This is a genomic window from Wenyingzhuangia gracilariae, assembly GCF_056387575.1.
Genome location: NZ_CM150748.1, coordinates 115,344 through 230,686 on the forward strand (window position 1 = coordinate 115,344; position 115,343 = coordinate 230,686).

At 31.5% G+C, this 115,343-nt stretch carries 79 protein-coding genes and 1 other RNA gene (2 of these 80 cut by a window edge); 64 read left to right on the forward strand and 16 right to left on the reverse strand.

Translation table 11 applies throughout. The features are described from left to right. Positions 1-255, reverse strand: the start of a protein-coding gene (locus ACY2IJ_RS00450) for a M23 family metallopeptidase (RefSeq protein WP_476725191.1). Its footprint begins 1,434 nt before the window's first position; the window shows 255 of its 1,689 coding nt (coding positions 1-255); its start codon is at positions 253-255; its stop codon lies off the left edge, out of view. 163 nt (positions 256-418) lie between these two features. On the opposite strand from ACY2IJ_RS00450, the gene ACY2IJ_RS00455 reads away from it, so the two are divergent. The 6 genes from ACY2IJ_RS00455 to ACY2IJ_RS00480 all read left to right on the forward strand — a co-directional run bounded on the left by ACY2IJ_RS00455 (position 419) and on the right by ACY2IJ_RS00480 (position 4,772). After that, positions 419-709 carry a hypothetical protein gene (locus ACY2IJ_RS00455; protein WP_476725192.1) on the forward strand — a complete coding sequence of 97 codons (291 nt, stop codon included), beginning with the start codon at positions 419-421 and terminating at the stop codon, positions 707-709. A gap of 13 nt (positions 710-722) precedes the next feature. Next, complete coding sequence (locus ACY2IJ_RS00460; protein WP_476725193.1) at positions 723-1,019, forward strand: cell division protein ZapA; 297 nt, start codon at positions 723-725, stop codon at positions 1,017-1,019. Between the two features lie 52 nt (positions 1,020-1,071). Beyond that, positions 1,072-1,179, forward strand: a non-coding RNA gene (ssrS, locus tag ACY2IJ_RS00465) — 6S RNA. Between the two features lie 51 nt (positions 1,180-1,230). Then, positions 1,231-2,793, forward strand: coding sequence for a ribonuclease Y (gene rny / locus ACY2IJ_RS00470; RefSeq protein WP_476725194.1), 1,563 nt, complete (start codon positions 1,231-1,233; stop codon positions 2,791-2,793). Between the two features lie 94 nt (positions 2,794-2,887). Continuing rightward, positions 2,888-3,772: a LysR substrate-binding domain-containing protein gene (locus tag ACY2IJ_RS00475; RefSeq protein WP_476725195.1), complete on the forward strand. Its 885-nt coding sequence runs from the start codon at positions 2,888-2,890 to the stop codon at positions 3,770-3,772. Between the two features lie 76 nt (positions 3,773-3,848). Then, complete coding sequence (locus ACY2IJ_RS00480) at positions 3,849-4,772, forward strand: YeiH family protein (protein ID WP_476725196.1); 924 nt, start codon at positions 3,849-3,851, stop codon at positions 4,770-4,772. A 2-nt stretch (positions 4,773-4,774) separates the two neighbouring features. On the opposite strand, the gene xerD is transcribed toward ACY2IJ_RS00480, so the two are convergent. Together xerD and ACY2IJ_RS00490 are read right to left on the reverse strand one after the other, a co-directional pair. Further along, positions 4,775-5,671 (reverse strand): site-specific tyrosine recombinase XerD, encoded by an 897-nt coding sequence (xerD, locus tag ACY2IJ_RS00485; protein ID WP_476725197.1) that lies wholly within the window; start codon positions 5,669-5,671, stop codon positions 4,775-4,777. Between the two features lie 560 nt (positions 5,672-6,231). Then, positions 6,232-6,609 carry an HU family DNA-binding protein gene (locus ACY2IJ_RS00490; protein ID WP_476725198.1) on the reverse strand — a complete coding sequence of 126 codons (378 nt, stop codon included), beginning with the start codon at positions 6,607-6,609 and terminating at the stop codon, positions 6,232-6,234. Positions 6,610-7,170: 561 nt separating this feature from the next. On the opposite strand from ACY2IJ_RS00490, the gene aroQ reads away from it, so the two are divergent. The 27 genes from aroQ to ACY2IJ_RS00625 all read left to right on the forward strand — a co-directional run bounded on the left by aroQ (position 7,171) and on the right by ACY2IJ_RS00625 (position 35,376). Then, on the forward strand, positions 7,171-7,587 hold the full coding sequence (aroQ, locus tag ACY2IJ_RS00495) for a type II 3-dehydroquinate dehydratase (RefSeq protein ID WP_476725199.1): 417 nt from the start codon (positions 7,171-7,173) through the stop codon (positions 7,585-7,587). 3 nt (positions 7,588-7,590) lie between these two features. Then, positions 7,591-8,442 (forward strand): ABC transporter permease, encoded by an 852-nt coding sequence (locus ACY2IJ_RS00500; RefSeq protein ID WP_476725200.1) that lies wholly within the window; start codon positions 7,591-7,593, stop codon positions 8,440-8,442. A gap of 48 nt (positions 8,443-8,490) precedes the next feature. Then, a complete protein-coding gene (locus tag ACY2IJ_RS00505) occupies positions 8,491-8,853 on the forward strand; it encodes a four helix bundle protein (protein ID WP_476725201.1) in 363 nt (120 codons plus the stop codon). 79 nt (positions 8,854-8,932) lie between these two features. Continuing rightward, on the forward strand, positions 8,933-10,210 hold the full coding sequence (locus tag ACY2IJ_RS00510; RefSeq protein WP_476726526.1) for an ABC transporter ATP-binding protein: 1,278 nt from the start codon (positions 8,933-8,935) through the stop codon (positions 10,208-10,210). After that, positions 10,203-11,111 carry a hypothetical protein gene (locus ACY2IJ_RS00515; RefSeq protein ID WP_476725202.1) on the forward strand — a complete coding sequence of 303 codons (909 nt, stop codon included), beginning with the start codon at positions 10,203-10,205 and terminating at the stop codon, positions 11,109-11,111. The genes ACY2IJ_RS00510 and ACY2IJ_RS00515 overlap by 8 nt, the downstream gene beginning before the upstream one ends. Further along, a complete protein-coding gene (locus tag ACY2IJ_RS00520; protein WP_476725203.1) occupies positions 11,105-11,977 on the forward strand; it encodes a glycosyltransferase family 2 protein in 873 nt (290 codons plus the stop codon). Before ACY2IJ_RS00515 ends, ACY2IJ_RS00520 begins: the two co-directional genes overlap by 7 nt. Continuing rightward, on the forward strand, positions 11,965-12,882 hold the full coding sequence (locus ACY2IJ_RS00525; RefSeq protein ID WP_476725204.1) for a glycosyltransferase family 2 protein: 918 nt from the start codon (positions 11,965-11,967) through the stop codon (positions 12,880-12,882). Before ACY2IJ_RS00520 ends, ACY2IJ_RS00525 begins: the two co-directional genes overlap by 13 nt. Continuing rightward, the gene (locus tag ACY2IJ_RS00530; protein ID WP_476725205.1) at positions 12,872-14,122 is read left to right on the forward strand and encodes a UDP-glycosyltransferase; all 1,251 of its coding nucleotides are present in this window, start codon (positions 12,872-12,874) and stop codon (positions 14,120-14,122) included. Before ACY2IJ_RS00525 ends, ACY2IJ_RS00530 begins: the two co-directional genes overlap by 11 nt. A 12-nt stretch (positions 14,123-14,134) precedes the next feature. Continuing rightward, the gene (locus ACY2IJ_RS00535) at positions 14,135-14,956 is read left to right on the forward strand and encodes a polysaccharide pyruvyl transferase family protein (RefSeq protein WP_476725206.1); all 822 of its coding nucleotides are present in this window, start codon (positions 14,135-14,137) and stop codon (positions 14,954-14,956) included. Between the two features lie 6 nt (positions 14,957-14,962). Next, complete coding sequence (locus ACY2IJ_RS00540) at positions 14,963-16,075, forward strand: glycosyltransferase family 2 protein (protein WP_476725207.1); 1,113 nt, start codon at positions 14,963-14,965, stop codon at positions 16,073-16,075. Next, positions 16,063-17,061: an N-acetylneuraminate synthase family protein gene (locus tag ACY2IJ_RS00545; RefSeq protein WP_476725208.1), complete on the forward strand. Its 999-nt coding sequence runs from the start codon at positions 16,063-16,065 to the stop codon at positions 17,059-17,061. Before ACY2IJ_RS00540 ends, ACY2IJ_RS00545 begins: the two co-directional genes overlap by 13 nt. Position 17,062: 1 nt before the next feature. Then, the gene (gene neuC / locus ACY2IJ_RS00550) at positions 17,063-18,223 is read left to right on the forward strand and encodes a UDP-N-acetylglucosamine 2-epimerase (protein WP_476725209.1); all 1,161 of its coding nucleotides are present in this window, start codon (positions 17,063-17,065) and stop codon (positions 18,221-18,223) included. Further along, positions 18,223-18,921, forward strand: coding sequence for an acylneuraminate cytidylyltransferase family protein (locus tag ACY2IJ_RS00555; RefSeq protein WP_476725210.1), 699 nt, complete (start codon positions 18,223-18,225; stop codon positions 18,919-18,921). The genes neuC and ACY2IJ_RS00555 overlap by 1 nt, the downstream gene beginning before the upstream one ends. Positions 18,922-18,924: 3 nt before the next feature. Next, positions 18,925-20,628, forward strand: a complete 1,704-nt coding sequence (gene asnB / locus ACY2IJ_RS00560; protein ID WP_476725211.1) for an asparagine synthase (glutamine-hydrolyzing) — start codon at positions 18,925-18,927, stop codon at positions 20,626-20,628. 6 nt (positions 20,629-20,634) lie between these two features. Next, positions 20,635-21,228: an acyltransferase gene (locus tag ACY2IJ_RS00565; protein WP_476725212.1), complete on the forward strand. Its 594-nt coding sequence runs from the start codon at positions 20,635-20,637 to the stop codon at positions 21,226-21,228. Between the two features lie 2 nt (positions 21,229-21,230). Next, entirely contained in the window at positions 21,231-22,352 is a 1,122-nt protein-coding gene (gene wecB, locus ACY2IJ_RS00570) for a non-hydrolyzing UDP-N-acetylglucosamine 2-epimerase (RefSeq protein ID WP_476725213.1), read from the forward strand. 17 nt (positions 22,353-22,369) lie between these two features. Next, complete coding sequence (locus ACY2IJ_RS00575; RefSeq protein WP_476725214.1) at positions 22,370-23,752, forward strand: glycosyltransferase family protein; 1,383 nt, start codon at positions 22,370-22,372, stop codon at positions 23,750-23,752. Then, positions 23,752-24,885, forward strand: coding sequence for a glycosyltransferase family 4 protein (locus ACY2IJ_RS00580; RefSeq protein ID WP_476725215.1), 1,134 nt, complete (start codon positions 23,752-23,754; stop codon positions 24,883-24,885). Before ACY2IJ_RS00575 ends, ACY2IJ_RS00580 begins: the two co-directional genes overlap by 1 nt. Next, positions 24,885-26,438: a glycosyltransferase family 2 protein gene (locus ACY2IJ_RS00585; RefSeq protein WP_476725216.1), complete on the forward strand. Its 1,554-nt coding sequence runs from the start codon at positions 24,885-24,887 to the stop codon at positions 26,436-26,438. The genes ACY2IJ_RS00580 and ACY2IJ_RS00585 overlap by 1 nt, the downstream gene beginning before the upstream one ends. Continuing rightward, positions 26,428-27,417 (forward strand): glycosyltransferase family 2 protein, encoded by a 990-nt coding sequence (locus ACY2IJ_RS00590; RefSeq protein ID WP_476725218.1) that lies wholly within the window; start codon positions 26,428-26,430, stop codon positions 27,415-27,417. Before ACY2IJ_RS00585 ends, ACY2IJ_RS00590 begins: the two co-directional genes overlap by 11 nt. Then, a complete protein-coding gene (locus ACY2IJ_RS00595) occupies positions 27,417-28,535 on the forward strand; it encodes a glycosyltransferase (protein ID WP_476725219.1) in 1,119 nt (372 codons plus the stop codon). Before ACY2IJ_RS00590 ends, ACY2IJ_RS00595 begins: the two co-directional genes overlap by 1 nt. After that, a complete protein-coding gene (locus ACY2IJ_RS00600; protein ID WP_476725220.1) occupies positions 28,528-29,604 on the forward strand; it encodes a glycosyltransferase in 1,077 nt (358 codons plus the stop codon). Before ACY2IJ_RS00595 ends, ACY2IJ_RS00600 begins: the two co-directional genes overlap by 8 nt. Next, on the forward strand, positions 29,598-30,926 hold the full coding sequence (locus tag ACY2IJ_RS00605) for an O-antigen ligase family protein (protein WP_476725221.1): 1,329 nt from the start codon (positions 29,598-29,600) through the stop codon (positions 30,924-30,926). The genes ACY2IJ_RS00600 and ACY2IJ_RS00605 overlap by 7 nt, the downstream gene beginning before the upstream one ends. Beyond that, positions 30,923-31,933 carry a glycosyltransferase family 4 protein gene (locus ACY2IJ_RS00610; RefSeq protein WP_476725223.1) on the forward strand — a complete coding sequence of 337 codons (1,011 nt, stop codon included), beginning with the start codon at positions 30,923-30,925 and terminating at the stop codon, positions 31,931-31,933. The genes ACY2IJ_RS00605 and ACY2IJ_RS00610 overlap by 4 nt, the downstream gene beginning before the upstream one ends. Beyond that, positions 31,934-33,223: a phenylacetate--CoA ligase family protein gene (locus ACY2IJ_RS00615; protein ID WP_476725224.1), complete on the forward strand. Its 1,290-nt coding sequence runs from the start codon at positions 31,934-31,936 to the stop codon at positions 33,221-33,223. Then, on the forward strand, positions 33,224-33,970 hold the full coding sequence (locus ACY2IJ_RS00620) for a glycosyltransferase family 2 protein (RefSeq protein WP_476725225.1): 747 nt from the start codon (positions 33,224-33,226) through the stop codon (positions 33,968-33,970). A 20-nt stretch (positions 33,971-33,990) separates the two neighbouring features. Continuing rightward, a complete protein-coding gene (locus ACY2IJ_RS00625; protein WP_476725226.1) occupies positions 33,991-35,376 on the forward strand; it encodes an exopolysaccharide biosynthesis polyprenyl glycosylphosphotransferase in 1,386 nt (461 codons plus the stop codon). On the opposite strand, the gene ACY2IJ_RS00630 is transcribed toward ACY2IJ_RS00625, so the two are convergent. Both ACY2IJ_RS00630 and ACY2IJ_RS00635 read right to left on the reverse strand, forming a co-directional pair. Beyond that, on the reverse strand, positions 35,363-36,508 hold the full coding sequence (locus ACY2IJ_RS00630; RefSeq protein WP_476725227.1) for a lipoprotein N-acyltransferase Lnb domain-containing protein: 1,146 nt from the start codon (positions 36,506-36,508) through the stop codon (positions 35,363-35,365). The two genes, ACY2IJ_RS00625 and ACY2IJ_RS00630, sit on opposite strands and share 14 nt — an antisense overlap. After that, positions 36,508-37,593 carry a putative type IX sorting system protein PorV2 gene (locus tag ACY2IJ_RS00635; protein WP_476725228.1) on the reverse strand — a complete coding sequence of 362 codons (1,086 nt, stop codon included), beginning with the start codon at positions 37,591-37,593 and terminating at the stop codon, positions 36,508-36,510. The genes ACY2IJ_RS00630 and ACY2IJ_RS00635 overlap by 1 nt, the downstream gene beginning before the upstream one ends. A gap of 146 nt (positions 37,594-37,739) precedes the next feature. Here ACY2IJ_RS00635 and ACY2IJ_RS00640 point away from each other — a divergent pair, with 146 nt between their 5' ends. Beyond that, positions 37,740-38,471, forward strand: coding sequence for a CDP-alcohol phosphatidyltransferase family protein (locus tag ACY2IJ_RS00640; protein ID WP_476725229.1), 732 nt, complete (start codon positions 37,740-37,742; stop codon positions 38,469-38,471). Positions 38,472-38,474: 3 nt separating this feature from the next. On the opposite strand, the gene lptB is transcribed toward ACY2IJ_RS00640, so the two are convergent. Genes lptB through ACY2IJ_RS00655 form a run of 3 tightly spaced genes read right to left on the reverse strand, consistent with a single transcriptional unit; the run spans position 38,475 to position 40,994 of the window. After that, positions 38,475-39,218: an LPS export ABC transporter ATP-binding protein gene (gene lptB / locus ACY2IJ_RS00645; RefSeq protein ID WP_476725230.1), complete on the reverse strand. Its 744-nt coding sequence runs from the start codon at positions 39,216-39,218 to the stop codon at positions 38,475-38,477. A gap of 3 nt (positions 39,219-39,221) precedes the next feature. Then, complete coding sequence (gene tatC / locus ACY2IJ_RS00650) at positions 39,222-40,025, reverse strand: twin-arginine translocase subunit TatC (protein WP_476725231.1); 804 nt, start codon at positions 40,023-40,025, stop codon at positions 39,222-39,224. A gap of 6 nt (positions 40,026-40,031) precedes the next feature. Further along, positions 40,032-40,994: a KpsF/GutQ family sugar-phosphate isomerase gene (locus ACY2IJ_RS00655; RefSeq protein WP_476725232.1), complete on the reverse strand. Its 963-nt coding sequence runs from the start codon at positions 40,992-40,994 to the stop codon at positions 40,032-40,034. 73 nt (positions 40,995-41,067) lie between these two features. Between ACY2IJ_RS00655 and ACY2IJ_RS00660 the strand changes: the two genes are divergently transcribed. Continuing rightward, complete coding sequence (locus ACY2IJ_RS00660) at positions 41,068-43,272, forward strand: RecQ family ATP-dependent DNA helicase (protein WP_476725233.1); 2,205 nt, start codon at positions 41,068-41,070, stop codon at positions 43,270-43,272. Between the two features lie 62 nt (positions 43,273-43,334). On the opposite strand, the gene ACY2IJ_RS00665 is transcribed toward ACY2IJ_RS00660, so the two are convergent. The 3 genes from ACY2IJ_RS00665 to ACY2IJ_RS00675 form a co-directional block, all read right to left on the reverse strand. Beyond that, on the reverse strand, positions 43,335-47,009 hold the full coding sequence (locus ACY2IJ_RS00665; RefSeq protein ID WP_476725234.1) for a PAS domain S-box protein: 3,675 nt from the start codon (positions 47,007-47,009) through the stop codon (positions 43,335-43,337). A 157-nt stretch (positions 47,010-47,166) separates the two neighbouring features. Beyond that, on the reverse strand, positions 47,167-48,033 hold the full coding sequence (locus ACY2IJ_RS00670; protein ID WP_476725235.1) for a nuclear transport factor 2 family protein: 867 nt from the start codon (positions 48,031-48,033) through the stop codon (positions 47,167-47,169). Positions 48,034-48,120: 87 nt separating this feature from the next. Continuing rightward, entirely contained in the window at positions 48,121-48,993 is an 873-nt protein-coding gene (locus ACY2IJ_RS00675; protein ID WP_476725236.1) for a helix-turn-helix domain-containing protein, read from the reverse strand. A gap of 240 nt (positions 48,994-49,233) precedes the next feature. Here ACY2IJ_RS00675 and ACY2IJ_RS00680 point away from each other — a divergent pair, with 240 nt between their 5' ends. Beyond that, positions 49,234-49,608: a response regulator gene (locus ACY2IJ_RS00680; RefSeq protein WP_476725237.1), complete on the forward strand. Its 375-nt coding sequence runs from the start codon at positions 49,234-49,236 to the stop codon at positions 49,606-49,608. A 105-nt stretch (positions 49,609-49,713) separates the two neighbouring features. Here the strand turns inward: ACY2IJ_RS00680 and ACY2IJ_RS00685 are convergent, their stop codons facing one another. The 4 genes from ACY2IJ_RS00685 to ACY2IJ_RS00700 all read right to left on the reverse strand — a co-directional run bounded on the left by ACY2IJ_RS00685 (position 49,714) and on the right by ACY2IJ_RS00700 (position 57,566). After that, positions 49,714-50,220 carry a DUF3124 domain-containing protein gene (locus ACY2IJ_RS00685; protein ID WP_476725238.1) on the reverse strand — a complete coding sequence of 169 codons (507 nt, stop codon included), beginning with the start codon at positions 50,218-50,220 and terminating at the stop codon, positions 49,714-49,716. Positions 50,221-50,429: 209 nt separating this feature from the next. Further along, positions 50,430-52,172 carry a hypothetical protein gene (locus ACY2IJ_RS00690; protein WP_476725239.1) on the reverse strand — a complete coding sequence of 581 codons (1,743 nt, stop codon included), beginning with the start codon at positions 52,170-52,172 and terminating at the stop codon, positions 50,430-50,432. Between the two features lie 17 nt (positions 52,173-52,189). Then, positions 52,190-54,367, reverse strand: a complete 2,178-nt coding sequence (locus ACY2IJ_RS00695) for a RagB/SusD family nutrient uptake outer membrane protein (RefSeq protein WP_476725240.1) — start codon at positions 54,365-54,367, stop codon at positions 52,190-52,192. Between the two features lie 19 nt (positions 54,368-54,386). Then, the gene (locus ACY2IJ_RS00700; protein WP_476725241.1) at positions 54,387-57,566 is read right to left on the reverse strand and encodes a SusC/RagA family TonB-linked outer membrane protein; all 3,180 of its coding nucleotides are present in this window, start codon (positions 57,564-57,566) and stop codon (positions 54,387-54,389) included. Between the two features lie 1,044 nt (positions 57,567-58,610). On the opposite strand from ACY2IJ_RS00700, the gene ACY2IJ_RS00705 reads away from it, so the two are divergent. From ACY2IJ_RS00705 to ACY2IJ_RS00840, 28 genes are all read left to right on the forward strand, one after another. After that, a complete protein-coding gene (locus tag ACY2IJ_RS00705; RefSeq protein ID WP_476725242.1) occupies positions 58,611-59,480 on the forward strand; it encodes a family 16 glycosylhydrolase in 870 nt (289 codons plus the stop codon). An 18-nt stretch (positions 59,481-59,498) separates the two neighbouring features. Continuing rightward, complete coding sequence (locus tag ACY2IJ_RS00710; RefSeq protein WP_476725243.1) at positions 59,499-62,105, forward strand: WD40/YVTN/BNR-like repeat-containing protein; 2,607 nt, start codon at positions 59,499-59,501, stop codon at positions 62,103-62,105. Positions 62,106-62,116: 11 nt separating this feature from the next. Then, entirely contained in the window at positions 62,117-63,955 is a 1,839-nt protein-coding gene (locus ACY2IJ_RS00715) for a sulfatase-like hydrolase/transferase (RefSeq protein WP_476725244.1), read from the forward strand. A 208-nt stretch (positions 63,956-64,163) separates the two neighbouring features. Next, entirely contained in the window at positions 64,164-67,871 is a 3,708-nt protein-coding gene (locus ACY2IJ_RS00720; RefSeq protein WP_476725245.1) for a VPS10 domain-containing protein, read from the forward strand. A 40-nt stretch (positions 67,872-67,911) separates the two neighbouring features. Next, the gene (locus ACY2IJ_RS00725; protein WP_476725246.1) at positions 67,912-69,534 is read left to right on the forward strand and encodes a sulfatase-like hydrolase/transferase; all 1,623 of its coding nucleotides are present in this window, start codon (positions 67,912-67,914) and stop codon (positions 69,532-69,534) included. 6 nt (positions 69,535-69,540) lie between these two features. Further along, positions 69,541-72,105 (forward strand): VPS10 domain-containing protein, encoded by a 2,565-nt coding sequence (locus tag ACY2IJ_RS00730; RefSeq protein WP_476725247.1) that lies wholly within the window; start codon positions 69,541-69,543, stop codon positions 72,103-72,105. Between the two features lie 4 nt (positions 72,106-72,109). Continuing rightward, entirely contained in the window at positions 72,110-72,916 is an 807-nt protein-coding gene (locus ACY2IJ_RS00735; protein WP_476725248.1) for a polysaccharide deacetylase family protein, read from the forward strand. Further along, positions 72,917-74,326 carry a sialate O-acetylesterase gene (locus tag ACY2IJ_RS00740; RefSeq protein WP_476725249.1) on the forward strand — a complete coding sequence of 470 codons (1,410 nt, stop codon included), beginning with the start codon at positions 72,917-72,919 and terminating at the stop codon, positions 74,324-74,326. Positions 74,327-74,344: 18 nt separating this feature from the next. Further along, positions 74,345-76,597: a family 43 glycosylhydrolase gene (locus tag ACY2IJ_RS00745; protein WP_476725250.1), complete on the forward strand. Its 2,253-nt coding sequence runs from the start codon at positions 74,345-74,347 to the stop codon at positions 76,595-76,597. A 401-nt stretch (positions 76,598-76,998) separates the two neighbouring features. Then, positions 76,999-78,261 (forward strand): glycoside hydrolase family 117 protein, encoded by a 1,263-nt coding sequence (locus tag ACY2IJ_RS00750; protein ID WP_476725251.1) that lies wholly within the window; start codon positions 76,999-77,001, stop codon positions 78,259-78,261. 87 nt (positions 78,262-78,348) lie between these two features. After that, positions 78,349-80,178 (forward strand): sulfatase-like hydrolase/transferase, encoded by a 1,830-nt coding sequence (locus ACY2IJ_RS00755; protein WP_476725252.1) that lies wholly within the window; start codon positions 78,349-78,351, stop codon positions 80,176-80,178. A gap of 304 nt (positions 80,179-80,482) precedes the next feature. Further along, a complete protein-coding gene (locus tag ACY2IJ_RS00760) occupies positions 80,483-82,870 on the forward strand; it encodes an RICIN domain-containing protein (protein ID WP_476725253.1) in 2,388 nt (795 codons plus the stop codon). A 28-nt stretch (positions 82,871-82,898) separates the two neighbouring features. Then, the gene (locus ACY2IJ_RS00765; protein WP_476725254.1) at positions 82,899-84,698 is read left to right on the forward strand and encodes a metallophosphoesterase family protein; all 1,800 of its coding nucleotides are present in this window, start codon (positions 82,899-82,901) and stop codon (positions 84,696-84,698) included. Between the two features lie 12 nt (positions 84,699-84,710). Next, positions 84,711-85,991, forward strand: coding sequence for a family 16 glycosylhydrolase (locus ACY2IJ_RS00770; protein WP_476725255.1), 1,281 nt, complete (start codon positions 84,711-84,713; stop codon positions 85,989-85,991). A 104-nt stretch (positions 85,992-86,095) separates the two neighbouring features. Further along, on the forward strand, positions 86,096-87,580 hold the full coding sequence (locus tag ACY2IJ_RS00775; RefSeq protein ID WP_476725256.1) for a sulfatase-like hydrolase/transferase: 1,485 nt from the start codon (positions 86,096-86,098) through the stop codon (positions 87,578-87,580). Between the two features lie 322 nt (positions 87,581-87,902). After that, positions 87,903-90,431, forward strand: coding sequence for a glycoside hydrolase family 2 TIM barrel-domain containing protein (locus ACY2IJ_RS00780; protein ID WP_476725257.1), 2,529 nt, complete (start codon positions 87,903-87,905; stop codon positions 90,429-90,431). A gap of 92 nt (positions 90,432-90,523) precedes the next feature. Then, positions 90,524-92,290 carry an arylsulfatase gene (locus ACY2IJ_RS00785; protein WP_476725258.1) on the forward strand — a complete coding sequence of 589 codons (1,767 nt, stop codon included), beginning with the start codon at positions 90,524-90,526 and terminating at the stop codon, positions 92,288-92,290. A 16-nt stretch (positions 92,291-92,306) separates the two neighbouring features. After that, the gene (locus tag ACY2IJ_RS00790) at positions 92,307-94,508 is read left to right on the forward strand and encodes a glycoside hydrolase family 3 C-terminal domain-containing protein (protein ID WP_476725259.1); all 2,202 of its coding nucleotides are present in this window, start codon (positions 92,307-92,309) and stop codon (positions 94,506-94,508) included. A 6-nt stretch (positions 94,509-94,514) separates the two neighbouring features. Beyond that, a complete protein-coding gene (locus ACY2IJ_RS00795; RefSeq protein ID WP_476725260.1) occupies positions 94,515-96,299 on the forward strand; it encodes an arylsulfatase in 1,785 nt (594 codons plus the stop codon). Between the two features lie 47 nt (positions 96,300-96,346). Further along, positions 96,347-97,753, forward strand: a complete 1,407-nt coding sequence (locus ACY2IJ_RS00800; protein ID WP_476725261.1) for a sulfatase — start codon at positions 96,347-96,349, stop codon at positions 97,751-97,753. Between the two features lie 191 nt (positions 97,754-97,944). Further along, a complete protein-coding gene (locus tag ACY2IJ_RS00805; RefSeq protein WP_476725262.1) occupies positions 97,945-99,471 on the forward strand; it encodes a sulfatase family protein in 1,527 nt (508 codons plus the stop codon). 193 nt (positions 99,472-99,664) lie between these two features. Continuing rightward, entirely contained in the window at positions 99,665-101,101 is a 1,437-nt protein-coding gene (locus ACY2IJ_RS00810; protein ID WP_476725263.1) for a sulfatase-like hydrolase/transferase, read from the forward strand. Between the two features lie 209 nt (positions 101,102-101,310). Next, positions 101,311-105,168: a hybrid sensor histidine kinase/response regulator transcription factor gene (locus ACY2IJ_RS00815; RefSeq protein ID WP_476725264.1), complete on the forward strand. Its 3,858-nt coding sequence runs from the start codon at positions 101,311-101,313 to the stop codon at positions 105,166-105,168. Between the two features lie 144 nt (positions 105,169-105,312). Further along, positions 105,313-109,254, forward strand: a complete 3,942-nt coding sequence (locus tag ACY2IJ_RS00820) for a DUF1588 domain-containing protein (RefSeq protein WP_476725265.1) — start codon at positions 105,313-105,315, stop codon at positions 109,252-109,254. 18 nt (positions 109,255-109,272) lie between these two features. Then, positions 109,273-110,625 (forward strand): DUF1552 domain-containing protein, encoded by a 1,353-nt coding sequence (locus tag ACY2IJ_RS00825; protein ID WP_476725266.1) that lies wholly within the window; start codon positions 109,273-109,275, stop codon positions 110,623-110,625. An 86-nt stretch (positions 110,626-110,711) separates the two neighbouring features. Further along, on the forward strand, positions 110,712-112,031 hold the full coding sequence (gene fucP / locus ACY2IJ_RS00830) for an L-fucose:H+ symporter permease (protein ID WP_476725267.1): 1,320 nt from the start codon (positions 110,712-110,714) through the stop codon (positions 112,029-112,031). A gap of 75 nt (positions 112,032-112,106) precedes the next feature. Next, the gene (locus ACY2IJ_RS00835) at positions 112,107-113,039 is read left to right on the forward strand and encodes a cytochrome-c peroxidase (RefSeq protein ID WP_476725268.1); all 933 of its coding nucleotides are present in this window, start codon (positions 112,107-112,109) and stop codon (positions 113,037-113,039) included. Next, positions 113,040-114,947 carry an outer membrane protein assembly factor BamB family protein gene (locus tag ACY2IJ_RS00840; protein WP_476725269.1) on the forward strand — a complete coding sequence of 636 codons (1,908 nt, stop codon included), beginning with the start codon at positions 113,040-113,042 and terminating at the stop codon, positions 114,945-114,947. Between the two features lie 42 nt (positions 114,948-114,989). Here ACY2IJ_RS00840 and ACY2IJ_RS00845 read toward each other — a convergent pair whose 3' ends face one another. Then, a protein-coding gene (locus ACY2IJ_RS00845; RefSeq protein WP_476725270.1) for an MCP four helix bundle domain-containing protein crosses the window boundary here: on the reverse strand, positions 114,990-115,343 show its 3' portion. It continues 243 nt past the right edge of the window; the window shows 354 of its 597 coding nt (coding positions 244-597); its start codon lies off the right edge, out of view; its stop codon occupies positions 114,990-114,992.

Genomic DNA, 115,343 nt, shown 5'->3' on the forward strand with positions numbered 1-115,343 from the left:
CTTTCCGTATCCCCACAACGAAACTTTAATTCTAGAAACATATCCTTCTTTTGCGGTGTATATTTTTTTACCTTCTACGGCTTGAGTTTTAATATCAATTCCTGAATGGAAATGATTGGTTCTTAATTCTCCAAAAGTACCTGCCAAAATAATAGGGAAATCTACAGGATTTCTAAATTCGTTTTGTGGGTATTTTTGTTGTCCAAATGATAAAATAGTTCCTAATAAGAGGAATATGTAGCTTGTTTTTTTCAAAAAATAAGGTTTTATGAACAAACAAAAATAAGGAATATCTTAAAAAGGACACATAAAAGTCTGAGAAACAAAACAAATCGTAAAAAATAGAATTAACGCATCAAAAAGTTGGAATTCACAATAACAATGCTATTTTTGTAAGTATTGTTTTAGCGATGATAATATGGGAAGTCAACAAGAAATTATAGTCAAATTAGAGGCTAATATTGAACAACTTCTAGAACGCTATGAGTTTTTGAAAAAAGAAAATGAAATTTTGTCAAACAGCAATTTTCAATTACAGCAAAGAGAAATAAGTTTGCAAGATGAAATTACATTTTACAAAGAAGAGCTTCAACTATTAAAAGTAGCTAAAACATTAGAAGGCAGTGAAGGATATAAGAGAGATACGAAAGCTAAAATTGATTTTTTAGTAGCTGAAATAGATAAATGTATTCAAGAATTAAATACATAAAGTTCTTTTTGAAATGGCCGATAGTTATAAAATTAATGTTGTGATAGGTGGTAGGAATTATCCTATTTCGGTTTCTTCTACATCAGAAGAACAAGGGGTAAGAGCGGCTGCAAGCAAGATTAATAAGTTGATATCTGATTACGAGAGTAATTATGCTGTTAACGATAAACAAGACGTTTTGGCTATGTGTGCGTTACAATTTGCTTCGTTAATAGAAGTAAATAAAGTAATAAAAGAAGAAGAAAATGAAGCAACGATGGCTAAAATTTCAAAAATAAATAGTAAATTAGAATCGTATTTACAATCATAAAGTTCATTACATAGAAATAAAAACACTGCCTACTTTGGTTTTCGTTTGATAAACTCAACACTATATCTTTAAAAAGGATGAGTCTAATATGTTAAAGCGCGCTGTCTTAGAACAGATTCTTGATCATGTTGTTAGTCCTAAAAAATGTTTTAAGGAGTTTATAAAACTAACCTCAGTAGGTTTTTTTATATATCAAATTTTACTAAAACAAATGAATAGTACAGCTATAATATTAATTGCCATAGGAACCTTTTTATTAGGTTTTATAGTAGCAAAAATGTTAGAGAAGTTTAAAGCTTCTCAGATTATTAAAAATGCAGAAAAGGAAGTAATCTCTATTCTTAAAGAGGCAAAACTAACTGCAGAAACTCTTAAGAAAGATAAAATACTACAAGCAAAAGAAAAGTTTATAGAGCTTAAAGCTGAGCACGAAAAAGTGATTTTGGCTAGAGACAAAAAAATATCGGATGCCGAAAAACGTGTAAAAGACAAAGAAACTTCTTTAAACAAAGAGATAGAAAAGAACAAAAGGTTAAACAAAACTATTGAAGAAAAAGAAGCGGATTATAATTATAGACTTGAGATTCTTGATAAAAAACAAATAGAAGTAGATAAGTTACACAAAAAACAAGTTGAAATTTTAGAATCCGTATCTGGTTTGTCTGCAGAAGATGCTAAAATTCAATTGGTAGATTCTTTAAAAGCTGAAGCAAAAACAGATGCTATGGCTTACATACGAGATACGATTGAAGAAGCTAAATTAACGGCAGAACAAGATGCTCGTAAAGTAATCTTAAACACCATTCAAAGAGTAGGGGTTGAGCAGTCTATAGAGAACTGTGTGTCTGTGTTTAATATAGAATCCGACGATGTTAAAGGACGTATTATAGGTCGTGAAGGAAGAAATATTAGAGCTATTGAAGCTGCTACTGGTGTAGAAATTATTGTAGATGATACTCCAGAAGCAATTATTCTATCTTGCTTTGATCCTGTTCGTAGAGAAATTGCTCGTTTGTCATTACATAAATTGGTAACAGATGGTCGTATACACCCAGCAAGAATTGAAGAGGTGGTTGAAAAGACGGAAAAACAAATCAATCAAGAAATTATTGAAGTTGGTAAACGTACTGTTATTGACTTAGGAATACATGGATTACACCCTGAGTTGGTTAAAACAGTAGGACGTATGAAATTCCGTTCTTCTTACGGACAAAATTTATTACAGCACTCTAGAGAAGTGGCTAACTTATGTGGATTAATGGCTGCAGAGTTAGGACTGAATGTAAAAGCAGCTAAAAGAGCTGGATTGTTGCATGATATAGGTAAAGTGCCTGATACAGAAAGTGAATTGCCACACGCAATTTTAGGAATGCAGTGGGCAGAGAAATATGGTGAAAAACCAGATGTGTGTAATGCTATTGGAGCTCACCACGACGAAATTGAAATGAAAACCATGATTGCCCCTATTGTTCAGGTGTGTGATGCTATTTCAGGAGCAAGACCAGGAGCAAGAAGACAAGTTTTAGATTCGTACATTCAGAGATTAAAAGATTTAGAAGATTTGGCATTTGGATTTAAAGGTGTTCAAAAAGCATATGCAATTCAAGCTGGACGTGAATTGCGAGTGTTGGTAGAAAGTGAAAAAGTTACAGATGAACAAGCTTCAGATTTATCTTTTAATATTTCTCAAAAAATACAAACAGAAATGACCTATCCAGGTCAGGTTAAAATAACTGTAATTAGAGAAACTAGAGCTGTAAACGTAGCTAAGTAAACTTATTAACAATTATAAGATTGTTCATAACTAAATAAAAAACCGTTCTAGTTTTCTAGAACGGTTTTTTGTTTGTATCTAAAAATGAAGGATAATGAAAATAAAATTTCAAGTTTTTAAAACAGTAGCCCATTATTTAAGCTTTACCAAAGCATCAGAAGAACTTTGTATGTCTCAGCCAGCAGTATCAAAAGCTATTAGGAGTTTAGAAAACACTTACAAAGCTACTTTTTTTGTTAGAAAGCGTAATTCTATAGAGCTAACCCCTAAAGGATTGGTGTTTTTAAGTTATGTAGATAGAGTATTGAGTGTTTATGCTGAAATAGATCAGGAGTTTGTCAATTTACAAGATTGTTTCCCTAAAGATATTAGTTTTGGGGTAAGTACAACATTAGTTAATAATATTATGCCTAGGATTATTGTTCGTTTTAGAAAACAATATCCTGATATAAAGTTTAATATTAAAAGCGGAAATTCGGATGAGATAGAAAATCTTATTTTAAATCAGCAATTAAATTATGGAATAACAGAAGGAAGGAATACCAATAAAAAATTAAAATTCAAGAAATTTATCAAAGATGAAATTGTGTTAGTGACCAATGCAAAAAATACTTTTTTAAAAGAAGATGTTGTAGATAAAAAACAGCTACAACACATTCCTGTTATAGAAAGAGAATTGGGTTCTGGAACTAGAAAAATTATCGATAGTTCTTTGAGTACTTTTGGGATAGAAAAACTAAATACGGTAGTAACCCTAAATAGTGTAGAAGCCATAAAGAATTACTTATACTATTCCAATGATTTTGCTTTTTTATCTATTCATGCTGTTAGTGACGACTTACTGAATCATAGATTAAAGATAGTTGAGATTGAAGGATTGACGATTGAGCGTTGGTTTTACTTTGTGTCTAGAACAGGTTATTATTCTAAGGTGATGGAATATTTTGAAAAATTTTCTCAAAACAACTATAACTTTTAGTTATTGAGGATGTGTTTTTAGATTGCAGTACTATTTAGTTTTAGGTGTAGTTTTATGACTGTAAAATTGATACAGCATGAAAAATAAAAGCATCAAAATTCTATATTTAATTTTTATAGTTACAGCTCTCTCAGGAGTTTTAACTAGTCCCGTTGCCTTGGTACTAGGTTTTTTGTTTTCGTTATTTTTTCACAATCCATTCCAAAAACAAAGTTATTATTTTATTCATTTTTTATTAAAAGTAGCTGTTGTAGGATTAGGATTTGGAATGAGTATGAAAGAAGTTGTTGAAGCTAGTAAGCAAGGGATTGGTTTGACTTTTTTGTCTATCTTTTTTACTGTTTTTTTAGGTTTGTTAGTTATTAAAACGCTAAAAATAAATAAAGAAGTGGGCTATTTAATTACCTCTGGAACTGCTATTTGTGGAGGAAGTGCAATTGCTGCTATTTCTTCTGTTGTAAAAGCAACATCAAAACATATAAGTGTTGCTTTAGGGGTTGTCTTTTTATTGAATTCTTTGGCTTTGTTTGTTTTTCCAGCTATAGGGAGTTTTTTAAAACTTACACAGCATCAATTTGGTTTGTGGTGTGCTGTTGCTATACACGATACAAGTTCTGTAGTAGGGGCTACTTTAAGTTATGGAAATGAGTCTTTAAAAATAGCAACTATTGTAAAACTATCTAGAACTTTATGGATTGTTCCGTTGTCTGTACTTTCTATGTTTTTGTTTAAAACACAAAACAGAAAAATTCAAATTCCCTATTTTATTTTGTTGTTTGTAGTAGTTATTTTTATCAATAGCCTAGGATTTATTCCTGTAAATATTGGAGGAATAATAGTATCTATAGCTAAAAGAATAATGGTGGTGACTTTGTTTATTGTAGGGTCTACTATATTAACTAAAGATTTAAAATTGATAGGAATAAAACCTGTTGTGTTGGCGATTTTTTTGTGGGTATTTATCTCTGTTTTTTCTTTAATTTATATCCTTTATTTATAAAATTAGTTTTGAGCTCTAGGGTGGTATTTGTTTACAACTTCGGTGAGTTTGGTTTTGTCTATGTGTAAATAAACTTCTGTAGTCGTAATGCTTTCGTGTCCTAGCAAAGCTTGAATTACTGTTAAATCGGCACCACCATTTAATAAATGTGTGGCAAAAGAATGCCTAAACGTATGTGGACTAATTTTCTTTTTTAAACTTGTTTTTTCTGCCAATTGTTTTATAATGGTAAAAATCATTACTCTAGTTAGTTGGTTTCCTCTTCTGTTTAGGAATAAAATATCTTCAGAACCTTTTTTAGGGGGCGTTAAGTTTCTTTGGGTATTAATGTAATTATTGATTATATTTTCTGTGTATAGATTTATAGGGATAAGTCTTTGTTTGTTTCCTTTTCCTGTAACTTTAATAAAACCTTCGTTAAAATATAAATCAGAGATTTTTAAGTTAATGAGTTCGCTTACACGCAATCCACAACCATAAAGTGTTTCAAGGATTGCTCTATTTCTTTCTCCCTGAGGGTGCGATAAATCAATAGCATCAATAAGGTTGTTGATTTCTTCTTCGGCTAATGTGTCGGGTAGTTTTAAGCCTATTTTTGGAGCTTCTATCAGGTTCATAGGGTTGTCATCACGGTATTGTTCCATCATTAAATATTCAAAAAAAGAAGAAAGTCCAGAAATTAATCTTGCTTGAGACCTAGCTTTGTGAGTTTTTGAATAGTTATACACAAAACTTTGTATGTCTGCAGACAAAATATTTATTGGAGTTAGCGAGGTTTCTTTAAAAAACGAGGCTAGTTTTTCGCAATCTTTTTGATAATTGACAATAGTGTTTTTAGCTAACCCTTTCTCTATGAGTAAGTATTGAGTAAAATCTTTAATGTAGTGGTTCCAGTTCATAGGTAGGTAAAAATAAGAAATATAAGGTCAGATGACAGTGGCTTAACAGTAAATGTTGCCAAGTTCATATATGTTGGGAGTAGTGGAGTATAAGTTGTATTTGTTTTATGAGACATGTTTTTATGCAAATAGCTATAAATTCAATCAAAGAACCCTAAATAAAATTGCACAAATTATATTTATAGTTTAATTTTAGGGTAGATTCGCTGTAACGAATCGAGGTTTTTTAGTAGCTAAAAAGTCTAAACTCAATAGAAAAAGGGTGCTAGTCCAGCTTTTATTGAGTTTTTTTAGGTCTATAAACAAGGTGATTTCTTTTTTTAGATCGTTTTTACAATTGGAATGCTGAATTTATTTTTTGTAACGTTGCTTTTATGAAAGAATAAAGGTGTGGTTTACGTTTTTGAACGTTAGAGTTGTTTAAAAGTAACGTTTCTTTTGCTTGTTAAAGCGGTGGATTTTGATGTGGTTAAGGGTAAAAAAAATCCCCGACTGCTGTAACAATCGAGGTTTTTTAGTACTATAAAGCTAAAACGCTATATAGAAAAAGGGTGCTAGTCCTATTTTAAGGTAAAATTTACATTTTTTAACATGTTGCGAAGTTTTACATCGGGTCTAAAATTTAAATGAGCTGATTTCACGGTACTTGCTGTCACTTCCTTTTCCGTTTCAGATGGAAAGGAACGTACACCTACTTGAAAGGAGCCTAGCTTGTTTAGTTTTACAATTTTTCCTTGTTCTAATTCGTCCACAATGTTGTGAACCAAAGAAAGTATTACAGCATAACAGTCGGCTTCTCTAACTGTACTTTGGTTAGAGACTAAATAAGCCAATCGTTCTAAGTCAGTAGTACCTGTTGCTACTGCTTGTGCATAAAATTTTTTTTCCGCGGTCAGATCTTGCGGGTTGGTCTTTTGTAAGGGTTTAATTCTTACCATATTACATAAAGTTTATAAATTTCACTCTTTTGAGTGGTCGCCACAATAGGTGTTGACATTTATAAAGTTAAAAAAGATGTTTTTTAAAATAAAAAATCTATGCAAAAGTTATTGACAATCATTTTTTGTTATAGTTCTAGAAAATGAAGTTAGTATATATATGAGCTCTATGCTTATTCTAGGCCTTTGTTTTATTGATGTTTGTTATTTCTGATAACATAAGTCATTTGTGTGTTGTGTATGCACATATAAAAAAGTTATCAACAAGTGTACATATTAAAAAATTAATTTTTTAGACATAGAAAAGGAAATTAAAGAAAAAAAACAATTGCTTGTTGTTGATTTTTAACGACTTATAGCTTCTTTGTGAAAATATTAAAACAGGTTTTTGTTGTCTTGATTAGGAATCTTTATAAAAACTAAGATTCTAGGTTTTTAAAAATAGGAGTGATTCAGTGAATTGCCATAAAAAATATCAATTTATTTACATGGATATTATGGGATGTTTGATAGAATGCCCCTGTTTTTTCTTATTTTTGGCATTATCCATATGCTATTCTAATGAAACTATTAATTTTAAACGGACCTAACTTAAACTTGTTAGGAAAAAGAGAGCCTGAAATATACGGAACTCAAACTTTTGAGCAATATTTTGAACAATTAAAAGCCAAGTATTCAAATGTAGAGTTGACCTATTTTCAGTCGAATAGTGAGGGGGCTATGGTAGATAAAATTCACGAAGTCGGTTTTTCTTACGATGGGATAGTGATGAATGCAGGTGCCTATACCCATACTTCTGTAGCTATTGCCGATGCGGTTAGTGGTGTGACGACTCCAGTGGTAGAAGTTCATATTTCTAACACACACAAAAGAGAAGCATTTAGACACAAATCTTTCTTATCTCCCGTTTGCAAAGGAGTTATTTTAGGTTTTGGATTAAAAAGTTATGATTTAGGAATTGAGAGTTTTATTGAATAAACGATGAGCAAAAATGAAGATTGGTTATACGAAATAACCCCCAAGAACAATCTTTTTGATTTAAACTTAAAAGAAGTTTGGAGGTACAGAGATTTGTTGTTTCTTTTTGTGAAAAGAGACGTTGTTACGGTATATAAACAAACTATTTTAGGGCCTTTGTGGTATTTAATTCAGCCTTTGTTTACTTCGGTAATTTTTACGTTAATATTTAATACCATAGCCAAAATAGATACGGGTGGAATTCCCCCATTCTTATTCAATTTAGCAGGAGTAACTAGCTGGAATTATTTTAGAGAATGTTTAACAGCTACAGCCGATACCTTTAAAAAGAATCAAGCCATTTTTGGAAAAGTTTATTTCCCTAGAGTTATTATGCCGATGTCTGTTGTTTTATCTAATCTAATGAAATTTGGAATTCAGATAGGAATTTTAATTGCATTTTACATTTATTATGTTGCTAGTGGTAGCCTAATAAGACCTACTATTTACATACTAACCTTTCCTTTGGTAATTTTATGTATGGCTATGTTGGGGCTAGGCTTAGGTATGATCATATCCTCGATGGTGACAAAATATAGAGACTTAACATTTTTGGTTTCTTTTGGTGTACAGTTGTTAATGTATGTGTCCTTGGTAAATTTACCTTATAAAGAATTTAAAGAAAGAGGCTATGAATGGGCGGTAGACTACAATCCTATGGCACATATTATAGAGTTTAGTAGATATATTTTATTGGGAGAGGGAACAGTTTCTTTATTTGGAATACTGTATACTGTTGCAACTAGTCTTATTGTCTTCTTATTAGGAATTGTGATATTTAATAGAACTGAAAAAACGTTTATAGATACGATATAATCAGTTATCGGTTTTAGGTTAACCGTTTTGTGTTTAAAATTAATTACAATGAAGAGTTATAAAGATTTAGAAGTTTATAATATTGCTTTTGAGTTGGCTATAAAAGTTCATAACATAACTTTAGAGCTACCCAAATATGAGGTATATGAGCAAGGAAGTCAGGTTAGACGATCTTCTAAAAGTATTAAAGATAATATTGCAGAAGGATATGGAAGAAGAAAATACAAAGCTGATTTTATAAAGTTTTTAATTTATGGACATGCATCTTTATTAGAATGTAAATCTCAATTAGAAATGATTCAGGAATTGTATGATATAAAAGAGATTAGTGTTTTGATTAAAGAATATGACGTACTTGGGGCAAAATTATATACGTTTATAAGCTATGTTGAAAATAACTGGAAAAGCTAAAGTAATGGAAAAAAACATAGGAAACCAACAACCGATAACGGAGAACAGTCAACAGATAACCGATAACGGAGAACAGACAATAGACATCATTCTAAAAGTAGAAAACATATCTAAACAATATAGGTTAGGTACTTTGGGTACAGGAACCATTAGTCACGATTTAAACAGATGGTGGCATCAAATTAGAGGGAAAGAAGATCCATATTTAAAAATTGGTGAAACCAATGATCGATCTACCAAAGGAGAATCGGAATACGTATGGGCCTTAAAAGATATTTCTTTTGAGGTAAAAAGAGGTGAGGTTTTAGGGATTATTGGAAAAAATGGAGCAGGAAAATCTACTTTGTTAAAAATTTTATCAAAAGTAACAGGGCCTACTACGGGGAGTATAAAAACCAAAGGTAGAATAGCCTCGTTATTAGAGGTAGGAACTGGATTTCATCCAGAAATGACAGGACGTGAAAATGTGTATTTAAATGGTGCTATTTTAGGAATGACCAAAAAAGAAATCAATGCTAAAATTGATGAAATTATTGCCTTTTCGGGATGTGAACGCTATATAGATACCCCAACTAAACGTTATTCAAGTGGTATGACGGTTCGTTTGGCTTTTGCTGTAGCAGCCTTTTTAGAACCAGATATTTTAATTGTAGATGAAGTATTAGCAGTAGGAGATGCTGAGTTCCAAAAGAAAGCCATTGGTAAAATGCAAGACATTTCTGATAGTGAGGGAAGAACTGTATTGTTTGTGAGTCATAATATGGCTGCTGTTAAGAGTTTGTGTACAAAGAGTGTCGTATTAAACAATGGAGAGGTAGTTTTTAATGGAGATGTACATGAAGGTGTGAGTTTTTATTCCGATTTGTTTTCAAAAGAACTACAAGAAGGAGCTAAAATAAAATCCTTTTCAGATAAAATATCAGTTGAGAAAATAATAATAAATAAAGGAGATAAACAACTAACAACTGGATGTTCTTTATTTATTGGAGATAAAATTACATTTAAATTTACTTTGTTAATAAATACTGTAATTGAAGGGCTTTGTGTCTCTTTGGATATAATTAACAAAAATGAAGAATTTATAGCTCATATATCACATGAAGATGGTGAGATAGTTTTTGAACCAATATATAATAATGGGAAAATTGAAGTGGAGTTTACAACCGATAAAATATTTTTTATTCCTGGGGTTTATAGTTTTAATTTATGGGTTGGACAATTTCAAATAACTACGTTATACACTATGCATAATGTTTTTTCATTTACTTTAGAAGAAGGAGAATTAGTAAAAAGAAAAAAAGAGTTACCAAAACATTCAAAGTTTTTCTTAAATACAAAATGGAAGATATATGATTAAAGTAGGTTTTTTGATTTCATATGATTATGAAATGTTGTTTAAATCTTTACCATATGTATATAAAAATTCCGATAAAATTTATTTAGCAATTGATGTTAACTTAAAAACATGGTCTGGTAATTATTTTAATATTTCAGATGATTTTTATGAAAGAATATTAGAACTAGATGTAGATAATAAAATACATTTTTACAAAGATTCTTTTTACCAAAGGAATTTATCAGCAATGGAAAATGAAGTTAGAGAAAGAAATATGCTGTTAAAATATATGGGAAAAGGATGGTTAATTCAATTAGATGTAGATGAATATATTTTAAATTTTAAGATTCTAGCAAAGTATTTAAACTCTCATAATTATTTAGTAATGTTTAATTGGTTTTTTCCTGTAACGATATCTGGTAAATGGGTTACTTTATTTAAAGAGAGTGAAGGAAGTTTTTTTTATATGCCAGATTTAGAATCTTTTAGTTTTATAACAAATATTCAGAGATATACAGGTGCGAGAAAAAACAGTAGGATATGCAATATTCAGTCAAATGTTATAACGCTACATCAATCATGGGCAAGATCATCAGAGGAAATATATTTAAAATTAAAGAATTGGGGGCATAAAGATGATTTCGATACAGAGGATTATTTTAAATTTTGGAAAAGAGTAAGTTTTGATAATTATAAAGAAATTAAAGATTTTCATCCTTTAGAACCCAAACAATGGGAATCTTTAAGTTTTTCTACGGTAGAAAATTTAGAAAATAAATATTTGAATTATAGTTTAAATTTAGAATTAGTTAACGGTTTTAATATAATTAAATCTAATTTTAAAGTTAAAATGGATAAGAATAAAAATTTAATAAAAAGATTCTTTAGAAGAGTTTTATTTAGACTAAAAAAAATATGGTAGATGTATCTATTTTAATTATTAATTTTAATACTGATGAGTTAACACTACAAGCTGTTAATTCTGTAATAAATTTCACAAAAGATTTATCTTATGAAATTATTGTGGTTGATAATAATAGTTCTATAAAAACTAATCTTTCTAGCTTATTGAAAGAAAAGACAAATACTTATTTTTATCAGCTAGATGAAAATAAAGGTTTTAGTAAAGCTAATAATTTTGCTTATGCAAAATCAAAAGGAGAGTATGTTTTTCTTTTAAATTCAGATGCTTATTTGCTAGATAACTCAATACTAAAAATAGTAAATAGTTATAAAAATGAGTTTAGGTATAAAAAAATAGGATGTTTAGGTGTTAATCTAATTAATAGAAAAGGGGATCAAAATATATCTTATGGTGATTTTTATTCTGTAAAAAAAATAAAGGAAGATTTTGGTTTATCTAAAGATAAAAAGGTTTTGTTTTCTAAAAAAGTAGATTTTTCAGGAATTAAAGAAGTTGATTATGTTTCTGGAGCTGCAATGTTAGTTAAATCGGATTTGGTCAAAGAATTAGGGTTGTTTAATCCTCAGTTTTTTATGTACTTTGAAGACATGGATTTATGTTATAGGCTTTTAAAAAAAGGATATAAAACAATGTTAGATTCAACAATTAGTATTGTTCATATTGGAGGTCAGTCAGGCATAGTTAGTCAAACATCTAGTTACAAAAGAGATAAAGGTGTTCTTTATAGTAAGTATCTGTTTTCAAAAAACTTTTTACCAGTATTGATAGCAGAACTAGTTTATTTAGGATATTATTTTAAATGTAGTTTCCATCATTTAAAAAATAGTCTTTATCAATTAAAAATAAAAGTATGTGTGAAATAAAAAAAAAAATATTAATATTTTCCTCAGTAAGAAAAAATTATGAAATAGTAGAATTGGCACTTAACTCATGGTTAGCCTTAGAGGTGTCCAATTTTGAAATAGATTTTTTATTTTATGATGATAATGACGATTATAAATCAACTAAATATCTTAAAAAATTAGAGGAAGATAATCTTAATGTTAAATTAGCTGACTTTAGGATTGATATAGCTGATAATTTTAAAGGAGATCATATTTGGAATAAAAAACAAATTAATAAAATTACGCTAATTAAAAATCAAGCTATAGAATATTCTTTAGAAAAAAAATATGATTTTTTGTTTTTAATTGATGCAGATTTAGTTTTAAATAAAAAAACATTAGCACATTTAGTCTCTTTAGAAAAAGATTTTGTTTTTGAAGTCTTTTGGACTTTATTTTATGGAGAAGCGTATTATAAACCAAATGCTTGGGATTTTCATTCATGGGCTTATTATAATGAATCTACAATTTTGAATCTTTCTAGACCAGGTGTTTATGAAGTTGGAGGAGGAGGTGCATGTACCTTGTTATCAAATACTATTTTAAAAAAAGGTTTAGATTTTACTAGATTAAAAAGTTTATATTATCAAGGAGAGGATAGACATTTTTGCACAAGAGCTCAAGCTTTAGGGTATGGGGTTTATGTAGATACAAAATATCCAGTCTATCATATTTTTGATAATAAACAGATTAGAGAAGCAGAAGAATGGTATAGAAAAGGGGCAAATCCTTCTTTTTTTAAAAAATGGTTGAATGAAGATTGGGAAAAAAAAGTAGTGAATTCTTTTAAAATAGAAGAGAATTTAATGAAAAGGATAAAATTATTTATGTATTCCATTAAACGTTCATTTTATAAAATTTTTATAGGAGGTAATGATAAATAGTATACTGATTATATCAGAATCCATAGATATAGAAGACAGTAGTGGTTCTAAAGTAAATGTAGCTTTGATTCAAAATTTAAAAAAGATAGGCTATAAAGTAAAAGTATTACACTATACTAGAAAAGAGATTCAACTAGAAGATGGAATTGAATGTATTTCTATACCTGAAATAAAATTTTCTTTGAATTATATTTTAAGTAGATCACAGCGTGTTTTTCAAAGGGTTACAAAAAAAAACATTTCTAAATTTATAGAAAATATATTTGGACATTCTTTTACCTTTTTCAACGATTCTAAAAGTATTTCAAAAGGAGTTGCTAAGTATTATAACAATGAAGAATTAATCATAACTTTAAGTAAAGGAGCTAGTTTTAGACCGCATCATGCGATGTTAAGAGTCCCTAGTTTACATACTAAATGGTTAGCTTACATACATGATCCCTATCCTTTCCATTTTTATCCAAGACCCTATAATTGGGTGGAGTCGGGCTATCAATTTAAAGAATCTTTTTTTAGAAAAGTTTCTGAAAAAGCAAAGTATAGTGCTTTCCCGAGTTTGTTATTGCAAGAATGGATGGGGGGATATTTTCCTAATTTTTTAAACTCAGGAATTATTATACCCCATCAAAGTTTAGAGATGGCAAACACAGAAGAAATTGATTTTCCTAACTATTTAGATATCACAAAGTTTAATATTTTACACGCTGGGTATTTAATGAAGCAACGTTCTCCATTAGGTTTAATTAAAGGATATCGTCAGTTTTTAGAAAAGAATAAAGAAGCGGTAAAAAACACAAAATTAATATTATTAGGGAATGCAGAATATTATAGCAATGAATTAATAAGGGAAATAGATGAAAATGTTTTTTGGAATAAAGGTAACGCTCCTTTTAAGGAAGTAGATTTTGTTCAAAAAAATGTGTCGGTAAATATTATTTTAGAATCTAAATCTGAAATTAGTCCTTTTTTACCGGGTAAATTTACACATTGTGTAAAAGCAAATAAACCTATTTTGCTATTGGGGCCTTATTATAGTGAAAGCAAACGTTTATTAGGAGATAATTATAAGTATAAGACTGAAGTGGACGATATTAAAAAAATTTCAGAATTAATAGAGGAGCTTTATAAAAATTGGAAAAAGAAAAATAATCAATCTTTAGAAAGAGATGATTTACAAGAATACATAAGTTTAGAATATTTAAAAAAACAATTTATACATATTCAAAGTTTATCAATCTAATTAAGAATAGTAATGGCTAAAAAAGAAAGACTTTTCTGGTGGAATGAAAAATACTTCCACAATCATGAATATGAAAATTACGGAGATGTTTTAGGAAAATATCTGTTTGAAAAAGTTTCAAAGAAAGAGGTCGTTTTTTCACTGCCAAAAAAATGGTCTTATAGAGACTTATTTAAAGATCCTATTTATTTTACAATCGGTAGTATTTTGGCTAATGTAGATAAGAAATGTGTTGTTTGGGGAAGTGGTATTATTAGTGAAGATATTCATGTGGAAAATGCAAAATACCTAGCTGTTCGTGGGCCTAGAACTAGACAGTTTTTATTAAATAAAGGATATAGTGTGCCTGATGTATATGGAGATCCTGCATTATTATTACCTAGGTATTATAACCCCAAAGTAGTGAAAAAATATAAACTTGGAATTATACCTCATAATTATGATTATGAGAATACGTTAAAAAAATATAATCATTTAGAAAATGTAAAAGTAATTTCACTTAAAACGAACGATATAGAGTTTACAACAAATGAGATTTTAGAATGTGAAAGAGTTGTTTCATCATCTTTACACGGAATTATTGTTTCTCATGCCTATCAAATTCCAGCTATATGGGTTGAGTTTTCAGATAAATTATTTGGTGATGGTATAAAATTTATAGATTATTTTGAATCAGTAAAACTAACCCCATATAATATAAAATTATCTCAGATAGATTTAACAAATGAAATTATCGTAGATCAATTTTTCAAGAATTATCCTTCATTGCCTTTAGAAAAAACAATAAAGATAATTAATAACAATTTGTTAGAGGTTTGTCCATTTAAATCATAATGATCTATGGAAAATAAAATCACTTTTATATATACTTTTCGAAATAGAGATTTATATAGAATTCGTAAAAGTTTAGAATCTTTAAAACATCAAACTCTTCAAAATTTTGAAGTAATTTTTGTAGATTATGGTAGTGAAATGACTTCTGCTAAAAAAAACAAAGAATTAGTTGAATCTTTTGAGTTTTCTAAATATATATATTCATATACTAATAATCAGCCCTGGAACAAATCTAGAGCAATTAATATTGCTCTAAAACAAATACACACTCCCTATATATTTATAGCAGATGTAGATGTATTTTATAAAAAAAGTTTTACAACTATTTTAAATAAATATTTAGATAATAATGAGGTTGTTTATTTTAAAGCAGGTTATTTAGATGAGGGAGAATCTGAAAAAGAAGTTGATTTTGAGGATTACACTGTGTTAAAATATAGTAATCATGAAGCAACAGGATGGACATTATTCCCAACGGAACATATTAGAGAAAGTGGTGGTTTTGATGAATATTTTCATTTTTGGGGAAGCGAAGATACTGATGCACATGTAAGAATGGTGAACAAAGGATTAAAACTTGTTTATTATGAAGAAGAAATACTATTGTTACATATATATCATACTTCTTTTCATAAGGCTTTAAAAGAACATCCTAGAGAACAATTTATAGTACCCAATAATATTGTTAAATTAAATAATCAGCACTGTGAATTCCATAAAGACTCAAAAATTATAAATGTTAATTTAAATAGAAGAGTTGGAGAAGTAATGAGTAAGGAAGATTTTATGGAATTACAAAAGAATATAACACATGTTTATTATATCAATAATTCAATTAGTCAAGTAGAGTATTATATATATAATATTTTGAATTCAACAGAAACAGGTATCTTTCATTTTCAATTCTCAGAGCAAAATAATAATAGAAATATTAAAAGTTTACTAAAAAAAATATTAGGTATTAAACAAGAACGTTATTTTACCTTAGAACAGATAAACTCTTTGCTTATAAAAGAACTCATATTTAAGTATAGAGATTACAAGTACTTGTATACAATCAACAGTTCATTGGATGAATTGAATCTGATTATAAAAAGAGATAAATTATGTTTATTATAGCAGAAATAGCGCAAGCACACGATGGAAGTTTAGGAATGGCACATGCTTATATAGATGCGGTTGCTAAAACAGGCTGTGATGCCATCAAATTTCAAACTCATATTGCTGAAGCAGAAAGTAGTATTCATGAACCTTTTAGAGTCAAGTTTTCTAAGCAGGACGTTAGCAGAATGGACTATTGGAAACGTATGGAGTTTACTTTGGAGCAATGGAAAGAAATCAAACAACATTGTGACGAAGTAGGCTTAGAGTTTATGAGTTCTCCTTTTAGCAATGCAGCTGTAGATTTGTTAGAAGAGGTTGGTGTGAAACAATACAAAGTTGGATCTGGAGAGGTAAACAATTTTGTGTTGTTAGAAAAAATAGCACAAACAGGAAAACCTGTTATCATATCCTCAGGAATGAGCTCTTTTGAGGAATTGGATAAAACCGTAACATTTTTAAAATCTAGGAGAGTAGCTTATTCAATTTTACAATGCACGACAGCATATCCTACACAACCTGCTCAATTTGGTCTGAATGTTATTCAAGAACTGAAGGATCGATATAAAGTTTCTGTAGGTTTTTCAGATCATTCCTCTTCAACAGAAGCCTGTATTGCGGCAAGAGCATTAGGTGCAGAAATTTTAGAGTTTCATGTGGTTTTTGACAAAGAAATGTTTGGTCCCGATGCCAAAGCATCGTTAACCATAGATGAAACAACTCAATTGGTCAAAGCTGTAAACAATATTACGGTAGCCTTGCAAAACCCTGTGAGTAAATCAGATAATTCGGAATTTCATAATTTAAAATCCATTTTTGAAAAATCATTAGCAGTTAATAAGAATTTAAAAGCAGGAGATACCCTTAGTTTTTCGGACTTAGAGACTAAAAAACCTAAAGGATTTGGTATCTTGGCTAGTGAATACGAAAAAGTAATTGGTAAAAAATTAAAAAGAGACTTGTCTCAATGGGATTTTTTAAATGATGAAGATTTAATAGCATAATATGTCTGTAAAAAAAATATGTGTTGTCGTTACAGCACGTCCCTCTTATAGTAGAATAAAAACAGCTTTAGCAGCCATTAAAAATCATCCTAAATTAGAGTTGCAATTGGTGATTGCAGGATCTGCATTGTTAGGACGTTATGGAAATGCGGTAGAGTTTATAGAAAAAGATGGTTTTACCATAGAAGAGAAAGTTTTTATGGTTTTAGAAGGAGAAAATCCTACTTCTATGGCCAAAACTACAGGTTTAGGAGTTATGGAATTGGCCAATGTTTTTTATCGTTTACAACCAGATGCTGTGGTAACTATTGCAGATAGGTTTGAAACAATTGCAACAAGTATTGCTGCAGCTTATCAAAACATACCCTTAATTCACATTCAAGGAGGAGAAGTAACAGGAAATATTGATGAAAAGGTCCGTCATGCCAATACCAAATTAGCAGATGTACATTTGGTAGCCTCAGAAGATGCGAAACAAAGAGTCTTAAAAATGGGAGAAAATCCAGAGATGGTGTTTAATACAGGTTGTCCCTCTATAGATTTAGCTAATGAAATAAAAAACAATCCAACTTTAGATTTTGATCCTATTCAAAAATATGGAGGAGTGGGGGAAAACGTAAATTGGAAAGAAGAGGGATATATAGTAGTTATGCAACATCCGGTAACTACAGAATATGCATCCGCTAGAAAAGATGTGGAAGAAACCTTAAAAGCAGTTTATGAACTAAACATGCCAACTTTTTGGTTTTGGCCCAATGTAGATGCAGGGTCTGATGGGACTTCAGGAGGGATACGATCTTTTAGAGAAAATTATCAGCCTAAGAATATTCATTTCTTTAAAAATATGGAGCCGAATGATTTTTTAAAATTATTGGTAAATAGCAAGTGTTTAGTAGGGAATTCTAGTGTAGGAATTCGTGAATGTTCTTATTTAGCAGTACCTGTTGTAAATATAGGAACTCGTCAAAACAAAAGAGAAAGAGCGAGTAATGTCTTAGATACTATTTATGATAAAAATGAAATTATAAAGAGTATAAAAAATAGAATTACTGCTACTAATATTGTATCAGAAAATATTTATGGAGATGGAGCATCGGGGCAAAGAATAGCCAATATTCTTGCAGAAACAAAGTTAACATTTCATAAAACCATTGTATACTAATGAAAATTTTAGGTGTTATACCCGCCAGAGGTGGTTCTAAGGGAGTTCCTAGAAAGAATATAAAATTATTAGGAAAAAAACCTTTGATTCAATATACATCTGAGGTTGCCTTAGCTAGTAAATTAATTGATACAGTAGTTTTAAGTAGTGATGATGATGAAATTATAACAGTAGCAAAAAAAATAGGTATTCAAGTTCCTTTTAAAAGACCTTTAAATTTAGCAATAGATATAGCTCCTACCTTACCTGTTATTCAACATGCTTTAATCTATTACAAAGCTATAGGTATTGAGTTTGATGCTGTTTGTTTATTGCAAGTAACAAGCCCTTTTAGAACGGTTGAGTTTTTAAACAAAGCGATTGAAAAATTTATAAAGGCCAATACAGATAGTTTGGTTTCTGTTCAAGAAGTTCCACATGAGTACAACCCTCATTGGGTTTTTAAACAAGATGATTTAGGGAGTTTAAAAATTGCTACAGGAGATGAACAAATTATTTCTAGAAGACAAGACTTGCCTAAAGCTTATCATAGAGATGGAAGTATTTATTTAACAAAAACTTCCGTTATTTTAGAACAAAATTCTTTATATGGAACTAGTATTTCTTGTATAGAGTCTCCTAAAGAATGGTATGTAAATATAGATACGTTAGAAGACTGGGAAAAAGCTCAAAAATTATTAAGCCAATTAAACAGGTAACCTATGTGCGGTATTGCAGGAATTTTAGGGGTAGATATAGATAAAAAAACTACTTTATCTAAAATGTTGTTGACACAACAACATAGAGGACCAGATGATACAAGTGTTTGGAATGATGAACTTGTTGCTTTAGGGCATAATAGGTTAGCCATTTTAGATTTAAATAAAGAAAGTAATCAACCTTTTAAGAGTAATTGTGGTAATTACATTTTAATCTTTAATGGAGAGGTTTATAATTATTTAGAACTTAAAGAAGAGTTAAAAGTAGCGTATAGTTTCAAAACAGCATCGGACACCGAAGTTCTTTTGGCTGCATATATAAAATGGGGAAAAGAATGTTTATCAAAATTAAATGGAATGTTTTCTTTTGCCATTTGGGATGTAAAAAAACAAGAATTGTTTGCGGCTAGAGATCGTTTTGGAGTAAAACCATTTTATTATGCTCAAAAGAAAAATGTGTTTTATTTTGCTTCAGAAATAAAAACATTGCACGCTGCTGGAGTAAGAAAAGAATACAATGAGTCCGTTTGGGCAGGTTATTTAGCGTATGGAAGTTATGGAATGCCTAACGAAACTTTTTGGAAAGATATTGAACAATTACCAGGAGGACATTTTTTAGAAATTAAAAAAAATCAGTGTGAAATTTCTAAATGGTATTTCTTTGAAGAAGAAATAAAAAAACATAAAAAAGAAACTTCTTTTACACAAGTAAAAGAAACTTATAAAAAAATATTAGAAGACAGTATAAAACTTAGATTTAGGGCCGATGTAGCAGTTGGTTTTAATATTAGTGGTGGTTTAGATAGTTCTACACTTTTAGCATTTGTAAATAGAATAGAAGGAAAAGAACGTATAAATGCATATACCTTTTACACCAATAATGAACGTTATGATGAATTACCTTGGGTAGAGGAGATGATTGCTTTAACCAAAAATCCATTGCAGAAGGTATTATTAAAAGCAGACAAAGAATTAATTCATAAGTTGACATATATTGCTCAAATACAAGATGAACCCTTTGGTGGAATTCCAACAGTAGCTTACAGTCAAATTTTTAATCAAGCTAGAAAAGATACTAATTTAGTATTGTTAGATGGACAAGGAATGGACGAGCAATGGGCGGGTTATGATTATTATACCCAAAACAATAGCCACACAATTCAAGGAGTTTCTAAATCGCCTTTTAGACCCAAAGTTTTAAATGAAGATTTTATAAAGAAAGCAAAGAAAATAACCTATCCACAACCATTTGATTGTGAGGTGTTAAATAAGCAGTATAGAGATTTATTTTACACCAAAATACCTAGAGCTTTAAGGTTTAATGATCGAGTTTCTATGGCATATAGTACAGAGCTAAGAGAACCTTTTTTAGATTATAGGTTGGTAGAATATGCTTTTGCACAACCTTTAGAATATAAAATAAAAAATGGGGTTCAAAAATATTTATTAAGAGAGTTAGTTGCTGAGTTTTTAAGCGATTCTATAACATATGCTCCTAAAAGGCCATTACAGACACCTCAAAGAGAATGGTTGGGAGATGAAATTTTTAATGAAGTAGAAAGTTCCGTAAATAAATTAAGAAAGAGTAGTATTGCTAATTGGTTCAATTTTTCAGAATTAGAAAAGGAATTAAAATTATATAAAGACGGAGATAGAGACTCTAGTTTTCATATATGGCAGTGGTTTAACACTAGTGTTTTAAATTAAATGATAATGAATCGAATATTGTTTTTTTTTATAAAAAGGCTTCCTTTAAATTTTCTCAGAGTATTTGTTTACAAGTATTTCTTTAATTACAAAATAGGTAAAAATGTCTACATAGGTAAAAGTATAATTAAAGCTAATAAAGTTAATATAGGTGATAATGTGTCTATTAAAAATGATAATCATATAGTTTGTAATACTTTAAGTATAGGGAATGGAGTTCATATACATAGTGGTAATTATATTGGTGGTGGGGCAAATTTTAGTATAGGTAGTTATAGTAGAATAATAAACAATCACCATATAGATTTATGGAATAATGTAATGATAGGTAAGAATTCGTGGCTTGCAGGAAAGAATAGTCAGATTTGGACACATGGTTCTGTAAATACTAAAATAGGAAAAAGCTTAAATGTAGAAATAGGAGATAATGTATATATAGGTTCAAATACAAATATTGCTCCTGGAGTTAAAATTTCTAATTGTAATTTAGTAGGTTTAGGAAGTGTTGTCGCTAGCAGTTTTATAGACTCTAATACAATTATATTAGGAAATCCAGCTATTGTTGTTAAAACAAATATTGATTGGAGGAAAAATTGGTAAATATGAAAAAAATATTAATAGTTTTTGGAACTAGACCTGAAGCCATAAAAATGGCTCCTTTGGTCAAAGAATTATATCAGCAGACTAATTTTGATACGAAGGTTTGTGTAACAGCGCAACATAGAGAAATGTTAGATCAGGTTTTGGAATTTTTTAAGATTATACCAGCATATGATTTAGACTTGATGAAAGCCAATCAAAGTTTAAACCAATTAAGTGCAAGAATATTAACAGCTATAGATACTGTTTTAATAGATTTTAATCCAGATTTGGTGCTAGTGCATGGTGATACTTCTACAAGTAGTATGGTGGCTTTAGCAGCTTTTCATAGGGGTGTTCAAATAGGACATGTAGAAGCAGGCTTAAGAACCTATAACAAACTGGCTCCTTTTCCAGAAGAAATCAATAGACAAATGACAGGGAGATTGGCAGATCTTCATTTTGCTCCTACACAACAATCGGCTCAAAACTTGCTAAATGAAGGAGTACATCCAAATTCAATTCACGTTACAGGAAACACTGTGATTGATGCCTTGTTATGGGGGATTCAGCATGTGAATGAGGAAAGAAAAGATATTCAAGCAATTAAAGAATTTATTATAACAGATAAAAAGTTAATTGTTGTAACGGGACATAGACGGGAAAATTTTGGAGAGAAGTTTTATGAGTTTTGTGCTGCTTTAAAAGAATTAGCGACTCGAGACGATGTACAAATCATATATCCAGTACATTTAAATCCAAATGTCCAAAAAGTAGTCTATGACACCTTAGGAAATCTTAACAACATATTATTAATTGCTCCTTTGGACTATGAAGCTTTTATATGGTTGTTAAACCAATCTTATTTAATTATTACGGATAGTGGTGGGGTACAAGAAGAAGCTCCTTCTTTAAAAAAGCCGGTATTGGTAACAAGGGAAGTAACCGAAAGGCAAGAAGCTGTAGAAGAAGGAACTGTAAAATTGGTAGGAACAAATAAAGAGGAAATATTAAAACAAGCTTTTTTGTTGTTAGAGAACCATCAAGTATATCAAGATATGGTAGGAACTAAAAATCCTTATGGAGATGGAACTGCATCACAAAAAATACTAAATATTTTAGAGAATAGTTTTAGTTTTAAATAGTAGTAAGAATGAGTAAAATGAAGAAAGTATTTGTTTTTTTACCTGATGGAATTGGTCTTCGGAACTTTGCTTATACTAATTTTGACAAACTAGGTCTTAAGTATAATTTAGAGACAGTTTATTGGAATAATACAAATTTTGATTTGTCTACAATAGGCTTAAAACAAATTAAAATAAGTAACAGTAAGAGTACTGTTTTAACTGATTTGTATAAAAGAGCAAAAGTTATAATAGAACTTAAACAAAATTATAAAAAGACTAAAAATAGAGTTTTTCTTTCATACATTTTTCCACAATCTTATAAAGGATTTAAAAACTGTATAAAATCATTAGTTGTAGATTGTTTTGTATTCTTGTTTAATTCAAAGAAGGGTTTAGAATTTATAAAAAACAGAATGTTTGCTTTAGAGCGTACAACTACGTATTATAAAAAATCTAAAGAAACTCTTATTAAAGAAAAACCCAATCTTGTTTTTTTAACCAACCAAAGACCTTTATCTGCAGTGGCAGCTTTGTTGGCAGCTCAAGATTTAAAGATACCTACAGTTACTTTTATATATTCTTGGGACAACTTACCTAAAGGAATGATGGTTGTGAAATCTGATTATTATTTTGTGTGGAGTGATCACATGAAACAAGAATTAATGTTTTATTATCCAGAGGTGTCAGCAAATAGAATTCATGTAGTGGGAACACCTCAATTTGAAATACATTATCAACCAGAATTAATAATTCCTAAAGAAGAATTTTATAAAAAATATAATTTAGATTTTGATAGAAAATACATCTGTTTTTCTGGAGATGATATTACAACCTCCCCTAATGATGAATTTTATTTAGAAGATGTGGCTAATGCAGTGGAAAATTTAAATAAACAAGGAAAAAATATAGGAATTATCTATAGAAAATGTCCAGTAGATTTTACGAATAGACATCAAAAAATATATGAAAAATATAAAAGTGTAATTACTCTTATAGATCCTCTTTGGGAAAATTTAGGAAGTAGTTGGAATAGGGTGATGCCTACAAAAGAGGATATGAATTTATTAGCGAGTACTGTTTGTTATACAGAGTTGGTGATAAATGTAGGCTCTTCTATGGTGTTTGATTATGCTGCTCAAAACAAACCATGTGCTTATTTAAATTACAATACCGAAAAAAAGAAGAACACGAAATGGAGTATCCAAAAGATATACAAGTTTATACATTTTAAATCGATGCCTAGTCAGAAAGCTGTTTTATGGATCAACTCTAAAGATGAAATTTCAGATATAATAATAAAGGGATTAGAAGGAAAAAAAATGGTAGATACTTTAGATTGGTATATTAAGATTTGTGGAAACCATCCTGAAAATTCATCAAACTATATTTGGAGTATGATTAAAAAAATAATTGAATAATGCATATTGCTTTCTTAACACCAGAATATCCATGTCCCAATTTTAAAGGGAGTATTGGTGGCATAGGAACCTTTACCAAAAATTTGGCAGAAAGTTTATTAAAGAATAAGGTAAAAGTAACGGTGTTTATTCACAGTCAAAGTACAGAAGTTACTTTTGATGTAAATGGAGTAGAGGTTCATTCCGTAAAAAAGAAAGCTGTTAAAGGAATTACTTGGTATACAAACAGACGATATTTTAATAAGTATGTCAATCAAGTTATAAAGAGGAATAAAATAGATGTAATTGAAGCCCCTGAATGGACAGGTTTTACTGCGTTTATGAAGTTTCAATGTCCGCTTGTAATTAGATTGCATGGTTCTGATACTTATTTTTGTGATTTAGAACATAGAAAAGTAAAAGCTAAGAATCATTTTTTTGAGAAAAGAGCATTGCTGGGAGCAGATAAGATTGTTGGAGTTAGTAACTTTGTGTCTTTAAAAACAAAAGAGTTGTTTGGTTTAACAACTGAAATTAAAACAATTTACAATACAATTGATATTGAATTGTTTAAGCCCAATCCTAAATTGATAAAACCAAAATCCTTATTCTATTTTGGAACTCTTGTTCGTAAAAAAGGAGTCTTAGAAATCGCAAAAATGTTTACTAAGTTGGTAGAAGAAGATGATGAAATTACGTTAGTTTTGTTGGGGAAAGACAATAAAGATGTGTTTACAGGGACTTCTACTTTACAGATGATCAATGAAATCCTATCAGAAAAAGCTCAAAAAAAGTTAAGTTACATAAAAGCTGTTCCTTACAATCAAGTTTTAAATTACATACAACAAGCAGAAGTGGTGTTGTTGCCTAGTTTTGCCGAAGCTTTTCCTATGACCTGGTTAGAAGCCATGGCCTTAGAAAAAAAACTAGTGACCTCTAATATAGGTTGGGCCAAGGAATTAATGATTGATAGGGTTACAGGATTTATGATTGACCCTACAAATACAGATGATTTTAAAAGAAAGACTTTAACTTTGTTGAATGATAGCAAGGAAGCTAATAAAATGGCTGTAAATGCTAGACAAAGAATTGTAACTAATTTTGATAGCAATTATTCAATACAAGAGAATATCAATTTCTATAAGAACTTATAATGATTATTTTATATCACGACGAAATTTCTGCAATAGAGTATGAAAATACTCAGGAGAATACACTTATAAGATGTTCTGAGAAAAGCATTCAAAAATGCTTGTATTCTTTGTCTATTGAGTTTAAAAACACCTTGCTGATTTGGTGTCATTATCGTTTAAAAGATGTTATCAATAGAGCAGCATTGCCTCAAATTTTTCATCATCAATTAATTTTGGCAAGTTACAATCTCAGTGAAAACTACGTGATTCCAAAAGAAATAGGCTTTGTAGATCAACACTGTTTTATCAATGTAAAAAAAGAACTTACGTATCCTACTTGGTTAATGTCTTCAAACATTGGAGGTGTAAACGCTAATGTTTTACTAAAATGTCAAGAATTAGTCAATGTTAGACAATCATTTGATGAATTTTTGTGTAGCCTGGCAAAATTAAATATGCCCAAAGGTTTACTGTGTTATTCTGAACCTAATTTATTGGGTTATGTACCTAAAGAACTGTCGTTTGATATAAAAAGTGAGAAATCTGTCCTGTTTAAATTTGTAAAAAAACATTATAAATTACAGTGGGTTTTTATTTTGCTGTTTAATTATGTATTATATAACAAGCAGTTTCCTTTTATCGCTTTTATCAAAAGTTTATGGAGTAAAAAGAATAAAATATCTTCTATTGATTTCTCTGACTTACAAGTAAAATCTATAAAAAAAAGTATTGCTAAAGATTCTTTCAAAGTAGATGTGTTAATTCCAACTTTAGGACGTAAAGAACATTTATATAATGTACTAGTAGATTTATCTAAACAAACTATAATTCCTAAAAAAGTAATTATAGTAGAACAAAATGGACTAGAGGGATCTGCATCAGAATTAGATTATTTAGTTAATGACTGGCCTTTTATTATAGATCATACGTTTACGCATCAATTGGGAGCTTGTAATGCTAGAAATATCGCCTTGTCTAAAGTGACTTCTGACTGGGTGTTTTTTGCAGATGATGATGTTAGATTTGATATAAATTTATTAGAAAGAACTTTTAATGAAATAAACAAATATGGGACAGATTCTATTGTGATGGGATGTTTACAAAAAGGTGAGTTAAACAAGAGTAACACAATTAAACAAAGTGAACATTTTGGATCTGGAACAAGTATTGTGAAAGCTCGTTTTTTGAAACATATTAAATTTAAAAAAGAACATGAGTTTGGTTATGGTGAGGATAATGATTTTGGAATGCAGCTTAGAAATTGTGGAGTAGAAATTTTAAGTATTCCTACTATAAGTATGTTACATTTAAAAGCACCTGTAGGTGGTTTTAGACAGAAAATCAAACATGAGTGGAGTACTAGTCAAATTCAGCCTAAACCTTCACCAACAGTAATGGCTTATAACTTAAAACATTTAACACCAGAGCAATTAAGAGGATACAAAACCTTACTTTTTATAAAGTTTTATAAGAAACAGTCTATTAAAAATCCATTAGCTTATTTAAGAAGTTTTCATAAACGATGGGATGTTAGTGTAAAATGGGCTAAAAAAATGATGGAAGATGAAGTTTAGCTTAATTATATGTACCTACATGCGACCTCAAGCTTTGTTAAAGCTATTAAAATCTGTAGCGGTTCAATCTTTGTATCCCGATGAGATTCTAATTATTGATGGATCTACGAATGATGATACAAAAAGGACTCTTGAAGAAAATTCATTCGATAATTTAAAGTACTATAAAGTTTCTGATGAGGAAAGAGGTTTAACCAAACAACGAAATTATGGGGTTAAAAAGGTTGGAGATTCCATAGAAGTAATAGCTTTTTTAGATGATGATACTATTTTGGAAAAGGATTATTTTTATCATTTACTAAATACATATCATTTGTATCCAGATGCATTAGCTGTTGGTGGTTATATTGTTAACGAGATTGAATGGAAACAAAAACAAAAAACAAGTTCTAAGGAGTTCTTTTACGATGGTTGGGTAAGAAAAGAAGGTGCTAGATTCAAACTAAGAAAAAAATTAGGTTTGTTAGATACTACTCCACCAGGTTGGATGCCTAAATTCTCTAATGGTCGTTCTGTTGGTTTTTTACCTCCAAGTAATAAAGTGTATCCAGTAGAGCAATTAATGGGAGGAGTTGCCTCCTACAGAAGAGAAGTTTTTAAAGAACTTTCTTTCTCAAAATATTTTGAAGGTTATGGGCTGTATGAAGATGCGGATTTTTCTTTACGATTGGCAAAAAAAGGAAAACTATACGTTAATACAGCTGCTAAACTAGAACACCATCATGATGCTTCAGGAAGACCTAATCAATTTAAATATGGGAAAATGGTGACTCGTAATGGTTGGTATGTTTGGAGAGTTAAATATAATAAACCAAGTTTAAAAGCACGTATACAATGGAATAGCATTGCTGTAGTACTAATTGTACTAAGATTTGCAAATGTTTTTACAACAAATAACAGAAAAGAAGCTTTTACAGAAGTATTAGGAAGATGTGTAGGATTGTTTTCTTTGATTTTTAATAAACCAAAAATAAAATAATGATTTTTGGAATTATAACACATGCAGTTCACAAGATTAAAGACGGACAGGTTTATGCTTATGAACCTTATGTTCGAGAAATGAATTTATGGGCAAAATATGTCGATGAAATCATTATTCTAGCTCCTGTTTCTAAAGATCCAATTAGTAGTATTGAAGCCCCTTATCAACATGAAACTATTAGAATTGTAGAAATTCCAAACTTTGACATTACTTCTTTTAAAAACATAGTAAAATCCATAGTAGTCATTCCTCAGATTTGTAGATTGATTTATAAAGTAATGAAACAAGCTCAACACATTCATTTGCGTTGTCCTGGAAATGTAGGTTTGTTGGGATGTTTGGTTCAGATTTTATTTCCCTCAAAGCCCAAAACGGCTAAATATGCCGGAAATTGGGATCCTAATAGTAAACAACCCATTACATATGGATTTCAAAAATGGTTGTTATCAAATACTTTTTTAACAAAAAACATGAAGGTATTGGTGTATGGACAATGGCCGAATCAGACTAAAAATATTTTGTCTTTTTTTACAGCGAGTTATCATCAAAATGAAATTGTTGAAATTCAGACTAAAAATATAAATCAGCAAATAAAATTACTTTTTGTAGGAGGGTTAACGGTAGGGAAACAACCTTTAATTAGTGTAAAATCAACACATCAACTATTACAAAAAGGATATGATGTTGTATTACATATTTATGGTGATGGAGTTAAAAAACCAGAAATAGAAACTTATATAAAAGAACATCAATTAAAAGATAGAGTAGTGCTACATGGAAATGTAGAGAAAGATGTGGTTAAAAAAGCATTTCAAGAATCACATTTTCTTATTTTTATATCTAAATCCGAAGGTTGGCCTAAAGTAGTTGCCGAAGCTATGTTTTGGGAATGCTTGCCAATAACTTCAAAAGTGTCTTGTGTGCCCTATATACTTGGGAATAATACCAGAGGAAAGGTCGTAAATTCTAATATTGATGAGGTTGTCATGGCTATTGAAAATTACATTAATAATAAAGATATATATGTAGATCATGCTCAAAATGCAAAACAGTGGTCTAGACAATTTACACTAGAAAAATTTGAACAAGAAATTAAAAAAATATTAAATGTCTAAAGAACTAAATGTTTTACAAGTTATTGATTCTTTAGCGGTTGGAGGAGCAGAAGTAATGGCTGTAAATATAGCTAATGGGCTTGCTGATAGAAATGTAAATTCTCATATCTGTGTGACTAGAAAGGAGGGCTTGTTAAAAGAAAAGATAAACACATTTGTAGGATATCTGTTTTTAAATAAAAAAGGAACTATAGATTTTAAAGCTATTTTAAAATTAAAAAAATATATAAAAAAGCATAGAATAAAAATTATTCACGCACACTCATCTTCTTTCTTTATAGCTATTTTAGTAAAATTGTTAATTCCATCAGTACAAGTTGTTTGGCATGATCATTATGGAAAATCAGATGAAATAGATGAAAGGAAAGCAACTGTTCTTCAATTAAGTTCTTTTTTCTTCTCTTCAGTGATTGTTGTAAACCAGGTCTTATATCAATGGGTAGAAAAAAAAATAAAAACTAAAAACATCCATTACTTGGCTAATTTTTCAGTACTTAATAAATCAGAACCTATTACAAAATTAAAAGGGATAGAAGGAAAGAGAATTGTTTGTTTGGCAGCATTTAGACCTCAAAAAGATCATTTAAATCTATTAAAAGCTTTTAAAAATATTCAACAAAAATATTCAGATTGGACCTTGCATTTAGTAGGAGATCATCAAAAAGATGATTATTTTCATAAAGTTTTTGATTTTATGAAAAAAAATAATTTAAATACTACTGTATATGTTTACAATGCTTGCTTAGATGTTCTTAATGTGTTAAAACAAGCGACGATTGGTATATTGTCATCAAACTCAGAAGGCTTGCCTTTGGCCTTGTTAGAATATGGGTTGACTGGTTTACCTGTTGTTGTAACAAACGTAGGTGAATGTAAAAATGTAGTGAATAATTATGGACTAGTTGTTCCAAAAGAAAATACACTAGAGTTGGCTGCAGCTATTGTAAAATATATTGAGAATGAAGATTTAAGAGCATGGCATAGAAAACAATTTCAAGAACATATTATTGAATTTTACTCCAAAGATACTTATTTCGTTAAATTAATAAACACCTATAAAACATGTTAAAAAATAGAACCATCCTTGTTGGTGTTCACTTGATAGCTGGTTTTTTTTTAACTATATCAATAATTCCTAAATTGGTTGCTTTGGGGGTTTTGTTATATGCTCTTTTTGATATTTATGCAAGTAAGAATAATAACAATCAATCTTTTTTATGGGCAGCCTACTTTGTAAGTGCCGAAGTTTTAATGAGAATGACTGGGGGAGCAATTTTTTGGGAAATGGGAAAATACGTCACGATGTTCTTACTTTTTTTAGGTTTGTTAATAGAGGAGAAGTCTAAAGGAGTACCTGTTATATTTTTAATGTATATTTTTTTACTATTAATTGGTGTTGCTTTTTCAAGAATACCGGCAGGAGATTCTATTAGAAAAGCAATTATTTTTAATCTAAGTGGTCCTATAACTTTAGGAGTAGCAGCCATGTATTTTTATCAAAGAGATGTGGATTATAGAAGGTTTAAAGAGGTGATGTTTTTTTCCTTATTACCAGTGTTATCAATGTTGGTTTTATTATATTTTAGAACACCAAGCCTAAAAGAAATTACTTTTGGGTCTTCTGCAAATTTTGAAACTTCAGGTGGGTTTGGACCCAACCAAGTAGCTACAGCTTTGGGATATGGGATTTTTTTAATGGCTACATTATTACTATTAAAAGAAAAAATATCGGGGTATTTAGCTGTTGATGTTTTTTTACTTTTTTATTTAATATATAGGGGATTATTGACTTTTTCACGTGGAGGAATCTTAACAGGTTTTATTGCTTTTCTATTACTTTCTTTATTTTATTTAACTTCTAGAGCTAAGGTAACTTCCATTTTAAAATATGTAGGAATGATGCTGTTTTTTGTATTGTCTGTATGGATTTATAGTACAAACATAACAGGAGGAATGTTAGAAAATAGATATTTAGGAAAAAATACAAAAGGAGTCCAAAAAGAAGATATCTCATCTGGAAGGGTTGATATTTTTGAAAATCAGCTAGAAACATTTATGAAGAATCCAATTTTTGGAATAGGGGTTGGCTCGGGTAAATATATGAGGTTAGAAGAAGAAGATAGCCATATAACAGCAGCTTCTCATAACGAAATGAGTAGATTGTTAGAAGAACATGGAATGATAGGATTGTTAGCTTTGTTGTTGCTTATTTTTGCATCAACAATCAACTTTTTTCAGCAACCTATGTATTTTAAAGGTTTTGTTGTGGCTTTTGCAGTCATATGGTTTTTAACCATTAATCATTCAGCTATGCGAGTTGCTTTCCCAGGTTTTATTTATGGGCTAAGTTTGATTAATGTTACTAATAGAAAAAAAATGCCTGTTACATGAACATTTTATACTTAGGAAATGATTTGGCTGAAGCTTCTAAATATCACAGTGCATACCAAACATTAAAAGAAAATTTACTTAAAGAAGGATATACATTATACACAGCATCTAAACAAAAAAAACAGTTTTTTAGAATGTTAGATATGGTGTATCATGTTCTAAAATATAGAAATAAAGTGGATTATGTGTTGATAGATACTTTTAGTACCAAAGCTTTTTATTTTGCATTTATTTGCTCTCAATTGGCAAGAGTGTTTAAGCTAAAATACATTCCCATTTTACATGGAGGAAATTTACCACACAGATTAGATACATCGGTTTATTATAGTCAACAAATTTTTAATCATTCGGTATACAATGTTTCACCCTCTCATTATTTAAAGCATGAATTTCAAAAAAGAGGTTATAAAGTCAAGTTAATTCCTAATACAATAAATATTCAAGAATATTTATTTAAAGAAAGGAAACACATCACACCTAAAATATTATATGTTAGGGCATTTGCAACTTTGTATAACCCATTGATGGCAATAAGTGTTTTTCAAAAAATTTTAAAAATAGATCCAAAAGCAGAACTATGTATGGTTGGGCCAGATAGGGATGGGACGTTAAAAATATTTCAAGAAAAAGTAAAAGAATTAAAGCTTGAAAAAGCTATAAAAATTACTGGGGTAATGTCAAAAAAAGAATGGCATACATTGTCTCAAGATTATTGTATTTTTATTAATACAACCAATGTAGATAATACTCCTGTTAGTTTGATAGAAACCATGGCTCTAGGACTACCTATTGTGTCTACAAACGTTGGTGGAATTCCTTATCTAGTTTCAGACACTATAGATGGTGTATTGGTAGAAAAAAACAATGCAGACCAAATGTTTCAACAAATTATAAATTTGTTAGAAAAACCAGAGTTTGTAAATCAATTGTCTATAAACGGTAGGAAAAAAGCAGAGCAATTAGATTGGAACGTTGTTAAACATAAATGGGCTAATATTTTAAGATAAATGTTGCATAAAATTATATATAAAATAGGGGTTAAATCTAGAAATCCATCTTTACAAAAATGGATTTCTTTTTTAGAAAAATCTGAAAAATGGTCTATTCAAGAACTTGAAGCTTATCAATTAAAAAAGTTAAAAGAGTTACTGTCTTTTGCATATGAATATTCGCCTTTTTATAAAGAATATTTTAACAAGCATAAGGTTGATTTGAATGAGATTAAAGAGTTGAATGATCTTGTAAAAATTCCTGTGTTAGAAAAACAAACATTGTTAGAAAACATACAAGGCATTCATACAAACTATACGTTTAAAAAAACGTTAAAAGCCATCACATCAGGTACCACAGGAAAATCGTTAAGTTTCTTAAGAGATGAAAGTGCAGATTCCTTTAACAGAGCTGCATTTTTTAGAGGTTATTCTTGGTATGGAGTAAATCCTTGGGATAGAAATGCGTATTTTTGGGGATTTAATTTTTCTTTTAAAGATAAGTTAAAAACTAGGTTTTTAGATTTTTTACAAAATAGATTTAGAGTCTTTAGTTATAATAAAAAATCTTTTTATCCTTTTGCAAAGAGGTTAAAAAAGGTAACGTATATTCACGGATATTCATCGATGTTATACCAAACAGCAAAATTAATTAATGATTTAAAACTAGAAAAACCTAAGAATTTAAAGATGATTAAGGGGACTAGTGAAAAAATATTTGAAGTATATCAAGAAGAGGTACAAAAAGCTTTTGGTTTAAAAATTATTAGTGAGTACGGTGCCACAGAATCTGGAATTATTGCTTTTGAGTGCCCAGAGGGACATATGCATTTAAACATGGAAGGATGTTTGGTTGAAGAAATTGAAGGTCAAATTGTAATTACCAATTTACAAATGAAATCTTTTCCTATTATAAGATATAAATTAGGAGATTATATAGAACTGGCAGCTAAAAGCGAAATCTGTAGGTGCGGAAAGGAACATAGAGTTTTAAAAGATGTAACAGGTAGAGTGGGAGAGAATGTATATGGTCATTCAGAAATATACCCTAATCTTTATTTTTATTATATATTTAAAAACATTCTCAAACATTACGATATAAAGTTAAGTTATCAAGTAATTCAAGAAAAAAAAGGTTTTTTAGACTTTAAAATAGAACAAAAACTACAGCCTAAAGAATTGGAAATTGTAAGCAATGAGATTAAAAAATATTTTTCTGACGATATAAATGTACAAATACAAGACCATGTAGCGTTTACAAACTCAAAAGGAAAACACAAAAGTTTTATTTCTAAAATTAAACCTTAAATGACACAAAATTTAGTCTCTATAATCACTCCATGTTACAATTCTGAACAGTATATTAAAGAAACCATTAATAGTGTATTGAATCAAACACATAAAAACTGGGAACTTTTAATTACAGATGATGGATCTACAGACGAGTCATTAACCATCATCAAAGAGTTTGCAGAAAACGATGCTAGAATTCAGGTGTTTACAATTAACAATTCAGGCCCTGCTGCAGCAAGAAACAAATCCATAGAGCAAGCAAAAGGAAAATATATGGCTTTTTTAGACAGCGATGATATTTGGTTTCCTAACTTTCTTGAACAATCTATTAAAAAATGTATTGATAGTGAGGGGTTTGTATGTGCTTCTTATGAAATGAGAAATGATGATATGGAAGAGGTATATCCAACATTGGTGGTGCCCAGTAAAGTGAATTATATAGACATTTTAAAAACAAACACCATTAGTTGCTTAACAGCATTTATAGATATAGATAAATTAGGAAAAGAATTTATGCCTAATGTTAGGTATAGACAAGACATGGGGCTTTGGCTTATTTATTTAAAAAAAGTAACTTTTTGTAGTGGTATTAAAGAGCCTTTAGCAATATATAGAATAAGAAAAAAATCACATTCTAGAAATAAATTTAATTTATTAATTCCACAATATAAATTTTACAGAAATATCAGTAAATTATCGGTAATTAGCTCTTGTTATTATTTGCTAGTTTGGTCTTACTATGGATTAAAAAAATACAGGTAAAAACTATTTAGAATTAAAACATGCCCATAAAAACAAAATTATATTTATCGGAAAGAATTACCTTGCTAAGGTTTATAGATGTGTTATTTATAGGCTTAGGTTTAACGCTTTCTAATCTATTTTTTAATTTTAAATATTTAGATGTATTACACAAGCCTATATCTACAAACACAGTAGTCTTAGTAGTTTATTATTTGGTTTGGGCACAAGTTTTTCAAATGTTTAATTTAAGAGACTCTGCTAGTAGGTTTCAAACAGTAAGAAACTTATTTATTACAAGTTGTATATGTGTGTTACAGTATTTATATACTCCTATTTTAACACCTGTACTGCCTTCAAATAGAATAGATATTTTAATCTTTTATGCAACTATTTTTATATCTGTTTTTTTATGGAGAAACATTTACATTTTTACCATTTCTAAAAGACAATTTTACAAGCATGTTCTTTTTGTGGGGGGGAATCAAGAGGTAGTGTTAGACATGTATCATCATGCAGATATCTATGCTAGAGATAATGCGATTATAGGCTATGTTTCAGAACAACCATGGCAAAATGATTATCGTTTTTTAGATGTTATTACAACCGATTTTAATAAAGTTATAGAGCAAAAAGATGTGAAAGAAATTATAGTTTCATTAACAGGTTTTTCTAAACAAAATATTGAGGTTTTAAATCAAAAATTGGTACGTGTTTTTGAACAGGGAATTAATATTGTGAACTATGAAGATTATATAGAAAAAATAACACAATGTGTGCCTGAAAATAATTTAACCCAAGATTTTTACAAATACTTTAACTTTAGTGAAAACCATGAAAACAGATTGTATTTAGCTATTTTTAGGTTGATAGATATTATTACAGGTTTAATAGGTTTGAGTTCTTTATTAGTTTTTTTGCCTTTAATCTTACTAGGGAATTTAGTAGGGAATAGAGGGCCTTTGTTTTATAAACAAGAAAGAGTAGGACGTAAAGGAAAGATTTTTAACATTATTAAGTTAAGAAGTATGGTTACAACAGCAGAAAAAAATGGAGCACAGTGGGCTGTAAAAAACGATAGCAGAATAACTAAGTTTGGAAAGTTTTTAAGAAAAACAAGATTGGATGAAATTCCTCAATTTTGGAACATTTTAAAAGGAGAAATGAGTTTGATTGGTCCAAGACCAGAAAGACCTGAGTTTGTTAAAGAATTAGAAAAAGAAATACCGCTATATGGTATTAGAAACGTAATTAAACCAGGATTAACAGGTTGGGCACAAGTAATGTATCCGTATGCTGCAACCATAGAAGAACAACAAAAAAAATTGCGTTATGATTTGTATTACATTAAAACCAGAAGTTTGTATTTAGATTTTAAAATTGTAATTAAAACCATTAATACGGTTTTATACTTTAAAGGTCAGTAGTAGTTTTATTGTGGTTACTTTTTATTTGGGAACCATATAAACAAAGCATTGCAAATGCTAAAACATAAATAGTCTTGTTAAATTCCTGAAAACCAACAATGCTTATTATTAAAAAGCAAATTAGTTGAGCAATTCCTAAATAATTTAAATAGAATTTTAGGTTTTGTTTTACAAACGGATACAATAAAAGTAAAGGACTAGCCCATAAAATATTCATATTCATTTTAGTAGTACTATGTTCTGTTAAAAACCACAAACAGAAAATAATCAATCCTAAAATTCCGTAAAGTATGTATATAAAATTTACTCCAGTACGTATAGGTTTAAATATGCTAATTAAGCAGAAAAATAATATCAATAAAGAAATAGATAAAGGACTAAGTAAAAAAGGTGTTTTTTTTGCTTTTAAATGGTAATCAGGTAACAAAAATCCTTCTTTAGCAATTAGTCTAGAACTGTTTATATGGCTGTTTTTAAATCCGCTGTACACGTAATCCGGTAAAAACATATATTGCTTTAAACTTGCTTTTTTGTCTATAACTGCACCTAAAGCCAAATCAATACCAAATTTAGCCCAAGAGTTTGGTACCAAGTAGTTGTGAATAAGTTCTCTATGGGTTAAATCTTTTGGAAAGTTCGTGTAATCAAAATCAATAGCTCCAACACTTTTTTCTATTACCTCATGCATTTTGGTGGCACAGTTGTCATAAAAAAAATCGTAATGATAGTCTTTGTTTTCAGGCAAAGCATTCCATTCTAAGTAATTAAAAACTTTTTGGTTTTGTTCTTTATTAAAATTTAATATTTGAGCTTTTACCCACCTGTTTTCTTTGTAATAAGTATAAGGAAAGTATTTAAAATTATAACTACTTAGTTGATATAAGAGTTTCCCTTGGCAAAATTTTAAGTAAAAATTAGGAGTGTTAAAATCAAAAGTTCCGTAGTTGTATACTCTATCTAAATTATTCAAGTCATCTTTTACTCTAATAGCACTATGCCCAAAGGCTGAGTACAACTCGTTTTGACCAGGAGCACAAGTTAAAATGCTAATTTCTGCTTTAGAAGATAGTTGAATGTTTTTTTGAGCCGATAAAGAAAGTGTAAAAAATAATAGGATGTATAATGATTTCATTATCTCATTTCGTTAAGTTCTATTTTTATGGAAAAAATATTTGAGTAATTAATACCAGAGCTAGCTCCAACATTGGTTAAAGCATAGTCTAAATGAATTTTTTTGAAAATTATTCCCATTCCTAAACTTGGTTCTAGTGTAACGGATTCAGAACCATCAAAGTCAATTTCGTTTTGAAAATTTCCAACTCCAACTCTAAAATAGGTTTTGTTTTTATAGCCTAATTCCAGTCCAAGGTTTGGAGAAAAACTTACATATTCAGAAGAAACAATATCGTTTGTTTCTATAAATCTACCAATCAAATCAATAGAAGTTAATAACGAATATTTTTGATTTAATTGTTTAAAATAAGAAGCTCCTATCTGAAATTTAGGTAAGGTTAATTCGTAGCTATTTGGTTTTTCTTGATTTTGGCCTTCTTCTATTGTTTGAGAATTTGCGATTCTATCAAAAATAAAATCATCTACTTTCCATGCCGTAAATGTGGTTGTAACATCTCTAATAACAGCACCAAGTTTAATTCCGTTCCATTCGTATTGAGCTCCAATATCAAAACCAAAACCATTGGCATTGGCAAAATCTCCAATATTTCTTCTAATTATTTTTCCGTTAACCCCTACGTTTAAGTGTAGCTTAGGAAAAGCTTTGGCCAAACTAAAAATAGCAGCAACATCGGAACTAGAAAAAGAGGATACATTGTTGTAGTTTATGTTTCCGTTGCTGTCTATTAAATTGGTGGTGTTTAAAATATTATCAACCCCTAGTCGTATTACAGATATACTCATAGCCACATCATCTCTTTCTATGGGCAATGCTGCACCAAAATAATCGTAACTACCAATTCCGTTAAAAAGAGAATTGTGCATGGCTGCAAATTCAAAATCTTGTACAGTAATTACCCCTGCAGGATTCCAGTAACCAGCCTCTACCCCCGAGGTAAAAGACGATACAGATTTGCTCATTGCCATTGCTCTAGCACCAATACCAATATTTAAATATTCATTAGAGTAACTACGAACTAGCTGAGCTTGTGCGGTTAGGGCAGTAAACAGAAATAAAATAGATAGATGATAGAATTTCTTCAAAAGTAATGTAGTTTCAATGATAGTCTAAAAGTATACAAATATATTGTTTCAATTTTAAGAAAAGAGGACAAATTTAAATTAACTTATTTTATTTACTTACACAAAAGTATGTTTAGCTTTGTAGTGCTAATAAACACATTGCAATTATGAAAATTTTAAAGTTTATTCCAAATCTGTTAACCTTGTTAAATTTATTATCAGGATGTTTGGCAGTAGTGTATGCAGTTAACAATCAAATTCAGTTTGCTGTTTTGTTTGTAATGCTAGGTATCTTTTTTGATTTTTTTGATGGATTTGCAGCACGTTTGTTACATGTACAAAGTGAGTTGGGAAAACAATTAGATTCTTTGGCAGATATGGTTACTAGTGGTGTAGTTCCAGGTATTGTAATGGTACAAATGCTATTAAAATCTGGAAATAGCGAACCGTTGACTTATATAGATGGTTTTGAAAACTTTCCGTTTGTAGCAATGTTAGGTTTTTCTATAACACTAGCATCTTGTTACCGATTGGCCAATTTTAATATTGATGAAAACCAAACGGAGAATTTTGTAGGCTTGCCAACACCTGCTAATACTTTGTTTATTCTTTCTTTGCCTTTAATGCATGTGTATTCAGAATATCAATACATTAGTTATATTGTAGATAATCAGTATGTATTGTTATTGATAACGGTATTGAGTTGTTATATGCTAAACGCAAATATAGAATTGTTTGCTTTAAAGTTTAAAACTTTTGCTTTTGCAGAAAATAAGCTAAAGTATATATTCTTACTATTATCTGTAGTTTTGATAGTTGTAATTAAGTTAGCTGCAATTCCTGCAATTATTTTAATGTACTTGTTACTATCAACTCTAAATAATAATAAGAAGAAGTAAAAATTACTTCTTCTTAAATCTATTTTCTTTTAAAACAAAACTTTCTCCTAAGTAAACTCTACGAACCATTTCGTCATCGGCTAGTTCTTGCGGAGTTCCACTTTTTAGAATGCTTCCTTGGTACATTAAGTAGGTTTTGTCTGTAATGGCTAAAGTAGCCTGTACATCATGATCGGTAATTAAAATACCAATGTTTTTGTCTTTTAAAGTAGCTACAATAGATTGAATATCTTCTACCGCAATAGGATCTACCCCAGCAAAAGGTTCATCTAACAAAATAAATTTAGGATCCGATGCTAAACACCTAGCAATTTCGGTTCTACGTCTTTCACCACCAGACAATAAATCTCCTCGGTTGGTTCTTACATGCCCTAAACTAAACTCTTCTATTAATTCTTCTAATTTTTGTTTTTGCTCTGCTTTGGTTCTGTCTGTAAATTGCAGTACAGAAAGAATGTTTTCTTCTACTGTTAATTTTCTAAATACAGATGCTTCTTGAGCTAAATATCCAATACCATGTTGTGCACGTTTGTACATGGCATAATCTGTAATTTCTTGATTGTCTAAATAAATATGACCTTCGTTAGGTTTTACCATTCCAACAATCATGTAAAAGGAAGTTGTTTTTCCGGCACCATTAGGACCCAATAATCCTATAATTTCACCTTGTTCTACTTGTAAAGAAATTCCTTTTACAACTTTTCTACTACCGTATATTTTTTGAATATTGTCAGCTCTTAAAATCATAAATTACAATTTGTCTTGTTTTTTAACAATTATTTTAGACACCCAAATACTAATTTCATAAAGAACTAAAATAGGAATAGCTACAATAATTTGACTAGCAACATCTGGTGGAGTAATAATTGCAGAAACTATCAAAACCAATACCAAAGCGTGTTTTCTGTAGGTTTTTAAAAATTCAGGGGTTATCAATCCAAATTTTGTTAAAAAATAAACCACCAAAGGCAATTCAAATACCACAGAAACACCTAATAAGGTGTTGGTAATTAATCCAATATAGCTGTCAAATTGAAAGTTGTTTACAATTAAGTCTGTAATTTGATAATTGTAAAAGAAATAAACAGACATAGGGGCAATAACAAAGTAGCTAAAAGAAAGTCCTAACATTAACAACAGTGTAGCAATTACAATAAATCCTTTACTTTTTTGTCGTTCTTTAGCTGTTAATCCTGGAGTTATAAAACGCATCATTTCCCAAATAATATATGGGAACGATAGGATTAAGCCTAATATAAAGCTAGACCACAAAGCATTCATTAACTGATTGGTAGGTGCTAAACTTTGTAGTTTGGCATTAAAGTTAATGTTACAAAAACTGCTTTCTAAACCTAGTTGCGTAAAAATATCGCAAAACCATTGATAGGTTATAAAATCGGGTTGTAAGTGAGCAAGTAAAAATTGATTGTATACTTGTTTTTGAAACACAAATAAAATAATGGTAAATATAAATATGCATAAGGTAGATCTTACCAAATGCCATCTTAATTCTTCTAGGTGGTCTAAAAAAGACATTTCTTTGTTTTCTTCCATAGTTTTTTAGAAAATCCCTTCTTTAATTAAATCATGAATGTGTACAATTCCTTTGTATTGGTTTTGTTTGTTTACAACTATTAATTGAGAAATATTATGAGTTTCCATAACCTGCATTGCTTCAATGGCCATGGCATCAATATTTATTTTTTTAGGATTTGTAGACATAATATCTTTAGAAGTAAGCGTTAAAAAATCATCGCTTTTGTTCAGCATTCGTCTGATGTCACCATCGGTAATAATCCCTTTTAGTTCATCGTTTTCTAAAACAGCTGTTGCTCCTAAACGTTTGTTTGATATTTCTAACAAAGCATGTTTTACCGTTGTATTAGTATCCACCTTTGGAGCTTCATTATTTTCAACCAAATCACTTACACGTAAATATAATTTTTTACCTAATGCACCTCCTGGATGATATTTGGCAAAATCTTTACTTGTAAATTGATTCAGTTCTAATAGTGTTACCGCAATGGCATCACCCATTACCAATTGAGCAGTGGTACTTGTAGTAGGTGCTAAGTTGTTAGGACAAGCTTCTTTTTCTACAAAAGTGTTTAATACATAAGTAGCTTGGGTTCCTAAAAAGGAATCTTTATTACCTGTAATGGCAATAATTGGGTTGTTGTTTCTTTTAATAAGTGGGATGAGTACTTTAATTTCTGGAGTGTTACCACTCTTAGAAATACAAATTACCACATCATTGTTTTGAATAATTCCCAAATCACCATGTATAGCATCTGCAGCATGCATAAAAATAGCAGGTGTACCGGTAGAGTTTAGTGTGGCTACAATTTTAGTAGCAATTGTTGCACTTTTTCCAATACCAGTTATAATTACCCTACCTGTACTATTTAAAATACATTTTATGGCATTTTCAAAATTGGAATCAATTAATTTGGTTAAATTAGCAATTGCATTGCTTTCTAGTTCAATAGTTTTCTTGGCAATAGAAAGTATATCGTTATTCAAGGTTGTAATTTTTTTACTAAAAAAAAGTTATATCTTTAATTGCAAATGTATTTAAAATTAGCATACTATTATTATGAATCAAGATAAAATTGATTTGTACGGGCCGCTAAAAAAGTATTTTGGCTTTAACAAATTTAAGGGTTTACAAGAAGATGTTGTAAGAAGCATTGTAGAAGGAAATGATACTTTTGTAATCATGCCAACAGGTGGTGGAAAATCGCTTTGTTATCAATTACCAGCATTAATGCAAGAAGGAACTGCAATAGTAGTTTCTCCATTAATTGCGTTAATGAAAAATCAGGTTGATGCCATTAGAGGAATTTCTGAAAACCAAGGTGTTGCACACGTATTAAATTCATCGTTAAATAAAACAGAAATAGCCAAAGTTAAATCGGACATAGAAACTGGAATTACAAAATTATTATATGTAGCTCCAGAATCTTTAACCAAAGACGAATATGTAGACTTTTTAAAAGAGCAAAATATTTCTTTTTTTGCAATTGATGAAGCACATTGTATATCTGAATGGGGACATGATTTTAGGCCAGAGTACAGAAACTTAAGAAGAATTATTCAGCGAATAGGAAATGTACCTATTATTGGCTTAACAGCTACAGCTACACCAAAAGTACAAGAAGACATTATTAAGACATTGGCCATGAATAATGCCAATACGTTTAAAGCTTCTTTTAACAGACCCAATTTGTTTTATGAGGTAAGACCCAAAACCAAAGAAGTAGCGAGTGATATTATTCGGTTTATAAAACAAAGAACAGGAAAGTCTGGAGTTATTTATTGTTTGAGCAGAAAGAAGGTAGAAGAGTTGGCACAAACATTACAAGTAAATGGTATTTCTGCGTTGCCTTACCATGCAGGTTTAGATGCTAAGACTCGAGCCAAACATCAAGACATGTTCTTAATGGAAGATGTAGATGTAATTGTAGCCACTATTGCTTTTGGAATGGGAATAGATAAACCCGATGTACGTTATGTAATTCACCATGATATTCCTAAAAGTTTAGAAAGCTATTACCAGGAAACTGGTAGAGCAGGACGAGATGATGGTGAAGGATATTGTTTGGCTTTTTATGCGTATAAAGACATAGAAAAGCTAGAAAAATTTATGGCAAACAAACCAATTGCTGAGCAAGAATTAGGACACGCTTTGTTGCAAGAAGTAGTAGGCTATGCAGAAACCTCAATTAGTAGAAGACAGTATTTGTTGCATTATTTTGGAGAAGAGTTTGATCCTGTAAACGGATTGGGAGCTAAAATGGATGACAATACCAAAAATCCTAAAAAACAAACCGAAGCCAAAGAAAGTGTAGTGACACTTTTAACAGTGATAAAGGGGTCTAAAGAAAAGTACAAAACTAAAGACATTGTTGCTACTTTAATGGGGAAAGCCAATGCCATGTTAATTTCTCACAAAACAGATGAAAGAGACTTTTTTGGACTTGGAAAAGATAAAAATAATGAATATTGGACAGCCTTAATTAGACAAACCTTAGTGGCCGGTTATTTGCGTAAAGAAATTGAGCAATATGGCGTGGTGAAATTAACTCCTAAAGGATTAGATTTTTTAGAAAACCCAACTTCATTTATGATGACGGAAGATCACGTATATGTAGATGAAGATGATAGAGCTGTAATTATAGCCAATGCAAAAAATAAAGCTGCAGCAACTACAGATGCTCAGTTAATGAGTTTGTTAAAATCGTTAAGGAAAACGGTTGGTAAAAAGAAAGGAATTCCCCCTTATGCTATTTTTCAAGACCCTTCTTTAGAAGATATGACTTTAAAATATCCAACCACTATAGAAGAGTTATCTAATATTCATGGAGTAGGAGATGGGAAAGCAAAAAAGTTTGGAAAAGAATTTATTGAGTTGATTGCTAAATATGTAGATGAAAACAATATAGAAAAGCCAGATGATTTGGTTGTAAAAACAACCGGAGAAAAATCAGGATTAAAGCTATATATTATTCAAAACACCGATAGAAAACTACCTTTAGAAGACATTGCAAGTGCCAAAGGTCTTGAGATGAATGATTTAATTAAGGAGATTGAATCTATAGTATATTCTGGAACTAAATTAAATATAGATTATTATTTAGAAGATATTCTAGATGAAGATCAGCAAGAAGAAATTCATGATTATTTTATGGAAGCGGAAAGCGATAGCATAAAAGATGCCTTAGAAGAGTTTGATGGTGATTATGACGATGAAGAATTGCGATTAATGCGTATAAAATTTATTAGTGATATTGCCAATTAAATTAAAACTAAAACATATTAAAAAAAGCCATTTGTAAAAATTACAAATGGCTTTTTTAATAATTATGGCTTGTATTTGTTTACAATATCAATCAAAGTGTTTTTAGCAATAGGTTTGTATATGTAATTGTTGAATTTTAATTTTTCTTCTTCCTCATCTTCTTTAAAAGTATGGGCTGTTTGCGCAATAATAGGTAGTTCAGGTCTTATTTGTTTTATTTGCTCTGTAGCTTCCCATCCATTAATAACAGGCATTTTAAGATCCATTAATACCAGGTTAATGTTTGGGTTGTCGGTACATAGTTTTACAGCCTCTAAACCATTATGAGCCCAAAGTAATTCATCAACCACATTACTTAATACTTGTTTTAGATAAGCAAAGTTACTCTCGTTGTCCTCTGCAACCAAAACAATATAAGGTTTCTTTGTCGTATTTTGATTTTTGGTTTCTTCTGAAATAATATTTTTTATTTGAAACGGAATGTGAAAAGAAAATTGAGAACCTTTGTTTTTTTCTGAAACAAGTTTAATGTTTCCGTTCATGAGTTCAAGTAGTTTGTTTACAATAGAAAGTCCTAAACCTGTTCCTTGAGAAAAATCATCTAATTTAACAAAGCGGTCAAATATAACTGCTTGTTTGTGCTCAGGAATACCTATACCCGAATCATTTACAAAACAGGTAATGTTGTTATTGCTGTCTGGTTTGTATCCAAAGTTAATGGTGCCTTTATGAGTAAATTTAATAGCATTAGACATTAAATTCATAAAAATTTGTTTAAGCCTACTTTTGTCAGAGTATATCATTAATTTAGAGTAGTGCTTTTCTAGGTTGATGGTTACTTTAGTACTACACTTATGGTCGTAAGTTTCGTAAATTTCATCAAGTAAGGTATTAAGATCAAAAGTTGTTTGGTTTATTTCTATAGATTCAGATTCTATTCTAGCAAAGTAAATTAAATCATCAACTAATTGTAATAAAGCTTCACTTTGCGAGTTGATAATTTTTGTGAATTCTATAAATTCTGGATTGGTAGTTTCTTCTGCTATAATGTTAGAAAACCCTACAATAGAATTTAGAGGGGTTCTAATTTCATGACTCATAGAAGTTAGAAAAGCTGTTTTTAACCTATCTGATTCTTCTGCTTTGTTTTTGGCTTTTTCTAAATCGCATAAAATTTGTTTGTTTTCAGTAATGTCTTCTTTTAAAGCTATGTAGTGAGTAATTTCATTTTTATCGTTTTTAATAGGGGCAATGTTTACGTTTTCCCAATATAGATCTCCGTTTTTCTTTTTGTTTCTAAATTCTCCTTCCCAAGCTTTTCCTTTGCTTAGGTTTTTCCACATAGTGTTGTAATATTCTTTTGTGTGGTAGTTAGAGTTTAAAATTCGTGGGTTTTTACCTATTACATCATCAAAACTATAACCTGTTGTTTTTTCAAAGCAAGGATTTACATATTCTATATCTCCTTTAGGATTGGTGATCATAATACAAATAGGACTTTGTTCTATTGCTTTTGTAAGTTTGTTGGTTTCTTCTTCTGCTTTTTTTCTTTCGCTAATGTCTCTTACAAAAGCTAAGAAAAGTTTTTTATTACTGTTGTAAAATGTACTTAAATGAACTTCTACAGGAAATGTTGTTCCATTTTTTCTTTTGTGGGTTCCAAAAAGTAAAACGCTTTGTGTGGCATCTAATTGTGTCCAGGTTTTTTTTAATAGTTTTTTGTCTATAAATTTTTCGTTTACATCTATATCAAAAACCGTCATATTTTTAATTTCATCAATAGTGAAGCCTAAATCTTTGGTGGCTTTTATGTTGGTATTAATTATGTTTCCTTCTACATCGTGCACATACAAAGCATCTGGAGCGTGATGTATAAAACTTTTAAATTTTTTTTCGCTTTCCTTTAAGGCATGTTCTGCTTTTTTCTGGCTAGTAATATCAGTATGTGTACCAATAACTCTTATGGGGTTGTTGTTGTCATCAGTTTTAAAGGTTTTAATTCTTGACCGTATCCACATCCATTCTCCATTCTTTTGCAGAAATCTAAAAGCTTCATCATATTTGTTTGTTTTTCCAGAAAGAAAATCATTGGTTTTTAGTTGTACATATTCTAAATCTTCAGGATGTACTCGTTTTTCCCATTCTGCTACGGTTCCAGGAAATTCATTAGGTTGATACCCGGCCATAGTATAGTAAGTAGAGTCGTAATATACTTTGTTGGTGTCTATGTTCCAATCATAATATCCATCATTATTAACAGTTAAAGCCAAGTTGCTTCGTTCTTCGCTTTTTTTCAATGCTTTTTCTGTGTGAATGCGTTCTGTTATATCAATCATAGAAATCCAACAACCTTCTATTTCTGTTTCGTTTCTATAAAGACTAACAATGTTGTTTAAAAAGTATTTTTGTTCATTCTGCTTTGTAATTTCTTTGGTGGTAACATTTGTCCATGTGTATTTGCTAGTAATGTATAGTTTTATAAGTTCTTTAGCCGTTTTATTATTGTCCCATAAAATACCTATAGGTTTGTTTATAATTTCTTGTGCGTTTTTAAAACCATAAAAATTGGCTGCAAGGTTGTTACATTCTACCAAATAAGCGTTTTCTAACAATGTTTCTATTTGTTCATTAACGGGTAATCCTGTTTTTAAAGGTGTTTTAAATTCTACTCTAAATAAACCTTGAATAGCAGAATTTATTAATTTTTGATGTCTTTCTAGTGTTTTTTGAAGTTTTACTTCGGCTTGTCTTTCAGCAGTAATATCTAAAAACGTTCCTTCTGTTTTTACAATATTGTTATGCTCATCTTTAATAACTCTGGCACTTACTTTTGCAACAAAAGGTGTTTTGTCTTGTTTTAGGGCATTAACCACAAAGCTTTTTACGTATCCTTTTCTTTTTAGTTCAGAAATAAATTGATTTCGATCTTGAGGGTTTGCCCAGAATTTTACAATACTAGTTCCTGTGTGATCTATAGTGTTGTCTAGTCCTAAAATTTTTTCAAACTCATTGTTATAGTAAATCAATTTTCCATCAACAGTTGCGGTGTAATAGCCTTCTAATAAATTTAAAATGGTATTTTTTAATTTGTTTTTAGAGGCTGAAACTTGAATGTTTAACTTTTTGATTTTGTGATAATAATTGTATAATAAGTAACCTAAAATAGCAAAAATGGTAAGTATTATATATCTAGAAAAAATAAATTGGTTTATTTTTTTCTGTATTTTTTCTATTTTATGAGCTAATTTATTCTTTGCTTGTTGTGTAGTAGAATTAGTAGTTAAGTATGTTTTTTCTATTTGATTGAAAAATAGATTTTGGTAATTTTTGTAGAGTTGACTATTAATAGGTAGTGGATAAGCTTGTGTATTGCTGTTTTTTTTTAGGAAAGAATTATTTTGTAAAACTAATAAAGTATCTAAAGAATTGGTTACAACAGAAGGGAGAGATGTTAGCTTGTCTAGAGTTTTAGATAGTTGTTTTTTACTTTGCTGATATTCTTGTTTCCAAATTTTATTTTTGGTTTTAATAAAATTTTGTGCTGTATAATCTAGCTTGTTATTTAAGTAGATTAATTTATGTAAGTTATCTAATTGATTTTGTTTTGTTTGGACTTGCTGAATATTGTTTAGGGTAGATTTTGTTTTATTTAGGATTATAAAATTGACAGAAATAAAAATAATGAAGACGAAAAGATATATAACTATAATAATTTCTTTAGGGGTAATTTTTTTCATTTTTTCTAACTGGGGATTATAGAATAATTTATCGTAACTGAAATTTAATGAAAAAACATTAGACTAATTAGTGCTCAACCCACATTTTATTGCTAAATACACAAAATGCATCAATCTTTATAATTGATGCATTTTTAAATGTTTAAGTTTAATTTTCTTAAAAATTAAACTTTCCATTATTGTTTTTCCATAATTCTTTTGGACTAATAGGTTCAATTACATCCCAATGTTCGGCAATTTTTCCATTATCAACTCTAAATAAATCGTAAAATGAATTGTGAACAGTTCCAAAAGTACCTTCACTTACTACCAATACAAAATTTCCTTGTCCAAGTACTTTGTGTATGTTGTTATATTTAAGAAATATTTCTTTTTTAGCCAAAGCTTCTAAAGTTGCTCCTAATCCAGAAAGTTGGTCGGGAATATTAGGATTGTGTTGTATGTAATTATCTCCGTCAAAGTACTGAGTTAATTTTTCCATATTTCCGTTTACTAAAATATCTTTCACAAAATTTTCTACCAGCACTTTGTTTTCGTCTGTTTTGTTTAGGTCTTTAAGTTCTGTACTACCATCAATCATAGAATGCCCGCTAGGGTTTTTGTTTTCTGGAGTTTGTTGCAAGTTGTCCCAATGTTCTGTAATAAGATTGTTTTCAAATTTAAAAATGTCAATTCCAATTTTAGGACCAAAAAAATCATATTCGGTATGTGTAAAAACATAATTACCATCTTTAAAAACTCTTACAGTATTAACCTTAGCCGATCCAGAAGGCAATTGTGCTAACAACGCACCAAAACCAGCAAGTCCATCGGCAACTTGTGTATTGTGTTGTATGTATTTTTTAGAATTTATATAGGTAATGGGTTCTTGTGCACCTGTTTCTATACTTTTTAATAAACGAACTACTTTTTGCTCTTTTGTAACTGTTGTTTCCATTTCTTTTTTAGGGTTTTTGTTTTTTAATTGTGTACATGCAGTGGTTACTACTGTAACAAGTAAAAGGTTTACAATTAATTTTTTCATTGTTATGTAACGTATGTTATGGTTATCACAAAGGTGAAATTATTGTAAGCCTGCTAAAAGGTAAAAAAGAGACTTTGAATGATACTTTTAGTCTAACGTAAATTGCTCTCTAAATTCTACAGGTGTTTTATGGGTGTTCTTTTTAAAATATTTAATAAAATTGGTAGGTTCATCAAAGCCTAAAGCAAATCCAATTACTTTAATACTATCTGTAGTGTGTGCTAATAATCTTTTAGCTTCTAGTAATACTCTATCGTTTATAAATTGTTTGGGTGTTTTTCCAAAAACTTTAGAGGTTGCATAATTTAGTCTTTTAGAGGTTACATGCATTTGATTGCAGTAAAAAGAAACTTGCTTATGTTTGGTATAATTTAGGTCTACTAAATCTCTAAAAATTAAAATATAATCAAGGTCTGCATCTTTTTTTAATTCAATAAAATTTTGCTTACGTCTTTCTCTTTCAGAATAAAGAAGTAGGTTTTTTAATAAGTTTCTTAAAATATCTGATTGAAAAGAATCTTTAATAGTGTTTGCTTCGAGTTGTATTTGATTAAAAATAGGAGCAAAGGTTCTATCTCTTTTAGGTAGAACTATCTGAGATATAGCTAACAAGTCGTTAAACAGAATAGTGCTTTTTAAAAATTGTATATCTAAATTTGTTTTACAGAAAAAGTTATCGGTAAACAACAATATAATTCCCTCAACATTATTTTGAAAATAAAATTGTTGCACCTTGTTTTTGTTTATAAACAACAAGCTGTTTTCTTCTATTTGAATAGAGTTAAAATCTACTATTTGATTGGGTGCAGAGCTTTGAAACCAAATTAAATGATAAAAATCTGTTCTATGAGGTTTACACAACTCATCGCCAAAGTTTTTAAATAACTCAGAAATACTAAGAATTTCAAACTCTTGAGGAAGTCCCTCTTTAAAATTATATTTATGAATTTGGTTATCCAATTTGTGAAATGAATTGTAATTTTCTAAAGATACTGTAAATAATGTTGCTAAACATTATATTGTTACAAGTGAACGATACATTTTTAGCAGTGTAATTTGTTTAATCTATAAATAACAGCTATACAGCTATTTAAAATCAAATGTTAAACGATAATAAAATTTTTAACCAAAATGATTGATTAATTTAATAAAGTCCGAATTGGTTAACTAATAATTGATTCAAATTAAATTGCTAAAAAGATGAAAAAGAAGGTTTTATACATAGAAGATAATTCTATCAATAGACTATTGTTAGAAAAATCATTAGATGGAATTGTAAAAATAGACACCGAAGGAAATGGGTTTAAAGGAATAGAGTTGGCCGAAGAAAAAAAATACGATGTGTATATTTTAGATTTAAATTTAGGAGATTCTGAAATAGATGGATTTGGAGTTTTGCAGAGTATAAAAATGAAAAAAAATATAAAAGGAATTTATGTTGCTTTAACGGCTTATGACGGAACTGAATGGAAAAATAAATGCATTAGTTTTGGGTTTGATATGTATTTTAGTAAACCTGTAAATGCAAGATCTATGTGGTCTGATATAGAAGAATACATGAAATTAGCTCATTAATTTATAAGAAATAACACAATAATTACCTACCGTTAGTAAGAATGCAACAGCTGTTTTAATTTATTAAAATAGCTGTTGTATTTTTATAAAACAATAAAAGTTTAGCTATTCTATTTTGTGTGCTTGTGTAGTAAAAGATAAACCTTGTTGACTAGTTGTAGAAATCATAACAGCTTCAAATAAAGGTTCGTTAGACGTGTTTGGAATTTCCCAATTAAAAATAAAATTAGCTCCAGAACCTCCTGTTTTGTCAGATTCATCAATAACTATCTCAATTGTTTCAAGAGGAGCAACATAAATGGGGTGTTTAAAATACGTTCTTATAGATTTTCCGTGTGTATCAAAATATTCTGCTTCATTTAAGTAGATTGTATCTTTTAAGTTGATGTTTCTAATGCTTACAGTTACCGTTAAATCGTGAGTGCTGTGCTCATTTTGATCGTATATATGTGAATAGATTGGTAAATAGGAAATCCCTTGCTTTAAAGAGCTTTTAAAGGATGTGTTTACTTTTCTTTTATTCCAATTTTCAGGGTTGTAGGAACTTACTTCTTTTTCTTGTTTACAACTAACTAAAAAAACAAAAAGAATTAAAACATTACATATTTTCATACCAACCTAATTTTAAATACAAACCTAGGTAAATATAAATAAATCTTTAAGAAATATATTAAATAAAAGAAGCTAGGAGAGGGTAAGTAAAAAAATAATAATTTGATTTTTAAAGATGAGTTTTTAGCATAGAATATAGGTGCAAAAAAACGCTTAGGTTTTCACCTAAGCGTTCATAATATAAACTAACTATACTAAATATAAGATTGTTAAGGTCTTACATCGTATTCTTTAATAGAAACATCATCTATGTAAATAACAGCTTTACTATTTTTAGAAACCGCTCTAGCTCTAAACCATAGTTTTTCAACAGTTCTAGGTCCTCTAGTATAGGTTCTTTCAATTTCTATCCATTTATCTGTTTCTAAGTCTGCTTCAGCTTGTCCTTGAATTACTTGTGTTGCAGAGAAGCCCCAGTCGTTTAGCAAGAATAATTGAATGTCTAGTACAGAATTAGGGTTATTATCTACCGCAGTTTCAGAAGGTTTAGGCAATCCATTTTGAGTATCAATGTATATTTTGTACTTAATAGTATAGGTTCTACCTTCTAATAATTCTGGTTTGTTAGAAGTAAATGTGTAACCTGCTTCTGCAGATGGTTCACCTGGTTCAATAGCAATTTTTAAACTTTGTGTTCCTGTAACAAATTGCTCTGATGATAATTCTACATGTGTACTATTTCTCCACCATGGTGTAAATAAGTTCATGTTTCCTACTTCTTCAGGTACATATTCAAAGTCAAACATTTCAACAGGAGCATTAGTAATTACTTCTGCTTCTGTACTATGAGCTCCAGAGGTTAAGTTTCCTGTACCATCATATGAAACTGTAATAACATCATTTTGATATATTTTTTCAGACATTATTAATTGTAGTACATTTTTAGAACCCTCTTTTAATTTAGTTTCTGCAACAGCTATAGGGGTTCCGTTTACATTTACAGTAAAATGATCTTTTAAATCAATCGCAGGAGCATCTAAATCTCCATTAAATGTCAATTCAATTTCTTCATCAATAGTTTCTGTAATTTCACCAACTAAACTTAGGTTTGTTCCTTGCGTTACATTTACAATAGCAGGGAAGTTTAACACAGCATTATCTCCAGAGAAAATGTTTAGCTGAGCATCAGCCACTCTTTTAAGTTGAATACCCGTACGGAATTCACCAACTCCTGTAAACATTACATCGTGTGTAATTGCTTGTTGGTAAGAGTTTCCAAAAGATTCGTTTTCAATTTTCTGAACAGTATCTCCTGTTTGGTTGTTAATTAAGAACCATTTTCTGTAGTGAGGTCTAGAAGCTAATAAATTACTAATGTCTTCAAAAGAAATAACATTTCCTGCTTCTAAGTCTATGGTTTGCGTATCTCCAGAAACTTCATCTCCTTCAGTAAATTGAGAAATTTCAACCCCATTACTTAATATTTTTAATCCAGGTATAATAGAATCAAAAACATTTATTTCAAAAGTTTTGTCTACAATCCATTTCTTTTTGTCTTCATCATAAACAGAAGAAATAGTACCTGCGTTTACGGTTTCAAAACTAACAGAATCGTTGTATACATTGTATAGTCTAACTTTACTTACAGGAGTGTTGTAAAAGGCAACAGCTACTGATTTTTCTTTAGAAACAGTTGTACCTTCTGGTAATAATGATTTAGCAATAACACTTCTAGAATCATCATTGTACTTATTGTCTGGTAATGGACCTTTTACAAATCTATCTCCTTGTTCAATGTACCAATAATGTTCTATGGCTCCTGCAGAATGATCTAAATAAGTTATGTAATTTCCTTTAGGTACATTGGCTAAGGCTGGATCATCTGAGTTTGATATTAATGAAGTTCTCCAAGCTAAAACAGAATGTGAACTCGGAGCTTCGTATTCGTCTTCCTGGCAACCCATTGCCATAAAAAGGAAGACGAAACTAGCGATTAAATATAATTTTTTCATAATTGTTGTTTTTAATTTTAATTAGATGCGTTAGAGTTCAATTCAGTAATAGGAATTGGTAAATAAGCTTTAGTATCATCGTAATTAATGCTTGCTTCTACCATATCTTTAAAATAAGATGCAGTTAAACGTCTAGAAGCTATAACTTCATCAGACCTACTAACAACTGCCCCCGCTAATTTTACTGTAGCTGCATTTAAGTTTAACACATTGTCATTATCTGTAAGTGGATCAGAAGCTATATGTCCTTCGTATTTTTCATCATATACATGATAAATGTCTTGAAAACCACCTAAATCTGCACTTATTGTTGGAAAATACAATGGGAAAATTTGAACACTCCATCTGTTTACCGTTTTGGTAGGGTCTGCAGGGTTTTGTGCTATGTAACCTCCAACAGCATATTCTCTTTCTGCAAGTTCTTGGAATCTTTCTTTGGTTACTCCCCATCTTCTTAAATCTATAGTTCTAATCGCATTTCCTTCAAGTGCTAATTCTAAAGGTCTTTCTACATGACGTAAGTGGTATCTTAACACTTCGTAAGAGTCATAAGAAATATTTTCATAAATGTCTTCTTTACCTGTTCCTCCTATTTGACCATTTCCGTTAATGTCTAGGGCTACAGCTCCGTTATCGGTTGTAAAGGTAGCATCAGAAAACTCTTCAGAACCAGTACTTGGACCTAATAATACAACTCCAGAACGGTATCTTATTTTGTTAATAATTCTACGTGCTTCTGTAATATCTCCTTCTTCAAGTATACACTCTGCGTACATTAAATAAATATCTGCTAAACGAATTAATCTCATGTTTACACCAGATCTACCATCTGTAGTTAAACCTGTTTCACTAGAGGTTATATCCCAGTTGGTTAATTTTTTCCACATAAAACAGTTTGCTAATTGTTTAATAGCTCTTGGATGTGAAACTAATTCAGTCATTTCTCCATCATAATACTTTGAGTCTGTGTCATCTATATAGGCAATAGAGTGAGACATTCTATGAGAGTATTTTTTTAGTTTTTGACTTGGGTTTTTGTACTTGTCTTCTGGTGATAATGGATCAAAATCTGGGTTGACTCCTAATTGATTCATGTCTCTTTTTGGATCGATAGAATCTCTTTGATATTGTACAACCATCCAAGAGGCTGGTGATATTGCTGGATTGTAAATTCCAGCTCCTAAACGTAAAGATAATTCGTTATGAAGAGCTTCTTCTCCAGATAGTGTTTGAGCTAAATCGATAGAGTAATTTACTTCTAAAATAGATTCTGAGTTGAATTCATTTTGAGAAGTAAAGTTGTCACCAACATGGTTTGCCAATTGGTATCCGTATCCTCCATCTTCACCTACATCTGGTAATAATCTTTCAAAGTGTTTTTTTGCTTTGGTAAGTATTCCCATATCAGGATTTTTAAAATCGTATTGATATAAGTAGCTTTTTCCTAACAAAGCCTCACATGCTCCTGCACTAATTCTTCCTAAATCACCTGCATCGGCAATATAATTTACTTGGTTTCCGCTAGGCCCTTCAATTGTTCCACCTCTGTTTAAAATATAACCTGTTTTCCATTGTAAAGGAAGGTTATTCATTCCGTAAGTTAAGTCTTCTCTATAGAAATCAATAACTTCTTGTTTGCTAGAGTTTGGTTTTTGTGTTTCTGCAGGACTTTCAGAAGGTTGATCAAACAAAGGAACTTCACCTTGGTTAAAAGAGTTTGATAATTGAAAATAGAAATATCCTCTTAAAGCTCTGGCTTGTGCATATAATAGTACTCCTTTTAAAGAGTCTATTTCTGTTTCGTATCCTCCTTTAATTCTTTCGTACCCAGCAATTACTTGGTTAGCTCTAAATACTCCTTCGAATAATGAAGCCCATTTATCACTAATACTTCTATTAGAGTTGTTAAATGTTTGTGTGTAGAAAGGTTCGTTTCCTGCAGTGTAGGGTCTTATTCCTCCTGGGTAAACCATGTCACTACGTTCATATTCCATTAATGTAGAAATGGCCTCATCTTTAGAAAAACTACTATAAGCTGCGTTTAGTTGTGAGCTTAAGTTGTCATTACTTTTTATAAATTGATCGCTTCTTACAGCATTAGGGTTGTTAGCATCTAAAAAGTCATCGCTACATGCACCTAATGAAAAAACTGAAAGTAAGATCAGTAATTTTTTAGTATATCTTTTATTTTTCATTGTACTTGTTTTTTGCTAATTAAAATTGTAATTGTAATCCTGCTTTGTATTGAGCAGACATAGGGAAAGTACCTCTATCTAAACCTCTAGTACTTAGTCCATTATTACCAACTTCAGGATCAAAACCAGTATATTTTGTGAACGTTAAAGCGTTTTGTGCTTGTACATAAAATCTTAATCTGTTTACTCCTAGTTTTTGAGTCAATTTTTTAGGGATAGTATATCCTAAAGCAATGTTACGTAGTCTTACGTAAGATCCATCTTCTAAAAAGTAATCGCTAATACTTCTATAAGAGTAGGTTGCATTGTTGTTTACGTTGTTGGTACCTCTGAACTCTGGTACACTAGTTAAAGTGTTGTTTTCAGCCCATCCGTAAAAAACATCTTTATGTCTTCCTACTTGGTATGCATAGGCTTTGTTACCATTCATAATTTCTGCACCAAAAGAACCATACCATTGCATAGAAAAATCAAAGTTTTTGTAGTTAGCATTGTAATTCCATCCTATTTCAAAATCTGGAGTACCACTACCAGCATATACTTTATCGTCATCGTTAATTACTCCATCGTTGTTTGTGTCTATAAATTTAGAGTCTCCTAACCTTGGTGTAAAACCATCTACAGAAGTAATACCTTTTATTTCGTTTCCGTTGCTGTCTGTGCTATTAGAAGTGTATGCATCTAATTCTTCCTGAGTATTAATAATACCATCTTGTTTTAATAAAAAGAAAGCACCAGCTTCATATCCTTCAGTAATTGCCGTAACAATGTCGTTACTATTTCTACCTACATATCCTCCGTTTAAGTAGCTAAAAGGATTGGTAGGACTTGTTTTTGTAACTTTGTTTTCGTTAGTTGTAAACGTAGCAGAAGTATTCCATTTTAATTTTCCTTTTCTGCTTCTAAACTTTACAGCAAACTCAAAACCTTTATTGGTCATGTTTCCAATATTTTGCATTACAGAACGGTTAGAGAAACTAGTTCCAATACCAGATGATATAGGTACTAAAACAGGGTATAATAAATCTTCTTTGTCTGAAATGTAGTAATCTGAAGTAAGAGTTAATTGGTTGTTAAACAAGCCTAAATCTACTCCGAAGTTTTTTTCAATAGAAGTTTCCCATTTTAAATCTTTATTGTAGTGAGATGTTCTAGTAATACCGTATGCAATTTCTTCTGTGAAATTATCTTCACTAGCTCCTCCAAATACGTAATTGTATCGGTTATAAACATATCCATTTGTTTGATATGCACCAAATCTATCATTACCAGTAGTACCGTAACTAGCTCTTACTTTAAAGTTTTTAACAACAGATTTTAATGGACTCCAAAAATATTCATCAGAAACATTCCATCCTACAGAAACTGAAGGGAACCATCCCCATCTGTTTTCTTTTTCAAATTGAGAGGAACCATCTCTTCTTATACTAGCGCTTATTAAGTATTTACCTGCATAGTTGTATTGTGCTCTTCCTAAGTATCCTGTTAATGTTTTGGTAAAATCATTACCATTACTACCTGTTTCAGGAAACCCTAAGTAGGCATCTAAAACAGTAATGTCATCACCATAAGCGTTTAAAGATCTTTTACCATAAAATGATTTGTTTTGTGATTCTTGTATGGAATTGGCAAAAACTAAATCAAGATTATGTCTATCGAAACTCTTTTTGTAGTTCACAATTGTTTCGTAAGTTAATTTAGAACTTTGTGTATGTGTGTTTTGCATAGATGACCTTTGCCATGCAGAAACAGGAACGATAATTTCACCGTCAGCATTTGTAACTTGTACTTCAGGTCTGTAAGAGTCAGTTCTGTCGTTTGAGTAGTTTCCTCCAGCTCTAGCAGTTATTGTTAAATTATCTGTTAACTGATAATCTAATTGTAAGTTAATGGCCGTAAAGTTTAAATCTACTTGAGAAGATTGCTTTAAAGTTCTTAAAATATTATTTACATTGGCTAGGTTAGAGTCGTCATTGTCTGTTCCTATATCAAAGTTGTTAGAAGATAAATCTACATCTGGTCTGTAAGGATCATATTCGTAAATTTGATTTAAAATATTCCATGCTGGTCTATCTCTGTCATCTTTTCTAAAAGTAAATCCAGATGTTATTTTAAGTTTTCCAGATGTATACTTTACATTAGATCTTAGGTTAACTCTTTTAAAATTTGTATTCATTAAAACTCCTTCTTGTCCAAAGTAGTTGGCGTTAAAGTTGTATAATAAATCTTTTTTACCCCCAGAAATACTTAAATTGTAGTTTTCAATAGGAGCTAAGTCGTTTAAAATTGTTTTTTCTAAGTTGGTGTTGTTTAGGGCTTCAGCAGGATTTTGTGCTGCTCTATTCCATTGCTCTTCATATAAAGAACCTTGAAGGTCTGAAGCTAATTTAATTCTAGTATATAAAAACTCAGAAGAATCCATTAAAGGAGTATTACTGGTAATTTTCTGAATACCATACTCTGCTTTAAAGCTTACTCTCATATCACCAACCTTACCTTGTTTAGTGGTAATTAAAATAACCCCTCCGGCACCTCTAGTACCATATATAGAAGCAGATGCAGCATCTTTTAATACATCAATACTTTCTATTTCACTTACACTTAATCCTGGGTCATTGTCATAAGGAATTCCATCTACGACATATAAAGGCTTGTTCTGTCCATCTAATAAAGAACTAAACCCACGAATTAAAATGTTAGCCTCAGAACCAGGTTCTCCAGAACTAGATGTAACACTAACCCCAGAAATTTGACCTTGTAAAGCAGAACCAATGTCTGAAGTTGTTGTTTTTTCAAGAACTTCTGCTTTTACATTTGCAACTGCTCCTGTTACCTCTTTCTGTTTCTGAACACCGTATCCTACAACAACTACTTCATCTAATTGAGCAGCATCTTGTTCTAGGTCTACTTTAATAACTGTTTTTCCTTTTACAGGAATTTCTTGTTTTGTGTAACCTAAATAGTCTACAATCAAAACATCATTGTTGTTCACATTAATTTCAAAATTACCATCAAAATCTGTAATGGTTAATTTACCTGTGCTCTTTACGCTTACAGTTGCTCCAATTATAGGCCCATCACTTGAACTAACGTTCCCCGAAATCTTTTTCGATTGTGCGTGCATAAAACCGAAACAAAAAACACTAATGAGCGTAATAAGTACCCTCTTAGCTTTTAAGTTATCTAATTTAAATCTCATAGTTTAATTGTATGTTTAAAATTCAATTAAGAATTTCTATAGAATCAGTCAATATGAGTAGGTTAAATGATTAGCCTGGGGGAACAAATGTTGATTATTTCTTTGTGTATTGTTTAACCCCTTGTTTTTATTGGGGTTCTTAAATTTTTTGAGGTTTTTTGTTAATATTATGTACACTTTAAATGTGTGTTTTTTTTAGTTTTTTTATAGTTTAAAATTATCTTAAAAAAATAGACTGTTTTTTTTAAGTAGCTGCTTTTTAGGTGTTTAATTTTGTTTTTAAATTGACATTTGTTGTTTTTTAGTCTTGTGTAATAGAATCCATTTAAGGGGGTATTGTGTTATGTTTTTTTTGTTGAAAAGAGCAAATAGTAAATTTTTTATGTAAAAATTAGGTTAAATAAGTGTTTATTTATCTAATTGATAATAGATTCTTGTTTTATTGTGTTTTGTAATTGTTAAAAGTGGTTTTTATTAAAAAATTAGTTGTTTTTGTGGTTGAATAATGGGTTTTTATAATTGTGTCTTTTTTGCGTTTGTTTAAGACTTAAACAAGACTATATAGTTTGGTTGAGTTTTTAATAAAGAATTGCTTCCGTTTGTTTTTATAGGGTATCTCTAAAAACACCTGTATCACCTGTTTTTTAGGATGTTTCACCTCCTTGTCTATAGATTGTCTAGTTTTTAGAAATGCATCAGTTCTATATAAAATTTTTATTGCTCTGTGTTTGATGGTTTGTATTAGAGAATTAATCAGAATGATATAATGAAGCAATACAAAGGAATGTATTCTTAACATTTAAATAAAATAGAGTGTATACGGTTGTAAAGGCTTAGCTCCAGGATGTTCCTTTAAAGTTTGTTTTATTTTTTTTATGAAAGAAAAGGAAGTATTTGGTTATAAAAATGGAAGTAACAAAAAAGGGGGGTAAACAGAAATATATTTTTTCTTAAAATCATTTATGATGTTTTAAAAAACATTTTTTACAATCATTGCTGTTAATTTTAGTGAATTTTGATTGTATCGATAAAATTAAAATATAAATGAAAGCTAAATATAGAATTGTAATTCTTGTATTAGGAATGTTTGTGCAGACAAGTGCTCAAAAAGGACCTTATGTTGTAAATGATGATGGATTGAATCTTTCTGCTAAAAAATGGAAACTAATAAAAAGTATGTCTGATGAGTTTGAAGGAAACAAATTGGATGATCAAAAGTGGCACATGCAAAAAGGATGGATTGGTCGTGCACCTGGTTTGTTTGTAAACAATACAATTAAGGTAGAAAGAGGAGAGTTAAGAATAACCAATTATAAATTACCTGCTCCAGTTACAAAAAACAAACAAAAGTTTACACATGCTTGTGGTTTGGTTGGCTCAAAAAAGGGTATGACGTATGGATTTTACGAATGTAAAATGAAAGCTAGTAAAACGTTTATGTCTTCTACTTTTTGGTTAATTAGTGATAAAAGAGAGTTAACAGGTTGTGATAAAAGAACTACAGAATTAGATATACAAGAGTGTGTTGGTAAGGTTACCACAAATAAAAAATTTGCTCAAGATGCTACGTATAGAATGGGTTCAAATACGCACAGTAGAGGTATTCCAAAAGAATGTAATATAGCTAAAGGTACCAAAGGCGGAAATGCTCTTTTAAAAAAGGGAAAGGTGTACGAAGATTTTCATACCTACGGAGTTTGGTGGAAAAATGAAAAAGAAGTGTTGTTTTTTTTAGATGGTGTTTTGGTTAACAAAGTTACACCATCAGCAGATTTTAGCATTCCTATGCATTTAAGAATGGTTACAGAAACTTACAATTGGAATCCTGTGCCTGCAGATGGTGGTTTAACAGGAACCAAAGAAGAAAGAACAACATCTTATGATTGGGTAAGATCTTGGCAGTTGATTAAATAAAATAGAAATACAGATAAAATGAAAAAAATATACATTTCAGTAGCCTTGGCTATGTTTGTTGCTTTGGGTAGTTATGCACAAGTATCTAAAAGTCAAAAAAAGTTTTTCAAAGAAATTAGAAAAGAAAGAGTTGTTTCTGATAATTCTATTGAATGGAAGCAATTTGGACCAGGAATGTCTGGTTATAATGAGGAGTTTTGGTGTCATCCTACAGATACAAATGTAATGTTTATGGGGCCAGACATGCACGTGAGTTATGGATCTTGGGACAATGGAAAATCATGGCATAGTATAAAAGATGCCGATGGTGATGGTAGAGATATGGAACGTGTTTTGGATATCGATTTTTCTACACAAAATCCTGATTTTGGTGTGGCTATAGAAAGAGCTGGTGGAGTATATACAACTAATGATAGAGGAAGGAGTTGGAAAGAAATATATAAAATTCCAAGAGAGGGTAAGGGGAGTAAATATACCAATGCGCATACTCAAGTAGCCATTCATCCTAAAGATGATAAAATTTGGTTTATAGGTGCTGGAGATTTTTGGAATGTTAAAAATAACCATAGAAGTTTACAAAAACCACATGGAACTTTAAATTCAAGAGCAAGCTATGGCTATATCTTAAAAACAGAAAATGGAGGTAAATCTTGGAAAAAAATAGCCACAAATATTTCTGATAAATTAGATGTAGGAAGAATTATTATTCACCCAAATCATCCAAACCATATGATTATTGCTACAAGTCACGGATTGTTTGTAAGCGATAATGGTGGAGATGACTGGAAACCTGCTCACAAAGGGTTACCTAACAATTTACCAAGAGATTTGTCTTCTTATTACAACCCAAAAACAGGAGATTTTATATTGTATTTGGTAGAGCAAACTGTCTATGAAAAACAAGGAAATTCAACAATAGCAAAAGGAGGAGTGTATAAAAGTGTAGATGGAGGATTAACTTGGGAAAACGTAACAGGAAATTTAGACATCAATTTAAATAAAATCAATTTTACACCAGAGCATGATCGTTATTACAATGCTATTGCTAATTGGTTTGGAATGCCTAAAAAACAAGCTAAAAATACGTTCAAAGAATTGCCTTCATCAACATTACCAGTATTCAATCGTTTGGTAGTAAATCCTACAAACCCTAACGAAGTGTATTTGGTATTTAACAAAAAACACGATAAAACCTTTGGTGCCGGTGATGCTTGGAAAACAGAAGATGGAGGAAAAACATGGTTTGCATGTGCTAGACAAGGAATGTATTGGTTAAGTGGAAAAGACAAAGCATATTGGTCAGCAAGAAATAATCCTACAGGAACCAATATAGCTTTTGCACATTTACAAAATTACATGGACAATCAGCCAGCGCGTTCTGGTAACCGTATGTTAGCAATCAATGCCAAAGGAGAAGTGTTTATGGGAATTGATCAGCAAACTATTCGTTCAAATAACGGAGGAAAAACATGGAAACAAGTAGATGATTTTGAAACGTCTCCAGGAAGTGGAAAATGGATTGGTAGAGGGGATAGTGACTTGCCAGGTAGATTTATGTTGCACGAAACCGGAATAAAAGAAAGAAGGTTGTTGTGTAGTGGAGAGCATGGCTTGTGGCAAACTACCGATTTAGAAAACTGGCCAGATAAACAAGCAGTTGCTGTAGAACAAATAGAAGGGCAAATATACGATGTTAAAGGACATCATTCTTTACATTCCGCGTCTACGGTAGCAGTACATCCTAAAGATCCAAATACTATCTATTTATTGGCTTGGAGACAAGAGCATAGAGGAAAATTAAGAAGAAGTACAGATGGAGGAAAAACATGGGAAAACATTTCTACCATTTTAAAAGGAGACAACCCTTCTTATAGAGGTTTGGTAGCTCAATATTCTTTAATGATCGATCCTAAAGAACCTAAAAATATGTATTTCTGTACTATCAGAAAACCAATTGCAGAAGTAGGAGATGGATCGACAAAATTAACTAAAGGAGGTTTAGGATTTTATCGTTCTTTTGATGGAGGATATACTTGGGAATTAAGTAATCAAGGATTTCATAAAGGAGCAAGCGTAAGAAGATTGGCTATGGATCCAGAGAATCCAAATGTTATTTATGCTGCTTTAAATGATAATAATGGAGGTTTGTACAAAACAACTAATAAAGGTACTACTTGGGAACAAATGCGTATTCCGTCTGAAATTAAAGCTGTTAATAATGTGTTTGTTGACAGAAATAACAAATACATGTATATAGCTACAGGTAGAAAAAATGGTACGTATGAAGAAGGTGGTGTATGGAGAAGTAAAAATAATGGAAAATCTTGGGAACAAATTTTTAAAGCCCCTTTTGTATGGCAAGTAGAAACATCTCCTGTAGACGAAGATTTAATTATAATTAGTGTTGCAGGTCATTATCCTTCAAAATTTAAAAATCCAGGAATTTATTTGTCAACCAATGGAGCAAAAAGCTGGAAAAAAATAAATAAAGGTTTGGGGCAACCTAATAAAATGGTAGATGTAAAACCAGACCCATATAACAAAAATGTAATTTGGAGCGCTGCATGGGGGTCTGGATGGTACATTGCTTATTTAAACGAATCTAAGAACGGTTGGTTAAAATAAAAATATAAATTATGAAATTAAATAAAACAGCATTATTAGTGCTATTTGCTTTTGTCTTATTGATGAAGACAACATGGGCACAAAAACAACAACCCAATGTTCTTTGGATTTTAACAGACGATCAGCGTTATGATGCTATTAGAGCATTTAACAAAATGATTGATGGCCAAGAAATGAGTAAGTTGGGGTATGTAGAATCTCCAAATGTAGATAGATTAACGCAAGAAGGAACAACATTTATCAATACCTATTGTCAGGCAACAGGATGTGCACCTTCTCGTGCTTCTATGCATTACGGTCGTTATCCATTCCGTTCAGGGGTGTATGAGTTTGAGTATCACAACAACAAAGCACCACATTTTAAGCCTACTTTACCAGAGCAGATGGCTGCGTTAGGTTATGAAACTTTACACATTGGTAAATTAGGAGTTCGTTTAAGAACTAAAGAAAACGGAAAATTAAAGTCGGCAAAAATGTACCAGCAAGATGTTAGCTTTAAGCAGTTGCGTAAAGATGGGCTGACAGATTGGGGAAAAGATTGGTTTTATGAATTGGACGGAGAAAAATTGAAAAAGCCAATTAAAAGCATGGAATTTTTTGTTACTGAAGAAGGAAAGTTTGAATATAGATCTAATGATTTAGAACAAAGGTTTCCGGAGTACAAAGGAAGTGCTAAAAAAATAATGGAAAAGTATGATCTTTTTATGGAGTACAATAAAAAGAAAGGAGCTTTAACTCCATTTTCAGCTCCTATTATTAGTGGAGTTAGTCCTAGAAAAGCAGGAAAAACAAGAGATGGATATTATGCATCTATTTTTGGAGATTTCTTAAAAAGTGAAAACAAAAAATTTAAGGTAGGGTCTAGATCATTCAAAGGTGTAAATACAGAAAAGCCTTTGTTCTGTCACATTGGATTCGATTTTCCTCACACACCAGTATTGCCACCAGCAAGTTATAGAGAGCGTTTTCAAAAACATAGGTATAAGGTGCCTAATTTTGATAAAAAAGAATTTCAAAAAATGCCTAAGCAATTGCAAAAGCAAGTAAAAAGTTCTTACTCGGATCATTATACAGATGAACAAAAACAAAAAATGATTCAAGATTATTATGCTTTTTGTGCTTATGGAGATGCGTTAGTGGGGCAAGCTGTTGATGATTTTGTTGCCTACAGTAAAAGTAAAAACCAACCTTGGATGGTGGTATATGTTTGTGGAGATCATGGTTGGAAATTAAATGACCATGGTGCAGTTTCTAAATTTACTTCATGGAAAATAGATAGTCACAACCCAATAGTGGTGGTATCATCAGATAAAAAAGCGTTTCCAGCAGGTAAGGTGGTTAAAGATTTTACCGAGTTTGTAGACATTGCACCTACAATAATGGTTGCAGCAGGTGCAGATTTAAAAAAGTCTGAATATGATTATTTAGATGGATTAGATATGCAGAAAGTAGTCTCTAAAAAAGCTCCTAAAAGAGATTATATTGTAGGTGAAAGTCATGCTGTAACAGGACCAAGAGCTTATATCCGTACTAAAGATTACGTGTTTTCTATGCAAACTCGTCCTACAAAAAAACGAGGAGAAAACATGAATTGGGCTTTAAATGCAAGTTATCAAGATTTAGATCCGGCTTTGTATGATATGAAAAAAGATCCTAATGAAATTCACAATTTAGCTTTTGATAAAAAGTATGCTAAGATTGTAAAGCAAATGAAAGAAAAGTTAATCAACATTGTTTTAGGAGATGATAGAGTAGAAGTAAATTGGGGAAAAAGAGGTGATGGAACTCAACTTTTTCATAGCAATTTTGCTCCAGGTGCACATGATTATAAACTATCGTTAAAAAAATAAATAAAGTCTTTTTTTAGTTTTAAAAAACAGCCCTGTCAATAATGTATATAGACAGGGCTTTTTATGTGCTTATTTTAAAATATTAGAAAGCATATGAACCATTTTTTATACATAAAAAAACATATCATCTACTTATTTGCTGTCTTTTAAGGTAATATTACCATTCATTGAAAAAATGATAATATCTAACAGTTTAAATCTAAAGTGTATGCGTAAAATTACAATTTTAAACACTACAGTTGTGTGTAAGCTATTATTAGTACTATTTGTTTTAGGAATTGTATCAAAAGCAAAAGCACAATATGGAGGAGGTTCTGGAACAGAGGCAGACCCTTATCTAATAAAAAATGCCACACATTTAATAGCGCTATCTACAACACAAAATCATTGGGAGGATAAAGCCTTTAAACTGACAAATACCATTGATATGTCAGGAAAATCTTTTAGTCCTATAGGAAATGCATCCGCAAGCTTTGGTGGTTTTTTTGATGGAAATCATCAGAAAATAATCAACTTAACAATTACACCTAACGAAGCAAGTGAAGGAACTGGTTTTTTTGGAAGCTTTAATGGGGCGGTACGTAATTTAGGAATAGAGAATATAGAAATAAACGCGAATGGAATTTCAAGAGTTGGAGGTGTTGTAGGGTACATGACAGGTGGTTCTGTAACCAATTGTTATACTAAAAACGGAAATATCAATGTAGGGAGTTCTGGTTGGGCAGGTGGTATTGTTGGAGTAGCGTGGAATGCAGGTCTTTGCACAATTCAAGATTGTTATAGCTCTATTTCTATTACAGCAAATTGGGCTTCGGGAGGAATTGTAGGGGCAACAAGAGGGCAGCACACAATTAGTAGAGTAGCGTTTTATGGAACCATATCTAACAACAACCCCGCTATTACTACGGTTCAGAACGATGATCCTACAGGCAATAAGAATGGAAAAGAACCTACTCACTCTTTTTATGCTGCCGCTTCTGGTGCTGCAGATGTGAATGCAACAGCATTAAGTACCAACGAATTACAAACAGCTAGTAATTACAGCACGTTTAATTTTTCTACTATATGGACAATTGATGAAACCTTAGGTTATGCAGTCTTAAATACTGTTGATGTTGTAGACGAAATTCCGTTTTTTGAAAAAATAAAAACACAAAAAGTAACCTCTAGCAATCAAGTAATTTGGAAGAGTTTTGGGCCTGGAACCTCTGGGTATTGCGAAGAGTTTTGGTGTCATCCAACCGATACCAATGTTATGTTTAGCGGACCAGATATGCATGCTGCTTTTGGAACTTGGGACAATGGGAAAAGTTGGCAAACATTAAAAGATTATGATGGAACAGGTATTGATTTAAGACGTGTTATAGATATCAAATTCTCATTAACAAATCCAGATTATGGAATGTTGTTCGATAACAACCAAACAGGAAGTAAAACTAGTGGTAAAGTTTTTGAAACACATGATAGGGGGAGAACTTGGAGTTATTTAAATACCATGGGAAAAGCACATTCTAAATTGGCAGTACATCCTACAAACGATAATATTTGGTTTTTAGGTGCTGGAGATTTTTGGAACGTAAAAGAAAATCACAGAAGCTTAGCCAGCCCAAATGGAATTAAAATTAGCAGAGCAGATTATGGTTATGTATGGAAAACTACAGACAAGGGGAAAAATTGGAGAAAAGTAGCCACTTCAATTTCATCGGATTTAGATGTAGGACGAATTGTTTTTAACCCTGCAAATCCATCGGTTCTAATTATGGCCACTAGTCATGGTATGTATAGAAGTACAGATACTGGAGAAACTTGGACAGCTAGTGCCAGCGGATTGCCTCATAACTTACCAAGGGATTTAACGTCTTATTACAATGCCAGCACAGGAGAGTTTATTTTATATACCGTAGAACAAACGAAATACACTCCCAATGGAACAAGTATTACAACTACAGGTGGTGTGTATAAAAGTACAGATGCAGGTTTAACTTGGCAAAGCATAACAGGAAACTTAGGGTTAAACCTTCAGGTAATAAATGATTATTGGGTAAGAGATCGATACCATAGAACAGTTGCTCATTGGTTGGGGATTTCAAAATCAGTATCTAAAAACACATACACAACTTACCCAACTTGGACAATGCCTGTTTACAATAGATTGGTTGTAAATCCTATAGATAAAAATGAGTTGTATTTGGTTCATAATAAAAAACACGACAAGGGCTTTGGTCCTGGTGATGTATGGAAATCTGAAGATGGAGGAGTAACTTGGTTTGCTTGTGCAAGAAGCGGAGCATATTGGATTGCAGAAAAAGACAAAGCTTATTGGCAGGCCAAAAACAACCCCATAGGAGCTAATATAGATTTTGCACATTTGCAAATAGCACAAGACGAAGGTTCGGAAGGTGATGGGGCTAGAATGTTGGCTATAAATTCCATAGGGCAAGTGTTTACAGGAATAGATCAACAATTGTTGCGATCAAATAACAAAGGAGTTTCGTGGTCTCAGGTAGATGATGACGAAACAGCAAACGGAAGTAACAAATGGATAGGACGAGGAAATACCAATTTACCTGGAAGATTTTTATTGTTAGAAACAGGAGTGCCAGGAAGAAATTTGTTATGTAGTGGAGAACACGGATTGTGGCAAACAACAGATATTGGAGATTGGCCAGATTCTGATGCTGTAGCAGTAGAGCAAATAGAAGGACAAGTACACGATCATAGTGGGAATTATAGTGCGCATTCTATTTCTACAGTTGCTGTTCATCCAAACAATCCTGATATTATTTATTTTTTGGCATGGAGACAATCTCATAGAGGAAAATTAAGAAGAACTACAGATGGAGGACAAACATGGGAAAATATTGCTACCATTTTTGAAGCCGATAATGGATCATGGGAATCTGTAGGGACTCAGTACTCTTTAATTATAGATCCTGTAAATCCTAACAATATGTATTTTACATCTATATACAAACCTATTTCAGAAGTTGGAGGTGGTGCCAATGTAGATTTAACCAAAGGAGAATACGGAGTATATCGTTCTACAGATGGAGGTTTTAATTGGTCGGTTAGTAACCATGATTTTCCTGCAGGGTCTAGTATTAATAGAATAGCCATGCACCCAGACAATCCTCAAGTAATTTTTGCAGCTATGAATCAATGGGGAACTAATGATTCTGGTGGGTTGTATAAATCGGTAAACGGAGCTGTAGATTTTACTAAAATGAGTCTTCCTTCGGTGATAAAATCAGTAAATAACATTTTTATAGATAGAAATACCAAAGACCTATTTATTTCCACAGGATCTCGTTCTGGTACCTTAGAAGGTGGTGGTGTTTGGAAAAGTACGGATGATGGTGTTACTTGGGAACGAATTTTTGAAGCTCCTTATGTATGGCAAACAGAAGTATCTCCTACAAACTCTAATATTATTACTATTTCGGTAGCAGCTCAAGTTCCAAACAAATTAAATGAGTTTTTAAATCCAGGAGCTTATTTGTCTCTAGATGCCGGAAAAACATGGGCTAAAATAAACAAAGGCTTGGCACATTCAGATAGAATTGTAGACTTAAAACCAGATCCTGTAGATCAAAATGTATTGTGGTGTGCAGGTTGGGGTAGTGCTTGGTACAAGGCTATTATTCAAACAGAAAATTTAACAACTCCTAGTGTAGCAACAGAAACTAAAGTTCGTTTGTACCCAAATCCTGTTCAAGGAAATCAGGTATTTGTTTCTGGAATTTCAAACTCAGAAAAAGCAGAATATACCATGGTAAACATTCATGGAAAAAGAATAACATCAGGTAGGTTTGTAAATCAAGGAATAGATGTTTCTAATCTTAAGAATGGAGTTTATTTGGTAGTTATAACTTCATCAAACTTAAAAATAACACGTAAAATAATTATACATAAATAAAGCTGCAATATTGTTTTGTAGTACTTAATGGACATTAAAAATGAATAAACTAAAAAAACTAGCATTGTTGGTGGTTAGCATATCAACCTTTTTTGTAAATGCACAAAAGAAACCTAATATTATTTTGCTGTATGCAGATGATATTAGTGCTCGTGAATTGCCTTTTTACGGATCGGATACTTGGACTTTGCCTAAGGGAGGAAATTTAAAAGGTGGTGATACACAAGACTTAAAATATAGAGCTAAAACTCCTGTGTTAGATAATTTATCTAAAAAAGGGGTGTATATAAAAACAACGTGGGCTGCTACCGTATGTGGACCAAGTAGAGCCATGATGATGACAGGTAGATATGCTCATTTACACAAATGGTGGCATAATAGTGATAAAGGAAAAGCTCCAAATGGAAAAGGTTCTTGGGATTTGTACGGAAGTTCTCCACACACCATTGCACATGTAGCTAAAAAAGGAGGTTATGCAACTTACTGGGCAGGTAAAACACAAATGAATACAAAAGGATTTGAGTTTGATGAAGGTTGTTTTACACCAGGGGAAGGATCGTACAACAAAGCCATTCACACTACAGATTTTAGATTAGAAACTAGAAAAGAAACAGGAAAGAAAAAGATTTACAATGCAGACACGGGAGAATTGTTAACGCAAAAAAGTTATGTGCAATCAGGTTGGTATTGGAAACCCCATGTGCAATTAATGAACAATCCCAATGCAAAAAAACCTTTGGAATGGTGGCCAAATGATAAAAAATCTAAAAAAGAATTTGGATTAAACACTTTTGGTCCTGATGTAGAATTGAAATATATTTTTGATTATATAGAAAGAAAAGAAAAGGAAAACAAACCTTTCTTTATTTACCACACTAGTCATTTAGGACACGATGCTTTTGATTTTTTACATCCTAAAAGCGGAAACAAATGGCCAGGAACACCTAAAGTTCATTGGGATGGTAAAAAATATATACGTACAGAACCAAATATTACAGGAGATCATGGAGTTTACAATACGCATGGAACCATTACAGAAGATGGAATTCACAATCATGTAAATTATTTAGACTATCAGGTTTGGTTGTACATGAAAAAGTTAAAGGAATTAGGAATAGAAGACAATACTATTTTTATTTTTTGTGCAGACAATGGAACAAGCGGTTACGGAAAATCTAGCCCAATATCTCAAAGAGGAACACACGTTCCAATGCTTATTTATGCCCCTGTTTTAAAAATGACCAAACAAGGTGAGCAAGATGTGTTGGTAAATATTTCTGATGTTTTACCAACGATTGCAGATATTGCTGGAGTTGAAATTCCAGATTCTTATGAAATTAACGGAGAAAGTTTGCTTCCGTTTTTAACAACTCAAAAAGAAAAACACAGAGAATGGATTTATGCATACCACAAAGGAACTCAAATAGTAAGAGGAGACTTGGTTATGAAAGACGGAAACAATGTTTGGTACGATGTAAGTAAAACACCTTCAGATTTAATTAGCTTTCCAAAAATTAAAGATTGGAATACTGTATCAGCAGCTCATAGAAAACAACGTGATGAGTTGTTGCAAATTATACCAAAATACAACTTGCATGGTACTGAACACGATGCACCTAAAAATGGCTATGGAAAAGTAGCTCCTTTAATATTAAAAAAATAAAAAACAATGAATAAATATTTAGGGGTGTTCTTAGTAGCATTGATGTCTTTTCAAACCAATGCACAGTTAAATAAAAAGTATTTTAAAAAATTAAATTCTAAAAAGGTAACTTCTACAGATTTGGTAAGATGGAGTCAAGTAGGACCAGGAATGTCAGGTTATTGTGAGGAGTTTTGGTGTCATCCAACAAATTCAAATGTAATGATGATGTCTCCAGATATGTACAACACTTATGGCACATGGGATGCTGGAAAAACTTGGAAAACAGTAAAAGATGTTGATGGAGATGGAAAAGATTTGGCTAGGGTTCGAAAATTTATGTTTTCCTATCAAAAACCTTCTTTTGGGATGGCTATTACAGGAAGTGGAGTTTTGTATAAAACAGAAGATACAGGAAAAAGTTGGAAACAAATTCATTCTTTTAAAGGGAGGTATGCCGACATAATGGTAGATCCGTCTAACGATAAAAACTGGTACATTGGTCCTGGTGATTTTTGGAATGTGAAGAAAACGTGGAGACATCAAAATGGACAAAGCGGAAAGCAAATAAAAAACAATGGAGTTTACAGAAGTAGAAATGCTGGAAAAACATGGGAGTTTTTAAAAGTAGGCAATTTTAAAGATTTAGATGTTGGTAGAATTTTAGTTAACCCTAACAATAGTAAAACAATTGTAATAGCAACCAATAAAGGAGTTTTTAGAAGTGATAACCAGGGGAGAACATGGGGGTCTAGTGCCAAAGGTTTGCCTGTAAATAGACCTAGAGATTTAGATGCTTTTTACAATGCAAAAACCAAAGAATATATTTTGTATTTGGTAGAGCAAACTGCTTTTTTTGAACACGGAACCTCAGTTAAAACCAAAGGAGGAGTGTATAAAAGTATAGATGGAGGTGTTAGTTGGCAAAATTGTACAGGAAATCTTGCCGTTGATTTGAACAAAATTGATAGTGATATTTTAGAAAAAAAGTATTGGAGTTCGTTGGCTTTTTGGTTTCAAACCAGTCCAAAAAAAATCAAACAAAAATATCCTGAACTGCCAAAACAAGTGTTAGATGTATGGCACCGTATTCAAGTAAATCCAACTAATAAGAATGAGATTTACTTGTCACACAACAACAAACACGACAAATCTTTTTTGCCTGGAGGTACATGGAAATCTAACGATGGAGGAAAAACATGGATAGCCGTAGCAAGAGAAGGTGGGTATTGGAAAAATAGAAAAGGAGAAAGTTATTGGAAATCAAGAAACAACCCAACTCATGTAAATACAAAGTTTGCTCACTTACAACCAGAAATGGATAGAAGAGAAGAAGTTTGGGGAAATAGATTTTTAGAGTTGAGTGCTAATGGTACGGCATATATTTGTTTAGATCAACAGGTATTGGCATCTACAAACGGAGGCTTGTCTTGGGAGCAAATTGATGATGATGAAACAGCTCCAGGGTCTAACCATTGGGTAGGTAGAGGAGATAGCAATTTGCCAGGTAGAAATATGTTGTTAGAAACCGGTATTAAAAACAGGTATCTTTTAGGAAGTGGTGAGCACGGTTTGTGGCAAACAGCATCTTTAGACAACTATCCTGATAAAATGGCTGTTGCTGTAAAGCAGTTAGATGGTCAAATTCATCACGGAGGATCTCATTCTCCAGGAGCGATAGCAGTACACCCTAACAACCCAAATATTATTTATTTTTTATCATACAGACAAGAGAATAGAGGGATGTTGCGTAGGTCTACCAATGCAGGAAAATCATGGGAAAACATTGCCACTATTTTTGATGCAGATGTACCACAGCACATGCGTTTGGTTTTTCAAAATTCATTACTTATAGATCCTAAACAACCTAATAATATGTATTTCTGTGCTACGCGTAAGCCAATTTCACAAGTACACGGGCCTTATGCTAAAAAATTAACCAAAGGAGATTTTGGGTTTTATCGCTCTCAAGATGGTGGTTACACATGGGAATTGAGTAATGATGGATTTCATGAAAAAGCCAGTGTACGTAGAGTTGTTTTTGATGTAAACAACCCTAAAACATTATATGCTGCTGTAAATGATGACAATGGAGGTTTGTACAAAACAACCAATCAAGGAAAAAATTGGGAAAAGATAAAAATCCCATCAGAAATACAAAATGTAAACAATGTGTTTATGGATAGAAAAACAAAGAATTTGTTTATTTCTTGTGGAAACGAAACTGCCACAGATGCTGGTGCGGGAGTGTGGAAAAGTAAAGACAAAGGAAAGTCTTGGGATAAAATTTTTGAATTGCCTTTTGTTTGGCAGTGTGAAACCTCTCCAATCAATCCAAAAATAATAATGGTAAGTGCTGCTTTACCTCCAAAAACAAGAGATAAAAATGCACAATTAAACCCAGGAGCGTATGTGTCTTTTGATGCAGGAAAAACGTGGAATAAAATTAATAAAGGTTTGGGGCAACAAGATAGAATTGTAGACTTAAAACCAGATCCGTATAGAGAAGATGTTTTTTGGGCATCGCAAAAAGGAAGCGGTTGGTTTATTGGGTATTTAAAAGGAACTAAAAAAGGATGGTCAGAAAAATAAGAGAATGAATCGTCTAAAAAAATATTTTAAGAGACTCCTCTTTTTAGCTATTATACATATTTCTAATAATTGTACTGCTCAAAGTAATAGTTTTTGGAATGGTAAACAATGTGCAGTTGTGTTAACTTATGATGATTCTTTAGAAGAGCATTTAGAGAATGTGATTCCGAGTTTAAATAAACACAATTTAAAAGCAACTTTTTATATTATTGGTAGTTCAGATGATTTTGTAAATAGAAAAAGCGACTGGAAAGCTGCTGCAAACAAAGGACATGAATTGGGAAATCATACGTTAATGCATCCTTGTGCCAATACTCCAAAAAGAAAAGTACAGTTACCACCAGAGAAAGATTTAAATAACTACAGTTTGCAAAAGGTGGTTGATGAAATAAAAATAACCAGTAATTTACTACATCAAATAGATGGTCAATCTGAACGAACTTTTGCGTTTCCTTGTGGACAAAAAAAAGTAAACGATACATTGTTTTATCCCTATATTAAAAGCAGTTTTGTAGGAGCTAGAGGAGTTAAAAGGGCAATGAAAGATGTTGAAGAGGTAGATCTTGAAAATATAAATGCTTATGGGATGAAAGGACATACTGGAGCAGAAATGATTGAGTTGGTAAAACAAGCCATGAGTAAAAATAAACTTTTGGTGTTTTTGTTTCATGGTGTAGGTGGTGGAAGTTCTTTAAATGTAGAAAGAGATGAGCATGATAAATTATTAGATTTTTTAGCAATCAATAAAAATAAAATATGGGTTGCTCCTATGGTAGAGGTGGCTAAATTTGTAAAAACAAACAATCAATAAATGAAATCAATTAAAATGAAAAAAATATTCATCGTATCAATTTTGTTACTGTCTGTATTTGTTACCAATGCACAAACTAAATTGGCAAATGTATTTAATGATCACATGGTATTACAAAGAAATACAAATGTAAATATTTGGGGAACAGACAAACCCAATACAACGGTTAAGATAGATGCCAGTTGGGGAGAAGAAACAATAACCAAAACAGATGCTAACGGAAAGTGGAAAACAACTCTTAAAACGGTACATGCAGGAGGCCCTTTTTTTATAAAAGTAAAAGGATCTACAACCAAAACTTTGCAAGATGTTTTGTTGGGTGAGGTTTGGATTTGTACTGGCCAATCTAACATGGCAATGCCTTTAAAAGGTGGACCCGGACAAGAGTTAGAACAGAGTAATGATTTAATTTTAAACAGTACTAACTCTAAGCTTAGATTTTTTACAGTAAGTAAAGAAGTTAGTAGCACACCTTTATATACATGTAAAGGAAATTGGCAGGTTTCTGCTCCACAGACAGCTGCAGATTTTAGTGCAGTAGGCTATGCTTTTGGGTTGAGGTTGCAAAAATATTTAAACGTACCTGTAGGTTTAATTTCAAGTAATGTAGGAGGAACTCCTGCACAAGCATGGACACCTAAAGAAACAATTGTGAATGAATTTCCTGAGTTTCAAAAAGATTTTTCAAAAAAACTTACCACAAAATCAGCAACTGTATTGTATAATGGTATGATTCATCCTTTAATTCCGTTTACGATAAAAGGAGCTATATGGTATCAGGGAGAAGGAAATCGATGGAATCCAGAACAATATTCTAGGTTATTTCCTGCAATGATTAAAAGTTGGCGACAAAATTGGGGACAAGGAGCATTTCCATTTTACTTTGTACAATTAGCTCCTTATGGAAATAAATTAAAAGGTTGGGTTGGTGTACAACAAGCACAATTAAACACTATGTTAACAGTTAAAAATACAGGTATGGCTGTTATTAATGATATAGGACATAAAACAAGAATTCATCCTCCAAAAAAGAAAGAAGTAGGAGAGCGCTTGGCACTTTGGGCATTGGTTAAGGATTATGATGTAAAAGGAATTCAGTATTCTGGACCCATTTATCAATCTAAAAAAATAGAAGGAAATAAGGTTTTGATAAGTTTTAAAGAAGCACCGTTAGGAATTACAAGCATGGGAAAATCTTTAACAAATTTTGAAATTGCAGGAGAAGATGGAGTTTATCAGGTGGCAAAAGCTAAAATAATTAAGAAAGGTAGTGTTTTGCAGGTTTGGAATGAAAATGTTCCAGATCCTAAAAATGTAAGATACGGATGGCAAAGTTATATGGAAGGCTGTTTGTTTAATACGGCAGGGTTGCCAGCATCTTCTTTTTCTACAAAAAAAAGTATTGAGTAAAATAATCAATTACATGTTATGAGGCTAAAAATTAGTTTATTATTGTTCGTCGTTTCGTTTTCGTTACTGGCTCAAAAACCAGCCGTTTGGCTTATTAGCGATGGAGGTAAGGGTATAAACGATCCTGACGATATTTCTGCAATAGCAAGTTACCTATTAATGTCTAATCATTTTGATACACGAGCTATTGTATTGGCAAGTACCACACATCCTTGGAATAAAAACACAGAGAATCAAAAAAAATGGGCAGAACAAACGTATGGAAAAGCCTATGAAAAAGATTTGCCAAATCTGAATAAGTTCATAGGAGGTTATCAAAAAGAAATCCGTTTTTTAGAATCGTCTATTAAAGGACAAGGAAAAAGTTTTTCACCAAATGTTCGTTATTCGCTAAAAGACTATCCGAGTATTCAAGCATTGTTTAAAGAAGTAAACAAAAGCAAACAAATTATAAATGTATTGTGTTATGGCCCTTTAACCGAACAAGCAATTTTTGTAAGTTATTGTATTCAAAACAATAGAACAGATGTGTTGAATAAAGTACGTTTTATAAGTCATTGGACCAGTTCTAATTTTTACGTAGGGACTATAGAAAATCCAGAACATACACACAATTGTTTTGCTGATGGAGTCGCTTGTCATTACATAAAACAAAGAGCTTTAGATGGAGCTATTAAGTTTTATGAGTGTGGTGGAATAGGTCAATATGGAATTGTTGAGCAAGCACAAAAAGGAAAAAAATATTATGATTTGTTTAAAGAAAGTTCGTTAGGAAAAATATTTGCCGAAGGAAAATTTAATAAAAATAGAGTTGATGATTCTGACAGTGCTACTTATTGGGCTTTGTTAGGTAATTACGGAGTTTCGTTAAAAGATATAACCAGTAACGGAACAAATTATCCTGAGGTAGAAAAGCGCAACGTAAATGCTTTTGGAACAAGAGCCAAAGATATCCGTAATGAATTGTTAAGACGTTCCAAGGCAGCCTCCGGTATCAACCCAGATGCAATTTCAGTAGATGTTATTGTTCCAGAACACGGAATGGCAGATCCACATGTGTGGGTGCAAAATGATACTGTATTTGCTATTTGTGGTCATGACGAATCTTGGGAAGGAAAAGGTTCTTTTAGAATGGATCGTTGGGAAATATGGTCTTCAACAGATTTAAAAACATGGAATTTTCATAGAAATATTTTGCCTTCAGATACTTACATAGGGAATCAACCTAATTGTTGGGCTGGTGATATTACTGAAAGAGATGGGAAATATTATTGGTTTTTTTCTAATAGAAATATAGATACAGGAGTAATGGTGGCAGATAAAATAACAGGTCCTTATAAAGATTTGTTGGGAAAACCCTTGTTGCCTAAAAACATAGTGCCAGAACATCCTTACGATCCTGAGATTTATATAGAAGACGGAGTATATACCATTTGTTTTGGTTCTGGAACGTACTATATGGCAACGTTGGCTAAGGATATGAAATCGTTAGATACAAAGCCTAGAGCTATAAAAATAAGTAAGGATGGAAAACCCTTTTTATCAGAAGATAAACCAACTTTATTCAAAAGAAATAATTGGTATTACTTGGTGTTTGGTAGTCGTTATGCAATGGCTAAAAACTTATATGGTCCCTATGAATTTAAAGGAAGTTTTTTAAGCGGAGGACATACTAGTTTTTTTGATTGGCATGGACAAAAATATGTGTTACAAGAAAATCATGATATTAGTGCTTTTTATAGAGGAGCAAGTTTAAAACCGGTGTTTTTTAACAAAGATGAAACTATTAGGATTCCCAAAGGAGATAGAATGTACCCAGCTCCAGGAAGACCATTTAAATTTATCAATAGTACTATGGGATGGCAAGCTTTACAAGGAACAGATTTAAGTTTTAAAAAAGGAGTCTTGTTAGGAAAAATTACAGAAAAAAATGCTTTCATAACTAGTGCTCCATGGTTGTACACAGAATCTAAATTGTGTTCAAAAATTACTGTAAAAATTAAAAACAATACTCAGGCAACATCTTTAAAAATAGCCTTGTATAGTAGGAATAAAGGAGGTGATTTTTGGACTCATACAGCTCCTGTAGATTGGAGTATGCAGCAGTGGGTAGAAATTCCTATTACGGCAAATAGCAAAGAGTATAAAAGCTATACGATTAACTTGTCTAAGTTTAAAAATATAAAAGAAAGAATTATGCAAGTGGGGGTTCAGCCCGCTGTAAACGCTTTTAAAGGAACTTGGGAAATAGATGAAATAATTATTGATTAATTTCAGTATATCAAATACCCAACTATAAATTTAAAAAGATGCTTTTACGCTAACGTAAAAGCATCTTTTTTTTGTGAAAAAATGAAATAAATAAAAAAACAACGACTTTTTTTAGTGTAAAACAGAATAAAACAAGACACAAAACAGTACTTTTTACTGAAAAGTAAATAGACATTGACTTAACATTTTAAAATATTTGTGCTTTTTAACTTGTAGTGTTTATTTGCAAAAAACACTGTTAAATCCTTGATTTTATAAAGGGTATATATAATAGTAATGTTAATTGTAGGTAGAATAGGTTGCATTTTCTTAGTTAGACCTGTTGTTTAGTAATAAAATAGAGGTTTGTCTTTTGTATTTTTGAGAATATCATAAAATTATAAACTCAACAAATTTACAGTATGATCAAACAGATAGTTGTATCGTTTTTAGTAGCTGTTTTTTTTATAGCATGTCAATCTACAGAAACATCAAAAAAAACTAGCATCAGCAATCAAGAAGGTTTCCCCTTTATACTTCCTAAAGAAAAACCAAATAGAGAAATGAGTGCGGCTATGGAGCGTATTTATACAGATTATGAAGCACCACAACCACATCATAACGAGTTGTTCAGTCAATTTAAATACACAAAGCTAAAAGGGTTCGATTATCATAATAATGATGGAACCATATCTCGTAGAGATCCTTCTAAAATAATAAAACACAATGGTAAATATTATATGTGGTACACTTATCGTAATACACCTACACCTCCACAAGGAGCCGCAAAATCTAGCGATGTAATTCCTTCTTCAGATTGGGATTTGTCTGAAATTTGGTATGCTACTTCTAAAGATGGATTTACTTGGGAAGAGCAAGGTGTGGCTATTAAAAGACCCGAAAAACCAAATGTAGGATGGCGTTCTGTAACAACGACGGATATTTTAGAATGGAAAGGAAAATACTATTTATACTACCAAGGATTTATGGAAGCTAGCGGAAAACGTGGAGACGATTGTCCTGTGGCAGTTTCCTATGCAGATTCTCCTGATGGACCTTGGACCCCTTACAACAAAGTTGTAATTCCTAACGGAAAACCTGGAGAATGGGATCAGTACTCTATTCACGATCCGTATCCGTTGGTACATAATGGAAAGGTGTACATTTATTACAAATCAGATTTTGGTGAAAAACCAGAGTTGGTGCGTATGCAAGGTTTGGCTATAGCCGATCATCCTTTAGGGCCATTTACAAAACATCAATTAAACCCTTTAATCACCTCAGGACACGAAACATCTTTGTTTCCATTTAGAGAAGGGGTAGCGGCTTTGGTGTATAAAGATGGGCCAGAACATAACACCATTCAATATGCTAAAGATTGGGTAAATTTTGAAATAGCTTCTATTACAGAAATGATGCCTTATGCTGCAGCTCCATATGTGCCAGATGCATTTACAGATACCAAAAATGGTAGAGGAATTACTTGGGGAGTTGCACATTTTATCAATGTTACCAATTGGGATACATTTCACTCTATGTTGGTACGTTTTGATTGTGATTTGAGTTTAGATATTAACGATCCAGAAATGAAACAACACAGGGTAAATCACAAACCAGATGTGTATTACAGACAAGGATTGAGTAAAAAACAATTAGCGAGAATTCAAGAACAAAATCAGGACTAAATTTAGTTGTACAGATTTTTAAAATAAAAAAAACATACTCAATTACATAGTTAAGAGTACTATTAAATAAACCGTAAAACTAGAATAATGAAAATAAATAAAACGTTACTTTTAGCGCTTTCAATCTGTTTTTCTAAACAAATTGTAGCGCAGCAACAACCCAATATTTTGTGGATTGTAACAGATGATCAGCGTTACGATTCTGTAAAAACATTTAACGAAGCTCTTCATGGTAGAAAAAACAGTGAGTTAGGTTATATAGAATCTCCTAATGTAGATGCATTGGCAGCAGAAGGAACTACGTTTATCAACACCTATTGTCAGGCTACAGGTTGTGCACCTTCACGTGCAGCTATGCATCAAGGTCGTTATCCGTTTCGTTCAGGAGTGTATGAATTTGAATATCATAACAATGTAGCAGAGCACATGAAACCTTCTTTCCCAGAACAGTTAGCATCTTTAGGATACCAAACATTTCATGTAGGAAAATTAGGATATAGATTAAAAGGTTTAAAGCCTGATGGAAAAACCAAGTCTCATAAAGTATATCAAACAGATATAGATTTTAGATCTTTAGGAGAGCAAGGATTTACAGACTACGGAGGTGGTGGTTGGTGGAAAAAAGTTGAAGGAGAAACTTTTGACAAACCTATTAAAGATATGTCTTATTTTGTAACTCCAGAAGGAAAGTTTGAATACGTTTCGGAAGAATTAAATGCACAAACAGATAAGTATAAGAATACTGCTAAAGAAGTTACGGAAAAATACGATTTAATCAGACATTATAAGAAAGGTAAAAAACAATCTATATACAAAGGAATGATTATTTCTGGAGTAAGTCCACAACCTGCAGGGAAAACTAGAGATGGCTATTATGCACATTTTTTAAATGAGTATTTGGTAAACGAAAACAAACCTTTTAACGCAGGAAAATTAAAGTTTAAAGGAGTAAACCCTAACAAACCTGTATTTGCACACATAGGTTTTGATTTTCCTCATACACCTGTATTGCCTCCGGCAGATTTTAGAGAGCGTTTTTCTAAACACACTTATAAAATTCCAGAGTTTAACAAATCTGAATTGGCTGGTATTCCAGAACAAATTAAAAGATTGTTAAACAACAAACCTTCGCATCATTTTACAGAAGAAGAAAAACAAAAAATGATTCAGGATTATTATGCTTTTTGTGCTTATGGAGATGCTTTGGTAGGACAAGCCGTAGCTGATTTTAAAGCTTATAGTAAAAAACACAATCAACCTTGGATGGTAATTTATGTATGTGGAGATCATGGATGGAAATTGAATGAACATGGAGCCATTTCTAAATTTACTCCTTGGGAGTTAGATAGTCACAATCCAATTATTGTAGTGTCTTCTGATAAAAAGAAATTCCCTGCAGGTAAAATTGTAAAAGAGTTTACGGAGTTTGTAGACATCGCACCAACAGCTTTAAGTGCAGCAGGTGCAGACTTAAAAAAAGAGGAATACAAACACTTAGATGGATTGGATTTGGCAGCCACCGTAGCTAAAAAAGCCCCTGTAAGAGATTATATTATAGGAGAAAGCCATGCAGTAACTGGAGCTAGAGCTTATATTAGAACTAAAGATTATGTTTTGTCTTTAAAAACCAGACCTAGTAGAAAAGAAGGAGAAAATATGGAGTGGGCACTTTCAGCATCATGGGAAGATTTAGATCCGGCTTTGTATCATACTGCTAAAGACCCTAAAGAGCTAAAGAATGTAGCCTTTGATAAAAAATATAGAAAAGTAGCGAAGAAAATGAGAGAAAAGCTATTGAACATTGTTTTAGGAGATAACCGTGTAGAAATAGACTGGGAAAAATGGGGTACAGGAACCAAAATATACAGAAGTAATTTTGCACCAGGAGCGCATGATTACACGTTAAAATTAAAATAATTTTACACACATTGTTTTTGTGAAAAAAGGTAAGGCTAAGTGGCTTTACCTTTTTTTTAGCGTAGTTTTTCTCTAGGAAACGAGTATGTAAATTAGTAATAGATCTAAAAAGAGATACTTATTGGTAATGCAAACTAATGCTGTTGCTATTTTGTCTAGTACAGGCAGTATTGTGTTTTGCAAATAGTTTAGTACACTTGTGTTTTTTATGAGATATGTGTTTTATATCGGGTAAGAAGGTTGGTATATTTTAAAATGAAGTGTGAATTATTGTAGTTGTGTTAATTTTTAATTTTTTTTGTGTATGAAGAATATAATTGTAATTAGTATATGGCTTTTAATTAGTTGTTCTCTATGGTCACAAGAGCTTACTGTTACGAGTATAAACAATATAACTTCTCCACAACATAGAGATCATATTGGTAATTGGTTTAGGGAAGATACTTTTAGCATTGTAGGAACTTATAGTCATACCGAAGAGGTAGAATCTGTTAAAATTAGATTGTTGACCTTTAAAAAAGGAACATGGACCCATCCTATAGATGTGTTTAATGTTGATTTGCCAACTCCTTATACAGGAGAAATAAATCATTCTTTGGTTGTTCCAAATAGCTATACATTGTCAGTAAATGAAGGTGAAAATGCAAACACACAAATTTTACAAGTAAATGTATCATTTGCCAACAATAGTTCTGTTTTGTACAATTATTATTTGTCTATTATACCACAAAGAGTTCCCGCTATAATAGATTTTGATAGTGTTTATAACAGTGCATCTGGAACCAATTTGGTTAACAATATAAATTCAGCCATTGCAAATGCGATAGAAGGGGATACGTTATTGTTTAAAAGTTCGGAATATAATTTTGATGGAAAATCGTTAAGCATTGATAAGCCTATTGTAATTACAGGAACAATTCCTAATAAGCAAGAGAATCATATAGGGGCTTACCAAGTTCATACGCTGTTTAACAATTTAAAGAATGTAACCTTAAAATCTGATGATATTACAATTTCTAACCTGGAGTTAAAAGCATATCCCACAACTAATTATGTGTTTACAAGAATATCTGGACCAACATACGGAAATGAAAATAACGGAGTGTATTATGATCAGATTAAGTTTACAAACGTTATTTTTACAGGAGGTAAAGTTCAAGTTTATGGAGGAAATGGAGCGGGAGTTGTTTTTCATCAAGTTTCCTTTTTAGATTTTAGTTCAGGGGGTTATTTTTTAAATCGAAAAGGAAGAATAAACACTGCTCCCAATTTTTTAATTGAAAAATCTTTTTTTAAGCCCAATTTTGAGGCTGTAAATTACAATGTAAGAGCAATTTCTTTAGATGCTGGTAATGACGAATATCCTGTTGTGTGGCATCAGAACCAAAGTACCATTGTAGATTGCATGTTAGATGGAACCGGTTTAGGAATCTCCTCTAAGTGTGCGTATGTAAATGTTAAAAACAATCATTTTAAAGGGTATAGAAAAGACGTTGATATGATTCATATAGAGGAATTTGGTCATCACTTTTTAATAGATGGAAATACTTTTGAACACATTAGTCCAGCACGCGGAATTTACATTGATAGAGAAACACAACAATGTCATGATATTACCATAACCAACAACAAATGGGTGGGCAAGTACGAGTGGATTATATCTGCCAATGCACCGTATAATTTAATTATGGAGAACAACGATTTTTCTGAAGCCTACGCAAACAATCCAAATTACAAAACAATAGATCTTACTTATGATCATGGAGGAGAAAGTACGTATTTAAAATACGAGCTTCCATCAACTGCTATTTCTTTTAAAAACAATACAGGGCTTACAGCTCAAAAAGATGGTGTTTTTGCCTATAAAATGCTGTCAGGAGACAATACTTTAGAAATTGATTATCCGGAAAGTAAAATTGAAAAATCTATTTTAACCCAAGCACCCAAGTCAATTATAAACACAGAAAAAAGTTATCGTATAAAGAATAAATCAAGTGGAGAATATCTTAGTGTTTCAGAACAAAACAGCAAAGTAACATTTACTAGTAATGTAGCTACAGACAATAGCGATGTATGGTTGTTAAGTTTTAAATATCCGTATTATCATAATATAAAAAATGTAGAAACAGGTAAATATTTAGAGGTTTACAGAGGGTATACTTTAGGAGATATTAATAATGGAACTACAGAAGATATATACGTTGAGCATGCATACAATTATACAACTACCGATGCCATTCCTTTTTGGTATTTTAGAGAACATTCTTTAAATGATCAAAAACAATACGAAATGTTTCCAGGTGGTAATGAAAGAAAATCTAGGGTTTTAAAAAAAGGAGATAACGCTCAAATAGAAATAGCAAGAGAAAACAATCAACCCAAAGCATATGAAGCGACTAGTTTGTGGATCTTAGAAGAGGTAGATAAAGGTTTGTCACATTCAAAAAAAATAGCAAACGACATAAAGGTTTCTTACAATGCAATTACCAAAGAAATTTACATTGCAGGTGTTCAAAATAAATGGATAGATGCAATGTTGTTAAGTAGTACAGGAGCAAAGGTAATGCATTTAAAAACTACAAATACTAAAGATGTTTTAACTTTAAATGTATCTAAACATAAACAAGGAGTGTATATATTAAAAACACAAGTAAACAACAAGCAGTCTACTATAAAAATAGCATTGTATTAAATAAAAAATAACTTTTTAAGTAAGAAAAATGAAATCTATAAAAACGTTAAAAATTGTTTCCCTATTTCTATTTGTTCATTTTGTTGTACAGGCTCAAAGCCCAACAGCGATTGATAAAAAATTAGAAAAAAACAAGATATGTTTTGCCTTGTATACAGTACACGAACAAACATTAAAATTAACCGCACAATTTTATCCTGTAAGGAACTACGACCCTTTTGAAGCTACATTGCAAATTAAAAACAATGGAAAATGGGAAACAGTTCAAGAAACTAGAATTCAATACCCAGGTTATACCGCACATTTTAGAATAGAAAATTGGGATGATACTCAAGAAAAAGAATATCGTGTAGTTTATAAAAAAAACAAGTTTTATACCGGAATTGTTAGAAAAAATCCAAAAGAGAAAGAAGAAATTATTATGGCAGCTTTTTCATGTTGGTCAATTTATGAAAGACATGGAGGACAAGGACCAGCAGATGATATTATTAACAATTTAAAAAAATTAAAGCCAGATGTTTTGTTTTTCTCAGGAGATCAATCTTATGATCATAGTGATCATTATGGGTATTGGTTAAAGTTTGGAGAAGTTTTTGGAGAAATTGTTAGAAATACACCAACCATTGTAATTCCAGATGATCATGACATAGGACAAGGGAATTTATGGGGTAATGGTGGAATTCCATCTAAAAATAGAGATGGGAATTACGGGGGGTACTACATGCCTGTAAATTATATAAAAGAAGTAGAACGTGCGCAAACCAGTCATTTGCCAGATCCGTATGATCCTACTCCTGTAGCCCAAGGAATAGGAGTGTATTATACAGATTACAAGTGGGGAGGAATGAGTTTTGCCATTTTAGAAGATCGTAAATTTAAATCGGGACCTAAAAGTGTACTGCCAAAAGGACGTGTTAACGATACACGTGAAATGGATGTAGAAGGGGCAACTTTATTAGGAAAAAGACAATTAGAATTTTTAGAACATTGGACTACTGATTGGAAAGATGCCGAAATGAAAGCTGTGTTGTCTCAAACAATTTTTGCAAATGTAACCACCCACTCACCAACCTTAGACAAAAAACAAAAATACAGTGTAGATTCTAACGGATGGCCACAAGCAGGAAGAAACAAAGCTCTGTCAGTAATTCGTAAAAGTTTTTCATGCATGATTGCTGGAGATCAACATTTAGGTTCTGTATTACATCATGGAATTGAAGAGTGGAACAATGCAGGATATTCTTTTGCCGTGCCTGCAGCTTCTAATTTTTGGATGCGTTGGTTTAAACCCGATGCTCCAGGAAAAAATCATGTTAAGGGAATGCCAGATTATACAGGAGAATATTTAGATGCGTTTCATAATAAAATGACAGTATTGGCAATTGCCAACCCAGAACATAAAGACAATACCGAAAAAGAAAACTTACTAAACGGTAGAGCTTCGGGTTATGGAATTATTCGTTTCAATAAAAACAATCGTCAAACTACTTACGAATGTTGGCCTAGAAATGTAGATATGTTTGCTCCTGATGCTAAGCCTTACAATGGTTGGCCTGTAACATTTCATCAAACAGATAATTTTAAAATTGCCAACGGATATGAGTTGCCAAGTATTAAGGTTTCTAAAGAAAATCAAGTTATAACGGTAAAAAATCAATATACCAAAGAGGTGGTTTCTTCTTTAAGAATTAAAGGAACTACCTATCAGCCTAAAGTAATGTATGCCGGTTCTTATACGGTTGAGGTAGGAGAAGGAAAAGAAAAGAAAATCTTTTATGAATTACAAGCAACTCCTAAGAACAAAAAATCAATTAAGGTAAAATTTTAAAAAAAATTACAAATGAAGTTAAAAAACATTTTAATAGCCTTTGTTATAGCCAATTTTTGTGTGTCTACACAAGCGCAACAACATTCATACGGACCACCAAAACCTCCTGTAGGAAAACGATGGGTAATGAATCCAGATTTTTCTGATGAGTTTAACGGAACAAAATTAGATGCTAGTAAATGGTACAATTATCATCCGAATTGGAAAGGAAGAGAGCCAGGTATTTTTCTACCTTCTCAGGTTTCTGTAAAAGATGGATATATGCAAATTCAAGGTAAAAAATTAGAAAAAGACACTTTGGTTAAAGCCTACGGAAGAACATTAAGATTTAATATTGCCGGAGGGGCTGTTGTGTCTAAAAAATCGGCTTTTTTAGGTTATTATGAATGTAGAGTAAAAGCTGCTGCCACTACTATGTCTACTACTTTTTGGTTTTCTACCAATGGGGTAGAAAAAGGACCTAATGGTTGCGATAAATATGGGCAAGAGTGGGATATTCAAGAATGTATTGGTAGGTCTGGAGATTTTCAAGGAAATCACTTTGCTAATGGAATGAATTCTAATGCACATTTTTGGTATACAGACTGTGATAAGAAAAAACACGATTTAAGAGCACCTGCAGTAAAATTTCATAATAAAGACGTTGCTTCTAAAGATTTTCATGTATATGGAGGTTGGTGGAGAGATGAAAAATCGGCAAGTTTTTATTATGACAATCAAGAGCCAAAACACATGAAATTCTATGACAAAATTGTAGACAAACCTTTTAACAGGCCTATGTACATGCGTTTGGTGTCAGAAACATATCCTTTTCCTTGGATAGAATTGCCTACCGACAAAGAATTGGCAGATCCAACCAAAAATACGGTTTATTACGATTGGGTAAGGGGGTACGATTTGGTAGATGTAACGAAGAAAAACATAGACCAATCTTATGAAATGAGTTTAAACTTGTATCACGAAACTGTAATTTTTCCACAAACAGAAATAGAAATATTTGATAAACAAAAAATTAAAATTCCATTTAGTTTTAAAGCTAATCAGAAAAGAACTATTTATTTAAAAATTTCTAAAACTACAGATAAGCTAAAAGAAAAGTGGGATGAAAAAATAGCTGAAAAACAAATAATAGTATATCCAGGTTATGGAGCTATGGAAATAGACATCAAACTAGATAAGGAATTGTCTAAAAAAGAAAGTTATAAAGTAGAGGCTTTTATTAGAGATGTACATGCAAGCAACAAACTTAAAGATGCTATAGAAGTAAGTACTATGTTTTTAAAGTTAAAGTAATTTTTAAAAGAAATACCTATATATGTTTTGTTTTTAGCTATATGTTACATTGCTTTTTAAAGCACCTGTCTACTTTAGCGGTTACTACTTATAAAAACAAAAAAATGAAACAGATATCAAGTGTTCTTTTTAAAGCTATTTTATTATTGATAGGTTTTGTTGCTCAAGCTCAAAAACAACAAAAACCAAATATTGTTTGGGTAATTACGGATGAACATAATTTTAGAACTTTAGGGTGTTATAGAGACTTAATGGATTCTGAGCAAGCGAAACAGTGGGGAGACAAAGTTGTAGAAACTCCTAATTTAGATTGGTTAGCAAGTAAAGGAGCTCTGTTTACAAGTATGTATGCAGCCTCTCCAGTATGTTCTCCCTCTAGGTCTAGTATGTTTACAGGTCAATATCCACACACGGTAAATATGCCTGTAAACAATAAAGTAATTGATAAAAGTTACCCTACCATTGCCAATATTTTAAACAAAGAAGGTTACAAAACAGGATATGTGGGCAAATGGCATTTAAGTGGAGAAAGTAAACCAGGGTGGGCTCCTGAAGCTAGTCATGGTTTTACAAACAATCGGTATATGTTTAATAGAGGACATTGGAAGGTGTTTGGAATGACGAATGATGGAGTTCCTTTTGTAGCTGCAAAAAATAAAAAAGGAGAACCTAGCTATGGAATGGTAGGAGCTAACGAAAAAACATACTCCACAGATTGGTTAATGGATAGAGCTATTGATTTTATTGATGAGCATAAAAAAGATCCTTTCTTTTGTGTGGTAAGTTTGCCAGAACCACATGGTCCAGATGCAGTTAGAGCTCCTTATGATACAATGTATAAAGACAATGTTTTTTCTATGCCTAGAACTTTTTTAGAGGCAAGAAATGAGCATTCTCCTAAATGGAGAAAGTTAGATAAAAAGGTAAACAATCCTAAAAAAATGCAAGATATGATTGCTACTTATTTTGGGTCAGTTAAATGTATAGATGATAATATAGGAAAGCTAATACAGTCTTTAAAGCAAAAAGGAATTTTAGAGAATACAATTATTATGTTTTCATCAGATCATGGGGACTTATTAGGAGAGCACAATCAAGTAAATAAAGGAGCTCCTTTTGAAGGTTCTGCCTTGATTCCATTTATAGTATATCACCAAAAATCTATAAAAGCAGGTACGGTTGTAAATACAGCGGTAAACAATACAGATTGGATGCCTACTTTTTTAAATATGGCAGGTGTAAAAAATCAACCAAAATCTGCAGGAAAAGATTTGTCTCCCTTATTAAAGAATCCGAACTTAAAAAACTGGGATGGTGTTACGTTTAGTAGAATTCATAATAGCTGGGTAGCGGCGATTTCAGACAGATATAAATTAGCAATTGATGTGTCTTCTAAATCTCAACCTTGGTTAATAGATATTAAAAATGACCCTGATGAATTGACAAATCACTACGGAGAAAAAGAATACAAAAGTGTTGCTGTAGAATTGGCTAAAAAATTAAAAGATTATGTTTATAGAGAGAATGATCCATTTAAAAACAATACCAATTTCATTAAAAAATTAGAGCAAGTAGTAGTTTACCAATAACAGCATTATATACTCGTTTTTTTAAAACTGCCTTTTTTCAAGGTAGTTTTGTTGTAAAAATTCCTTTTTACTTTTTGATGATAAGTTACTTGTATTGAGTGCTTTAGTAAACTTGTCTATGTTTTGTTGATGAGTTAATGATCAAAGAGATGTATCTTGGTTCTTTTTTTAACCATATGTAATCTTGTTTTGTATGTTTATTTTAATTTTTTTTAAATAAAATACTTATACTTGGTTTGTAGAATTGTGTCTTTTTGGGTTTGATTATTCCCTGTAAGCCAATTAAGATTTATAATAAAATAGATGTAGAAATAATTTAAAAATGATGAACAAGCAAACCATAAAAAGATTTGGGTTATTATCGGCAGTATTGGTGTTAATATGTAATGCTATCTATGCTCAACAAAGAGAGCACGATTTTAATTTTGATTGGAAATTCCAATTACAAAAAGGAACAGAAATTCCTAAAAATATTCCATTAAAAGATGATGGTTGGAGAGACATTCGTTTGCCTCATGATTGGAGTGTAGAGTTTTCTTTTGATAAAAAATTAGAAGGAGCAACAGGATATTTACCAGGAGGAGTAGGAGTTTATCAAAAACATTTTAAAACTCCAATAGATGTTAAAACTCAAAAAGCATATGTTTTGTTTGATGGTGTGTATAACAATGCAACCTTTTGGTTAAACGGACAAAAATTAGGAGAAAATCCTTACGGATATTCACCAACATATTTTGATTTGACCCAAAAATTAAAAACCGATGGTTCTGAAAATATATTAACAGTACATGTAGATCATTCTCGTTGTGCAGATAGCCGTTGGTACACAGGAAGTGGAATTTATAGAAAAGTAAAATTAATTACTGCAGATCATTTACACATTCCTATTTGGGGTACATATGTAACCACTCCAAAAATTACACAAGGAGAAGCTTCAGTAACATTGGAAACCAAGGTGAAAAACGATGGAAGAAAAAGAGCTAAGTTCACATTAGTTACTCAAATTATAGATGCCAAAGGAACTGTTGTTGCTACAGAAAAACGCAATGCAAGATTATCATCAGGAAAAGAAACAGCAATTACACAAAATTTAGAAGTTTTAAATCCTAAATTATGGGATTTAGACACTCCTAACATGTATAAGGCAGTTAGTAAAGTTCTGGCAAACAATAAAGTGGTAGATACCTACACAACACCTTTTGGTTTTAGAACCATAAAACACGATAAAGAACAAGGATTCTTCTTAAACGGAAAATCAACTTTTGTAAAAGGAGTGTGTATTCACCACGATGGTGGATTGGTTGGTACCGCTGTGCCTAAAGGAGTTTGGAAACGTAGATTGTTAGCTTTAAAACAAGCAGGAGTAAACGCAGTTCGTACGTCTCACAACCCATTTTCACAAGAATTTTATGATTTGTGTGATGAGTTAGGAATTTTAGTACAAGCAGAAATTTTTGATGAGTTTGACAATCCAAAAGACAAAAGATGGAACATGCAAGAACGTGAGCCAGATGCAATAACAGAAGGATATACCAATCATTTTCAAAAATGGGCTAAAAGCGATTTAACACGTTCTATGTTAAGAGATCGTAATCATCCATCAATTTTTGAGTGGAGTATAGGAAACGAAATTGAATGGACTTATGAACATTACAGACACGTAAGTGGTTTGTGGGATCCAGGAGCAAAAGGATACTGGAATCGTTTGCCAAATATTTCAGCCAAAGAAATGCAAGAACGTTATAAAAACTTACCTGACAGAAAGTACAAATTAACAGAAACTGCACAAAAATTGGCGAATTGGACTCGTGAAATAGACAACACAAGACCTGTTACAGCCAACTTAATTATTCCTGTAGCAAGTTTAGCATCAGGATATGCACAAACTTTAGATATTGTAGGGTTTAGTTACCAAGTAAATCAATACGATTGGAGTAAGAAAAACTACCCAGATTTGCACTTTACAGGAAACGAAAATGCTGGAACTTGGGAAGAATGGAATTCTATTATAGAAGATCCTATGATTTACAGTATGTACATGTGGACTGGAATTGACTATATGGGAGAAGCAAATAGAAAATGGCCAAACAAAGGATGGGATGGAGATATTTTAGACTTTGCTGGATTTAAAAAAGAAGGATGGGACCACTTTAAATCTATTTGGGTTAACAAACCACACGTTTCTTTAGGAACATATCCTGTAAAAGATTCTTTAATGGTAGATGATTTAAGCGGAAAAGTAAAAGTACAATCAGCTAAATTCTTAAAATGGAATAACAGCCGTGCTCAAAAGAACTGGAATTACAAAAAAGGAGAAACTGTAATTGTAGAAGTACCAACTAACTTACATAAAGTTGAATTGTTGTTAAACGGTAAATCTTTAGGATGGAGATCTTTAAGTGGAAGTCCTGATAGAATTTTACGTTGGGCAGTTCCTTTTGAACCAGGTACTTTAATAGCTAGAGGAGGATTTGATGGAAACGAAGTTGAATATGAATTGAAAACAACATCAGAGCCAGTAGCAATAAAATTAACTACAGATAAAACTAGCTTAGATGCCGATGGATATCAAGTAGCACATGTAATTGCACAATTGGTAGACAAAGACGGATTGAATGTTACTACAGAAAACGTTAAATTAACTTTTGATGTACAAGGAGATATTCGTGTTTTAGGGGTAGATAATGGAGCTTTAGATAACATACAAGATTATCAAACCAATAGTTTGGTAACCTCTAAAGGTCGTGCTTTGTTATTGGTACAATCTTTAAAAAACAAAAAAGGAGCTGTGGTTATAAAAGCAACATCGCCAAAACTAAAAAGTAATTTAGTAATGATTGAGGCTAAGTAAAATAAAATAAATGAAGAAGAACGGTATTTAAAACTTTACGTGTTTTAAATACCGTTTTTTTGATATTGAGCATAAGAAATAAATAAAAAAACATGAAAAAGACACCTGTAATTTATCTGTTTTTAGTTGCTTTTGTATGGAGTTTACAAGCGCAAAAAAATCCAAATGTTATTTTAATTTTAACAGATGATTTAGGAATTGGTGATTTAGGATGTCAAGGAAATCCGTGGTTAAAAACTCCAGAAATTGATGCGTTTTATGCACAATCTGTTAGAATGACCGATTTTCATGTAAGTCCACTTTGTACTCCTACTCGTGGAGCAATCATGACAGGACAATACCCAATTAACAATGGTACATGGGCCACTTTTAAAGGAAGAGACGGTTTGGCAGAAAACACCGTTACCATGGCCAATGTATTTAAAAACAATGGTTACAAAACAGCATTGTTTGGAAAATGGCATTTGGGAGATAATTATCCGTCTAGACCCACCGACCTTGGTTTTGATGAAGCCATTCATCACTTAGCAGGAGGAGTAGGAGAATTGTCTGATTATTGGGGAAATAGTTATTTTGATGATGTGTATTATAAAAATAACAAACCCAAACAATTTAAAGGATATTGTACCGATGTTTGGTTTGAGCAAACCACCAAATTCATCAAAAAAAACAAGAACAAACCGTTTTTTGTGTACTTACCAACCAATGCACCACACGATCCGTTAATTGTGGCTCCAAAATATGCAGCTCCTTATAAACACTTAGAAGGGAAAGAAATTATTAGTGCCAACTTATATGGGATGATTGCTAATATTGATGAAAATTTTGGAAAGTTTCAACGTTTTTTAGAAAAAGAAAATTTATCAGACAATACCATTCTTATTTTTATGAGTGATAATGGAACTCGTTTTGGATATAGTAATAATGGAAAGTTAGGATACAATAAAGGATATAGAGGAATTAAAGGTAGTAAAGAAGAAGGAGGTCATAGAGTACCTTTTTTTATTCGTTGGCCTAATGGAAAAATTCAAGGAGGTAAAGATGTTCAAAATTTAGCAGAACACGTAGACTTAATGCCAACATTGGCTGCTTTGTGTAATTTAGAAATTCCTAAAAACATGAAGTTAGATGGAAGAGATTTTTCATCAGTATTGTTTAATTCTAAAGCAAAACTACAAGACAAAATAGCTTTTGTTCACAACAATCAAGATTGGAGACCACCTAGTGATGTGGCCAAATCTTGTTTAATGAAAGGAAATTGGAGGTTGATCAACGGAACACAGTTATACAATGTAGAAAAAGATCCAAAACAACAAAATAATGTGTTTGATCAATATCCAGAAATTGTAAAACAACTGTTATATAATAACCAACAATTTGTAGAAAAAGCAAAACAAAATACAGCTTACAAAGAATTGCCATTTGCTGTTGTGGGAAACAAAGCACAAAAAGAAATAAAATTAACCATTCAACATGCTATTGGTGAAGATGGTGGAATTTGGAAACCAGAACAAGTTTCTGAAGGAGTTAAAAACAAAAACAATACGCATGCAATTTTTGTGGAAAAAAAAGGAGTTTATCAAATATCCTGTGCCAGATGGCCAAAAGAATGTTTAGGGCCAATTTTAGGAATACCATCAAAAAATCCTAAAAACTTATACAATTATAAAACCATTCATCCAGAAAAAGTTAGCATTAGTATTGCCAACCAAAAACATGAAAAAGTTATTGATGAAAAAGATACGATGGTAACTTTTACAGTAAAATTAACACCCGGTAAAACATTACTTACCACAGATTTTATTGAAGGTAAAGAAAAGTATGGAGTGTATTATACTTATGTGAAATTTATAAAATAGTTAAAAGACAAAATAAATGAATTATTTTCTTAAAAAAACAAAATGGAGTTTAGCAGCCATAATGGCTGTTGTATTTACAACTCATGCACAACAAGTAGATTTTTCTTTTCAAGATACGTCATTGCCTATAGATAAGCGTGTAGAAATATTAGTATCTCAAATGACTTTAGAAGAAAAAATAGAGCAGTTAAGAAATGGAGCACCTGCCATTCCACGTTTGCAAGTTCCAGATTATGATTGGTGGAATGAAGCTTTGCACGGTGTAGCACGTAACGGAAAGGCTACTGTATTTCCTCAAGGAATTGGAATAGGAGCTACTTTTGATCCAGATTTGGCCGAGCGTGTAGCTTCTGCAATTTCTACCGAAGCAAGAGCCAAATACATTATTTCTCAAAAACATGGCAACCATAGCAAATATGCGGGGTTAACCTTTTGGACTCCTAACGTAAATATATTTAGAGATCCACGTTGGGGAAGAGGACAAGAAACCTATGGAGAAGATCCTTTGTTGACCTCTAAAATAGGAATTGCATTTGTAAAAGGTTTGCAAGGAAATGATCCTAATTATTTAAAATCGGCTGCATGTGCAAAACATTTTGCAGTGCATTCTGGACCAGAAAGTATGAGACATCACTTTAACGCAGAACCCACCCAACAAGATTTGTACGAAACATATATGCCCGCTTTTGAAGCTTTGGTAAAAGAAGCCAAAGTAGAAGGGGTAATGGCAGCCTACAATGCTGTGTATGGAAAACCTGCTGCGGCTAGTGATTTTTTATTACAAGACGTGTTAAGGGACGAGTGGAATTTTGATGGATATATTACTTCTGATTGTGGAGCCATTAGTGGAATTTCTAACAAATTAAAATATGTAAAAACTCCTGTAGAAGCAGCTGCCGTTGCTTTAAAAGCGGGAACCAACTTAAATTGTGGAGGTACGTATAAGAATTTGAAAAAAGCAATAGACAAAGGTTTAATTACTGAAGAATTAGTTCATAACAGAACCAAGCAGTTGTTTAAAACTCGTTTTAGACTGGGAATGTTTGATAAGTCAAACACAAATCCATATTTAAACGTTGGACCAGAACATATTCACAGTAAAGAACATATTGCTTTGGCTAGAGAAGCAGCACAAAAATCAATTGTATTGTTAAAAAACAAAAACAATACATTGCCTATTTCTAAAGATGTTAAAGTGCCTTATGTAACAGGACCTTTTGCCAATTCATCAGATGTGTTAATGGGGAGTTACTACGGAATTAGTCCAGGAATAGTTACTGTGTTGGCAGGTATTGCAGATGCAGTATCGTTAAGTTCATCATTAAATTATAGAAGTGGAGCTTTGCCATTTCATAAAAACATCAACCCCAAAAACTGGGCACCTAATGTAGCTGCAGAATCTGATGTGACTATATGTGTTGTAGGTTTGTCTGCCGATAGAGAAGGAGAAGAGGTAGATGCAATTGCTGCTGAGTATGTAGGAGATAAAATTGATTTGAAATTACCACAAAATCAAATTGATTATGTACAAACAATGGCAAAAAAGAAAAAAGGGCCTTTGGTATTAGTAATTGCAAGTGGTAGCCCTGTTTCTTTAGAAGGAATAGAAGAACATTGTGATGCGATTGTACAAATGTGGTATCCTGGAGAGCAAGGAGGAACTGCGGTTGCAGATGTGTTGTTTGGAGATATTTCTCCTTCGGGACACTTACCGATTACGTTTCCAAAAAATGTAGCACAATTACCACCTTATGAAGATTATTCTATGAAAGGTCGTACTTATAAATACATGACAGAAGAACCTATGTTTCCTTTTGGTTTTGGATTGACATATTCTAAAATAGAAATTAAAAATTTAGAATTAAGCTCATCAAAATTAAGAAAAAAACAAAATTTAGTAGTTAATGTAGAAATAGCCAATGTTGGAAATTATGATATTGAAGAAGTGGTACAGTTGTATATAAGTCCTGTAAAAAATACAGAAAATTTACCTTTACAAAGTTTAAAGGCTTTTCAAAGAATTTCTTTGCCAAAAGGAACTACAAAAAAAGTCACTTTTACTTTAAAACCAGAAGAACTGAAAGTAGTAAATACCAAAGGGGAAAAAGTCTGGAAAAAAGGAGCTTATAAAATTATAGTAGGTAACGCATCGCCAAGTAAGCAAAGTGTAAAGTTAGGAGCAGCAATACCACAAGAGCAAATTATAAATTTAAAATAATTAAATATGAAATCGTTTTTTAAGGTTGCAATAATTTTTATTTTTTCAATTGCAAACGTTTCATTATTTGGAGCTTATAAATTGCCAAAACCACCAAATGTAATTGTAATTCTTACAGATGATCAAGGAATTGGAGATTTGGCTTGTCAAGGAAATCCATGGATTAAAACACCGCATATAGATTCATTTTACAAGCAATCAGTTCGTTTTACAGATTTTCATGTAAGTCCTTTGTGTGCACCAACAAGAGGGGCTATTATGACAGGTAGATACCCAATAAACAATGGAGTTTGGGCAACTTACAAAGGAAGAGATTTGTTAAGCGAGGGAGCTCCTACAATGGCCACAGTCTTTAAAAAGAATGGTTATAAAACAGGTATGTTTGGGAAATGGCATTTAGGAGATAACTATCCAACAAGACCTACAGATTCTGGTTTTGATGTTGTAGTACAACACAAGGCAGGTGGAGTAGGAGAATTATCGGACTATTGGGGAAATAGCTATTTTGATGACATGTACTACGTAAATAATCAACCCAAACAATTTGAAGGTTATTGTACAGATGTTTGGTTTGATGAAACCATGAAATTTATAGATCAAAATAAAGAAACTCCTTTTTTTGTGTATTTGCCTACCAATGCACCACACAGCCCATTAATTGTAGATCCTAAATATGCAGCTCCTTATCAGCATTTAGAAGGAACAAAAATTCCAAGTGCTAATTTTTATGGAATGATTGCCAATATTGATGAAAATTTTGGAAAGTTAGAATCTTTTTTAAAAGATAAAAATTTGTTAGAGAATACCATTGTTATTTTTATGACAGATAATGGTTCTGGTACAGGGGTTAGTAAAGATGGAAAATTAGGATACAATAAAGGGTTTAGAGGAAAAAAAGGATTTAAAACAGAAGGTGGCCATAGGGTTCCTTTTTTTATTCGTTGGCCAAATGGAAACATTCAAGGAGGAAAAGATATAGACGATTTAACAGCACACATAGATTTGTTGCCTACACTTGCTAGTTTGTGTGATTTAGAGCTTCCTAAGAATCTAAAATTAGATGGAGTTGATTTTTCGTGCTTGTTTAAAAATAAGAAAGAAAAATTAAATGATAGAACATTGTTTATTCATCATAGACAAGATTGGAGACCTCCAAAAGATGAAGATGAAACTTGTTTAATGAAAGGAAAATGGAGATTGGTTAATGGTAAAGCATTGTACAATGTAGAACAAGATGCTTTTCAGAAAAACGATGTAGCTAAAGAATATCCTAAAATTGTCAAATCGTTTTTAAATGACAATCAACGGTTTTTAAAAATAGCAAAAACAGGATCTGAATACCAACAATTTCCTGTAAATGTAATTGGTAATAAACAACAAAAAACCATCAAATTAACTATTCAACACGCTATTGGAGAAGACAAAGGTATTTGGAAAGCAGAACAGGTAGCTGCGGGAATGAAAAACACGAACAACACCCATGCAATAAAGGTAGATAAAGCAGGTGTTTATAAAATTTCTTGCAGAAGATGGCCTAAAGAATGTTCTGGACCTATTTTGGGAATTCCTAAAGAAAATCCTAAAAATTTATTTACATACAAAACTATTTCTCCTCAAAAAGTTAGAATACAATTGGCCAATCAAATGTTGGAAAAAGAAATTCAAGAAAATCAGGAAGAAGTAGTATTTCGTGTGTTTTTAGAAAAAGGTAAAACTTTATTAGTAACAGATTTTATTGAGGGAACTAAAAAATATGGTGTTTATTATACTTATATAGAATTGGTTCAATAATTAGTTTAACAACAGCTTTTTATAATATTTAAATTTTAAAATAAAATATGATTCAAAAAAAAATATCAATTACAGTAGCATTACTAAGTTTTATGACAGTGACTTGTTTTGCTCAAAAAAAGAAAAATATTGTATTTCTTTTTGCAGATGATGCAGGATATCACGATTTTGGTTTTCAGGGAAGTAAAACATTTCCTACTCCTAATCTAGACAAATTAGCCCAAGAGGGAATGGTGTTTAAACAAGCGTATACAACAGCAGCCGTTTGTGGTCCTTCTAGAGCAGGCTTGTTAACCGGTAGGTACCAACAACGTTTTGGTTTTGAAGAAAACAATGTACCAGGTTATATGAGTAAATCTTCTAAATTGTTAGGAGATGAAATGGGAATGCCTTTGGAAGAAAAAACCATGGGAGATTATTTAGGAAAATTGGGTTATCAATCCATTGTGTTGGGTAAATGGCACATGGGAAATGCAGATAAATACCATCCTTTAAAGAGAGGATTTACAGAGTTTTATGGATTTAGAGGGGGAGCAAGAAGTTTTTATCCTTTAACCCAAAAACAAGCAGCAGATAAACCTGAAGATAGATTGGAAATTGGGTATAAAAAATACCAAGAACCTAAAAAATATTTAACGTATGACTTGGCCGATGCAGCTTGTGATTTTATAGACAGAAATAAAAAGAAACCTTTTTTTATGTACGTTTCTTTCAATGCAGTACATTCACCTATGCAAGCAACTCCAGAAGATTTAGCTAAAATAAAAGGGTTAACAGGAAAAAGAAAAGTATTAGCAGCGATGACTTTGGCTTTAGACAAAGCTTGTGGACAAATTTTAGAAAAATTAAAAAAAGAAGGTTTAGAAAACAATACACTAATTGTATTTTCTAATGACAATGGAGGTCCTGATGGAACACATACTTGCAACTATCCTTTAAGTGGGTGTAAATCTAACAACCTAGAAGGTGGAATAAGAGTTCCTTTTGTAATGAAATTACCTAAAGTAATTCAACCAGGAACGGAATACAATCAACCAATTAGTACCTTAGATTTGTTACCCACATTTGTAAATGTTGCAGGGGGGAATGCCTCTAAAATTAAAAATTTAGATGGGGTAGACTTAATGCCATACATTACTCAAAAGAACACTAACAGACCTCACGAATTGTTGTATTGGAAAAAAGAAAACCGAGGAATTGTAAGAAAAGGAGATTGGAAGTTATTGCGTTTTCCTGACCGTCCAGCTGAACTGTATAAAATAACTGAAGATGAGGGAGAAAATAACAACTTAGCTTATGAGCATCCAGAAAAGGTAAAAGAACTGTTTAAAGATTTGTTTGCTTGGGAAGGAGAATTAGAAAGACCATTGTTTATGTTAAAACGCCTTTATGAAGTAAATGCAATGAAACGTATGGATGACAAAAGAACTCCTGTTTTAGATGTGGTAGAGTAATGTAAATGACTTATTTACCATAAAAAACTCCTTGATAATTGATAAATTACCAAGGAGTTTTTTTTTTAGACTAAAATCAGGGTTCTCCCCTTTAAAGAAGACAATATTCTACCTTTTTATAAAGATACCTTGTGTAAATTCACGTTTAGTTTTTTAGCAGATGTGTCTAATTGAAAAAAAATAAAATTTAAATGAAAAGTCGTTTCTTAAGTCTAGTAGTTGTAATTACTAGTTGTATTTTCTTGTTTACAGTGTCTTTAAATGCTCAACAACCCAATATTGTTATTATTTATGCTGATGATATGGGCTATGGAGATTTAAATTGTCAAAATCCACATTCTAAAATTTCAACCCCCAACTTAGATAAACTTGCAGCTAGTGGAATGCGATTTACAGATGCACATAGTTCTTCGGGAATTTGTACACCTAGCCGTTTTGCTTTGTTAACAGGACAATACCATTGGAGAAGAGGTCACGGAATTGTAAATAGTTTTGGAAAACCTTATTTTAAAAATACAGATGTTACGCTGCCTCAAATCTTAAAACAAAAAGGATACAAAACCGCTTGTATTGGTAAATGGCATTTGGGTTGGGATTGGGAAATAAATCCCGAGGAACCCAAACATGATGTGGTTGTGTTTGGTAAGAAAAAGAAAGCCATGAGTCACAAAGCGATCAACTGGACTAAGCCGATTAAAGGAGGGCCTTTAGCCAGAGGGTTTGATTATTATTTTGGAGATGGAACTATTAATTTTCCTCCTTATTGTTTTATAGAAAATGACAAAGTGGTAGAAGCTCCTTCAACTTTGTTAGATTTAAAAGGAATGAAAACTGCAGAAGGACATTGGGAATTTAGACCAGGGCCTATGGTGAAAAATTGGAATCCTTATCAAGTTTTACCAACATTAAAAACCAAAACTAAGGAATGGATAAAGAAGCAAAAGAAAAAAGATCCTTTCTTTTTGTATTTGGCTTTACCATCACCCCACGCACCAATTATTCCAAACAAAGAATTTATAGGAACCTCTAAAGCGGGTGGTTATGGAGATTGGGTAGTACAAACAGATGCTGTTGTAGGAGAAGTCTTAAAAGAATTAAAAGATAATGGGTATGATGAGAATACGCTTGTTATTTTTACAGCAGACAATGGCCCTGAAAGATATGCTATGGCTCGAGCAGAAAAATATGGACATTATAGCACAGGAGATTTTAGAGGAGTAAAAAGAGATGTTTGGGAGGGAGGTCATCATGTTCCGTTTATTGTTTCTTGGCCAAATAAAATTAAAGCAGGAACAGTTTCTAATGAGGTCATTTCTCAAGTAGATATAATGGCTACGTTGGCAGAAATTACGAACATTAATCTACCCAAAAATGCTGCCCCAGATAGTTACAGCCTAAAACCATTGTGGTATGGGGAATCTTATCAAAAACCATTGAGAGAGGCTACAGTTCACAATACTTATAAAAATAAATGGGGAATTCGTAAAGGAGATTGGTTGTATATCAACCATAACAATGGGGCAGGCTCCAAACCTTTAACTAAAGAATACAATCAATTAAGAGGTTACACCACTTTTAATACCAAAGGTTTGTTGTTTAACATGAAAAATGATTGGGGACAACGTGTAAACTTGTACGAGAAATATCCAGATAAAATTAAAGAGATGGAAGCTTTGTTAACCACCTATAGAAAGCAAGGGTATTCTGTAAAAAGATAATTGATTGTTGTAACTAAATAATTATGCTGGTTGAATTTTTCTACGTTGTTTGATGAAGATAAAAGGAAAAGTAGAGTAAAAGAATGTTAAAACCATATGTTTCTTATTTTTAATGATGTTTTTTTAACTAGCTCTAACCTATTCTATAGTTTTAGGCATTAGAAAATTAAATTTTATCCTAAATAAATAACGAATGAAAACACATAGTTTAATTAAAAGTTTAGTGCTTATAGGAATAAGTTCTCTTGGGTATGCACAAAATAGAAATACTTCAGAAAAACCCAATATAATTGTTTTTATGGCTGATGATATGGGGTATGCAGATACAGGATTTACGGGAGCAAAAGATATCAAAACCCCAAACTTAGACAACTTGGCTAAAAATGGAGTTTTCTTTAAACAAGGGTATGCCAACCATGCTTATTGTGGACCGAGTAGAGCAGCATTAATGTCGGGTCGTTATCAACACAGATTTGGTTTTGAAACCAATCCAGCATACGATCCTGCAAATCCGTATATGGGAATAGACAAAGGAGAAAAACTGTTTCCTAAAAGACTGCAAGAAGTTGGTTATAAAACGGGTGCTATAGGAAAATGGCATTTGGGGGCAGCAGCAGAATTTCACCCACTAAATCGTGGTTTTGATTATTTCTACGGATTTTTAGGAGGCGGACATGATTATTTTAGAATTGATGGAACTAAAAAAGTTTGGGAAGCTTATTTACAACCTTTGGTAAGAAACAAAAAAGCAGCAAATTTTGATGGATATTTGACAACAGCTCTAAGTAATGATGCAGCACAATTTGTAAAAAACAATAAAAAAGATCCTTTCTTTTTATACGTTGCTTATAATGCTCCACACATGCCGTTACAAGCTCCAAAAGAAGATATTGCTCGTTATGCACATATTAAAGACCCTAAAAGAAGGGTATACGCTGCCATGGTAGATGTGATGGATCGTGGAATTGGAAAAGTAATTCAATCATTAAAAGACAATGGAATTTATGAAAATACCTTAATATTTTTCTTAAGTGACAATGGAGGACCTCAGTCTAAAGCAGGAAGTACTAAAGGATGGAATGGTTCCAGTAACCAGCCTTTTAGAGGAGGTAAAGGGAATTTGTACGATGGTGGAGTGCACGTTCCGTTTTTTGCAAGTTGGCCAAACAAAATTAAGCCAGGTACTGTAGTAGATTACCCAGTAAACTCTTTAGATATTGGTAGAACTGCTGTAGAGGTTGCAGGAGGAGATGCTAGTGCGGCTCCTAAAATGGAAGGAGTAGATTTAATTCCGTTTGCCACAGGACAAGACAGCGGTGCTCCACATGATTATATTTACTGGAAGAGCGGGAACAAATGGTCTGTGTTGGCTGCAGATGGAACTAAACACGTGTTGGATAGAGATAGTAAAAAACCAGAATTATTTTTCTTACCGAAAGATGTTTCTGAGCAAAATGATATTTTATCTGAGAATGAACAAAAAGCAGAAAAGTTAAGAGCAGAGTGGGAAAATTGGAATAAAGGTAACATTGCTCCACAAATGATTAATTACAAAGGATACCATAAGCTAAGAGATCAGTTTTATAAAAACGCTGTACCTAAGGGAGCTAAACAAAAAAATAAATCATAGAACAGTCAGTATTTAAAGAACTGCTAAAAAAAAAGAGTCAAAATTTTTGGCTCTTTTTTTTTGATAAAAATTTAAACATTGCAGATTGTTCGTTTTTTTCAATATTAAATCTATTTTTGTTTCGCTAATTTGTCATAATATTTAAAAAATCCTGTTTTAAATATTACATTATTATAAGTATAATGCTTCAATTTGTTAAGAATAATATAATGTTAGGTGTAAAAAGAAAGAACGTAGCTTTTTTGGTGTTGTTCTATTTTTTTATATCTTTTTTTAACGTTGTAAACGCACAACAAATAGAAGCCATTTCTTTATTTGAAACTACAGATTTACCAACCACTGATGTTTCTAGAGTTCGTCAAGATAAAAAAGGGTTTATTTGGTTTGTTTCTGAAGATGGTTTGTACAGATTTGATGGTTATAAATATGAGCATCACGCGTTTTTAAACAATCATCCAGATTTTCCATTACGTAGAATTAAAAAGTTTGAATTTGATAATTTTGGTAGAGTTTGGTTAGACACTAAAGACAATCGCTTGTATTGTTACACTTTGGCTACTAAAGATTTACAAGAAATACGTTTTCCTAAAGACAGTATTTATTCCGATATAAATAGTATGACTTTGTGCAACGATAAATTATTTATAGGACACATAACTCCTCATTACTTTTCGTTAAAAAACCTAGATCTTAACAACATAAAACCCATTCAAATTAGTACGGTAAATAATACACGTTTAGGGTATTACAGAAACAATATTGTTTGGTTTGTTATGTCTAGCCATATGGTAATGTTTGATGCTAAAAAGGAAAAATTATTAAGAACCATTTCCATGCCAGTTAATGCAACAAGTATTTGTGTAGATGGATTTAACAATGTTTGGATTGGAGATAGTTCTAGAAAAATTAACATTTACAATACAAAAAAAAATACTTGGCAAACGCTAAACACTACCGTAAATGGAATTAAATGGATGGAATATGATGAAAAAAGGAACAAAATATTAGTTACCTCTTTTACAGATATTTATCAAATAGATTTAAATAAATCAAAAACAACATTAGAACACATACCGCTGCATAAAATTATTCAGAATGGTAGAGAAACTTTTATAGACAAACAAAACAACGCATGGTTGGTAGTTTCTAATAACGATTTAATCAAACTTAATTACGATGATTTAGAACCTTTTCATTTAAATTTTCAGCAATTATATAACGATCAAAATAGAAAGTTCTTGTTTCAAGATTTAACAGGAGATTACTGGTTGTCTGGTAGTCATGGGTTTACTAGAAAAAATTTAACAACACAAAAAGAAAAAACGTATTTACCCAATGCAGATGTTCGTTTTGTACAAAAATACAACGATAGTCTTTTTTATGTTTTTAGCCGTAAAGAGGTTTTTGAATGTAAGTACAATTCACAAAAACAAGATTTTGATATTGTTAAAAAAGTGAATAAGTCTCAAAGTCAAATGAAAAACATTATTTCTGGAATTAGAACCAAAGAAAATGTGTTTTGGTTTGGGAATAATAAGGGAATGTCTAGAATAAACATAAAAGATAACACGTTTGAAAATTTGCCAATACTAAAATGGAGTCGAGTAAGTTATATGGTTTACGACGAACAACACAATAGCATTTTAGCTAGTGCTACCAACAAAGGAATTTTTCAGTTTAATTTAGATGAGAATCATCAAGTGGTAGATGTGGTAAACATTAATCAATCTAAAAATTTAGGAAGCAATACCGTTCAATACATCCATATAGGCAAACAACATGTTTGGGCAGCTACCTCAAGAGGGTTGAGTAAGTTGATTTACAATCCACAAAAAAAACAATACGAGGTAGTAAAAAACTATACCACAGAAGATGGTTTGTCTCATAATTATGTTTCTACATTGTTGGCTCAAGATAAAAACACCTTGTGGGTTGGAACCAATCTAGGTTTGAGTAAATTAAATACTACTACTCAAAAGTTTAGCAATTATTACAAAGGTTTTGGTGATGCTGCTAATAGAATTACCAACCGATTTGCTTTGTATGCACAAGATCAACATATGTATTTTGGGGTCAATAAAGGGTTTTTAAAATTCAATCCTAAACAAATAAAAAAAAGCCCTTACCAATACAATATTTATATAGAAGACATTGAAATAAACGGTGTAAATGGAAAAAAAGCAGAAGATCTTAAAAAGTTAAATCATTATCAAAATTACATATCTTTTACCGTTTCTGTACCTAATTACATTTCGCCTAATGGAGTTAAATATCGTTATCGCATAGACAATCAGCCATGGAAAGCAAGTTTTGTACGTTTTCCTAGCTTTACAATCAACTCACTTTCATACGGAAACCATACGCTACAACTACAATGTAGTAATGAAGATGGAGTTTGGAATTCCGACATCAAAAAAATACACATGTATTTGGCACCCCCATTTTGGAAATCTTGGTGGTTTGTGTCTTTATTGTTATTACTTTTAATCGCGCTAATTCGTTTTTTAATCATAAGATTTAGATTTAAAAAAGAATTTGACATTCAACTAGGGATTGAAAAAAAATTAAGAGAAACAGATCAAGAAAAAATTAAATTTTTCACAGATGTTTCTCACGATTTAAAAACTCCTTTAACTATGATTAGTCGTCCTATAGAAAAAATGTTAGGACAAGATATTCCAGAACAAGAAAAAAGATATTTGTTAGAAACTGCATCTAAAAACACCAATCGCTTACTCAATTTGGTGAATCAAGTATTAAACTTTAGCACCATTCAAAGTGGAGATTTAACATTAAATATTCAAAGAATAGAACTTATTCAGTTTTTAAACACAATTGTATCAACATTTGCTTTTGAAGCATCACAAAAACAAATCAATTTTTCAATTCAAACAAAAGTTTCAGAACTTATTGTCTTTTTTGATAAAGAAAAAATAGAAAGAGTGTTGTACAATTTAGTGTCTAATGCGTTTAAAAACACTCCTAAAAACGGAAAAATTGTATTGGCGGTTTCTTTTGATGAGATGAATAAAACAGTCAGTATAGCTGTAGAAGATACTGGTGTTGGAATTAGAAAAGATAAGTTAAACAGAATATTTAAACGTTTTTATCAAACCGATTCACAAAATGTTGGGCAAGGAATAGGGCTGTCTATTGTAAAAGAATATATAGAAGCTCATGATGGAAATGTAACCGTAGAAAGCGAATACAAAAAAGGAACTAAAATTACTTTTGTACTACCTGTAGAAGATGTTTTGGTTGCTAAAGAACCACAAGAAGAAGAAACAAATCAGAAAGACGATAAAAAACACACGGTTCTAGTAATAGAAGATGATGATGAATTAAGAGATTATATATGCTATGAATTAAAACCTTTTTATAAAATATACACTGCTACAAACGGAAAAAGAGGAGTAGAATTGGCTATAGAAAAGAAACCTAATTTGGTTTTAACCGATTTAAGAATGCCCGAAATGAATGGTGCAGAATTGTGTGACACGTTAAAAAATGACATAAGAACTTCTTATATTCCCGTAATTGTAATTACAGCTTTTAGCGGAATGGAGTTAGAAGCTCTGGCCATTGGTGCAAATGATTATATTTCTAAGCCTTTAAATATTGATAGTTTATTGTTAAAAATTAAAAACCACTTAAATGTTTTAGATCAGGCTAAAGAAAATTTAGATAGAGAAATTCGTTTGACTCCAAAAGAAGATCAAACAGAAAGTCCTCAAAAACTATTCATTAGTAAAATTATGAAGGTGATAGAAGAAGAATTTATCCATCAAAAATTAGACATAGAATTGTTAACTTCTAAAATGAATATGTCTAAAAGTGTTCTGTATAAAAAGGTTTTAGAATACACGGGTCAGTCTGTAAACGAATTGATTACTACAATTAAAATAAAAAAGGCAGAAGAATTATTACTAAATTCTAACCATTCTTTTAACGAAATAACCTACATACTTGGTTATAATGATAGCAAATACTTTAGGAGTTTGTTTAAAAAGAAAAATGGAGTTACTCCGTTGCAATTCAAGAAGAAACACAAAGAAAACAAAGACTAAAACAAATGTCTTTAGCTGTATATTGCATGTGTTCCCCCTTTTTTAAGGAATATACCCCCTCTTTTTTTAGTGATATGATAGTTAATTTTGAAGTACATTGAAAAATGTGAAACAAAAACAACTTTTTAAAGAACATATCAAAAAATGAAGTTAAGACTTGTTGTAGCTATTGTATTAACATTTCTATTTTCTGGAATTATTTTTTTACCAGAAAATATAACAAACACTTGGAGTGCTTTTATAGGAAATTTTCATCCTTTATTTTTACATCTACCCATAGGTGCATTACTAGCTTTGTTTGTTATAGAAATATTTCAGCTATTTAACCCAACACTAAAATTAGAAACAATAGGCCAGCCTTTGTTATGGTTTTCTGTAATTACAGTAATTCCTACAGTATTAGCAGGTTTTATGTTGGCTGCTTCAGGTGGTTATAACACAAGCGTATTAAGTTTTCATAAATGGTTGGGAGTTTTAACCGCCCTTATTAGTGTTTGGTTGTTAGTGTTACACTATTGGTTGTATCGTAAGAATAAGAAAAAAACAGTTTATAAAATTGTTTTAGGGATTAATGTAGTTGTACTTTCTTTAGCAGGACACTACGGAGGGTCTTTAACGCATGGCAATGGTTATTTAACCAAAGACATGCCATTGGTTCTTCAGAAATTATTAGGCATAGAACCCAAAGAAACCTATAAAAAAATACAGACAGATACTATTGTAGCAACCAAAGAAATTTCTAAAAACATTCAGGTATTTCAACAAGAAATACAGCCCATTTTAAGTACACGTTGTTTTGAGTGTCATAACGAAAACAAACAAAAAGGGGACTTGCGTTTAGATACGTTAGATTGGGATGTGACCACAACACATGGAGCCAAAATTTGGGACGATATTTTGTTTGAGGTATCAGAAAAAAATATGCCACCAGAAGAAAAAGAGCCTTTAACAGATGTGCAAAGAAAAATTATTGTTCAATGGATACAGAATTCCTTTAAAAAACAAAAATCAAATCAAGCAGAAATAACAAAAAGCAAACAGGAGAAAACAAAAGAAAAGCCTGTGTTGGCACAAGCAACTCCTAAAATCACTAAAAAATTATCTAAAGAAGAATTAAATTATAGAAAAAATATTCAGCCAATTTTTAGTAAATATTGTTACCAATGCCATAACTCCAAAAGACAAAAAGGAAATATGCGTTTGGACAACTTAGATTGGAATATGCTAAAAGGTCACGATGCCGAAAAATGGCATTCTGCTCTAGATGAAATTAACAAAGGGGAAATGCCTCCTAAAAACAAACCACAACCCAATCGTTTTGAAAGAGAAAAAATAGTGAATTGGATGACATTGTCTTTAGCCAAAGCAGCAGATGCAAAGCAGGTGGCAAATAATGGAGTAATGCGTAGGTTGACTAAAAAACAATACACACACACATTAAATGAATTGTTAGGTTTGCCAATTAATTTTGGAAATGTATTGCCAGATGATGGAATTTCTAAAATGGGATTTAGTAACAATGGAGAAGTATTACAAATATCGCCGTTACATTTAGATTACTATCAAAAAATAGCAAGAGAAGCTTTAAGTAAAACCATTGTATTTGGTAACAAACCCAAGTCTACCAAGTACAAAGTTACGTTTGGAAAAGGGATTGGTACAGGTAAACCAGGAGCTGTTTTTGGTGGTTTTCAATCCATTGCCATGAGTAAAGATGATTTTGTTGTTCAGGTAGCTAAAGGAGATGAATCTTATGAAAATTCGTTATATGATAGCATTAAAAATAAGATTGGTTTTGATTTTAGAGGGTCTGATCCCGATCGTTTTAGTGTAGTTAAAGAAGGGCTTTTAATGCAATCTGCCAAGCCTCATAAAGAAGAGCCTCCAAAATCTTGGCAAGGTCCATCACCTAATGTAAAAATGGTAATTAGAGATTACTTTCCAGGAAAAGGAAGCTTTGCTTTTAGAATGGAAGCCTCTAAAGGATATATTGATGAACACAGCGAAATGGTTTTTCCTATAAAAAATCAAAAGCTGAGAGCAAAAACGGAAGCTTCTATTGTTATTGCAGCAAAAGACATTGATATTAAAAAAGGAAAGAATTTAATTATTGATAAAGACCAAACTTTAATTCAAGCTAAAGACGTTACTAAGTGGGTAAACGCAAAATTTAAATACAATGTAAAAAAAGAAGGGTATTATCAGGTAGATATTATGCATCCATATGTTCACAAAGACGAAAAAAAGTCTATTAGTTTAGGTTTGTTAGGTGTGGGAGGACAAAAAATATCGCATTTATTTAAAGAAGGAGTTAAACAAGAACAAAAACAGACTACAGTAACTCCTATAGGTTTGGTATATTTAAAAAAAGGGAAACATTTAGGACTTTTACAAAGACCGTTTTTTGTAGGAATGCACAAGATTATTTTAACTCCAGTTGAGGAAGGAAATTCTATATTAAAAGGGATTAGAGGTAAAGTAGAATTAAATACTCAAAAATATAAAAACGAGTTTCCTTCTGTAAGAACTTTTGCAGGTACACGTACAGATGACGGACAAGATTATTTAAATTACGATGTACCTAAAATAGTACAGACTCCATTTGGTAAAACACAACAGTTAGAATTTACCGGGTATTTTGAAGATTTACCTGTACCAATGTACAATCCTAATGATAATGGTGAGTTTTCTAATATGATGCATATTGGTTTTTGGAATAATTTTTTGGTAAAAAACGCCAACGATTCTGGACCTGTATTGCTGGTTAAAAGTGTAGAACTAGAAATGCCTTATCATCCAGTATGGCCTCCAAAAAGTCACACAAAAATATTTTTTGATTCGCCTAACCAAAGCAATAAAGAAGTATATACTAAAGAAGTTCTAACAAAGTTTATGGAACGTGCTTTTAGAAGAAAAGTAGCAGAAAATGAAGTAAACAGATACATGAGTTTTTGGCAATCTATTCGCAATGATTTTCCAAGGTATGAAGACGGAGTTAAAGAAACTTTGGTTGCAGTATTGTGTTCTCCTAACTTCTTGTACATTTTAGACCAGAACAACCCTAAAATAAATCAAAAAAATAGTGATTATTATTTGGCTTCTAAATTGTCGTATTTTTTATGGAATTCACCTCCAAATCAAGAACTAATCAACTTGGTTTCTAAAGGAACGTTTAGACAAGAATTGTCTCAGCTTATAGAAACCATGACCAAAGACCCAAAGGTAATGCGTATGATTCGTTCTTTTGCTACAGAATGGTTGCGTATAGATAGGCATAATGGAATGAATACAAGTGTGAAACACTATGCAGATTACAATCGTTTTGTAAAGGAAGATATGAATAACGAAACCTTTTACTTTTTAGAATACATACTAAAAAACAACTTAAGTATTCTGAATTTTATTGATTCTGATTTTGCCATGTTAAATCAAAACTTAGCAGAGTTTTATGGGGTAGATGGGGTAAAAGGACACAATTTTAGACCTGTAGCAGTTTCCAAAGAAATAAACAGAGGAGGGTTGTTGTCTCAAGGAGCATTTTTAAATGGTCATTCCGATGGGGTACAAGCACATCCTATAAAAAGAGCAGTTTGGTTAAAAGAAAAAATCTTAGGAGACCCCGCACCGCCACCACCACCCAATGTTCCAGAAATTGACCCAGATACTCCTGGTTTTGAAAAAATGACTTTAAAGGAACAATTAGAGCTGCATAGAAACAAACCCTCTTGTTTAAGTTGTCATCAAAAAATTGATCCGTATGGAGTTGTTTTTGAAAATTTTGATGCCGTTGGTAGGTTCCAAACCAAAGTCAAAGGAAGGATTATAGATTCTAAATCTATATTGCCAGATGGAACTGAAGTTGTGGGGATTAAAGGAATTAAAGAATATATTTTAACACAAAAAAAAGAAGAAGTTACACGTTCTGTAGTAAAGCATTTGTTTGCTTATGCATTGGGTAGAAACGTAACATTTGCAGATGATAAAGAAATAAATAACATCGTTAAAAAGGTAAGAGAAGATAATTACAGATTTCAAACCATTATTAAAGAGATTGTTTTGAGTCCGTCATTTTCTAAAAAAATATAGACAATAAAAAATAAGGTTATGAGTAAAAAATCTTGGCATATGGACAGAAGAAGCTTTGTAAAAGGCTTAGGAGTAGCATGTATGTTACCGTATTTAGAATGTATGGGAATGACTAAATTATCTGTAATGGATGCTCCCAACAAAGTTGATATTCCTAAAAGATTGGTTTATTTATATACTCCCAATGGAGTAGCTATGCCTCCTAAAGAAAGTGAGTTTTATCAAAAATGGAATTGGTTTCCTATGGGAAAAGGAGCCAATTATCAATTTACCAACACACTGTCTTCTTTAGAACCTTACAGAAAAGAATTGTCTGTTTTAGGAGGGTTAAGTCATCCATTTAGTAGAAATGTATTAGGGCATATTGCAGGAGATACCTGGTTAACAGGTGGAGATTTACGAAGTGCATATAACAATAGTATTTCGGTAGATCAAATGGCTGCAAGACACTTAAAAGAAAAAACACGTTTTCCATCGTTAGTCTTGTCTACCGATGGGGGGGTAGGATACAAGTCTAGGGCTTCTACTTTGTCTTTTGATTCTTCAGGAAAAGCCATTCCATCAGAACATAGACAACGAGAAATTTTTGAACGTTACTTTTCTCCAAACGGAGGAGGAACTACAACGCAAAGAAGAAAATCTTTGCAGCAAGGAAAAAAAATTGTAGATCTAATTTTAGAAGATAGCAAAGCTTTAAATAGAAAGTTAGGAGCCAATGATAAAGCTAAAATGGATGAGTATTTAACATCGTTAAATAGAGTAGAACAGCAAGTGGTTAGAAATGAGAAATGGTTAGATATTCCTTTAAAAAAGTTTGATTCTGATCATTTGAATTTAGAAGTAACACCTCAAGATCCTGAAGCATATTTAAGAGCTACACTAGATTTAATTGTAATTGGTTTACAAACCGATGCTACTCGTGTGGTTACCTATATGATGGCTCGTGAAGACGGAATGGGCTTTGGAGATAGTTTTCCAAAATTTACATTAGGCTTGCCAGGTCATCACAGTATAACTCATGATAAAAAAGCTGGACATTGGGAAGAATGGGGGAAATACGACCAATGGTTGGCCAAGCAATTTGCTTACTTTTTAGACAGAATGAAAAACACTACAGATGAATACGGTCCTTTATTGGACAATACATTGGTTTTGTATGGAAGTTCATGTAGTTCTACTCACAATGCAAATAATTGTCCGTTAATTTTAGCAGGTGGTAAAAACATGGGAGCCAAACACGGAACATATACAGAGTTTGATCCTAAACATGTACACTTGTCAAATTTATTTGTAAGCATGTTAAATTCGGTAGGTTTAGAAACAGAGAAGTTTTCGGATAGCACTGGAACTTTGCCTTCTATTTTGGTGTAAGAATTACCGCATAAAAATTATCAATAACAAAAACTATAAGAAATTCAGTTGCCAATAACAAGCAGCTAACAACTAAAACAAAAAATATGTCAAATCAAAAAAATGCACCTGTAGTAAGTAAGGAATTGTTAATTCCGTTTATTGTTATTACTTCTTTATTTGCCCTTTGGGGATTTGCAAACGATGTAACCAATCCTATGGTTACTGCCTTTAAAAAAGTAATGCCAGAGTTGAGTTGGTTTCAGGCTTATTTGGTACAATTTGCTTTCTATTTTGGCTATGGATGTATGGCTTTACCAGCAGCATTGTTTATTAGAAAGTATAGTTATAAAATGGGAATTTTAGTAGGACTAGGGTTGTATGCTGTAGGGGCTTTTTTATTTTATCCTGCCTCTTCTTTAGAAGACTACAATTTCTTTTTAATTTCTTTATATGTAATTACTTGCGGATTGTCTTTATTAGAAACTACCGCCAATCCATTAATTTTATCTTTAGGAGACAAATCTACAGCAACTAGACGATTGAATTTAGCACAAGCATTTAATCCTATTGGATCTTTGTCAGGAATGTTAATAGCTCAATTTGTGGTTTTAAGTCAAATTCAATCTAATCAATATGATGAAACAAGTTATGAAGCTTTAGATACTGCTGCTAAAGTAGCTATGCGTACTCAAGATTTAGGAATTATTAGCACACCCTATTTAGGGATTGGAGCTGTTGTTTTAGTGGTTTTGGTTGTTGTATGGTTTACAAAAATTCCTAAAGTTCAAGAGGAAGAAGAAATTACTTTAAAAGAATCTTTTCAAAAAATATTTGCCAAAAAAGCTTTTTTACCTGGAGTGCTTACTCAGGCTACCTATGTGGGAGCACAAATTATGTGTTGGACAGCTATTTTTCAATATGTAGAATATTTAAATCAATCTAGACCTGCAGACGACCAGTTGCAAGCAACGTACTGGAACATGTTTGCCATGTCTATCTTTTTAGCAGGACGTTTTATTGCCACAGGGTTGATGAGTAAATTTAAAGCTCCAAAATTATTGTTTATCTACGCAATAATGTCTGTATTGTGTTGTTTGGGAGCTATAGTAATACCTGGAATGGCTGGTTTGGTAAGTTTGGTTTTTGTGTCTTTGTTTATGTCTATTAATTTTCCAACTATTTATGGAATTGCTCTAAAAGATATGGATGGAGAGGCCAAAGTAGGATCTGCATTTTTAGTAATGGCCATTGTAGGTGGGGCTATTTTTCCTCCATTACAAGGATTGATTATTGATATAGGAGGACCCGAATTGGCCAACACAACCATTTTGGGTGTACCTGAAGTAAAATTTTCGTTCATTATGCCTATGATTTGTTTGATTCCTGTAATTTTTTACGGATATAGTAATTCTAAAAAGGCTTAACAATTGGTTTTTATTAGAAACAATTGTTGGATGTGTTTTTTTTTGTTTTTTATAGAAAGTCTGTGTAGTCAAACTATGGTAAAAAATAGTCGTAAAGAATTAAGAAATACACTACAGCCTTTTTTTGTTCCAGTGACTATTGATAAGGAGTTTATAGCCAAAAACAAATTAAAGATAGCTTTGGGAAAGCAATTATTTTATGATCAAAATTTGTCATTAGGAAAAGGAGTTTCTTGTAACAGTTGCCATAATTTACAGAAGTACGGTACCAATGGAGCTTACTATTTAAATCAAAAAACAAAAGGAAAATTTTATAGAGATGTTCCATCTGTGTATAACAATTTAACATATGAATTGTATAATGCTGATGGTGGTTTGGATAACTATACTCAAAAAATAAAGGAATCTTTTTTAAATTCTTATGAGATGGGAGTGTCTCATATATCTAACATAATTACCTATTTAAGAGAGCATCCAATTTATCAAGAAAAAATAAAAAAAGTATTTCCTAAAAATCATCAAAATATTAGCTTCAATAATATAGTAGAGGTATTGCAATGTTTTATGAAGGAATTAAAAACTCCTGCTCCTATAGATGATTTTATGAATGGAAATGATAAAGCTTTAACAGAAGTTCAAGTTCAGGGAGGTAAATTGTTTGTGAGTAAAGCTTGTTATTCTTGTCATACGGGCTCTAACTTTGGAGGACAAATGATTCAAAAATTAGGAATAGAACATCCATGGCCCAACCAACAAGATTTAGGGTTTTATCATATTCATAAAGCTTCTGCTTATAAAATGTTTTTTAGGGTTGCACCGCTTAGGAATGTAGAAAAAACAGCCCCTTATTTTCACGATGGATCTTCTTTGGTATTAAAAGAGGCTATTGTTAAAATGGGAATTTATGAAAGGGGCATTCAACTAAAAAAAGCAGAGGTCGTTAAAATTCAAGAATTTTTAAAATCTTTTACAGGAAAAATATCTAAAGAATATATTAAAATCGAATAAATGAAAAGAATAAATCAACCTATAAAATGGACTCTGTTAATTTGCATTGTTTTGTTAGCTGTTTCTTGTCGTCAAAATACAAATAGTGTTACAGTTGTTAATAGTAAAGAGCAATGGCCAATGTCTGGCGGTCCTAACGGAAGTTGGAAAGTAGAAACAAACCATCATATACCTATTAAATGGTCTGTAAGAACAGGAGAGCATATTAAGTGGAAAACAACATTGCCAGAAGGTGGGCAAAGTGGAATTGCTGTTTGGAAAGATAAATTATTTTTAACCATCAACCCACCAAATAACAATCCAAAGTATACGGATTTGTTAAAAGCTTATAAAAAAGTAAAGCAAACGTATGACAAAGGGTTTAAGGTTGCTTTACAAGCTATAGAAAAAAAGAAGCATAAAAAATTTAAAGAGGTTCAAAAAAAATATGAGACACTTTGTACAGAGTGGCAAAATGTATTGGCAGAAAATAACTATTACCAACATGGTTCTGCTTTGGAAAAACCAGAGATAGAAAACAATATGATGAGAAAACATCCGTTAGGAAAACAATATGCCAAAGCTTTAACGGAGTATAAAATGCATGTACATCAACAATCTAACAATTTGCAAGAATTGTATTCTGATTTAAAAAACAAAGAAAAATTGTTAAAAGGTGGAGCAGTAAGTAAAGATATTGTTTTGATGTGCTTGGATTCTGAAACAGGAGAAATTCTTTGGCAACAGCCTATAAAAGGAACAATAGACAGTCAGTACAATTATGGGTTTAGCGATGCAACCACTCCATGTCCGGCTACTGATGGAAAAAATGTATGGGCAATTAATGCAAGTGGTGGAATGGCATGTTTTACAATGGACGGAGCGCTTGTTTGGGAGCGAACTTGGGTGCCAACAACTGGAAGACCTTTTAACAAACAATTTGATTCTATGTTGTTCCAAGATTTAGTTCTGAATGTTGAGCCTCCTGTAGATGGAGATTCTGAAAGAATAAAAGAATGGAATTATTTGCATGCTTTTCATAAAAAAACGGGAGAACGTGCTTGGGTAACCAAACAAGCAATTACACATTACAACACTCCTATATTGGGAGAAACAATAAATGGAAAACCAGCGGTGTTAATAGGTAGAGGCGGACCACATGGAGTTCCAGAAAGACCCGTTGGATTAAGTCTTATTTCTTTAGCTAAAGAAAATCAGGGAATAGAAATTTGGAATTGGCAACCTAAAGAACCCAATAAATTATCTGGTTGGGGAGCATTAAGCACTCAGCATTGGAATAGTGGTAAAGCTTCTTGGTTTGATAAAGGTGAGCATCATACTATTATTGATGCTAATACAGGAAAATTTATAGCTAAAAAACAGTTAAATATTGTCAATCAATATAATTTTGATACGGTAAAACAAAGCTATGTTTTAGCAGAAAATGTAAAATTAAAAGGATTACAAAATCAAAGACATTGCAATTTTTTTACAGAAAACAATGTGTATTATATGGTACGTTACAGTCCGTATTTAGCCAAACACAATACAATTACAGGAGAAAATGAACATTTGGAAGTACCAAGAAATATAGATGCTAAAGGAAACTATGTTTACAAACATCCTCAAATCAACGATGGGTTGAATTCTAAGGGGCAGTTAAATGCTGCTGATGCAAGAACAAGAGGAAATGGTTTTCAAAAATGTTTTTTAGGATCGCCAACAATGATTAATAATTACCTGTTTTTTACCAATGCTGTAGGAATGGTTTATGTAGTTGACGTAAATGCAACCAATTTTGACGAATCTGCTTTGGTAGCCGTAAATGATTTGGGTGAAAGCGGAAAAACATGGTCCGTAAATTCATTGAGCTATGCCAATGGAAAAATATACCATAGAACTATGAAAGAAGTTATTTGTATTGAATAAAACAAAGCCCACTATCTAATTAGGTAGTGGGCTTTGTTTAGTTTATTGTTTTTTGGGGTTGTAAAGAATAATTACTTGAACTAGTATAGCCATTACAATTAAAAATACAATTTCTCCTTGGGTAAACAAATCAATAGTATTCATAGCTTTGTTGCTAATAAACATTTGCTGTCTTCCTTCTTTTAACTGTACTTTAGATAGTTTGTATAAATATTGTTTGATTTGTTTTGTATTTCTAAGCAAACTATTATTGTTTTTGTAGTTGTTGTCTACAAATTGCTGTTCCAATACTTTTAATTGCTCAAACTCTTTTTTAAAGTTGTTAAAAAACAAATGTTCTTTGTCGGTAAGTTTAGTCTGTTCGTATTTGTCAATTAAATTCGATATATCAATATT

Coding starts and splice junctions, on each gene's coding strand:
- ACY2IJ_RS00820 (WP_476725265.1), top strand. CDS start 105,313: ATGAAGTTAAGACTTGTTGTAGCTATTGTATTAACATTTCTATTTTCT.
- ACY2IJ_RS00620 (WP_476725225.1), top strand. CDS start 33,224: ATGACACAAAATTTAGTCTCTATAATCACTCCATGTTACAATTCTGAA.
- ACY2IJ_RS00800 (WP_476725261.1), top strand. CDS start 96,347: ATGATTCAAAAAAAAATATCAATTACAGTAGCATTACTAAGTTTTATG.
- ACY2IJ_RS00590 (WP_476725218.1), top strand. CDS start 26,428: ATGAAGTTTAGCTTAATTATATGTACCTACATGCGACCTCAAGCTTTG.
- ACY2IJ_RS00630 (WP_476725227.1), bottom strand. CDS start 36,508: ATGAAATCATTATACATCCTATTATTTTTTACACTTTCTTTATCGGCT.
- ACY2IJ_RS00775 (WP_476725256.1), top strand. CDS start 86,096: ATGAAACAGATATCAAGTGTTCTTTTTAAAGCTATTTTATTATTGATA.
- xerD (WP_476725197.1), bottom strand. CDS start 5,671: ATGAACTGGAACCACTACATTAAAGATTTTACTCAATACTTACTCATA.
- ACY2IJ_RS00565 (WP_476725212.1), top strand. CDS start 20,635: ATGAATCGAATATTGTTTTTTTTTATAAAAAGGCTTCCTTTAAATTTT.
- ACY2IJ_RS00710 (WP_476725243.1), top strand. CDS start 59,499: ATGAAAAAAATATACATTTCAGTAGCCTTGGCTATGTTTGTTGCTTTG.
- ACY2IJ_RS00475 (WP_476725195.1), top strand. CDS start 2,888: ATGAAAATAAAATTTCAAGTTTTTAAAACAGTAGCCCATTATTTAAGC.
- ACY2IJ_RS00580 (WP_476725215.1), top strand. CDS start 23,752: ATGCATATTGCTTTCTTAACACCAGAATATCCATGTCCCAATTTTAAA.
- ACY2IJ_RS00535 (WP_476725206.1), top strand. CDS start 14,135: ATGGCTAAAAAAGAAAGACTTTTCTGGTGGAATGAAAAATACTTCCAC.
- ACY2IJ_RS00840 (WP_476725269.1), top strand. CDS start 113,040: ATGAAAAGAATAAATCAACCTATAAAATGGACTCTGTTAATTTGCATT.
- ACY2IJ_RS00515 (WP_476725202.1), top strand. CDS start 10,203: ATGATTAAAGTAGGTTTTTTGATTTCATATGATTATGAAATGTTGTTT.
- ACY2IJ_RS00555 (WP_476725210.1), top strand. CDS start 18,223: ATGAAAATTTTAGGTGTTATACCCGCCAGAGGTGGTTCTAAGGGAGTT.
- ACY2IJ_RS00825 (WP_476725266.1), top strand. CDS start 109,273: ATGAGTAAAAAATCTTGGCATATGGACAGAAGAAGCTTTGTAAAAGGC.
- ACY2IJ_RS00525 (WP_476725204.1), top strand. CDS start 11,965: ATGTGTGAAATAAAAAAAAAAATATTAATATTTTCCTCAGTAAGAAAA.
- ACY2IJ_RS00770 (WP_476725255.1), top strand. CDS start 84,711: ATGAAGTTAAAAAACATTTTAATAGCCTTTGTTATAGCCAATTTTTGT.
- ACY2IJ_RS00600 (WP_476725220.1), top strand. CDS start 28,528: ATGTCTAAAGAACTAAATGTTTTACAAGTTATTGATTCTTTAGCGGTT.
- fucP (WP_476725267.1), top strand. CDS start 110,712: ATGTCAAATCAAAAAAATGCACCTGTAGTAAGTAAGGAATTGTTAATT.
- ACY2IJ_RS00530 (WP_476725205.1), top strand. CDS start 12,872: ATGATAAATAGTATACTGATTATATCAGAATCCATAGATATAGAAGAC.
- ACY2IJ_RS00670 (WP_476725235.1), bottom strand. CDS start 48,033: ATGAAAAAATTAATTGTAAACCTTTTACTTGTTACAGTAGTAACCACT.
- lptB (WP_476725230.1), bottom strand. CDS start 39,218: ATGATTTTAAGAGCTGACAATATTCAAAAAATATACGGTAGTAGAAAA.
- ACY2IJ_RS00685 (WP_476725238.1), bottom strand. CDS start 50,220: ATGAAAATATGTAATGTTTTAATTCTTTTTGTTTTTTTAGTTAGTTGT.
- ACY2IJ_RS00480 (WP_476725196.1), top strand. CDS start 3,849: ATGAAAAATAAAAGCATCAAAATTCTATATTTAATTTTTATAGTTACA.
- ACY2IJ_RS00595 (WP_476725219.1), top strand. CDS start 27,417: ATGATTTTTGGAATTATAACACATGCAGTTCACAAGATTAAAGACGGA.
- ACY2IJ_RS00680 (WP_476725237.1), top strand. CDS start 49,234: ATGAAAAAGAAGGTTTTATACATAGAAGATAATTCTATCAATAGACTA.
- tatC (WP_476725231.1), bottom strand. CDS start 40,025: ATGGAAGAAAACAAAGAAATGTCTTTTTTAGACCACCTAGAAGAATTA.
- ACY2IJ_RS00715 (WP_476725244.1), top strand. CDS start 62,117: ATGAAATTAAATAAAACAGCATTATTAGTGCTATTTGCTTTTGTCTTA.
- ACY2IJ_RS00750 (WP_476725251.1), top strand. CDS start 76,999: ATGATCAAACAGATAGTTGTATCGTTTTTAGTAGCTGTTTTTTTTATA.
- ACY2IJ_RS00780 (WP_476725257.1), top strand. CDS start 87,903: ATGATGAACAAGCAAACCATAAAAAGATTTGGGTTATTATCGGCAGTA.
- ACY2IJ_RS00520 (WP_476725203.1), top strand. CDS start 11,105: ATGGTAGATGTATCTATTTTAATTATTAATTTTAATACTGATGAGTTA.
- ACY2IJ_RS00755 (WP_476725252.1), top strand. CDS start 78,349: ATGAAAATAAATAAAACGTTACTTTTAGCGCTTTCAATCTGTTTTTCT.
- ACY2IJ_RS00500 (WP_476725200.1), top strand. CDS start 7,591: ATGAGCAAAAATGAAGATTGGTTATACGAAATAACCCCCAAGAACAAT.
- rny (WP_476725194.1), top strand. CDS start 1,231: ATGAATAGTACAGCTATAATATTAATTGCCATAGGAACCTTTTTATTA.
- ACY2IJ_RS00660 (WP_476725233.1), top strand. CDS start 41,068: ATGAATCAAGATAAAATTGATTTGTACGGGCCGCTAAAAAAGTATTTT.
- neuC (WP_476725209.1), top strand. CDS start 17,063: ATGTCTGTAAAAAAAATATGTGTTGTCGTTACAGCACGTCCCTCTTAT.
- ACY2IJ_RS00455 (WP_476725192.1), top strand. CDS start 419: ATGGGAAGTCAACAAGAAATTATAGTCAAATTAGAGGCTAATATTGAA.
- ACY2IJ_RS00745 (WP_476725250.1), top strand. CDS start 74,345: ATGAGGCTAAAAATTAGTTTATTATTGTTCGTCGTTTCGTTTTCGTTA.
- aroQ (WP_476725199.1), top strand. CDS start 7,171: ATGAAACTATTAATTTTAAACGGACCTAACTTAAACTTGTTAGGAAAA.
- ACY2IJ_RS00785 (WP_476725258.1), top strand. CDS start 90,524: ATGAAAAAGACACCTGTAATTTATCTGTTTTTAGTTGCTTTTGTATGG.
- ACY2IJ_RS00720 (WP_476725245.1), top strand. CDS start 64,164: ATGCGTAAAATTACAATTTTAAACACTACAGTTGTGTGTAAGCTATTA.
- ACY2IJ_RS00740 (WP_476725249.1), top strand. CDS start 72,917: ATGAAATCAATTAAAATGAAAAAAATATTCATCGTATCAATTTTGTTA.
- asnB (WP_476725211.1), top strand. CDS start 18,925: ATGTGCGGTATTGCAGGAATTTTAGGGGTAGATATAGATAAAAAAACT.
- ACY2IJ_RS00760 (WP_476725253.1), top strand. CDS start 80,483: ATGAAGAATATAATTGTAATTAGTATATGGCTTTTAATTAGTTGTTCT.
- wecB (WP_476725213.1), top strand. CDS start 21,231: ATGAAAAAAATATTAATAGTTTTTGGAACTAGACCTGAAGCCATAAAA.
- ACY2IJ_RS00795 (WP_476725260.1), top strand. CDS start 94,515: ATGAAATCGTTTTTTAAGGTTGCAATAATTTTTATTTTTTCAATTGCA.
- ACY2IJ_RS00460 (WP_476725193.1), top strand. CDS start 723: ATGGCCGATAGTTATAAAATTAATGTTGTGATAGGTGGTAGGAATTAT.
- ACY2IJ_RS00545 (WP_476725208.1), top strand. CDS start 16,063: ATGTTTATTATAGCAGAAATAGCGCAAGCACACGATGGAAGTTTAGGA.
- ACY2IJ_RS00705 (WP_476725242.1), top strand. CDS start 58,611: ATGAAAGCTAAATATAGAATTGTAATTCTTGTATTAGGAATGTTTGTG.
- ACY2IJ_RS00640 (WP_476725229.1), top strand. CDS start 37,740: ATGAAAATTTTAAAGTTTATTCCAAATCTGTTAACCTTGTTAAATTTA.
- ACY2IJ_RS00690 (WP_476725239.1), bottom strand. CDS start 52,172: ATGAAAAAATTATATTTAATCGCTAGTTTCGTCTTCCTTTTTATGGCA.
- ACY2IJ_RS00730 (WP_476725247.1), top strand. CDS start 69,541: ATGAATAAATATTTAGGGGTGTTCTTAGTAGCATTGATGTCTTTTCAA.
- ACY2IJ_RS00625 (WP_476725226.1), top strand. CDS start 33,991: ATGCCCATAAAAACAAAATTATATTTATCGGAAAGAATTACCTTGCTA.
- ACY2IJ_RS00810 (WP_476725263.1), top strand. CDS start 99,665: ATGAAAACACATAGTTTAATTAAAAGTTTAGTGCTTATAGGAATAAGT.
- ACY2IJ_RS00805 (WP_476725262.1), top strand. CDS start 97,945: ATGAAAAGTCGTTTCTTAAGTCTAGTAGTTGTAATTACTAGTTGTATT.
- ACY2IJ_RS00505 (WP_476725201.1), top strand. CDS start 8,491: ATGAAGAGTTATAAAGATTTAGAAGTTTATAATATTGCTTTTGAGTTG.
- ACY2IJ_RS00835 (WP_476725268.1), top strand. CDS start 112,107: ATGGTAAAAAATAGTCGTAAAGAATTAAGAAATACACTACAGCCTTTT.
- ACY2IJ_RS00735 (WP_476725248.1), top strand. CDS start 72,110: ATGAATCGTCTAAAAAAATATTTTAAGAGACTCCTCTTTTTAGCTATT.
- ACY2IJ_RS00575 (WP_476725214.1), top strand. CDS start 22,370: ATGAAGAAAGTATTTGTTTTTTTACCTGATGGAATTGGTCTTCGGAAC.
- ACY2IJ_RS00540 (WP_476725207.1), top strand. CDS start 14,963: ATGGAAAATAAAATCACTTTTATATATACTTTTCGAAATAGAGATTTA.
- ACY2IJ_RS00725 (WP_476725246.1), top strand. CDS start 67,912: ATGAATAAACTAAAAAAACTAGCATTGTTGGTGGTTAGCATATCAACC.
- ACY2IJ_RS00610 (WP_476725223.1), top strand. CDS start 30,923: ATGAACATTTTATACTTAGGAAATGATTTGGCTGAAGCTTCTAAATAT.
- ACY2IJ_RS00765 (WP_476725254.1), top strand. CDS start 82,899: ATGAAATCTATAAAAACGTTAAAAATTGTTTCCCTATTTCTATTTGTT.
- ACY2IJ_RS00585 (WP_476725216.1), top strand. CDS start 24,885: ATGATTATTTTATATCACGACGAAATTTCTGCAATAGAGTATGAAAAT.
- ACY2IJ_RS00815 (WP_476725264.1), top strand. CDS start 101,311: ATGTTAGGTGTAAAAAGAAAGAACGTAGCTTTTTTGGTGTTGTTCTAT.
- ACY2IJ_RS00790 (WP_476725259.1), top strand. CDS start 92,307: ATGAATTATTTTCTTAAAAAAACAAAATGGAGTTTAGCAGCCATAATG.
- ACY2IJ_RS00665 (WP_476725234.1), bottom strand. CDS start 47,009: ATGAAAAAAATTACCCCTAAAGAAATTATTATAGTTATATATCTTTTC.
- ACY2IJ_RS00700 (WP_476725241.1), bottom strand. CDS start 57,566: ATGAGATTTAAATTAGATAACTTAAAAGCTAAGAGGGTACTTATTACG.
- ACY2IJ_RS00615 (WP_476725224.1), top strand. CDS start 31,934: ATGTTGCATAAAATTATATATAAAATAGGGGTTAAATCTAGAAATCCA.
- ACY2IJ_RS00490 (WP_476725198.1), bottom strand. CDS start 6,609: ATGGTAAGAATTAAACCCTTACAAAAGACCAACCCGCAAGATCTGACC.
- ACY2IJ_RS00695 (WP_476725240.1), bottom strand. CDS start 54,367: ATGAAAAATAAAAGATATACTAAAAAATTACTGATCTTACTTTCAGTT.
- ACY2IJ_RS00605 (WP_476725221.1), top strand. CDS start 29,598: ATGTTAAAAAATAGAACCATCCTTGTTGGTGTTCACTTGATAGCTGGT.